At 53.9% G+C, this 115,343-nt stretch carries 99 protein-coding genes, 3 tRNA genes and 1 pseudogene (2 of these 103 running past the window's edge); 67 read left to right on the top strand and 36 right to left on the bottom strand.

Annotated elements, in window-relative coordinates:
- From cysK to ACN0V1_RS08265, 3 genes are all read right to left on the bottom strand, one after another.
- Window positions 1-672, bottom strand: partial view of a cysteine synthase A gene (gene cysK / locus ACN0V1_RS08275; protein WP_417544540.1) — the 5' portion only. Its footprint begins 300 nt before the window's first position; only the first 672 of its 972 coding nucleotides appear in the window; its start codon is at window positions 670-672; its stop codon lies off the left edge, out of view.
- 116 nt (window positions 673-788) lie between these two features.
- Entirely contained in the window at window positions 789-1,685 is an 897-nt protein-coding gene (locus ACN0V1_RS08270; protein WP_417544539.1) for a DMT family transporter, read from the bottom strand.
- A gap of 90 nt (window positions 1,686-1,775) precedes the next feature.
- Window positions 1,776-2,507, bottom strand: coding sequence for a helix-turn-helix domain-containing protein (locus tag ACN0V1_RS08265; protein ID WP_417544538.1), 732 nt, complete (start codon window positions 2,505-2,507; stop codon window positions 1,776-1,778).
- 139 nt (window positions 2,508-2,646) lie between these two features.
- Between ACN0V1_RS08265 and ACN0V1_RS08260 the strand changes: the two genes are divergently transcribed.
- Complete coding sequence (locus tag ACN0V1_RS08260) at window positions 2,647-4,389, top strand: diguanylate cyclase (protein WP_417544537.1); 1,743 nt, start codon at window positions 2,647-2,649, stop codon at window positions 4,387-4,389.
- Between the two features lie 55 nt (window positions 4,390-4,444).
- On the opposite strand, the gene ACN0V1_RS08255 is transcribed toward ACN0V1_RS08260, so the two are convergent.
- From ACN0V1_RS08255 to ACN0V1_RS08245, 3 genes are all read right to left on the bottom strand, one after another.
- A complete protein-coding gene (locus tag ACN0V1_RS08255; RefSeq protein WP_417544536.1) occupies window positions 4,445-5,404 on the bottom strand; it encodes a LysR family transcriptional regulator in 960 nt (319 codons plus the stop codon).
- A gap of 404 nt (window positions 5,405-5,808) precedes the next feature.
- A complete protein-coding gene (locus ACN0V1_RS08250) occupies window positions 5,809-6,456 on the bottom strand; it encodes a glutathione S-transferase (protein ID WP_417544535.1) in 648 nt (215 codons plus the stop codon).
- 60 nt (window positions 6,457-6,516) lie between these two features.
- The gene (locus tag ACN0V1_RS08245) at window positions 6,517-7,341 is read right to left on the bottom strand and encodes an alpha/beta fold hydrolase (protein WP_417544534.1); all 825 of its coding nucleotides are present in this window, start codon (window positions 7,339-7,341) and stop codon (window positions 6,517-6,519) included.
- A gap of 304 nt (window positions 7,342-7,645) precedes the next feature.
- On the opposite strand from ACN0V1_RS08245, the gene ACN0V1_RS08240 reads away from it, so the two are divergent.
- Window positions 7,646-9,025, top strand: coding sequence for an NAD-dependent succinate-semialdehyde dehydrogenase (locus tag ACN0V1_RS08240; protein ID WP_417544533.1), 1,380 nt, complete (start codon window positions 7,646-7,648; stop codon window positions 9,023-9,025).
- Between the two features lie 111 nt (window positions 9,026-9,136).
- Here ACN0V1_RS08240 and ACN0V1_RS08235 read toward each other — a convergent pair whose 3' ends face one another.
- The 3 genes from ACN0V1_RS08235 to ACN0V1_RS08225 all read right to left on the bottom strand — a co-directional run bounded on the left by ACN0V1_RS08235 (window position 9,137) and on the right by ACN0V1_RS08225 (window position 10,114).
- On the bottom strand, window positions 9,137-9,385 hold the full coding sequence (locus tag ACN0V1_RS08235; protein WP_417544532.1) for a DUF3297 family protein: 249 nt from the start codon (window positions 9,383-9,385) through the stop codon (window positions 9,137-9,139).
- A gap of 73 nt (window positions 9,386-9,458) precedes the next feature.
- Window positions 9,459-9,638 carry a hypothetical protein gene (locus ACN0V1_RS08230; RefSeq protein WP_417544531.1) on the bottom strand — a complete coding sequence of 60 codons (180 nt, stop codon included), beginning with the start codon at window positions 9,636-9,638 and terminating at the stop codon, window positions 9,459-9,461.
- A gap of 59 nt (window positions 9,639-9,697) precedes the next feature.
- A complete protein-coding gene (locus ACN0V1_RS08225) occupies window positions 9,698-10,114 on the bottom strand; it encodes a hypothetical protein (RefSeq protein WP_417544530.1) in 417 nt (138 codons plus the stop codon).
- Window positions 10,115-10,411: 297 nt separating this feature from the next.
- Between ACN0V1_RS08225 and ACN0V1_RS08220 the strand changes: the two genes are divergently transcribed.
- Complete coding sequence (locus tag ACN0V1_RS08220) at window positions 10,412-11,539, top strand: zinc-binding dehydrogenase (protein WP_417544529.1); 1,128 nt, start codon at window positions 10,412-10,414, stop codon at window positions 11,537-11,539.
- Between the two features lie 431 nt (window positions 11,540-11,970).
- Here the strand turns inward: ACN0V1_RS08220 and ACN0V1_RS08215 are convergent, their stop codons facing one another.
- From ACN0V1_RS08215 to ACN0V1_RS08165, 11 genes and pseudogenes are all read right to left on the bottom strand, one after another.
- On the bottom strand, window positions 11,971-12,669 hold the full coding sequence (locus ACN0V1_RS08215; protein WP_417544528.1) for an SDR family NAD(P)-dependent oxidoreductase: 699 nt from the start codon (window positions 12,667-12,669) through the stop codon (window positions 11,971-11,973).
- Window positions 12,670-12,994: 325 nt separating this feature from the next.
- Window positions 12,995-13,291: a type II toxin-antitoxin system RelE/ParE family toxin gene (locus ACN0V1_RS08210; RefSeq protein ID WP_417544527.1), complete on the bottom strand. Its 297-nt coding sequence runs from the start codon at window positions 13,289-13,291 to the stop codon at window positions 12,995-12,997.
- On the bottom strand, window positions 13,291-13,545 hold the full coding sequence (locus ACN0V1_RS08205) for a type II toxin-antitoxin system ParD family antitoxin (protein WP_417544526.1): 255 nt from the start codon (window positions 13,543-13,545) through the stop codon (window positions 13,291-13,293). The genes ACN0V1_RS08210 and ACN0V1_RS08205 overlap by 1 nt, the downstream gene beginning before the upstream one ends.
- A gap of 224 nt (window positions 13,546-13,769) precedes the next feature.
- Window positions 13,770-14,318, bottom strand: a pseudogene (locus ACN0V1_RS08200) (transposase); the annotation flags it as partial.
- A gap of 853 nt (window positions 14,319-15,171) precedes the next feature.
- Window positions 15,172-16,302 (bottom strand): hypothetical protein, encoded by a 1,131-nt coding sequence (locus ACN0V1_RS08195; RefSeq protein WP_417544525.1) that lies wholly within the window; start codon window positions 16,300-16,302, stop codon window positions 15,172-15,174.
- 171 nt (window positions 16,303-16,473) lie between these two features.
- Entirely contained in the window at window positions 16,474-19,014 is a 2,541-nt protein-coding gene (locus tag ACN0V1_RS08190) for an ATP-binding protein (protein ID WP_417544524.1), read from the bottom strand.
- 306 nt (window positions 19,015-19,320) lie between these two features.
- A complete protein-coding gene (locus tag ACN0V1_RS08185) occupies window positions 19,321-20,019 on the bottom strand; it encodes an NrdJb (protein WP_417544523.1) in 699 nt (232 codons plus the stop codon).
- A 28-nt stretch (window positions 20,020-20,047) separates the two neighbouring features.
- Window positions 20,048-22,186 carry an adenosylcobalamin-dependent ribonucleoside-diphosphate reductase gene (locus ACN0V1_RS08180; RefSeq protein WP_417544522.1) on the bottom strand — a complete coding sequence of 713 codons (2,139 nt, stop codon included), beginning with the start codon at window positions 22,184-22,186 and terminating at the stop codon, window positions 20,048-20,050.
- A 421-nt stretch (window positions 22,187-22,607) separates the two neighbouring features.
- On the bottom strand, window positions 22,608-23,402 hold the full coding sequence (locus ACN0V1_RS08175) for an ABC transporter ATP-binding protein (RefSeq protein ID WP_417544521.1): 795 nt from the start codon (window positions 23,400-23,402) through the stop codon (window positions 22,608-22,610).
- A gap of 9 nt (window positions 23,403-23,411) precedes the next feature.
- Complete coding sequence (locus tag ACN0V1_RS08170; protein WP_417544520.1) at window positions 23,412-24,314, bottom strand: ABC transporter permease; 903 nt, start codon at window positions 24,312-24,314, stop codon at window positions 23,412-23,414.
- A 75-nt stretch (window positions 24,315-24,389) separates the two neighbouring features.
- Window positions 24,390-25,364: an ABC transporter substrate-binding protein gene (locus ACN0V1_RS08165; RefSeq protein WP_417544519.1), complete on the bottom strand. Its 975-nt coding sequence runs from the start codon at window positions 25,362-25,364 to the stop codon at window positions 24,390-24,392.
- Between the two features lie 238 nt (window positions 25,365-25,602).
- Here ACN0V1_RS08165 and ACN0V1_RS08160 point away from each other — a divergent pair, with 238 nt between their 5' ends.
- On the top strand, window positions 25,603-27,270 hold the full coding sequence (locus ACN0V1_RS08160) for an AMP-binding protein (RefSeq protein ID WP_417544518.1): 1,668 nt from the start codon (window positions 25,603-25,605) through the stop codon (window positions 27,268-27,270).
- Between the two features lie 129 nt (window positions 27,271-27,399).
- On the top strand, window positions 27,400-27,891 hold the full coding sequence (locus ACN0V1_RS08155) for a thioesterase domain-containing protein (RefSeq protein WP_417544517.1): 492 nt from the start codon (window positions 27,400-27,402) through the stop codon (window positions 27,889-27,891).
- 8 nt (window positions 27,892-27,899) lie between these two features.
- Here the strand turns inward: ACN0V1_RS08155 and ACN0V1_RS08150 are convergent, their stop codons facing one another.
- Entirely contained in the window at window positions 27,900-29,588 is a 1,689-nt protein-coding gene (locus ACN0V1_RS08150) for an ABC transporter permease (protein ID WP_417544516.1), read from the bottom strand.
- Window positions 29,589-29,742: 154 nt separating this feature from the next.
- A complete protein-coding gene (locus tag ACN0V1_RS08145; RefSeq protein ID WP_417544515.1) occupies window positions 29,743-30,759 on the bottom strand; it encodes a Fe(3+) ABC transporter substrate-binding protein in 1,017 nt (338 codons plus the stop codon).
- Between the two features lie 234 nt (window positions 30,760-30,993).
- Between ACN0V1_RS08145 and ACN0V1_RS08140 the strand changes: the two genes are divergently transcribed.
- From ACN0V1_RS08140 to secF, 23 genes are all read left to right on the top strand, one after another.
- Window positions 30,994-31,266 carry a PilZ domain-containing protein gene (locus ACN0V1_RS08140; protein WP_417544514.1) on the top strand — a complete coding sequence of 91 codons (273 nt, stop codon included), beginning with the start codon at window positions 30,994-30,996 and terminating at the stop codon, window positions 31,264-31,266.
- A 245-nt stretch (window positions 31,267-31,511) separates the two neighbouring features.
- Entirely contained in the window at window positions 31,512-32,822 is a 1,311-nt protein-coding gene (locus ACN0V1_RS08135) for an HD-GYP domain-containing protein (RefSeq protein ID WP_417544513.1), read from the top strand.
- A 239-nt stretch (window positions 32,823-33,061) separates the two neighbouring features.
- The gene (locus ACN0V1_RS08130) at window positions 33,062-34,012 is read left to right on the top strand and encodes an ABC transporter ATP-binding protein (protein WP_417544512.1); all 951 of its coding nucleotides are present in this window, start codon (window positions 33,062-33,064) and stop codon (window positions 34,010-34,012) included.
- Window positions 34,009-34,782: an ABC transporter permease gene (locus ACN0V1_RS08125; RefSeq protein ID WP_417544511.1), complete on the top strand. Its 774-nt coding sequence runs from the start codon at window positions 34,009-34,011 to the stop codon at window positions 34,780-34,782. Before ACN0V1_RS08130 ends, ACN0V1_RS08125 begins: the two co-directional genes overlap by 4 nt.
- Before the next feature lie 14 nt (window positions 34,783-34,796).
- A complete protein-coding gene (gene queF, locus ACN0V1_RS08120) occupies window positions 34,797-35,615 on the top strand; it encodes an NADPH-dependent 7-cyano-7-deazaguanine reductase QueF (protein WP_417544510.1) in 819 nt (272 codons plus the stop codon).
- 321 nt (window positions 35,616-35,936) lie between these two features.
- Complete coding sequence (locus ACN0V1_RS08115; RefSeq protein ID WP_417544509.1) at window positions 35,937-36,500, top strand: nitroreductase; 564 nt, start codon at window positions 35,937-35,939, stop codon at window positions 36,498-36,500.
- Between the two features lie 225 nt (window positions 36,501-36,725).
- On the top strand, window positions 36,726-37,124 hold the full coding sequence (gene flgB / locus ACN0V1_RS08110) for a flagellar basal body rod protein FlgB (RefSeq protein ID WP_417544508.1): 399 nt from the start codon (window positions 36,726-36,728) through the stop codon (window positions 37,122-37,124).
- Window positions 37,125-37,158: 34 nt separating this feature from the next.
- A complete protein-coding gene (gene flgC, locus ACN0V1_RS08105) occupies window positions 37,159-37,608 on the top strand; it encodes a flagellar basal body rod protein FlgC (protein WP_144777136.1) in 450 nt (149 codons plus the stop codon).
- 18 nt (window positions 37,609-37,626) lie between these two features.
- A complete protein-coding gene (locus tag ACN0V1_RS08100) occupies window positions 37,627-38,304 on the top strand; it encodes a flagellar hook assembly protein FlgD (protein ID WP_417544507.1) in 678 nt (225 codons plus the stop codon).
- A 26-nt stretch (window positions 38,305-38,330) separates the two neighbouring features.
- Window positions 38,331-40,265 carry a flagellar hook protein FlgE gene (locus ACN0V1_RS08095; RefSeq protein ID WP_417544506.1) on the top strand — a complete coding sequence of 645 codons (1,935 nt, stop codon included), beginning with the start codon at window positions 38,331-38,333 and terminating at the stop codon, window positions 40,263-40,265.
- Window positions 40,266-40,353: 88 nt separating this feature from the next.
- Window positions 40,354-41,106, top strand: a complete 753-nt coding sequence (locus tag ACN0V1_RS08090; protein WP_417544505.1) for a flagellar basal body rod protein FlgF — start codon at window positions 40,354-40,356, stop codon at window positions 41,104-41,106.
- 91 nt (window positions 41,107-41,197) lie between these two features.
- Entirely contained in the window at window positions 41,198-41,986 is a 789-nt protein-coding gene (gene flgG / locus ACN0V1_RS08085) for a flagellar basal-body rod protein FlgG (protein WP_417544504.1), read from the top strand.
- Between the two features lie 76 nt (window positions 41,987-42,062).
- Complete coding sequence (flgH, locus tag ACN0V1_RS08080) at window positions 42,063-42,764, top strand: flagellar basal body L-ring protein FlgH (RefSeq protein WP_291950984.1); 702 nt, start codon at window positions 42,063-42,065, stop codon at window positions 42,762-42,764.
- A complete protein-coding gene (locus ACN0V1_RS08075; RefSeq protein WP_417544503.1) occupies window positions 42,761-43,858 on the top strand; it encodes a flagellar basal body P-ring protein FlgI in 1,098 nt (365 codons plus the stop codon). The genes flgH and ACN0V1_RS08075 overlap by 4 nt, the downstream gene beginning before the upstream one ends.
- Window positions 43,859-43,866: 8 nt before the next feature.
- On the top strand, window positions 43,867-44,850 hold the full coding sequence (flgJ, locus tag ACN0V1_RS08070; RefSeq protein WP_417544502.1) for a flagellar assembly peptidoglycan hydrolase FlgJ: 984 nt from the start codon (window positions 43,867-43,869) through the stop codon (window positions 44,848-44,850).
- Window positions 44,851-44,855: 5 nt separating this feature from the next.
- Complete coding sequence (flgK, locus tag ACN0V1_RS08065) at window positions 44,856-46,895, top strand: flagellar hook-associated protein FlgK (RefSeq protein ID WP_417544501.1); 2,040 nt, start codon at window positions 44,856-44,858, stop codon at window positions 46,893-46,895.
- 18 nt (window positions 46,896-46,913) lie between these two features.
- Window positions 46,914-48,134: a flagellar hook-associated protein FlgL gene (gene flgL, locus ACN0V1_RS08060; RefSeq protein WP_417544500.1), complete on the top strand. Its 1,221-nt coding sequence runs from the start codon at window positions 46,914-46,916 to the stop codon at window positions 48,132-48,134.
- Between the two features lie 81 nt (window positions 48,135-48,215).
- A tRNA-Leu gene (locus tag ACN0V1_RS08055) sits at window positions 48,216-48,302 on the top strand.
- 41 nt (window positions 48,303-48,343) lie between these two features.
- Window positions 48,344-49,456 carry a tRNA preQ1(34) S-adenosylmethionine ribosyltransferase-isomerase QueA gene (queA, locus tag ACN0V1_RS08050; protein WP_417544499.1) on the top strand — a complete coding sequence of 371 codons (1,113 nt, stop codon included), beginning with the start codon at window positions 48,344-48,346 and terminating at the stop codon, window positions 49,454-49,456.
- A gap of 14 nt (window positions 49,457-49,470) precedes the next feature.
- Entirely contained in the window at window positions 49,471-50,592 is a 1,122-nt protein-coding gene (gene tgt, locus ACN0V1_RS08045) for a tRNA guanosine(34) transglycosylase Tgt (RefSeq protein ID WP_417544681.1), read from the top strand.
- Window positions 50,593-50,622: 30 nt separating this feature from the next.
- On the top strand, window positions 50,623-50,988 hold the full coding sequence (gene yajC, locus ACN0V1_RS08040) for a preprotein translocase subunit YajC (protein WP_417544498.1): 366 nt from the start codon (window positions 50,623-50,625) through the stop codon (window positions 50,986-50,988).
- 94 nt (window positions 50,989-51,082) lie between these two features.
- Window positions 51,083-52,957, top strand: coding sequence for a protein translocase subunit SecD (secD, locus tag ACN0V1_RS08035; RefSeq protein WP_417544497.1), 1,875 nt, complete (start codon window positions 51,083-51,085; stop codon window positions 52,955-52,957).
- Window positions 52,950-53,903 (top strand): protein translocase subunit SecF, encoded by a 954-nt coding sequence (gene secF / locus ACN0V1_RS08030; RefSeq protein ID WP_144777124.1) that lies wholly within the window; start codon window positions 52,950-52,952, stop codon window positions 53,901-53,903. Before secD ends, secF begins: the two co-directional genes overlap by 8 nt.
- A 104-nt stretch (window positions 53,904-54,007) precedes the next feature.
- On the opposite strand, the gene ACN0V1_RS08025 is transcribed toward secF, so the two are convergent.
- On the bottom strand, window positions 54,008-54,808 hold the full coding sequence (locus ACN0V1_RS08025; RefSeq protein WP_291948067.1) for an inositol monophosphatase family protein: 801 nt from the start codon (window positions 54,806-54,808) through the stop codon (window positions 54,008-54,010).
- 184 nt (window positions 54,809-54,992) lie between these two features.
- Here ACN0V1_RS08025 and trmJ point away from each other — a divergent pair, with 184 nt between their 5' ends.
- The 13 genes from trmJ to der all read left to right on the top strand — a co-directional run bounded on the left by trmJ (window position 54,993) and on the right by der (window position 67,726).
- Entirely contained in the window at window positions 54,993-55,856 is an 864-nt protein-coding gene (trmJ, locus tag ACN0V1_RS08020; RefSeq protein WP_417544496.1) for a tRNA (cytosine(32)/uridine(32)-2'-O)-methyltransferase TrmJ, read from the top strand.
- Window positions 55,849-56,622: a serine O-acetyltransferase gene (gene cysE / locus ACN0V1_RS08015; protein WP_417544495.1), complete on the top strand. Its 774-nt coding sequence runs from the start codon at window positions 55,849-55,851 to the stop codon at window positions 56,620-56,622. Before trmJ ends, cysE begins: the two co-directional genes overlap by 8 nt.
- A 77-nt stretch (window positions 56,623-56,699) precedes the next feature.
- Window positions 56,700-57,197 (top strand): Fe-S cluster assembly transcriptional regulator IscR, encoded by a 498-nt coding sequence (gene iscR, locus ACN0V1_RS08010; RefSeq protein WP_291948073.1) that lies wholly within the window; start codon window positions 56,700-56,702, stop codon window positions 57,195-57,197.
- A gap of 18 nt (window positions 57,198-57,215) precedes the next feature.
- The gene (locus ACN0V1_RS08005; protein ID WP_417544494.1) at window positions 57,216-58,364 is read left to right on the top strand and encodes an IscS subfamily cysteine desulfurase; all 1,149 of its coding nucleotides are present in this window, start codon (window positions 57,216-57,218) and stop codon (window positions 58,362-58,364) included.
- An 82-nt stretch (window positions 58,365-58,446) separates the two neighbouring features.
- A complete protein-coding gene (gene ndk / locus ACN0V1_RS08000) occupies window positions 58,447-58,875 on the top strand; it encodes a nucleoside-diphosphate kinase (protein ID WP_417544493.1) in 429 nt (142 codons plus the stop codon).
- Between the two features lie 62 nt (window positions 58,876-58,937).
- Window positions 58,938-60,050: a 23S rRNA (adenine(2503)-C(2))-methyltransferase RlmN gene (gene rlmN, locus ACN0V1_RS07995; RefSeq protein ID WP_291948078.1), complete on the top strand. Its 1,113-nt coding sequence runs from the start codon at window positions 58,938-58,940 to the stop codon at window positions 60,048-60,050.
- Window positions 60,051-60,090: 40 nt separating this feature from the next.
- On the top strand, window positions 60,091-60,900 hold the full coding sequence (gene pilW, locus ACN0V1_RS07990; protein WP_417544492.1) for a type IV pilus biogenesis/stability protein PilW: 810 nt from the start codon (window positions 60,091-60,093) through the stop codon (window positions 60,898-60,900).
- Window positions 60,887-61,888 carry a RodZ domain-containing protein gene (locus ACN0V1_RS07985; RefSeq protein WP_417544491.1) on the top strand — a complete coding sequence of 334 codons (1,002 nt, stop codon included), beginning with the start codon at window positions 60,887-60,889 and terminating at the stop codon, window positions 61,886-61,888. The genes pilW and ACN0V1_RS07985 overlap by 14 nt, the downstream gene beginning before the upstream one ends.
- Before the next feature lie 35 nt (window positions 61,889-61,923).
- Window positions 61,924-63,042: a flavodoxin-dependent (E)-4-hydroxy-3-methylbut-2-enyl-diphosphate synthase gene (ispG, locus tag ACN0V1_RS07980; RefSeq protein ID WP_417544490.1), complete on the top strand. Its 1,119-nt coding sequence runs from the start codon at window positions 61,924-61,926 to the stop codon at window positions 63,040-63,042.
- A gap of 40 nt (window positions 63,043-63,082) precedes the next feature.
- Entirely contained in the window at window positions 63,083-64,363 is a 1,281-nt protein-coding gene (gene hisS, locus ACN0V1_RS07975; RefSeq protein WP_417544489.1) for a histidine--tRNA ligase, read from the top strand.
- A gap of 42 nt (window positions 64,364-64,405) precedes the next feature.
- Window positions 64,406-65,071: a YfgM family protein gene (locus ACN0V1_RS07970; RefSeq protein WP_417544488.1), complete on the top strand. Its 666-nt coding sequence runs from the start codon at window positions 64,406-64,408 to the stop codon at window positions 65,069-65,071.
- Entirely contained in the window at window positions 65,071-66,243 is a 1,173-nt protein-coding gene (bamB, locus tag ACN0V1_RS07965) for an outer membrane protein assembly factor BamB (RefSeq protein WP_417544487.1), read from the top strand. The genes ACN0V1_RS07970 and bamB overlap by 1 nt, the downstream gene beginning before the upstream one ends.
- A 61-nt stretch (window positions 66,244-66,304) precedes the next feature.
- Entirely contained in the window at window positions 66,305-67,726 is a 1,422-nt protein-coding gene (gene der / locus ACN0V1_RS07960; RefSeq protein WP_417544486.1) for a ribosome biogenesis GTPase Der, read from the top strand.
- Between the two features lie 27 nt (window positions 67,727-67,753).
- On the opposite strand, the gene pta is transcribed toward der, so the two are convergent.
- Genes pta through ACN0V1_RS07945 form a run of 3 tightly spaced genes read right to left on the bottom strand, consistent with a single transcriptional unit; the run spans window position 67,754 to window position 73,557 of the window.
- Entirely contained in the window at window positions 67,754-69,910 is a 2,157-nt protein-coding gene (pta, locus tag ACN0V1_RS07955; protein WP_417544485.1) for a phosphate acetyltransferase, read from the bottom strand.
- A gap of 21 nt (window positions 69,911-69,931) precedes the next feature.
- Window positions 69,932-71,119, bottom strand: a complete 1,188-nt coding sequence (locus ACN0V1_RS07950; protein WP_417544484.1) for an acetate kinase — start codon at window positions 71,117-71,119, stop codon at window positions 69,932-69,934.
- Between the two features lie 20 nt (window positions 71,120-71,139).
- Window positions 71,140-73,557, bottom strand: coding sequence for an EAL domain-containing protein (locus ACN0V1_RS07945; RefSeq protein WP_417544483.1), 2,418 nt, complete (start codon window positions 73,555-73,557; stop codon window positions 71,140-71,142).
- Between the two features lie 246 nt (window positions 73,558-73,803).
- Here ACN0V1_RS07945 and ccoM point away from each other — a divergent pair, with 246 nt between their 5' ends.
- Window positions 73,804-73,959 carry a cytochrome c oxidase subunit CcoM gene (gene ccoM, locus ACN0V1_RS07940; RefSeq protein ID WP_417544482.1) on the top strand — a complete coding sequence of 52 codons (156 nt, stop codon included), beginning with the start codon at window positions 73,804-73,806 and terminating at the stop codon, window positions 73,957-73,959.
- Window positions 73,960-74,029: 70 nt separating this feature from the next.
- On the opposite strand, the gene ACN0V1_RS07935 is transcribed toward ccoM, so the two are convergent.
- The 3 genes from ACN0V1_RS07935 to ACN0V1_RS07925 all read right to left on the bottom strand — a co-directional run bounded on the left by ACN0V1_RS07935 (window position 74,030) and on the right by ACN0V1_RS07925 (window position 75,490).
- A tRNA-Glu gene (locus ACN0V1_RS07935) sits at window positions 74,030-74,105 on the bottom strand.
- Window positions 74,106-74,198: 93 nt separating this feature from the next.
- Window positions 74,199-75,101, bottom strand: a complete 903-nt coding sequence (locus ACN0V1_RS07930) for a TIGR01777 family oxidoreductase (protein ID WP_417544481.1) — start codon at window positions 75,099-75,101, stop codon at window positions 74,199-74,201.
- 11 nt (window positions 75,102-75,112) lie between these two features.
- Window positions 75,113-75,490, bottom strand: a complete 378-nt coding sequence (locus ACN0V1_RS07925; RefSeq protein WP_417544480.1) for a sirohydrochlorin chelatase — start codon at window positions 75,488-75,490, stop codon at window positions 75,113-75,115.
- A 102-nt stretch (window positions 75,491-75,592) separates the two neighbouring features.
- Between ACN0V1_RS07925 and ACN0V1_RS07920 the strand changes: the two genes are divergently transcribed.
- From ACN0V1_RS07920 to ACN0V1_RS07905, 4 genes are all read left to right on the top strand, one after another.
- Entirely contained in the window at window positions 75,593-76,195 is a 603-nt protein-coding gene (locus ACN0V1_RS07920) for a DUF924 family protein (RefSeq protein ID WP_417544479.1), read from the top strand.
- A gap of 78 nt (window positions 76,196-76,273) precedes the next feature.
- A tRNA-Gly gene (locus ACN0V1_RS07915) sits at window positions 76,274-76,349 on the top strand.
- Window positions 76,350-76,438: 89 nt separating this feature from the next.
- Window positions 76,439-77,242, top strand: coding sequence for an MOSC domain-containing protein (locus tag ACN0V1_RS07910; protein ID WP_417544478.1), 804 nt, complete (start codon window positions 76,439-76,441; stop codon window positions 77,240-77,242).
- Between the two features lie 8 nt (window positions 77,243-77,250).
- The gene (locus ACN0V1_RS07905) at window positions 77,251-79,203 is read left to right on the top strand and encodes an ATP-binding cassette domain-containing protein (RefSeq protein WP_417544477.1); all 1,953 of its coding nucleotides are present in this window, start codon (window positions 77,251-77,253) and stop codon (window positions 79,201-79,203) included.
- An 80-nt stretch (window positions 79,204-79,283) separates the two neighbouring features.
- Here the strand turns inward: ACN0V1_RS07905 and ACN0V1_RS07900 are convergent, their stop codons facing one another.
- Window positions 79,284-79,715: a universal stress protein gene (locus ACN0V1_RS07900; RefSeq protein ID WP_417544476.1), complete on the bottom strand. Its 432-nt coding sequence runs from the start codon at window positions 79,713-79,715 to the stop codon at window positions 79,284-79,286.
- A 75-nt stretch (window positions 79,716-79,790) separates the two neighbouring features.
- Entirely contained in the window at window positions 79,791-80,606 is an 816-nt protein-coding gene (locus ACN0V1_RS07895) for a hypothetical protein (RefSeq protein ID WP_417544475.1), read from the bottom strand.
- Window positions 80,607-81,032: 426 nt separating this feature from the next.
- On the opposite strand from ACN0V1_RS07895, the gene fadB reads away from it, so the two are divergent.
- The 3 genes from fadB (at window position 81,033) to topA (ending at window position 87,298) form a co-directional block, all read left to right on the top strand.
- Complete coding sequence (fadB, locus tag ACN0V1_RS07890; protein ID WP_417544474.1) at window positions 81,033-83,180, top strand: fatty acid oxidation complex subunit alpha FadB; 2,148 nt, start codon at window positions 81,033-81,035, stop codon at window positions 83,178-83,180.
- 33 nt (window positions 83,181-83,213) lie between these two features.
- Window positions 83,214-84,389 carry an acetyl-CoA C-acyltransferase FadA gene (fadA, locus tag ACN0V1_RS07885; RefSeq protein WP_417544473.1) on the top strand — a complete coding sequence of 392 codons (1,176 nt, stop codon included), beginning with the start codon at window positions 83,214-83,216 and terminating at the stop codon, window positions 84,387-84,389.
- A gap of 269 nt (window positions 84,390-84,658) precedes the next feature.
- The gene (topA, locus tag ACN0V1_RS07880; protein WP_417544472.1) at window positions 84,659-87,298 is read left to right on the top strand and encodes a type I DNA topoisomerase; all 2,640 of its coding nucleotides are present in this window, start codon (window positions 84,659-84,661) and stop codon (window positions 87,296-87,298) included.
- A gap of 79 nt (window positions 87,299-87,377) precedes the next feature.
- On the opposite strand, the gene ACN0V1_RS07875 is transcribed toward topA, so the two are convergent.
- Both ACN0V1_RS07875 and gltA read right to left on the bottom strand, forming a co-directional pair.
- The gene (locus ACN0V1_RS07875; protein WP_417544471.1) at window positions 87,378-88,250 is read right to left on the bottom strand and encodes an NAD(P)-dependent oxidoreductase; all 873 of its coding nucleotides are present in this window, start codon (window positions 88,248-88,250) and stop codon (window positions 87,378-87,380) included.
- Window positions 88,251-88,384: 134 nt separating this feature from the next.
- Window positions 88,385-89,659 (bottom strand): citrate synthase, encoded by a 1,275-nt coding sequence (gene gltA, locus ACN0V1_RS07870; RefSeq protein WP_417544470.1) that lies wholly within the window; start codon window positions 89,657-89,659, stop codon window positions 88,385-88,387.
- 477 nt (window positions 89,660-90,136) lie between these two features.
- Here gltA and sdhC point away from each other — a divergent pair, with 477 nt between their 5' ends.
- The 13 genes from sdhC (at window position 90,137) to rluB (ending at window position 105,387) form a co-directional block, all read left to right on the top strand.
- Window positions 90,137-90,514 (top strand): succinate dehydrogenase, cytochrome b556 subunit, encoded by a 378-nt coding sequence (gene sdhC / locus ACN0V1_RS07865; RefSeq protein WP_417544469.1) that lies wholly within the window; start codon window positions 90,137-90,139, stop codon window positions 90,512-90,514.
- On the top strand, window positions 90,505-90,852 hold the full coding sequence (sdhD, locus tag ACN0V1_RS07860; RefSeq protein WP_417544468.1) for a succinate dehydrogenase, hydrophobic membrane anchor protein: 348 nt from the start codon (window positions 90,505-90,507) through the stop codon (window positions 90,850-90,852). The genes sdhC and sdhD overlap by 10 nt, the downstream gene beginning before the upstream one ends.
- A 3-nt stretch (window positions 90,853-90,855) precedes the next feature.
- The gene (sdhA, locus tag ACN0V1_RS07855; protein WP_417544467.1) at window positions 90,856-92,628 is read left to right on the top strand and encodes a succinate dehydrogenase flavoprotein subunit; all 1,773 of its coding nucleotides are present in this window, start codon (window positions 90,856-90,858) and stop codon (window positions 92,626-92,628) included.
- Window positions 92,629-92,642: 14 nt separating this feature from the next.
- Window positions 92,643-93,347: a succinate dehydrogenase iron-sulfur subunit gene (locus ACN0V1_RS07850; protein ID WP_417544466.1), complete on the top strand. Its 705-nt coding sequence runs from the start codon at window positions 92,643-92,645 to the stop codon at window positions 93,345-93,347.
- 314 nt (window positions 93,348-93,661) lie between these two features.
- Window positions 93,662-96,499: a 2-oxoglutarate dehydrogenase E1 component gene (locus ACN0V1_RS07845; RefSeq protein ID WP_417544465.1), complete on the top strand. Its 2,838-nt coding sequence runs from the start codon at window positions 93,662-93,664 to the stop codon at window positions 96,497-96,499.
- Between the two features lie 25 nt (window positions 96,500-96,524).
- Window positions 96,525-97,787: a 2-oxoglutarate dehydrogenase complex dihydrolipoyllysine-residue succinyltransferase gene (gene odhB / locus ACN0V1_RS07840; RefSeq protein WP_417544464.1), complete on the top strand. Its 1,263-nt coding sequence runs from the start codon at window positions 96,525-96,527 to the stop codon at window positions 97,785-97,787.
- A gap of 35 nt (window positions 97,788-97,822) precedes the next feature.
- Window positions 97,823-99,265: a dihydrolipoyl dehydrogenase gene (gene lpdA, locus ACN0V1_RS07835; RefSeq protein WP_417544463.1), complete on the top strand. Its 1,443-nt coding sequence runs from the start codon at window positions 97,823-97,825 to the stop codon at window positions 99,263-99,265.
- Window positions 99,266-99,461: 196 nt separating this feature from the next.
- Complete coding sequence (gene sucC / locus ACN0V1_RS07830; protein ID WP_417544462.1) at window positions 99,462-100,628, top strand: ADP-forming succinate--CoA ligase subunit beta; 1,167 nt, start codon at window positions 99,462-99,464, stop codon at window positions 100,626-100,628.
- On the top strand, window positions 100,628-101,500 hold the full coding sequence (gene sucD / locus ACN0V1_RS07825; RefSeq protein WP_291949598.1) for a succinate--CoA ligase subunit alpha: 873 nt from the start codon (window positions 100,628-100,630) through the stop codon (window positions 101,498-101,500). Before sucC ends, sucD begins: the two co-directional genes overlap by 1 nt.
- Before the next feature lie 120 nt (window positions 101,501-101,620).
- A complete protein-coding gene (locus ACN0V1_RS07820; RefSeq protein WP_291949601.1) occupies window positions 101,621-102,835 on the top strand; it encodes a tryptophan--tRNA ligase in 1,215 nt (404 codons plus the stop codon).
- Window positions 102,836-102,851: 16 nt separating this feature from the next.
- The gene (locus tag ACN0V1_RS07815; RefSeq protein WP_417544680.1) at window positions 102,852-103,628 is read left to right on the top strand and encodes a segregation and condensation protein A; all 777 of its coding nucleotides are present in this window, start codon (window positions 102,852-102,854) and stop codon (window positions 103,626-103,628) included.
- Between the two features lie 46 nt (window positions 103,629-103,674).
- Window positions 103,675-104,316 (top strand): SMC-Scp complex subunit ScpB, encoded by a 642-nt coding sequence (scpB, locus tag ACN0V1_RS07810; RefSeq protein ID WP_417544461.1) that lies wholly within the window; start codon window positions 103,675-103,677, stop codon window positions 104,314-104,316.
- A 39-nt stretch (window positions 104,317-104,355) separates the two neighbouring features.
- The gene (gene rluB, locus ACN0V1_RS07805) at window positions 104,356-105,387 is read left to right on the top strand and encodes a 23S rRNA pseudouridine(2605) synthase RluB (RefSeq protein WP_417544460.1); all 1,032 of its coding nucleotides are present in this window, start codon (window positions 104,356-104,358) and stop codon (window positions 105,385-105,387) included.
- Between the two features lie 29 nt (window positions 105,388-105,416).
- Here the strand turns inward: rluB and ACN0V1_RS07800 are convergent, their stop codons facing one another.
- Complete coding sequence (locus ACN0V1_RS07800) at window positions 105,417-106,343, bottom strand: GGDEF domain-containing protein (RefSeq protein ID WP_417544459.1); 927 nt, start codon at window positions 106,341-106,343, stop codon at window positions 105,417-105,419.
- Between the two features lie 300 nt (window positions 106,344-106,643).
- Between ACN0V1_RS07800 and ACN0V1_RS07795 the strand changes: the two genes are divergently transcribed.
- The 5 genes from ACN0V1_RS07795 to ACN0V1_RS07775 all read left to right on the top strand — a co-directional run bounded on the left by ACN0V1_RS07795 (window position 106,644) and on the right by ACN0V1_RS07775 (window position 114,374).
- Window positions 106,644-107,327 carry a GntR family transcriptional regulator gene (locus ACN0V1_RS07795; RefSeq protein ID WP_417544458.1) on the top strand — a complete coding sequence of 228 codons (684 nt, stop codon included), beginning with the start codon at window positions 106,644-106,646 and terminating at the stop codon, window positions 107,325-107,327.
- 1 nt (window position 107,328) lies between these two features.
- Complete coding sequence (gene smc / locus ACN0V1_RS07790) at window positions 107,329-110,829, top strand: chromosome segregation protein SMC (protein WP_417544457.1); 3,501 nt, start codon at window positions 107,329-107,331, stop codon at window positions 110,827-110,829.
- A gap of 142 nt (window positions 110,830-110,971) precedes the next feature.
- The gene (gene zipA / locus ACN0V1_RS07785) at window positions 110,972-112,003 is read left to right on the top strand and encodes a cell division protein ZipA (RefSeq protein WP_417544456.1); all 1,032 of its coding nucleotides are present in this window, start codon (window positions 110,972-110,974) and stop codon (window positions 112,001-112,003) included.
- A gap of 77 nt (window positions 112,004-112,080) precedes the next feature.
- Window positions 112,081-114,111 (top strand): NAD-dependent DNA ligase LigA, encoded by a 2,031-nt coding sequence (gene ligA, locus ACN0V1_RS07780; protein WP_417544455.1) that lies wholly within the window; start codon window positions 112,081-112,083, stop codon window positions 114,109-114,111.
- Between the two features lie 35 nt (window positions 114,112-114,146).
- The gene (locus ACN0V1_RS07775; protein WP_417544454.1) at window positions 114,147-114,374 is read left to right on the top strand and encodes a hypothetical protein; all 228 of its coding nucleotides are present in this window, start codon (window positions 114,147-114,149) and stop codon (window positions 114,372-114,374) included.
- Window positions 114,375-114,384: 10 nt separating this feature from the next.
- Here ACN0V1_RS07775 and ACN0V1_RS07770 read toward each other — a convergent pair whose 3' ends face one another.
- Both ACN0V1_RS07770 and mnmC read right to left on the bottom strand, forming a co-directional pair.
- Window positions 114,385-115,017 (bottom strand): CBS domain-containing protein, encoded by a 633-nt coding sequence (locus ACN0V1_RS07770; protein WP_417544453.1) that lies wholly within the window; start codon window positions 115,015-115,017, stop codon window positions 114,385-114,387.
- A 75-nt stretch (window positions 115,018-115,092) separates the two neighbouring features.
- On the bottom strand, window positions 115,093-115,343 hold the 3' end of the coding sequence (gene mnmC / locus ACN0V1_RS07765) for a bifunctional tRNA (5-methylaminomethyl-2-thiouridine)(34)-methyltransferase MnmD/FAD-dependent 5-carboxymethylaminomethyl-2-thiouridine(34) oxidoreductase MnmC (protein WP_417544452.1). 1,681 nt of this gene lie beyond the right edge of the window; only the last 251 of its 1,932 coding nucleotides appear in the window; its start codon lies beyond the right edge, outside the window — the gene reads right to left on this strand; its stop codon occupies window positions 115,093-115,095.

The raw sequence follows: 115,343 nt of genomic DNA, 5'->3' as shown, positions 1-115,343 counted from the left end.
CGGTGCTGGCTTGGGGGCTTCGCCATTACGCACCTGGGTGATGATGGGTGAGTCAGTCGGCTCAACAGCGACGGTGGTGATGGCTTTACCTTGGGTGTTCTTAATGTAGCGTGACACGCCTGTCAGGGTGCCCCCAGTACCCACGCCAGCGACAAAAATATCCACAGCGCCATCGGTATCGTTCCAGATTTCAGGGCCGGTGGTGTCTTCGTGGATCTGCGGGTTGGCGGGATTGTTGAACTGCTGTGGCAGAAAGTACTTGTCGGGCTCGGCGGCGGCCAGCTCTTCCGCTTTGGCGATCGCGCCCGGCATGCCTTTGGCGGGTTCTGTCAGCACTAAGTCTGCACCCAGTGCTTTCAATACCTTGCGGCGCTCCAGGCTCATGGAAGCCGGCATGGTCAGAGTGATCTTGTAACCTCTGGCCGCCGCGACAAAGGCCAGCGCGATGCCGGTATTGCCACTGGTGGGTTCAATAATGGTCATCCCCGGCTTAAGCACGCCCCGCTTCTCGGCGTCCCAGATCATGGCGGCACCAATTCGGCACTTCACAGAGTAGGCCGGGTTGCGGCCTTCAATCTTGGCCCAGATAGTAGCGCCGTCATTAACCCGGTTCAGCTTGACCAGCGGCGTGTTGCCAATGGACTGAGAATTGTCTTCAAATATGCGGGGCATCGGTAATCTCCTCGGTTTTTAAGGATCGTACCATACTGGCGGAGCGCCGTTTATACGGGGGCTCATCCTTTTAGCCCAACACTCTCCATATTCAGTTCCTCCAGAACAAAGGTTGATCAATGAACGGTTTCAGGCTCTGGCACCGGCTGTCGCTTTGCCGTACCGGCGACCAGGGAACCCAGCACAATCAGAACACTGGCGGCGATGACAGCGCTGGTGGCCTCCCCATAACCAGCCGCGATCAGCAATACCACCGAAATGAGCGGTGCGCTGTAAGCCAGAGTACCAAGCAACTGGATGTTGCCGTGCTTCACGCCATAATCCCAAGTAAAAAAGGCAATACCCACCGGCCCCAGACCAAGGCCCAACACGCCTGCCCATTGACCCCATCCCGTTGGCCACACCGTTGATTCCCAAATCAGGTGACACAGCAGGGCCAGAATAGCGGTCACACCACAAAACCAGCCTACGGCGTCTGTCGGTACGCTTTTTACCAACCGGGACAGGACAGAGTACGACGACCAGATCAACGCCCCAATAAAGGCAATCAGATACCCGTAGAAATTAGCCATAGTAAAACCATCGCTATTACTTCCGATCAATAACCAGCATCCCATGAGGGCGAGAATGGCACCCATAATGTGCTGTTTCCGCAAGGACTCGCCGGGTAAGAATGAAGACATAAGAACGATAAGCAACGGCCAGAGATAGGCAAGCAGGCTCACTTCTACCGCCGGGGCCAGCGACATGGCCTTGAAATAAGCAAAGTGGTAACCGAACAGACCACCAACGCCGATACACCAGGCCAACAGTGGCTGGCGCAAATGCCGCATTCCACTATGGCCAGCACGGAACCAGCGAACACACATCAGCAAAAATGCAATGCCAAAGGTCATCGCCATCAGCTGGAATTCCGGAATCTCCCCACCGGAAAGCTTGGTCAACATCGCAAGCGTTCCCCACAGAAATACAGAGATGGAACCTATCCACGTCGCTGCAATAATGGTCGTCATAACGTCCCCCTGAAAACAACCAGTTCATAACCTACAGGAGACGAAGTTTATGGTCAGTCGAGGGTCCACTGCTTTCTGATTACAGCAGAATCATTTCGATTTTCGGCGGAAATGACTGGGTGATTTTCCGAAGTGGCGGGAAAAGCGATCACTGAAAGACGACAGTGAACTGTACCCCACCGAATCGGCAATTCGCTGGATATTGAGATCCGACTGTTCCAGTAACCGCCAGGACTCCTGCATGCGTAATTCGGTCAGGTAATGGTGTGGTGACATGCCAATCTGTGTGCGAAACAACTCGCTGAGCTGTCGGGTGCTGAGGTGGGCAACCGTCGCGAGTTCGGCTGCGATAATTTTCCTGTGGAAGTTATCGTCAATAAACTGCTTCGCCGCAGACACTCTTCGGTCCAGGTTCAGTTTGTCGCCGTGGCGTTCCTGTAGAAGCTGAATCAATAACAGCAACATCTGATGCTCTGTGTGAGATGACACCGCACCGTTTACCAGTTGGGAGTGCAGAAACTGGACGTAGTGGAGCAATGCCGAATCCAGCTCAACGAAGAAGGGGAGGCGCTCCAATGCAGGGGCAAGGGCCTCTGGTAAATCGGCCACCAGAAATCGGTTTGCTTCAGATGCGGAATACCCGTGGTCACTTCCGGACGGGATGACAGCGGCCCGGTTTCGCTCCACGGCACCCTCGGTTTTTTCTACAAATAACGAAAGCTTACCCAGCAGGGGCAACACCAGTTGGTGGTGGCCATGAGAATGTTGTTTTCCCTCATTATCATAGCTTCGCAGGTGAAGATTAACGTCGGATATAGGCATATAACGAGTATATTCGAATGGCGAGCAACTTGGCATTCACGATCAATTACCGATGAGTTCGACTGCATAAACAGCAGGAAATGACATGTCGCAGGTTTGCCTATAATCTATGTAGAAATACTTACGGAAATATAATCAAGTGCAACGGCATTGGTCCCTCGTTTTCCTTCTGACCATTCTGAACCTGACAACATGCGCTCTGGCTGAACCCGCACACGATTACGGAGCATTGCCCCTGATTGACGCTCGAGCCGACTACCAGGGCGCAATGGCCGATCAGGTGGCCTATCTCGTTGAACAAGGAGAAACGCTCTCTGTTGATGAAGTTCAGTCACTGATTAGTGCTAATCCGGTTGTCCTGACGCACCCTGAGACCAGCGTGTTAACCAATGGCATCAATTCCGGTGCGATATGGCTGGTGGCGAACATTTTCAATCCGACCGACGACCCCATATTGCGGCGCGTGTCCGTCGGAACAGGTTGGCTGGAAAGGGTCGACTTCGTTCTCACAACCGAAGGCCAACTGCCACAGCACTTTGTCAGCGGTGATCGTATCGCGCTGGGGCATCGTTCCATTGCCAAACGCATACCCAGTGCCGATTATCCGTTTCCGCCCGGCGAGACACGTCTATTGCTGCGCGTTGAGACTGCAGATCCAATGGTGGTGCCACTCTACTTTTCCAGCATTGCCGTCAGCCATAGTCGAGAGCAGTCAGAGGCGATCTTCTACAGCTTCGTCTACGGTGTCATGTTTGCGCTGTCCGCCTACAACCTGATGTTGTTCGCCGGCCTTCGCAAGCGGCGTTATCTGTTCTACTCGCTCTACACGAGCAGTTTCGTGGCCGTGGCGGCGTCCTACAATGGTATCGGCATGGCCTTGCTATGGCCCGATGCAGTGGGCTGGCAACAGTGGGCGCCACCCCTGTTCATGCTGTGTTTCGTCAGCTCTGGCCTGGCCTTTGCGACGAGTTTTCTCAAGACCCGACGCTACCGACCATGGCTCCACAAAACCATCCAGACAATCGGTGTGGCTTATTTCGCGCTCTTTGGCGTCTTTTTCGCTTTAGACGAACAGGGCCTGGCGCTGCAACTGGCATTCCTGGTTGTGCAGGTGTTTACGGTACTGATGCTCTACATGGGCGTGTCGAGCTGGATGGGAGGCAACCAATCCGCACGCTATTTCATGCTAGGCACACTGGCTTCCGTTATTGGTGCCTCTGTTACGGCCTTGACGGTAAACGGCATGATTACTTATTCCCAGCTTGGCTACTATGCCGTGGACATCGGCATGGTAGTGGATGCCATGCTGTTGATGTTGGCGCTGGCCGACCTGGCCCGCAAAAACAAAGTAGCCCGGGTGACAGCCGAGCGGACGGCCCAGATCGATCTGCTGACCGGCCTCAATAATCGACGTGGTTTTCTGCCTGTTGCCGAATCCCTGTGGAGCCTGGCCACGCGCAAGGACAGCAAAATGTGTGTGGCTATGATCGATATTGACCATTTCAAGAACATCAATGACCAATATGGCCATGCAGTCGGCGACAGGATATTGAAGAAAATTGCCGACGAGCTTGATAAATCCCGGCGCAAAAGCGACCTTCTGGCCCGCTGGGGTGGCGAAGAATTTACGCTTTTGTTGCCGGAAACGGACGAGGCCGAAGCCCTCAAAGTGGCCGAGCGTTTCCGCCACAATATTGAGCAACTGGTGGTCAATGATTGCGGCAGGATGATTCGATGCACCATCAGTGTGGGTGTCGCCAGCCGCCACGCTCAACATGTCACTTTGGAGCACGCCATTTCCAAGGCCGACGAGGAGCTCTACCAGGCCAAGATTCAGGGGCGCAATCAGATTTCCACCGGTCGCACGTCGGACGCCGCCTGAGCCGGGAATGGTATTCCCCCAAAAAAATAAATCTGCCCCGATTTTTCTGAGCAAGCTAGCGTAATAATGGCCCGGCTAGGCGTTGTTTCTGTGCCCGGACAGCTTCCGTCAGAAAGTCCATCAAGACATGAGTCCTTGCGACCCCTCGCAGATCCGGGTGCATTAGAAACCACAGACCGTATTCAAGCTCGGGGATGGGATCGGTGAGCTGAATAATATCCGGATCATCGCCCGCCAAATAACAGGGCAGAACAGCCAGCCCCATGCCCGCGCGAATAGCACTGAGTATGCTGACAAGGGTATCAACACGGTAGACACAGGCAGCCTTCAGCCCGTTACTGTCCATCCACTGATCCAGTGTTAAATCCTGAAGTCGCGGCCCCGCACCAATCCAGGGTTGGTTGACGAGAGTCTCGATGGGCGCACCAGGGTTCAAGCCAAAGCTTCGGTGTGCGTAGACGGCCTGACCAATAGTGGCCAGTGGTCGGCCGATCAGGTTTTCAGGGGGGCGGTGGGACGGACGAATGGCGACGTCGGCTTCTCTGCGTGTCAGGTTGAACAACTGGTTAGAGATGGCAACATCCAGCACGATGCTTGGATATTTGCGCCGGAATTGCGTGAAGATAGGCGTCAACAGCCCCATCAGCAGGGAGTCCGTTGTGGTGGTCCAGATTTCTCCACTGGGTGCCAGATCGCGACCGGCGACTTTGCGTTCGGCAGCCAAAGCTGCCTCATCCATAATCTTGGCCGTGTCGGCCAGTTCTTCCCCCGCAAGAGTTGGCCGATACCCGGTGCGACTCCTCTCAAAGAGCGTAACGCCCAGACGCTGCTCAATATCACCCAGACGCCGGAAAACCGTGGCGTGACTTACACCCAAGGCACGTGAGGCGCCAGACAGAGAGCCTGCGTTTGCGATCGCAAGAATAATCTTAAAGTCATTCCACGCCAGATGACCCCGTGTTTTCTGCTTAATGGCAGAGGGTTGCTTGTTCAGCTTGCCTGTTCGTTTTTGCAAAGTTCGTACTCAATTTTATGGAATAGATTGCAGTATAGAACAGCATTAGCATGTAGATGAACCCATGAGATAACCAATGCTCCTGTGACCAGGGGTGACGTGATGGAGGTCAAAGACATGATCTTTTCAGAAAAAATACAATACTCACACGGCGGCGGCTCTTTCACCCACCGGGACAACGATTGTGTGGAAAAAGAGAGTCACGACGACTCGCGCGAGGGAACTATCCCGCTCAGATACCGGAATGGGCTGGGAGGCATTGATCTTGAACAGGTGAGGCGAGATCAGTTACAGGCTCGACGACAAGTTGTCCGAGCGATGATACAACGCCTGAAAAACCTGCGACGTCGGCTCTGAGAAGTTGTTGGCTACCGGATGAGTTGACCACTACAAAGCGCTTAGCGTTAAGAAGGAAAAACCACCAAGTCATCTCCCTCTTGCCATGGCTGAAACCTGGTCATGGTTTGCAGAAAAAATGGGTGCTCCAGCCAGTGTTTTAGCCATAGCTGCAGGTTCGGGTAGGGTAGGTTGTAAAATGCATCGCGATCAACGTGGGCGAATTGGCGAACGAACGGCATGATGCCAATATCTGCGATGGTCGCGTTAGGCCCCAACAGAAAAGGGTTTTTAGTCAGCAGTGCCTCTAAAACCTGTAAAAAGGCTTCACCCCGTTGCCGATACTCAGTCTGGGACATTTGGAGATGACGGTCTGCGTATTTATAGCGATCCAGCCAATACTTGAATTCGCTGTCGTTTTGCTCGACCAGAGCGTTGGCCTGATGCAAAACCTGTCCATCCAAAAGCCCTTGCGGGTCTTGCTGCTCTAGCGCCCACGCCATTATCTCCCGGCTCTCTTCAATCACTGCACCATCAAGACACTGCAAAACAGGCACGGTGCCTTTCGGGCTAATCGCGAGCATCTCAGCCGGTTTGTTTTTCAGGATTACCTCTCTCAACTCCACCTGCAACCCAGCAAACAAGACACTGAGCCGGGCACGCATGGCATAGGGGCAGCGGCGAAAAGAGTAGAGACGGTGGAGTGAGGAAGTCATGGTATTTTTCGCCGTTGAATCGAGATCAATGGGCCCAGAGCAGGGGATTCCAGTGGTTCCCTAACTGTTGAGAAACTCGATGAGCTTTTTTGCGACATCGGCAGGGCGCTCTTCGGTTATCCAGTGCGCCGCGTCGACCCATTCCAGGCGCGCATTCGGTATCGCGTCCCTCAGCATCTCAGCGTATTCCGGCTTTTGGAACTCATCATGTTGCCCCCATAGCACAAGGGTTTCATGGGGAATATTCTTCAGCTCATCGGCAATCGCGAGTGTGTATTCCGGATTGAGCCTGCGCAGGTTTCTGAAGAAAGCTTTCTTGCCTGTTTCACCCTGCCAGGGGTGAACAACGATATCAGCAAGCTCAGAGGTGGCATTTGATTCGTCATGCATTCCCTTAGGCAGGAAGTCGCGAAGCATCTGCTCCAGTTCCTGAGCGCTCATGTCATCTTCCGCCCCCGGTTCCTGTAATGGCTCGAACTCGGGAATCGGCCAGGAGTCGAAGCAGACAGCATCGGCAAGAACCAGCCGGTTTATGCGTTCCGGGTGGTTTACCGCCAGTATCTGGGCAACACCGCCGCCAATATCATGGGCCACAAGGTCTGCACAGCGGATGCCTAGTGCATCCATAAGGCCGATCAGTATTTTGCTTTGTGCAGCAATCGACACATCGGCATCAAGCGGTTTATCGGATTTACCGTAATTAAGCATGTCTGGCACGATCACCCGGTGTGTTTGCGCCAGCTGTGGGATGATCTTGCGCCAGAGAAGGCCGGACATTGGGATGCCGTGGAGTAACATCAGCGGCGCCCCTTCACCTTGCTCCAAGTAGGCAATACGGTGCCCATCTACTTGCAGGTATTGGTGCTCAAGATTTGATTCACTCATTGTAGCGCTCCTTTCAGTTCACGTTTTCCAAAGTGATCGATTACATCTTTACGCTACTGGCTGAAAACCTGTGATTCAAATTATATTTGAATAATCACTCAAAAGTTGCCTGCTTTCACCTATACCTTACAAGACAGCCTGATCCGCCAAGGTAACTTCCAGGCCGGTCGCTACCGAGTTATACGGTTAGGTAATCTTCGCCCTTAAGGTCAGCCGGCCATGTTACGTTGAGCTGGCAATATCATTTTACGGCGGTCGAACAAATACAGGTTCAGCTGTCATTAATTATTCAGGAGGCAAACTGATGTCGAACACTCATAAGACAATCAATCCTGCCACAGAAGAAGTTCTTGAAACCTATACCATGATGTCCAGGCAAGAAGCGGAGGGCATCATTGAGCAGGCTCATCATGCGTTTCTCGACTGGCGCAAAACCGGGTTTAAAGAGCGCGCGGACATTCTGCGCAAAACCGCTGCCCTGATTCGGGAGCGCCAGGATGACTACGCCGCACTGATGACCCGGGAAATGGGCAAAACCCTGGCAGAGGGCAAACAGGAATGCGAATTGTGCGCGGCGATTTGTGAGTACACCGCAGAACAGGGCCCCACGAAACTGGCGGATGAAACAAGAGAGCTGACGGGCGGCCGTGCTGTGGTTTCCTATCAGCCTCAAGGTGTGATTTACGGCATACAGCCGTGGAATTTTCCGCTTTACCAGGTTATTCGCTACAGCGCCGCCAACCTCATGGCGGGTAACACCGTGCTATTGAAACACGCAAACAATGTATGGGGCATGGCTCTGGAAGTTGAAAAACTTTACCGCGATGCCGGCATGCCGGAACACGCCTTCCGCACGCTGTTAATTGACCATGAGGTATCGGACGCAGTCATCGAACACAAGCTGGTGCGTGGCGTTACGCTGACGGGTAGCCCCAACGCTGGCCGGACAGTGGCCCAGCGAGCAGCTAAGGTGCTGAAGAAAACCGTGCTGGAACTGGGCAGCAACGATGCCTATCTGGTACTGGCAGGTGCCGATATCAAGAAGGCCGCGAAGATTTGCGTTCAGGGCCGAACTTACAATGCGGGCCAGACCTGCGTGGCTGCGAAGCGCTTTATTATCGAAGAGCCCGTGTATGAAGAGTTCAGGGATGCCTGCCTGGCTGAAATGAAGAAGCTCTCTTTTGGTGATCCCACACACAGTGATACCAAAATGGGCCCCATGGCTCGCGAAGACCTCAGAGATGGCCTTCATGAGCAGGTTCGCAAGTCGATCGAGGCCGGCGCAACCTGTTCTTTGGGTGGTGAAATTCCCGAAGGCAAAGGTTACTTCTATCCACCCACGGTACTGGAAAACGTGGCGCCCGGGCAGCCAGCGTATGACGATGAGCTGTTTGGACCGGTCGCGGCACTGATCAAAGTAAAGGATGCAGCCGAGGCTATGCGAGTTGCAAATGACTCTATTTATGGCCTGGGTGGTGGTATCTTTAGCGCCGACGAAGACGAGGCGCTGCGCCTGGCTCGGGATGAATTTGACACAGGTATGGTCAATATCAATGGCTATAATCTGGCCCAGCCTAACCTGCCTTTTGGTGGGGTAAAGCAGAGCGGTTATGGCCGCGAACATGGCGGCTTTGGCATGCACGAATTTGTGAATGTGAAGGCTGTTATGGTGAGCGAGTCCTGATGCAAGTATAGCCAACACTGGGCCTGGGTAACGCCACGTTACCCAGGCCCACTCTCAACATAGCCTTCAAGCTTTCTGATGATCACGGCATGGCTTTGCTGGACTTGTTGCTTAACGGTAGAAGGCTTCAATCTTTCCTTTCAAAGTCATCAGAAGCGGCTGCCCGCGACGGTCCAGCGCTTTGGGCGAGGCGATTTTTATCCAACCTTCACTGATGCAATATTCCTCAACATTGGTACGCTCTTTGCCATTGAGCCGAATACCAATATCCTGCTCGAAAACTTCTGCTACATGATGCGCGCTCTGGGGATTTCTTGAAAGTCGATCCGGTAACGTTGGCAGCGTTTTAGTATCGTTCATGGTAGTGACCTGCATTAAATAAAAAGAGCGCCATTCTAGGCAATACAGATTTAGCGCTCAAGAACTACAGCACTTAGTTGCCTTCACGCGGAGAACCCGGCTTAAAAAGTTTAAACCAAGCGATTAAGCCCGCTATAGACCCTAAGCCCAGAAAAATAAAGAATTCTCCGACGTTAAAATCGCCAACTTTATACATTAGCCCCAGGAAAACTAAAAGAAATGTTCCAATGGTGCCGATAACTCTTAAATTCATATTTTTATCCTGGAAATTTGTGGACTCAACTGACGCAAGTTTGCTCGTTCGACGGCCATTTATTGTCTTTGGATCAGAACCCGTTGGATAACATGCCCCCAGATGCGATCTTTTGCATCGCTGGCATGCTGGTCAGCCTGGCTTCGGGCTTCTGCTTGACCGGCACTTGATACAAAGGCCGTAAACTGTTTGGTCACGGCCTGATGATAACTCCTGAAAGCAGCTTCACAGCCCGCTTGGGCACCCTTGGCGATATCTGAAGGTGGTGCCGATGTGATATGGCTGAAGCGATCGGATTCACTGGCCATGCAATCCTGATACGCCGTGTATTTCTCGTTCAGGTTGGTACTGAGGGCTTTCTTTTCATCGGAGGTCAAATTCGGCGCAGGCGAAAGAGCCGCGCAGCTGGCCAGCGACCCGCACAATGCCACCACAATGGTAGCGCCCCGCCAACGGGCAGCATCAAAGAAAATCATATCTATCATCCTTTTATAATGTGCATTGAGATTACTATATCCTCAGGTAAAACCTACGCTCACGCTGAAGTGGAAGGGGGGGGCTTGCTGATGCAGCATAATGCAAGCCAGCATGGCTATACACCGGACTTGGCATTTCGAGTTAAAGCTTCCAAATCTGGCGCGATTGGCATCTGTCCCACCCATCTGCTCATTGTCGGTGTCATTGGGGTCAGATGAACATAAATGCTTGGTGAAATGCTAATCTGACCCCAGTTAGCGAAGTGACAGACGACCTAACTTTTTCAGGAGAAAAAAATGTCGGACACCAACATCGAACTTATTTCCACCATTAGCGAAGACAACAAACTGGAACTTGCCCTGCGCGAGATCGAGATCCCCGAGCCCGGCGAAAACGAAGTGGTCATCCGCATCGAAGCCGCCCCTATTAACCCGTCTGACCTGGGAGTGATGTTCAGCGCGGCCGATATGACGACTGCCAGCCAATCCGGTAGCGCCGATCGCCCGATCATCAGTGCCGATGTCCCGGCCAAGTTCATGGGTGCCGTTAAAAAGCGGGTTGGCAAGCCTATACCCGTAGGCAACGAAGGGGCCGGTACAGTGGTAGCTGCGGGCTCATCAGCCGCTGCGCAAAGCTTGATGGGCAAAACCGTTGCGGTAATTGGCGGTGGTAGCTACCGCCAATATCTCTGTGCCAAGGTGCAAAGCTGTCTGGAACTAGAGCCGGGTACGACTGCAGCCGAAGGCGCTTCAAGCTTTGTTAACCCGCTGACGGCATTAACCATGGTCGAAACCATGCGTGCTGAAGGTCACAAGGCCATCGTTCACGCTGCCGCCGCCTCTAACCTCGGACAAATGCTCAACCGCATCTGCATCGCCGACGGCATTGACCTGGTCAATATCGTCCGCAAGCCAGAACAGGAAACATTGCTGCGCGAATTGGGTGCCAAATACGTGGTGAACTCCAGTAGCGACAGCTTTATGGCAGACCTGACCCAAGCACTGATTGAAACCGGCGCGACCATCGCGTTCGACCCTATTGGTGGCGGTAAATTGGCTAGTGACATTCTCACCTGCATGGAAGCCGCCGTGTCTCGCAACATCACCGAATACAGAGTGTATGGATCTGACATCTATAAACAGGTTTATATTTATGGCGGGCTTGATCGCGGCCCCATCACGATAAACCGCAGTTTTGGTTTTGCCTGGGGTGTGAACGGCTTTTTATTGTTTAATGCATTAGGAAAACTGAGCAAGGACACCGCCACCGCCATGCGCAAACGCATAGCCGCCGAGATCAAAACCACGTTCGCCAGCCACTACACGCACGAAGTATCCCTGGCTGGTGCTTTACAACTGGATGCGATGGCGGTTTACGGCAAACAGGCTACCGGAGAGAAGTTCCTGATCAAACCACAGAGCTAACGTTTGATTTCTTTTCGTGCTGTTTGACGCCAGCAGCAGGGGCGCGACTTCAGGAGCCCTATGTGTCAGCGTAGTTGGCGTCCCGCTGACCACTTTGTTGAATGCTCTTGGTGCACCGCTGGAAGTATAGCCATACGCCTCGTGCCTACCGAGGGATGACATAATGCATGGGGAGCAAGTATGTGCACATTAGTTGCCTTCACGCGGAGAACCTGGCTTAAAAAGTTTAAACCAGGCGATTAAGCCGGCTATAGACCCTAAGCCCAGAAAAATAAAAAATTCTCCGACGTTAAAATCGCCAACTGGACAACTAGGCTGACAGAGGGGGGGTGCCGACAACCCTAAACTTCATATTTTTATCCGAGAAATTTGTGGACTCAACTGACTCAAGTTTGCTCGTTTGACGGTCATAACCGCGATCGCTGCACACACTAGAATTGCCTAACCCACGGTCGCAGCTCGATTTCCCAACTCCAGGAAGACCGATGCTGCTCGATCAGGTGTATATAGTTCCGGGCGATCTCATCAGGGTCCATTGGGCTGTACGTTGGGTCAGAAGATGTTGAGTCTTCTTCCTGCCCGGTTTTGCCAATACGGCCATCGATGACCACATGCCCGATGTGAATATTCTGAGGATGAAGCTCCCGTGCCAATGATTGGCACAGGCCACGCAAGGCGAACTTGCCCATCGCGTAGGGAGCCGAGTTGGCGTAGCCCTTCACTCCAGAGGAGGCACCGGTAAACAGCATCGTGCCGCAGCCAGTATTCAGCATCCGTGTGGCAGCCTGCTGGGCCATCAGGAACGCCCCGAACGCTGTTACTTCAAGTACTTTGTGCACTTCAAGCGGATCGAGTTCAGTGATCGAACCCCGAATCCAAGGGCTCGGATTGTAGACGGCAACATCAAGAGTGCCATCCATACCGTCGATCGTCTTGAATAGCTCAGCAACGGCATCCGGCTTACTGGCATCACACTGGAGTGCAGTACCGTTAACCTCGGCGCAGAGAGCATCCAGTTTGGTTGTATCGCGAGCTACCAGGATTGGGTGATAGGAACGCTGAGCAAGCGCACGAGCAATCGCAGCAGACAAGCCCGAACCGGCACCTACAACAAGAGCGAGAGAAGTCATTGTGAATACCTCCTACGGTGCACAGCATCATTATTGCTGCAGTCAAGTATAAGAAAAACAAAGGGCATATTAGTGGAAAAAAATTCTTTCCAAAATATAGCGCCTGATTTTAAAACATAAAGCAACTTGCCATCGAAAACGCACCAGATGTTACCTAGGAGTGTCGTCAAATTAAGCCCGAGGGTTTTTCTACAGTCTCAACGCCTAGCTCACCGGAAAATTGGGAGCGCCAGCGAGTAATTTTTCCGAGTGCCGCTACTTGTTGGGCGACAATGGCAGGGAACCGGATGGAAATCTTGAAGCTGGGACCAAAACCTAGCTACCCTTATTCCAGAAGCCTTTCAGGTGCATCCATATCCTCGTGCAGCACACGAACAACGACCACCTCCGGTTCAAGCACCTGATAAAAAACCGCGTGGTGCTCGACCTGTAATCTGCGATACCCAGAAAAAACATGGGTATAATCTGCGCCAAGTGATGGATGGTTGATCAACTGTTTCATTCCTTCGCCCAACTGATCCAAGTATTTATCCGCCTGATCAACACCCCATTCTTCGTAGGTATATATCCAAATTCCGATGAGGTCTGATTCCGCCTTTGGCGTAACACTCAGCTTAAGCACTAATTGGCCGCTTTCATTCGCTTGCGGCCCGCCGCTTTAATAGCTGCCATATCGAGCGGCTTAGGTTTCCCACTTGACTCACCCTCAGCGAGTGCTTGCCTCAGCGTGGCAAGACGTTCTTTGGCCTGCTGGTCCCTCCGGATGAGATCGCGGATATACTCACTGTCATTACCAAAGTGACCACTTTCAATCTGACCTTTTACCCAGTCGTCTTGCTGTTCAGTCAGCGTGATGGTTTTCCGATGCATGCTCATAGCTAACGCCCCTAACGCAGAAGAAGTATGACAATATCATACCACCCCCTTGAGCCAAATCAACGATCCACTTCTTGTTGCCCAACGAGCCTGTATAAAAACACTTCACAGAGCCTGATCTACAGCCGCTTTGTTGTTTTTTCATCACCTGCGATTAACTGGCGCAAGTTTGCTCATTCGCCGGCAATCCTATGTGTCCGGGAGGTTCTGATGCCGCTTACCATATCCCGTTCGTGGTGTTCACGAAGGTGATGACGAATCAGCCGCTTCAGCTTATCCCGCTTTTCACCCAGCTCTTTGAAGGTGCCCGACCATTCTTTAGCGGCATTCGAGGACATTTTGCAGCCATCGATGGCGAACAGTTCGTTGCCCAGCAAGCCTTGTTCGTGACACACCAACAACACCTGCTCGAACAGTTCTTCAATCTCATTGGCATGAAGACTGACGAACTTGGCCAGGGTGGTGAAGTGCGGGACAGTGTCGCAGGACAGGGCTTTGAAGATGATGTTGGTCTCGCAGCACCACTGGATCTCACGGCTGGAGGCGATGCCTTTGGAGTAGGCAAACAGAATGATTTTCAGAAGAATGGCCGGATCGTAGGCCAACCGGCCGGTGTCGTCGTTGCGGTATTTCGGGTGAAGCACCGACAGATCCAGCTTGTGTTCAATCAGGTAATGAACGGCGTGTTCAAAGGTGCCGGGCTGGAGCTGTTCTTGATAGTTGATGACGACCATGGCGTCCTGGTCGTAGTTGTAGTGCTTGAAGCGGGGCATGCCGACGGCTCCTTGTCTGTTTGTTCAATGCTACCAAAAACCATCCGTTTTGGGGTTTTTCTACAGCCTCAACGCCTTGGGTAAGCTGCCGGGACGGAGCGCAGCGGAGTATCGGTCAGCTTCACCCACTGGTGTACGCCCAGCATGGGCATGAACTAATGGGGTGAAAGTCCCCTGTGGGAAGATCACCGCTCAGTCGGTTTTACCCGATTGGACGCTAACCACTAGCGAATGGCAAGGGCCAATCCGCGAGGAAAGGTCTGGAGGAAGCCGCTAGCAAAACTGCGAGCTGATGAACAAGAACATCATATGAGGCGTAGGCTGAAGGCGAGTTGGCACCAGACGACGAAGCCACGTGATCTAACGGCCACCGTAAATGATGCAGCAGTGCAGGGAAAGTTTGTGCTCTTATCTGGGGAGATCTGCTCAACGGAGCGATCAGTCAATTACCAGTCAGGCCACTGGTCGATCAAGCCTGGGCGCAGCCGTTACCATCGGCGGTTGCGAGCGAACGAGATGGACACCGATAGCGCCGATGGGGGTAACTCCGCCGGTGATTGAGCAGAAGTCAGCAGACGGCATAGTAGCCAAATGCCCATCGTAATGGGTGGGACAGGGTGAAGGCCTGAACCCGAAAATCAATGAGGAGCCTGTGCAGCTCAGCGATTCCATATCCGACCGGATTAAGGACTGCTGGCGCAAAATCAGAAACCATCATTGAGGTAAGCGGAGCTAATCGGCCGACTTGCTTTGAGCGTTTTTGGGAAACGCCCTGTGCGGAGCCGCATGCAGGGTGTTGTGGGGGCTGGGGGTTAGATACCCCCGGCTACCCGATTAAGCGAGTTGCTACAAATCAAACTGGGGTTCCTTTTTCACCTAGAACCCTTAAATAGTAATAGACGAAAAGGCATTTAGTGAAGTGATTCATCCTATGTAGCTCCCTGAAAGCCATGAGTATTCTCCGGCTAAAATCCAAGAAGTACATTGATTCAGATTTTTGCTGCTTAATGCCCTCACGCTTTGGATAGTAAGTTATTTCTTGAGACACCTCATCATATTCCGCCTTGTAATGCGCCACGGAATTTCGGAGTTGATTGTCCATTACGTTTGCATCCAATGCGTACCATGGATCATCAATAAAATCTAATTTTTTTCCCAACGGGTAGTCAGCAAACTTATCCAAATCCTTTGGGGCACCGGGTATATTCTCAAATTCGTCGTGGCTATCGCGCTTAAGGAGATTATTGAATCCCGCAACCAGAACTAGTGCTCTGGAAATTATCTCGGCAATATCTTTATACAGATCTTTTGCATCTACAAACTCGTGCGCGGACACACGATATGGCACTTGGTTGCCTTGGTATTCTTTGTCAAAATCCAAAAATAATGCTGGTCTAAGCATTAGTTCAATATCAATTATTCTTGGATAAATCTCTAAGCAGTCCTCTTGAACATTCCTCAGGAACCCAGTGTTTACTATTTCCTTGATAAACCTCTCGAGCTTATCCTTCTTTGCCTTCTCCAACTCCATGAGCTTTTCGGTGTAAAGAGATGTCGCATCTACGTTCTTTTCTGGTTCAGAAAACGGGAAAAACGATTTTTCAATCACATAATACAAGGCCCGGTTTTGGTCAAGCTGAGACTTGCAGGCCATGGAAGAGCCCAAAAATGAAAGTGCCTTTTTCCTGAAAAGGTTAGCCTTTCCCTTTTTGTATAGGTTGAAAATAGACTTTATTTCTTTTTCTCTTTCATATACTTCGTTTAGATAATTTACACGCAAAGAGTGCATCTGCATTTCTTTATGACCGATGCGCATAGTAGCCGCCATGTATGGAGTCATTCCCATCACGTAATCACCAAACTTGACCGGAAAATCCAAATGCAGATCGACGAAATTAACACCTTTCTCGAAGCGATCAGTCTTGACCTGTTCAGCTCCGGAAACCTGTATATCTACGCCCACATTCTCAAAATCCGGAATCATTGTTATATCAATGGGAGAACCGCAAGACGCGCAACGGAAACGGAGTGGTTGGTATGCTCGATTGGACATGCCTAAACGGCAGTTTGTCTTCTCGTCACAAGTCTCGCAACAAACGCTTATGTTGAAATTCACGAATTACCTCTTTGCGCTTAACGCCAAAATCAGGTGCAGCTATGCTGTCACCTGGATTTTCTTGTTACGTGTCGATGCTTTCATGTTTCGATATGCTTGATCCAGCTTTAGAGCAAGTGCCTCTCTGTTACCACCACCTTCACGGATAAGATTAGGCGCCCGCTCAAGGTAGTCCCTAAGCTCTCGAAATGCTTCGTCAGAAACTGATTTCTCGTCTATAAAAAACTGAGAAACTTCCATCATTCTATTGAAATTTATGCTCCGAATATCTCCACCGTTAATGGCATTTATGATTGCACGTCCGGCAACCTCATACATGGCGTTATTCACCGACTCATCCCAAATAGCGTCAACAACTTTAATATTCAAATCTTTAAACTTCTCCCATTTTTCTTTTTTAGATAATTTTATTAACTTCGATGACTGCCTATAACAAGCAACAAGATAACGAATTTTACTATCATAATTTACAGTGCTAATCGCTAAGTTATAACTAGCATATGCATATCTTTCACCCCACTGTGTATCAAATTTCACGATACTACGCAGAGCATTATCGCAAACCTCAAATATCGCCTTAATACTTCCGTAATTGACTTCTGTTTGATACCACATCTCGAAAAAAGCTGGTTTCCTCTGGCCTTTAATGAACGCTTCTGAGAAAGATTTTCTGGCAATGTCATCGCTAACGGTAGGGTCTTCATAGTTAGTCTTTGCAAGAATAAAAAATAGATCAGAGTTTTCCTTATATCTTGGTTTTTTTATAAGGGAACGAACAGTATTTCTTGAGTCATCGAATCTTTCTTCTTTTAAAAGAGAATTGCATTGTCTAACTGCTGCTCCAACCTCTGGAATATGTACTTGTGAATTTGCCTCCAGTCCCTCACAAATTTCTCTTATTCTATTTATGTATTGATCAGAGTTTGGAACGATATCGTTAGCTATAGAAAGAACTAGCTTGCTTATTGATGAGGTGCTTTCGAACCTAGGTTCTTCTTCAATAAATTCAATACTACTAATGAGAAATAGATTTCCTAGCTGCTCAATTGACGTGTTAATTTCAGAATTTTCTAAATCTGTATATTGGTGTAACTCACTACGCGACAAAGACCCCACATAACTAATTGTTAATAGTATTTTTATTGCTTCAGGAGATAATTCCGAAACTTCCTTTCTTAATGCCGCTTCCCGAACAGCATCCCCACTTTTTCCGGACCAATCTACAATAGCTTTTTCTACAGAAACTCCTAATTTGCATAATCTTAGTATTGACTCAGTGAACAATGGAGAGCCTTCAGATGTTAAATTCAGCTTCTCTATATTTTTTTCATTATATTTTTGAAGACCAATAGATTCGCATATCGCGTTAACTAGATCTTTATATTCTTCACCTTTTAGACCTGGAACCAAGATAGAAGAATCATTTGAATAAATATTATTGGCTCGCGTTGTCATCAAAACTCTAGATGAGGTATTTGATATGGAGCGAGCGATTTCCATTATGCGCTTTTGCTCTTCGGGTGAGTTTGAATCAATATCATCAATGACAACAAATGATGGAATCAATTTTAAGCCATCTCTGGCAGCTCTCTGCAACTGCTGCAAAGTAAACTCTTTTACCTCTTCTGGTAAAGTTCCTGTTCTCAAACATATCTCTCTGAGAAGTGAATCCAGATCCTTATAGTGAGTTTCTGGAGCCCCGACGTATTGATTGTAGGCCGCTTTGAACTGTTGCTTTTTTGCTGTTAACCACATTACTTGTTCGAATAATTCTGTTCCGGACTTGATTATTAACTGACAAAACTCATAGGCAATTGATGTTTTTCCCTTGCCTCCATCAGCGGCTAAAACCTTTGTGTACTGAAAGTCGTCTGAAAGCCAAGACCATAATTCTTGGAGTATCTCAAATCTTCCGATAAATTCCGGGCATATAAAGTTTTTATCAGGCAAATTATGCTCAATGATATTTTTTCTTATTTGCTTAGACTCTCCTTCCTCGGAAAACAAGCTCCTCTCAGACACAAGGAATTCAAAATCGGATTGGGCAACAACTTGTTTACACTCATCAATTTTCCTTATATAAACAGCATCTTTTCCTAAAATCAATTTTCCTTTTGAGTTGGCGCCATCATTTATCGCTGCTATTGAATGAGTTCTTTTATCTCTTTTGGGAATATGAAGCAAGCCAACAAGAAAATCAATTTCTCTATAAGAGATTAGAATCTCTTCATATGTGAGATCGAGCCTTTTATTAAAGTGTCGATCAAATTGCCCTCTTAGCTTCTGCTGATCAATAAGATTTTTTTTAACACCACAAATAATAAAAGAAGTATCTTTTTCAACTTCGTCCACGCCAAAAATAATGTATCCGCCAAAAGTGTTATGGAAACTAATTATTGACTTTAGTAGTTTTAAGAATGCATCCGCGCTGTCTTCAAATGTCTTTTTATAGTCCCAAAGTTCGCATTCTTTCGAAAGTAATGTTCCATCTTCTCTTACAAGATTTTCGACAACTGATTTAGAAACATCACCATTAAGAATTGATTGGTATATTTTTTGCTTAACCTTAGTAATATCCATACAAATCTCTAGATTAGTTTTGAAACTTTCTTTGACACGTAACAGCGTATTGGGTGGCGCGCTCAATTATTCAATAATTAAACGTCTTCACTTTCACTCACCATGATTACGCAATTCCCGAGCAACATGTATACAAAGCTAACGTAAAAACCGCTATTTACCACCGTCGCCTCGTTAAAATTTGTAATCTCACCGCGCAATAACGACGCGGTCACACGCATGCCAGGCCGCAGTGGGTGAGGGCACAAACAAAAAAGGCCCGAAGCGCAAACTCCGGGCCTTCCTGTTTACCTGCCAATCACTACCTCAACCGCACTTACTATCCCCACAAGACAAACAAGTCGCACAACCGTCCATCACAATCACCGCCTTGGTGCTGCACTTACCACACATAGTGGAGTTGGGCGGGAAGTCGCCGGCTGTGTCGTCGTTGGTTGCCTTGGTGCTGGTGGATTCAAACTCGGCACGCTTTTCGGCAAGGATCCGCTTGGTGGTTTCGCTCATTTCCTCGCTTTCCATCAGGCCTACGGCCTTCAGGTGCTTCTCGATAACGGCACCGATTTCAGCCACCAGGGAAGGCATGAATACGCCGCCTTTCTTGAAGTAGCCGCCGTTGGGGTCGTATACCGAGCGCAGCTCTTCCACCAGGAAGGTCAAATCGCCGCCTTTGCGGAATACCGCAGAGATTACGCGGGTGAGGGCGATTACCCACTGGAAGTGTTCCATGGATTTGGAGTTGATGAACACTTCGTACGGCTGCCGGCTTTCGTGGTCTGTGTCTTCGTTCAGCAGGATGTCGTTGATGGTGATGTACATCGCGTGCTCGGCCACCGGTGGCTTGATTTTATAGGTGGTGCCCACCAGAAAATCCGGCCGTTCGATGTATTCGTTCATTTTCACGAGCGTGCTTTCCGGCTTTGCGGCTGGCTGCTGTTCGCTCGGTGCGTCGGTGTTGGCTTTTTTCACCCGGTAGCCGACGATTTTGTTGCTGATTTTCACTGTCATGTCTTTTGTCCTGTGTCGGTGTTCCGGATCAATACTTTCCGTAGGTGCCTTCTTTCAGCGCGTCAAACAGGTTGGCGGCGGTATGCATCTCGCCATCGTACTCTACCTGTTCGTTGCCTTTCAGCTCCACTTTGCTGCCGTCGTCGAGGGTGAACTCGTAGAGGGTGTTTTCAAGGTCTGTTTCTTTAACCAGTACGCCCTGGAAGGCTTCCGGGTTAAAGCGGAAGGTGGTGCAGCCTTTCAGGCCCATGTCGTAGGCGTAGAGGTAAATGCTCTTGAAATCCTTGTAGGCGAAGTCGGTGGGTACGTTCGCGGTTTTGGAAATCGAGGAATCTACCCACTTCTGTGCGGCGGCTTGGATATCTACGTGCTGCGCCGGGCTTACGTCATCTGAGGTGGTGAAGTAGCTGGGCAGTTTTTTGTCTTCATCTTCGGAGAAGGGCATGGCGCCTGGGTTAACCAGGTGGCGGTAGGCCAGCAGCTCGAAGGAGAACACGTCGACTTTTTCTTTGGTCTTGCGGCCTTCGCGGATTACGTTGCGGGCGTAATGGTGCGAGAAGCTTGGCTCTATGCCGTTACTGGCGTTGTTGGCCAGCGACAGACTGATGGTGCCAGTGGGGGCAATGGAGGTGTGGTGGGTAAAGCGGCCACCTTTCTCTGCCAGGGCTTCTACCAGCTTGGGCTCAACCTTGGCAATTTCCTGCATGTAGCGGCTGTACTTGGCGTGCAGTACGCGGCCTGGCAGTTTGTCGCCGAGCTTGTAACCGTCTTTCGACAGTTGCGGGCATTTGCCCATCATTTTCGGGGTAATTTCGAAGTCTTCATTCATGATCGGGGCCACGCCTTTCTCTTCTGCGAGAGAAAGCGACTGGCGCCAGCCTTCTACGGCCATTTCTTTAACAACGTCTTCTGTGAACTGTACAGATTCTGCCGAGCCATAAGGCATGCGCAGCATGGCGAGGGTTGAACCCAGGCCCAGAATACCCATGCCGTGGCGGCGCTTGTTGGTAATTTCGTGCCGCTGTTCGGCCAGGGGCAGGCCGTTGATTTCTACTACGTTGTCCAGCATGCGGGTGAAGATGCCCACAACCTTGCGGTACTTTTCATAGTTGAAGCTGGCTTTGTCGGTAAACGGGTAGTCTACAAACATGGTCAGGTTTACCGAGCCCAGCAGGCAGCTGCCGTATGGGGGCAGGGGCTGCTCGCCACAGGGGTTGGTGGCGCGGATGTCTTCACAGAACCAGTTGTTGTTCATCTGGTTAACTTTGTCGATCAGGATGAAGCCGGGCTCTGCGTAATCGTAGGTGGAGGTCATGATGGTGTCCCAGATGAACTGGGCTTTCAGGGTGCGATAGATACGGCACGCCACCTTGCCTTCTTCGTTAACCACATAGCCGGTCAGTACCGGGAAGTCGCGATACACGAACTGGCTGGTGTCTGTAAGGTCCAGGCCTTCTTCTTCTACTTCCTTCTGGGTAACGGGGAAGGAGAGGTTCCAGTTGCTGTCGTTACGAACGGCTTCGATGAAGTCTTCGGTGATCAGCAGCGAGAGGTTGAACTGGCGCAGGCGGCCGTCTTCGCGCTTGGCCTGGATAAAATCGATCACATCCGGGTGGTGTACATCAAATGTGGCCATTTGGGCACCGCGACGGCCACCGGCTGAAGACACGGTAAAGCACATGCGGTCGAAGATATCCATGAACGACAGCGGGCCGGATGTGGTGGCGCCAGCGCCGGCTACGTAGGCACCTTTAGGGCGCAGGGTAGAGAACTCGTAACCGATACCACAGCCTGCCTTGAGGGTGAGGCCTGCTTCGTGGTTTTTCTCCAGGATGTCGTTCATGGAATCCTGAACGGAGCCGGATACGGTGCAGTTGATGGTAGAGGTTGCCGGCTTGTGCGCTTCGGCACCGGCGTTGGAGGTGATCCGGCCGGCGGGAATGGCGCCGTTCTTGAGGGCCCAGGCAAAGTTTTTCATGTGCTCGGCGCGCACATCTTTGTTTTCTACCTGCGACAGGGCAACCGCAACGCGGTGGTAAGTGGCGTTGATGTCCTTGTCTACGGCTTCGCCTGTTTTGGTTTTGAGCTGATATTTGCTGGTCCAGATATCAAGCGAAGTGTCCTGCATCGGAATCGATGTAACCACTGCCTCTGCCTTAGCGTTCATTGCTACCCTCAATCTTCAAGTATGTCTGTTGTCTGTCGATGGCACTCTTTCGGCGGTGCCATATCCCTGTAAAACGTTGCAAAATCTGCTTGGGTGCTATTGATTCTACTTCTGGATCGTTGTCTGTAAAACACTATATATGGGTTTATTTGTAGTGAGTATAACAGGATATAGTGGTTTGTGAATTTAAGTGGAACTATTGATAAGCTGCTTCCGGCAAAGAAAATCAATGAGGAAATGGCTTGCAAGAATGAAAACGGCCATAAATCCGGGGCTTGGGCGATAAAGCCCTGAATCACTACATGTTGTGATCAAAAAACAACCGAAAGAGGGTGTTTTGAGCGCGGAGGCAGGCCAGGAGCGGTTCTGGTGAAATGTCAGAAAGAAAATTAAAAGGCGGGAACCATCCCGCCTTTTAATTTCAGCTCAGCAATAAGCTGTCGTCATCGACTGAAAGCCCGCGCTGGGTTTCAAACAGCTCCAGCAGGTCCTTCACTTCCAGGCCTTCGCGATCCTTGCCGGCAATATCAAACACCACCTGGCCCTGGTGCAGCATGACCGTGCGGGTGCCAACTTCCAGCGCCTGCTTCATGCTGTGGGTCACCATCAAAGCGGTCAGTTTCTGTTCTTCGATGATTTTGGTGGTGAGTGCCAACACGAAGGCACCGGTTTTCGGGTCCAGGGCTGCGGTGTGTTCATCCAGCAGCAGAATGGCCGATGGGGTAAGGCTTGCCATCAGCAGGCTGACGGCCTGGCGCTGGCCGCCGGAGAGCAGCCCCATCTTGTCACCGAGGCGGTTTTCAAGCCCGAGATTCAGGGAGGAAAGGCTTTCCCGGAACTGGTCCATGTACTGCCTTTTTACCGCCGTGCTCAAACCGCGACGCTGGCCGCGCTTTATGGCAAGCGAAAGGTTCTCTTCAATGCTCAGGCCTTCACAGGTGCCGGCCAGCGGATCCTGGAACACCCGTGCCACACGCCCCGCCCGTTTGTGGGTAGGCAGTTTGGTCACGTTCAGATTGTCGACAACAATGGTGCCGCTATCAACGATAACTTCGCCCGCCAGAGCGTTCAGAAAGGTGGACTTGCCGGCGCCGTTACTGCCAATCACGGTAACAAACTCACCCTGATTAACCGTAAGGCTCATGCCCCGGAGAGCGGGGTTTTCCAGCGGCGTGCCTTTACCAAAGGTAAGCCGCAGATCGGTTGCGCTGATCATATTGCCTCCTCAGGCTTTCTTGCGGGTAAGTTTGCCAACCACCGAGCTGCGGATGCCGGGCAATACAATGGCCAGGGTAACCAGAACGGCGGTTATCAGGTTCAGATCCTGTGCCTGCAGGCCGAGAAAATCGGCGTTCAGGGCAAAGGCAATGGCCAGGCGATAAATAATGGCGCCAACCACACAGCCGATCAGGGCACGCATAACCGTTGAGGGTGTAATCACGGCCTCACCGCCAATCAGCGAGGCCAGGCCAATAACGATAACGCCCACACCCATGGTGACATCGGCAGCACCCTGGCTTTGTGCAAAGAGCGCACCTGCCAGGCCAACCAGGCCATTGGATACCGCGACACCAAGAATGATCATGGCGCCGGTGGCAATGCCTTGGGCACGCGCCATTCGGGGGTTGGCACCGGTGGCGCGCATGGCGAGACCGGTTTCAGATTTCATGAAGCGCCAGAGCAGTATCAGCGAAATGAAGATCACGATCACAAACAGCAGAACCGGAACCTGATGATAGGGCAGGTCCAGCGAATACCAGGGCGTAAGTACCGTATCTTCGCCAAGCAGCGCTATGTTCGGCCGGCCCATAACCCGGAGATTGACTGAGTACAGGGCGATCATCGTGAGGATGGACGCCAGCAGGTTCAGAATCTTCAGCTTTACGTTAAGGATGGCGGTTACGGCACCGGCGGCCATGCCGGCGAGCACGGCGCAGCCCGTTGCCAGCCAGGGGTCCCAGCCGTCAATAATGAGAACGGCTGCAACGGCAGCACCAAGTGGGAAGCTGCCGTCAACGGTCAGATCGGGAAAATCGAGTACGCGAAAAGAAAGATAGATAGCGAAAGCAACCAGGCCGTAAATAAGGCCGGTCTCAATTGCGCCGTAAAGTGCAATGTCACTGAGCATGGGTAAAGTTCACCGTGAAATAAAAACGGGCGGGCTCTTTATGGGTATTCAGAGTCCGCCCGTGTAGGTCTGGCGTTACTTGTCGCTTTTTACGACTTCTGCGGCTTCGGCGATTACGTCATCCGACAGCGTGATCCCCATGCGCTCACCCGCTTCGGGGTTTACGAACAGGTTGAGCTTTTCCATTGTCTCTACTGCCATGTCGCCTGGCTTTTCGCCTTCGAGGATGCGTGCAACCATCACGCCGGCCTGGCGGCCGTGATCGTAGTAATCAAAACCCATTGCGGCCACGGCGCCACGGGCAACCGTAGCGGTGTCGGCTGCAAAAACCGGGATCTTGGCGCGTTCGCCTACCGAAATCACCGCTTCAGCTGCGCTGATAACCGTGTTGTCGGTTGTCAGGTAAATGGCATCTACCTTGCCCACCAGGGAGCGGGCTGCGCCCAGCACTTCGGAGGTCTTGGTGGCAGCACCTTTAACCAGTGTCAGTCCGCGTGCCTGCAGGCGTTCATCAAGCAACTCGACCAGCGACACTGCGTTGGCTTCACCGGGGTTATAAACGGTACCAATGCGCTTGGCGCCCGGAACCACGCGCAGCAGCATGTCCAGGTGCTTATCGATGGGCAGCATATCGCTTACGCCGGTAATGTTTGCGCCCGGTGCCTCGGCATTCTTCACCAGTTTTGCGCCAACCGGGTCGGTTACGGCAGCAAACACTACGGGGATGTTGCGGGCTGCAGCAGCAACTGTTTGTGCAGAAGGTGTTGCGATGGCCACAATCACGTCGGGGCTGTCACCGATAAATTTGCGGGCAATCTGGGAGGCGATGGCGGAGTTTCCCTGAGCGCTCTCATGCATGATCTTCAGGTTTTCGCCTTCTGTATAGCCCCGCTCTGCCAGTTCATCCTTTACGCCCTGATAGACGGCATCCAGCGCCGGGTGCTCAACAATCTGTGTGATAGCAACAACACGTGGCTCTGCCGCCTGTGCAAGACTTGCCACTGCCATTAATGACGCGCCCAACAGGGTGCGCAGTGTGTGCCTGGCCATATGCCCATCTCCGAGGTTTGTTGCGGTAGTTGCAGTGTAAGGTGCGAGAGTTTATCACAGCCCCGCGGTTCAGGTGGTAGAGCATGTTACCTTGGACTTGGCCTGATTGGTTATTCCAGTGGAGAGTTTTTGCTCAGGTGGCTCGGGTCACGCTTTGATGGCCCATAATGTGTTGAAATACCCTACTAAAGTCTAAATAATGCCCTTATAAATCAAATAACGAAAGCAAGGAAGGTCCATGGACACAACAAATAAACTTCCTCTGGATATGGTGTATCACTGGGAGAGCGCCAAGGCGAACTCGCTGTACATGACCCAGCCGATCGGTGATGGCAAGGTAGAGGAATACACATGGGCCAGGGCCGTTGGTGAGGCTCGCCGCATGGCATCGTACCTGAAGTCCCTGAACCTGCCGGAAAAGAGCCGCGTTGGCCTGATTTCCAAGAACTGCGCAAACTGGATCATGGCGGACTGGGCGATCTGGATGGCAGGCTATGTGTCTGTACCTTTGTACCCAACCCTGAATGCCGACACAGTCAATTATGTGTTGAACCACGCCGAGTGCGATGTTCTGTTTGTGGGCAAGCTGGATGACTGGGACATGATGAAGCCCGGCGTGCCGGAATCTGTTCGCTGCATTTCCTTCCCGCTGAGCCCGCCCACCGATTTTGAAACCTGGGACGATATCATTGCCAGGTTTTCGCCTCTTGAAGAAAAGGTTGAGCGCGATGCCGATGAGCTCGCGACGATTGTTTATACCTCGGGCAGTACCGGCAAGCCGAAAGGCGTCATGCTCAGCTTCCGCAACATGGCATTTGCGGCCGATGGTGGCATGAAAGTCCTGCAGGTAGGCCCCGATGAGCGCATGCTGTCTTACCTTCCGTTGGCGCACGTATTTGAGCGAACGTTTGTTGAGCTGGCGTCCTTGTACGCAGGTTTTCACCTCTTCTTTGCAGATTCCCTCGACACCTTTGTAGAGGATATGAGGCGCGCCCAGCCAACGCTGTTCCTCTCGGTGCCCAGGCTATGGGTTAAATTCCAGCAGGGTGTTCTGCAAAAGCTGCCGCAGAAAAAGCTGGATACGCTGCTCAGGATTCCTGTGCTGAGTGGGCTGATCAAGAAAAAGATCCTCAAGGGGCTTGGGCTGGATAAGGTCAAGCTGGCTGGCAGTGGTTCTGCGCCGCTCGCCAGCGATGTGCTGGACTGGTATCGCAACCTTGGCCTGGAGTTGCTTGAAGGCTATGGCATGTCGGAAAATTTTGCTTACTCCCATATCAACAAGCCAGGGCGCTCCCGTACCGGGTATGTGGGTGAGTCCATGCCGGGAGTGGAAACGAAAATCAGCCCTGACGGTGAGATTCTGGTCAAGAGCCCAGCCACCATGATGGGTTACTACAAAGATGAAGAAAAAACCCGTGAAACCTTTACCGATGATGGCTTTCTGAAAACCGGCGATAAAGGCGAACTTGACGAACTGGGCCGCCTGAAGATTACGGGCCGGATGAAGGAAATGTTCAAGACGAGCAAGGGCAAATATATTGCACCGGCGCCCATTGAGAATCGCCTGATGGCGCATCAGTCAGTCGAGATGGTGTGTGTTTCCGGGGCCAATCAGGCCCAGCCTTTCGCCATCATTCAACTGGCAGAGGGGATACGGTCGAAAGTCGGAGATGGAGGCTTCCGAAAGGAGCTTGAGACGAGCTTCACCGAGCTTGTAAACAATGTGAATAAAACGGTAGATCCCCACGAACAATTGGCTTTTGTAATAATTGTGAGTGATGAGTGGTCGATTGCGAACAGCTTTCTGACCCCAACGCTGAAGCTCAAGCGAAACGTGGTAGAAGACGCATACGAAGGCGAGGTGAACGAGTGGTATGCACGGCGCCAGAAGGTTATCTGGCAGTAACGCATAAACGGCTTTTTATCCTCAGATCAGGCCCGGCTTAGCCGGGCCTGTTTGGTTTCGGAATCGACATTGGTCGCATAGGGAAAAGCGAATAACACGCCTAAAATCAAGTCCTGTAAGGAGGAGTTTATGACTCAGCTTTCCGCATTCCAGAAGCGCATTCACGAGGAAATACCCCTTTCCCGCGCTCTGGGAATTGAACTGCATTCGTGGGACGGCAATGCATTGCTTGTGAGTGCGCCGCTTGAACCCAATCGCAACCACCAGGGCACCGGCTTTGGTGGCAGTGTATATTCGGTTGCTGTAACCGCAGCCTGGGGGCTCACGGAGTTGGCGCTTGCCGATCTCGGCCTGAAAGGCAGCGTGGTGGTGCAGACCGGCAGTATTGATTATCTTGAGCCGGTGAATTCAGATTTTTACGCCATCTGCCGGCTGCCGGGGGGTGAAATCCCTGAGCGCTTCCGAAAAAGCCTGGCAAGGCATGGCAAGGGGCGGCTGGATCTGACGACTGAAGTGTTCTGCGGCACGCCTAACAATCTGCCGCAGGGCGATCCGGTTGCTGTTTTTCAGGGCCGGTTTGTGGTTCAGGATGCCCGCTCACGCCTCACGCCCCAGCTTTAAAACGTGTATCAAGCCATAGAGCGGCTGCTGGATATTGACCGGCTCATCAAGATGATGGGAACAATACCTGCCAGTACAATAATGAGAGCCGGCAGTGCGCTGTGATACAGGCGCTCATCCGAGGCGAACTGGTACACATAGGTAGCCAGAGTCTCAAAGTTGAAGGGCCGCAATATCAGTGTGGCCGGTAGCTCCTTCATGCAGTCCACGAAAACCACCAGTGCAGCGGTAATCAGTGTTCCGCGAAGCATGGGCAGGTGCACCTTCACCAATGTTTTACCGGGGCTGTTGCCCAATGACCGGGATGCCATATCCATGCTTGGAGTGATCTTCTGCAGCGCGCTTTCTACACTGCCGGCAGACACCGCGAGGAATCTGACTGTGTACGCAAACACGATGGCGAAGGCCGAGCCACTCAGTAGCAGGCCGGTGCTGACGCCAAAGTAATCCCGCATCAGGCTGTCCAGCCAGTTATCAAAACCTGCCAGAGGCACAATAACACCCACTGCGAGCACGGCGCCCGGCATGGCGTAGCCAAGGCTTGAGAGGCGCATGAGCACCTGCATGCCGCGGGTATTGTGAAGCCTGCGGCTGTAGGCGAGGGTGACGCCGATCAACAGTGTTGTAAGAGCTGCTGTTCCTGAAAGGAACAGACTGTTAAAGGTGTTGCGCACAAAATCCGGGTTCCAGCTCTCATCAAAGTACTCCCAGGCATAAACACCAAGCGTTACTCCGGGAATCACAAAGCCCAGTATGACCGGCACCGCGCATACGGCAACGCAGATCAATTGCCGGGGGAACGACATGGTAAAGCGGTGGATTGGATCGCGGTTGTCCCTGGCGGCGAACTGCTGTTGCCGTCGCCGGGAATAGCGTTCGAGGGTGACAAGAATAACCACGAATACCAGCATGGTTGTGGCTATCTGTGCTGCACCACCCAGGTTGCCGAGGTTCATCCAGGTATCAAACAGGCCAGCGGTGAGTGTCTGCACGGCAAAGAAATCGACCGTTCCGAAATCGTTCAGTGTTTCCATCAACACCAGTGAAAGGCCCACGGCGACGGCTGGGCGGGCGATGGGCAGAACCACTTTGAAAAACGTGCTCAGTGCCGAATGGCCAAGGCTGCGGCTGACTGCAAACAGGGAGGGTGACTGCTCAAGGAAGGCGGCGCGCGCAAGAAGGTAAACATAGGGATAGAGCACCAGGCCGATCATCAGCGTGGCCCCTTCCAGGCTGCGGATCTCGGGGAACCAGTAGTCCGCAGCATTGGCCCAGCCAAACAGGTCTCTCAGGGCGACCTGAACCGGGCCGGCATAATCCAGAAGGCTGGTGTAGACATACGCAATCACATAAGCCGGAACGGCGAACGGCAATAGCATGGCCCATTCAAAAAACTTGCGACCCGGAAACTCACACATGGTGACTGCCCAGGCGGTCGAGAGGCCGATGACCAGCGTAATGGCGCCAACACCTGTCATGAGTTTCAAGGTGGTAACCAGGTAACGAGGCAGTGTGGTTTCCAGCAGGTGTGGCCAGATGTTTTCGTCAGGGAAAAAGGCCAGAAAAATGACTGACAGAACGGGCAGGGCAACGATGGCTGTGGTGAGAATGGCGCTGAACAGCCAGCGGCGGGAGGTGCGCTTTGCCAGCAGGGGCTGGGTAAGCCCGGGGTTAACGCTGGTCGCAGCCTCGCTCATAGGGGTCCTGTTCTTGAGTTGAAGGGTGTCGATTGTAGTCAGCTCAAATAGCCGCTGCAATGACTCGAATCATTTGCGGGGTTGATTGGTGAGTTGATAACAGGGTTGATTAAAGGTGAGAGCGAGGGTGGTGGTGCCACCCTCGCTGAGGCACTTACTCGCCGTCGTAGTCTACACGGTCAACCAGTTTGACTGCCGCGTTACGGTTTTCCGCGATAACTTGCAGTGAAAGGCTGTCCGGGTGGATCTTGCCCCACTCTGCAACCAGCCCGGTGGGCGTTACGTTCGGGTTTGCAGGGTATTCGGTATTAGCCGTGGCATAGATACCCTGGGCTTCCGGAGACGACAGGAACTCCATCAGTTTGATGGCGTTATCCTTGTTCGGGGCGCTTTTGGTCAGCGAAATGCCGCTGATGTTGATGTGGGTGCCGCGGCCATCGGCATTCGGGAACACCAGGCGAACCGCTTCGGCCGCCGGGCGCTGGCTTTCGTCCTGCAGCATGTTGCCGTAGTAGTAGCTGTTGCCGATGGATACGTCGCATACGCCTTCTGAAATCGCCTTGATCTGGTCACGATCGCCACCCTGGGGTTTGCGGGCCAGGTTGTCTTTGACGCCTGCCAGCCAGGTTTCAGTTTCGGCTTCGCCGTGGTGCGCGATCATCGATGAGATCAGTGCAATGTTATACGGGTGCTTGCCACTGCGGGTGCAGATGCGGTTTTCCCACTTGTCATCGGCCAACTGCTCGTACGTGGTGATTTCACCCTCTTCAACACGTTCTTTGGAGGTGTATATAAGGCGGGCGCGGGTTGTTAGGCCAAACCACTTGCCATCCGGGTGGCGCAGATTTTCCGGAATGTTTTTTTCCAACACGTCGTTGTCGACACCCTGAACCAGATCCCGCTCAACCAGATCGTTGAGCCGAGAGATGTCCACGGTCATTACAACGTCTGCCGGGCTGTTGCGGCCTTCGCGTTCCAGGCGCTCAGCCAGACCCTGTTTGGCAAATACTACGTTGCTCTTTATGCCGGTTTCTTTTTCAAACGCATTCAGAAGTGGCTCCAGAAGATACGCCTGGCGGTATGAGTAGATGTTAACTTCGCCGTCTGCAGAGGCAGCAAGGGGAAGAGCGGTGAGAGCAATTGCCGCTGTTGCGGCGAGTTTCATACGCATAGTGCCATCCTTCGATGATTGGGTCGGGTTTGCGCCTGTCTTCGGAGATGAGAGTCACAGGCGACTAAAAACGCCAACCATTCTCATTTGTGTTTCGCCTGAAGTCAATATTACCTTTGGGATAGATGCTGCAAAGTGGTGCTATTCGTTGAAATGCTCTATAAAATAATATAATTCGTGAAAACATTAAGTTTCTGAAAAATGTACCTTTAGCAAAGCAGTGGAACCTTGCCAATGGCAGTAGATGATCGCAGGGAGCACGGTCGCACAGCGATGAGTGCCAAGGTAAAAGTCACACATGAACAACTTGGCGAGTTTGTTTTCTCGACCCGGGATATATCAGACGGTGGTGTTTTCGTTGTTGTGGACAATGAGCCATTCACGCCCGCGCTGGGAGACAAGGTAAAGGTTCAGGTGCAGGGGTTGCCCGTGGAGGCACCGGTGCTGGATATGGTTGTTGTGCGAGATACCATTGATGGCTTTGGTTTCCAGTTTGGCGATTTATGACTGCCTCCGGAATGGTCAGATCCTGTAAGGGCATTTCCTGCCTGGTGGTGTTAGCCGGGCTGCTTGTGATGCGGTCAGGCCTTGCCTTGTGACACGTGTCACATTGCTACAATCTGTTTCGGTTTGAAGGTTATCGTTACTGTTTGTCTTGGTACCGTTACCCTTGGCAACGAAATTGTAATGGACTATTCCGGCTAGCCACTTAAAAATGATAGCCATCACAAATGCGTATTCAGGAGTGAAGCGTGGGCGTCTGCCAGAGAAAAATTGCGGTACATGATCTGGAGGTTGGCATGTTCGTGTCCGATCTTGATCGGCCGTGGCATCAGACACCTTTCCCTATTCAGGGGTTTCACATCCGTTCCCAGGACGACATTCGTGCGTTGGTGTCCCACTGCAAATGGGTTTCTATCGATATTGCAGAAACCCGGGGCTCTGTTGAGCTCACGAAAGCCGCTGGCCCGGCCTTTGGTTCAAAAGGCCGGCGCAGAGGGGAAGGCAGGGTAGAGCTGCACCTTCCGCCGCTTAGTATCCGGGAGCCTGTCACCTATCAGGCTGTCACCACGCTGAAGCGCGAAATGAAGGCGTCGCAACGTTTGTTGGAAGATGCCGGTGTTGCGCTTGAGAGCCTTTACGAATCCTTTGCCACTCAGGAAATACAGGATCTCCGGCCGGTCGCTGCAGTCATCAATAAAATGGTACGCAGTGTAATCCGCCAACCGGATGCGTTGCTCTGGCTGAGCCGTACAAGGCAACACGATGATCATGTTTACCGGCATGCTCTCAATACCTCGGTTTGGGCGCTCGTTTGCGGGCGCCAACTGGGATTGAATGAAGGCTTGCTGAATCACCTCGGCCTGGGTTGTCTGTTATCCCAGGTTGGTAAAACCAGGTTGTCGGCTGACCTGCTTAGCCGGGAAGGGCAGCTTGGCCCGGAAGAATATGCGCTTTACCGTACCTACGTTGAAAAGGGTATGGCATTGCTCGAAGACAGCGGTCTTTCCCGCGCGGTTCTGAGTATTGTGCAGGGCCACCGTGAACGACACAACGGCTCGGGCTTTCCGGAAGGTATTCGTGGGGACAGAATTCCACTGCTGGCCAAAATTGCCGGGCTTGCGGAGTTTTTTGAAACACTCATCGAGCCCAGGGAGCGTCTTGCGGAGCCAATGACACCGGCGAAAGCTGTGACCCTGCTTTACGATATGCGGAACATTGAGTTTCAGGATGATCTGGTAGAAAGCTTTATCCGCGCGATAGGCATTTACCCAACGGGCAGTCTGGTCGAATTAACAGATGGCCAGCGCGGCATTGTGGTTTCTCATTCCGCCGAACGCCGTTTGTGGCCGCGCGTAATGGTTATGACGGACCGCTCCCACGCTCCGTTGAAAGCGGCCAAGGTTGTTGATCTGGCAAAGTACAACGAAAGCCGCGCAGCGGCAGAAATTCTTACCATCAAGGAATGTCTTGCCCACGGAACCGAGGGCCTGGACCCTGCCGGTTACGACGTGACCGGTGCGGAGTCGCGCTGGAGCTTTTCCCGTTTGATCAGTCGGTAATAACAACCCGAAGGGTTTTTCGTACCCAGCGGTAAGTGTTTTCTGGCGTGAAACTAATGCCGATCTCGGACTCGCCGCCGGCCAACCTGGCCGCGTAATACTCCACTTTTGTAGGCTACCTGCCGCAGTTTACTGATTTCACAGTGTCTGCACGGACACGCTTGCGCCTTGAAAAAGTCGAAGGCGCCTCAATAGAAGACTGTCTCCTGAACATCGCTTTTTTCGAATCGGAACCTGTTATGACCAATGCGCTGGAAATTGAGGGGCTCACCAAAACCTATGGCAGCGGGTTTGAAGCTCTCAAGGGAATCGACCTACAGGTGAGACAGGGAGATTTCTTTGCATTACTGGGCCCGAACGGTGCCGGTAAATCAACCACGCTGGGCATCGTGTGTTCCCTGGTGACCAAGTCCGCCGGCAAGGTAAGCGTGTTCGGCTACGACATTGATACCCACCTATCTGATGCCAAGCTCCACCTGGGCGTCGTGCCCCAGGAGTTCAACTTCAACCAGTTTGAGAAGGTGTTTGATATTGTCACCATTCAGGCCGGGTATTACGGAATTCCACTGAAAAAGGCCGCCGTATCTGCTGAAAAGTACCTGAAAAAGCTCGGTCTCTGGGATAAGCGCAATACGCCAGCGCGGATGCTGTCCGGCGGCATGAAGCGGCGCCTGATGATTGCCCGCGCTCTGGTGCATGAACCGAAGCTGTTGATTCTGGATGAGCCGACTGCCGGCGTAGATATTGAGCTGAGGCGGTCGATGTGGTCGTTTCTTGAGGAAATGAACCGGCAGGGCACCACCATTATCCTGACTACGCACTATCTCGAAGAAGCGGAAGCTCTGTGCCGGAATATCGCCATTATTGATCATGGCCGTATTATCCGGAATACCAGCAAGCGGGAACTGTTGCAGCAGCTGAGCCTGGAGACGTTTCTGCTGGATTCGGAAGCGACACTGGAGCGAGCTCCGGAACTGGACGGTTTCTCATGTCGCCTGGATGACGAAGGCGTGCTTGAAGTGGATGTCCACAAAGGCCAGGTGCTCAACGATGTGTTCATTCAGTTGCAACAGCAAGGAATAAAAGTGGTCAGTATGCGCACCAAAGCAAACCGGCTGGAAGAGTTGTTCATCCGTATGGTGGAACAGAATGAACCGGCTGCAGAAGCGGTAACGGAGGGCAGAAAATGAATGCTCATGCTCTGTTCACTGCTTACATCACGATTGTGTCGAGGGAAATTCGCCGGTTTACCCGCATCTGGCCGCAGACTCTGTTGCCGCCAGCCGTCACCATGACGCTGTACTTTATTATTTTCGGAAATCTGATCGGCTCCAGAATCGGTGAGATGGGCGGTTTCGATTATATGTCGTTCATCGTGCCCGGGCTGATCATGATGGCCGTGATTACCAGCTCCTACGCTAACGTGGTGTCGTCGTTTTTCTCCATGAAGTTCCAGCGCAGTGTGGAAGAGCTGCTGGTATCGCCGGTGCCTAACTGGATCATCCTTGCGGGCTACGTGACTGGGGGTATGGCGCGTGGTTTGGGAATAGGGGTTATTGTCACTCTGTTGTCGCTGGCGTTTACGCGCTTGCAGATTCATAACCTGCCTATGGTTGTGGTTACCGTATTTCTCACCTCAGCACTGTTTTCGGTGGGTGGTTTTATTAACGCGCTGCTGGCGACCAAATTTGATGATGTGTCCATTGTGCCGACGTTCGTTCTCACACCGCTTACGTACCTTGGCGGCGTGTTTTACAGCATCGATCTGTTGCCGGAGTTCTGGCAGGGTGTCTCCATGATCAACCCGATTCTGTATATGGTTAATGGCTTCCGGTTTGGCATACTCGGTGTTTCTGATGTTAACCCGTTTGTATCCCTTGGTATGATTCTCTCCTTTATAGCTGTGCTTTCTTTCATTGCGCTCAGATTGCTGGCGCGCGGGAAGGGCATACGCCACTGACGTCAGGAAGTACTATGGCACTCGATAATGCACCGCTTGGCAAAGCCAGCGACTACCCGGATCGCTATGATGCAGCTTTGCTGTTCCCGGTGGCGCGGGAAGAAAACCGCCGCCGCATCGGGCTTGAAGACGGCCGCTGGCCCTGGTTCGGGGGCGATCTCTGGCAAGCCTGGGAAATCTCCTGGCTGCGCCCCGGCGGAATTCCGGACCTGGCTTGGGCGGAAATCCGGTTTCCGGCCGCCTCGCCGTCAATTATCGAGTCCAAGTCACTCAAGCTGTACCTGAACTCCCTGAACCAGACCGTGTTCTCATCTGCGGATCAGGTTGTCGAAACCATCACCGGGGATCTGTCCAGTGCCAGCGGTGCAGCGGTGCATGTTCGCTTTCTCAGCGTTGATGAGTCCGGCACGGCCACAGGACGCCCGGCGGGTTACGAGCTGATTGATAATGAGCCGGTTGAAGATGTGGTGTACGACTATGCTCCGGAGTCGCTTTCAGCGACCGGGCCTGTCGTAACAGAGCAGCTTTGTTCGCACCTGCTGAAGAGTAACTGCCCGGTGACTGGCCAGCCGGATTGGGGAACGGTGCTGATCCGCTATACCGGATCTGCGATTGATCGTGCGGGGTTATTGCGATACATCGTGAGTTTCCGGCAGAAGCAGGATTTTCATGAGCACTGCGTAGAGACGCTGTTTACCGATCTGCTAAACCGTTGCAAACCGCAGAGCCTGACAGTCTGCGCCCGGTACACTCGCCGCGGTGGCCTGGATATCAACCCCTGGCGCAGCACAGAGCCTGAGGAGCAGGTTGGCCCACGATTGATTCGCCAGTAAAGATCAGTCCCGGGCGGAATCCTCTTCACGCCGCCAATCAGCCAGAGATTCCAGTCCTGGAATGCGCCCTGCAAAGCACCCACAACGATAATGACGGCAACCGACGTGTAAGCAAGCAGGTGCCCGTTGTAGTCGGGCATTGGAGGAATGGCCGCTGGACTGTTAAGGGCATCGGAAGCGAGAGACTTTCCTACGCTGGTGCTGGCATTGCGTAGATCTGCCGGAGCACTCATCATGTACGCTGATCACTCATGGCGCTGTAACCGTATAGTTTTGTTTGTGTAGTACTTGACCAGATTTTAGCAGGTGGAAATTATCGATATGAATTCAGTCACTGACTTTTTGCTCAACAGGGCATCTGAGCCACGGCTGGAAGCCCCGGCTCCCGATGCGTCAACACTTGATCGGGCCTTTGCCTGTGCCTCTCGCGCACCGGACCATGCCTTGCTGCGCCCATGGCGCTATCTGGTGATCGAAGGGGATGGCCTGGCCGCCCTGGGTGAGCTGCTTGCCGCCGGTTACTCTGATATGAAGGGTAAGACCGACGAGAAGAAGCTGGAGATAATACGCAATAAAGCACAGCGTGCTCCGATGATTATTGTTGGAATTGCGTCACCCAAAAAACATCAAAAGGTACCCGAAATTGAACAGATACTCTCAGCCGGTGCGGGTATGAGCTTTCTCGGGTTGGCATTGCAGGATGCGGGCTTTGGGGTTATGTGGCGCACAGGCGAGCTGGTCTACAATCCAGTGGTTTTGAAAGGGCTTGGCCTTGAAGAGGGGGAGTCTGTAATCGGTTTTCTCTACACCGGCACCGTATCCTGCACCAAACCTGCAGTTCCCAGGCCGGAACTGGCCGAGTTTGTCGCCCGCTGGCCGTCGTAATGAGCAAGCTGTCTCCCTGTTGCTTCAATGGGGAAACAGCTTGCCGCTTTCATCCGGATTTGCCGCTCCTTTCCCTGCATTCTTATCCTGCATCCCTGCAGTAACCCGCTTAAAACGCCCGATTTCACAGGGCTCCCAAAATCTGGCATCAGCATTGCTTTAGTTCTGCCATAGAATCAAACCGGCAAAGCCTTAAGCCGCCGGTGACAGGATTTCGGAGGTTGTATGGCGATCACTTTTGATAAAGCTCTTGGCATTCATCAGCACGCCCTGGAAGCCAGGGTAAAGCGAGCTGAAGTTCTGGCGAATAATCTGGCCAATGCCGATACACCGGGCTTCAAGGCCCGGGATATGGACTTTCAGGCGATGATGCAGAAAGCCCAGGACAGCATGAGTGGCTTTGGCATGGAGAAAACCCACGCAGGCCACATGGATACCTCGTCAGGTGCCAGCGATTCGGATTTGCTGTATCGGGTGCCGAACCAGCCTTCAGTCGATGGCAACACGGTTGATTCACAAGCCGAACAGACCCGGTTCATGCGCAATGCGATGGATTATCAGGCGAGCTTCCAGTTTCTTAACAGCAAATTTACCGGCCTGACCAAAGCCCTGAAAGGCGAGTAATCCTCGGCTCCACGAATAGTGTAGGAGAATCACCATGTCACTGGGCAACATTTTTGATATCGCCGGTTCCGGCATGACCGCGCAGTCGTTGAGGCTGAATACGACCGCTTCAAACATTGCTAACGCAGAGACGGCGAGTTCCAGTACTGACACGACCTATCGTGCACGGAAGCCGGTTTTTTCAGCGATTCAGCAATCGATGCTGAACCCCGGTCAGCAAGCGTTTGGTGTTCAGGGCTCAGAGGGTGCAGGCGCCGGTGTGCGTGTTGAGGGCATTGTTGAAAGCGAAGCAGAGCTGCAGATGCGCTACGAACCCAATCATCCTGCGGCCAATGAAGACGGCTACGTGTTCTACCCAAATGTGAATGTGGTGGAAGAGATGGCAGACATGATGTCTTCCTCAAGAAGCTTTCAGATGAACGTGGACATTATGAACACGGCCAAATCCATGATGCAGCGCATCCTGACTCTTGGTCAGCAGTAACGGGGCGAGGACCGAATCATGAGTGTAATTAACGCAACAGAAGCCTCTGACGTACTGGGCAGTTACAGAACCCAGCAACAGGATGGCGCCAACGGTAAAAGCGAACTCGGCAAGAACGAGTTCATGGAGCTGATGCTGGCGCAGCTGAAAAATCAGAACCCGCTGGAGCCCCAGGACAACGGCGAATTTATCTCGCAGCTTGCCCAGTTCAGTTCGCTGGAGGAAATGCAAAAGCTGTCGGGCACCGTTGATGATGTGGTCGGGCAGTTCCGCTCTACGCAGGCACTGCAGGCCTCGGCAATGGTTGGCAAGACGGTTCTTGCGCCTTCTGAGGTCGGCGTTCTCGGCGCTGAAGGTGAAATTTCCGGCAATATTCAGGTACCGGCATCCACCGGTGGCGTGCGGTTATCGGTCCACAGCGCGAGCGGTGAATTGGTGCGCCAGATTGATCTTGGCAGCAGTGCTGCGGGTGTTAAGGCGTTCAGCTGGGATGGCAGGGATGGCAATGGCAACAGCTTGCCGCCGGGGCCTTACCAAATTGTGGCGGAAGCGTCTTATCCGCAGGGTAGCGAGCAGCTTCCGACCCTTGTCAGCGCCAATGTAGACAGCGTGTCACTGGGGCAGAACGGCTCCGTTACTTTGAACCTGGCAGGCATGGGCTCCATTGCGCTGTCAGATGTTAAACAAATCAATTGATACCGGTGTCAGACCAGGGGTGAATTATGGCTTTTAATACAGGGCTCAGCGGCCTGCGGGCTGCAGCGGTAGATCTGGACGTAACCGGCAATAACATTGCCAACGCCAGTACCGTTGGTTTTAAAGGCAGCCGCGTGCAGTTCGGCGATCTATACGCCAGCGGCTTTCTGGGCGGAGGTTCCAACCCGATTGGTGACGGGGTAAGTGTTCAGGACGTGAAACAGTCATTCAGTCAGGGCAACATCAGCTTCACGGATAGCGGCCTCGATATGGCCATCAGTGGCGATGGATTCTTTATCCTGAACAACGGCGGCGAAACCCGTTACTCGAGAGCCGGGCAGTTCACTATCGATAAAGATGGTTTTGTGGTGAACAGCCAATCCATGAAGGTTCAGGGTTACACAGCCGATGGTGACGGTAACCTCTCCGGCATCCGCAGTGATCTGGAAGTTGCGACCGGTAACCTGGCGCCGCGCCGTACAACCAATCTGCGTTCTGATCTGAACCTGGATTCCCGTGAGTCAGTGCTTGAATCCCGGGTGAGGGATGCAGGGCCACTGGCTTTTAATGATATCAGCGGCGAGCAATTCGACATCGGGTATTCTGACGGCACGCCCGACTACTCTGTCGACCTGGGTTCAGCCACGACAGCCCGTGAAGCTGCAGATATCATCACCACGGCGCCTGGCCTGAGTGCTTCCGCAACCACAACCGCGCCGATTGTCGATACCAATGTGCCAGCGGCGCCGCCGCTGACAGATGCTTATGTTTCGGCGGCACAGGCCGCGGGTACCTTTTCATTCTCTCTTAGCGTCAATAATGCACCGCTCCAGCTGGACACCAGCAACGCGACCTCGCTACTGGGGCTGAGAGACGCTATCAACAGCTCCAGTGATACCGCCATTTCGGCGTCGATTGTGGACGACGGCAGTGGTAATGATGTGTTGCGGGTGATTCACAATCAGGGTGATGATATCCAGTTCAGTTATGGTAACGGTGTGCCAGCTGAATCGGTAAGCCCTCCCGTGTCGGTATCAGGCGACATTAACGTGACCGGTGACCGGACGATTGTCGGGCTCACCGCTGTGGGTGGCTCAGGTACCGATTTTGTGGACGCATACGCGCAATCTCCCATCCGCATAACCAACGAGTTCAACCCACAGGATCAGCGTACTTATAATCACGCCACATCCACGTCGATTTTCGATAGCCTGGGTAACTCCCATGAGATGACACAGTTCTTCGTAAAAGAGCCATCACCCGGAAACGGTGTGGGGGTGAGCGAGTGGTCTGTGTATCTGCAGATCGACGGCGAGATGGTAGCGGGTACCGACACCAGGCCTTTTACCGCAAGGTTTGATCAGGATGGAACCCTGCAATCCATCGACGGCAACCCCAACGGCGAAATTCTGGTGACCGACTGGGTCCCGAAGGATGATAACGGCCAGCCTAACGGCGCTGACGGCCCTCCGGCACCGGGCGCCACGGTGGCTACTCCCGTTCCGGAGCCACCGACCACATCAGCCTTTGTGCTGAGCCTCGGAGAGACTACTCAGTATGGCGCAGCGTTTGGTGTTGATGATCAACGCCAGAATGGCTACACCACCGGTCGCCTGTCCGGCCTTGATGTTTCAGGCCAGGGGGTATTGTTTGCCCGCTATACGAACGGTCAGTCCAAAGCCTTGGGGCAAGTTGCGCTGGCTGCGTTTAACAATACAAACGGATTGTCGCCGGTAGGGGATACCAGCTGGGTTGAAACCTTTGAATCCGGGCAGCCCATTATTGGCCAGCCGGATACCGGGACACTGGGTGGTATCAAGGCAGGCTCAGTGGAGGAGTCCAACGTGGATCTTTCTGCTGAACTGGTTAACCTGATCATTGCCCAGCGCAACTATCAGGCGAACGCGAAAACCATCGAGACCTCCGATGCGGTCACACAGACCATCATCAACCTCCGCTAAACCGGCTTTGATCTGAATATGGCATGACTCCTGCAAGAATGTCTGAAAGAGCACTGGAAACAGTCAAAATTCCGGCAGGAGTTTTCCCATGGACAAAGCACTTTACATTGGTATGTCTGGCGCCACGCAGAATATGCTGTCCCAGCGCGCCCATGCCAATAACCTGGCTAACGTAAGCACCACAGGCTTCAAGAAGGACTTTGCCCAGGCCCGAAGCATGCCTGTATTCGGGGAACACCATCCTACCCGTGCTTATGCCATGGCTGAGCGCCCTGGTACCGACCTCTCGGCGGGATCGCTGATGCAAACCGGTCGCAAAATGGACGTCGCCATAGAAGGTGAGGGTTGGCTGGCTATTCAGAACAACCTCGGTGAGGAAGTTTTTACCCGCTCCGGTAGCCTCCAGATTGATGTTAATGGTCTGGTGCGTCTTGGCACAGGTGAGATGGTGCTGGGCAACGGCGGCCCGGTTGCGCTTCCCCCCTTTGATAATGTTCAGGTCGGTGCAGACGGCACTGTCTCTATCGTTCCCGTAGGCGGCCCCCCGGATCAGCTGGTGGAGGTCGACCGGCTGAAGCTGGTCAATCCGCCGCAGGAGGCGCTTGAGAAAGGTCTGGACGGGTTTATTCACCGCAAAGCTGGTCAAGAGGTTGGTGGTGAAGAGCCCGCTGATGCTGCCTTGCGGGTGGCCTCTGGTTTTCTTGAAAGCTCCAACGTAAACGCCGTGGAAGAAATGATTTCCAACCTTCAGTTGTCGCGCCAGTACGAGATGCAGGTGAAGGTAATGCGCACCGCAAACGAGAATTCTGAAGCAGCGGCACGACTGTTGCAAAACCTCTGATAGCTGTTGAAAACAACGTGAAAACAACGCCAGCCTGGCCAGAAGCGGCAAACATTAGCCGCTTGCCAGGCACCGGCAAGGAGTAATGATTATGCATCCGGCTCTTTGGGTTAGTAAGACGGGGCTCAGCGCCCAGGACACCAACATGTCCACCATCTCCAACAACCTGGCCAACGTGAATACCACGGGCTTCAAGCGAGACCGGGCGGTATTCCAGGATCTGCTGTATCAGATCAACCGGCAACCTGGTGGTTTGAACACGCAGAACTCTGAGCTGCCTTCGGGGTTGCAGCTGGGAACCGGTGTACGAGTGGTTGGCACTGCGAAGCAATTCAGCCAGGGCAATCTTCAGGTTACCGAGCAGCCTCTCGATCTGGCTGTTAATGGCCGTGGCTTTCTGCAAATCGAGCTTCCGGACGGCCAGACAGCCTACACGCGGGATGGTCAGTTCCAGCTCAATGCCGACGGCGATGTGGTTACACCGGATGGCTACGCACTTCAGCCCAACATCAACGTGCCAGAGAACGCCACAAACGTAACGATCGGCAAAGACGGAACGGTATCGGCGATCACCGATGACCAGTCGGCGCCGGTTAACCTGGGCCAGATTACGCTGGTTGATTTCATCAACCCGCAGGGGCTGCAGGCCATTGGCAACAACCTCTTCAAGGAAACCAACGCCAGTGGCGATCCGGCTGAGGGCGAACCCGGCCTGGCCGGCCTGGGCTCTCTGGAGCAGGGCATGGTTGAGTCATCCAACGTGCAAGTTGTTGAAGAACTGGTGAACATGATTACGACCCAGCGTGCTTACGAGATGAACTCCAAAGTGGTCTCCACAACGGATCAGATGCTCCAGTTTATTACCAACAACATTGGCTAATGATTGGAACGATACAGGTTTTCGGTGCCTGGATTATGAAATGAAGGGCGCGAGACAAGCAGTGAGGAGTGAGCTCATGAAACCGACTACATCTACCTGGTTAATCAGGCCGGCAGGGACTTTTCTGTTGGTCTGGCTGCTGATCGTGTTGCAGGGATGTACGGCCATGAGCCGGCCAAGAGCCGAGCCGAACGACCCCGCGTACGCCCCTGTGCGTGCTCAGGCAATGATGCAGCGTGATCCGGAATCCGGGGCTATCTATCAGAGCTCACGAAACTACAATTTTTACGGTGACACCGTGGCTTTGAACGTGGGTGACGTACTCACTGTCACGCTTAAGGAATCCACACGCGCCAGCAAGAATGCAGAAACCAAGATCAGCAAGGACAGTGATATCTCACTGCCGGAGCCCAACATTCTGGGCAAGAATGATTTCGGTATAGCAACGTCTATCAAGAATGAAAGAGACTTTGAAGGCAAGGCGGAGGCAGATCAGAGCAATAGCCTGGCGGGCAGCATTACCGTCACGGTTACAGAAGTGCTGCCAAACGGTGTGCTGAGAGTTCGTGGCGAGAAGTGGATCTCGTTGACCAACGGCGATGAGTATGTGCGGCTGACCGGCTTGGTGCGGCCACAGGATATTGACCCAGGCAACATGGTGGCTTCCAGCCGCATTGCGGACGCCCGCATTGCCTACGGTGGCACAGGTGATTTCGACCAGGCAAACCAGATGGGCTGGCTGGCCCGCTTCTTCAGCAGCGAGTGGTGGCCCTTATGATGATACGCCGGTGCGTTGTTCTCTCGTTGATGCTTGCTGTGTTGGCGGCGCCTGTGATGGCAGACCGCCTGAAGGATCTGGCGCGGATCAAAGGTGTGCGTAATAACCAGCTTGTGGGCTACGGCCTGGTGGTGGGCCTGGATGGTACGGGCGACAAGGCACCGTTCACTAATCAGACGTTCCGAAACATGATGACCCAGTTCGGCATCACACTCCCAGACGGCGTGAACCCGAATCTGGCAAACGTGGCGGCGGTAACCGTAAGTGCCACCCTGCCGCCGTTTGCCAAGGCGGGCCAGGAAATAGACATTACGGTCTCATCTATAGGTAACTCGGATAGCCTGCGAGGCGGCACGCTGCTGATGGCACCTCTCAAAGGTGCTGACGGTAACGTATATGCCATGGCGCAGGGCAGCCTCGTAGTCGGCGGGTTCGGTGCCGAGGGGCTGGATGGTTCACGTATCACCGTGAACGTTCCCAGTGTTGGCCGTATCCCGAATGGCGCCACCATTGAGCGCGAGATTGTTTCTCCCTTTACCCGTGGTGACACGATCACCTTCCACCTGATGCGTCCGGACTTTACAACCGCGCGGCGTGTGGTGGAGGTAGTCAACGCGCACCTGGGACCGGAAATGGCCTATGCCCACGATGCAACGTCGGTTTCTGTGCGGGCGCCGCGTGATCCCTCCCAGCGGGTAAGCTTTCTTTCCATCCTGGAAAACCTGGAGGTGGACCCGGCTCAAGATGCTGCGAAAGTAGTGATCAACAGCCGCACCGGTACCATCGTTATAGGGCAGAACGTTAAGGTCAGCCCAGCGGCTATTACTCATGGCAACCTTACGGTGACCATTCAGGAAAACCCGGACGTTCAGCAGCCAAATCCGTTTGCCCGCGGTAACACTGAGGTTGTGCAGGATAGCCAGATTGCTATTACCGAAGAGCCAGCCCGCATGTTCAAGTTCGGACCGGCGGTTACATTGAATGAGATTGTTCAGGCCGTGAATCAGGTGGGCGCTGCTCCCGGGGATGTCATGGCAGTTCTGGAAGCCCTCAAACAGGCTGGTGCCTTGCGCGCCGAGCTCATTGTTATCTAGGTGACATGATGCAGGACTATCAGCTTCAACAAGCCAGGGTATACACAGATTTCAGCGGGCTGAATGCACTGAAAAACAGTGCCCGGGAAGATAAGCAGGCAGCGCTTGAAGAAGTTGCACGCCAGTTTGAAAGCATCTTTCTGTCTGAAATGCTGAAGTCCATGCGCAAAGCCGGAGATGTGTTTGCTGAGGGCAATTACCTGAAAAGCAGCCAGTCAGAATTCTACCGCGACATGTTCGACAGCCAGATGAGTCTTACCATGGCCGGTGGGCAGGGGACCGGGCTTGCTGAAGCTCTGGTACGGCAGTTGGGCAAGGATATTCCCGGCGCCAGCAAAGAGGGTACTCCGCTGGCATCCCACAAGACTGCGCTGGCAGATTATGATCGCAGTTTACCGCCGATCTCGCCCCGGTTGCCGGAGGGGGTTGAAGCAGTTAGCGAGGTTGCCGCTGCAGAAATCTCAACGCCTGCCGTTGGAGCCAGTGCGCTGCCGGAGCAGTTCGAATCTCCTGAGCATTTTGTACGCACGCTGCTGCCGGTTGCCGAGAGTATCTCCGCAGACACCGGGATTAGCCCCCAACTGATGGTTGCGCAGGCTGCCCTGGAAACAGGTTGGGGTCGACACATGATCCAGGGCGATGGCGGCCAGCCTAGCTATAACCTTTTCGGCATCAAGGCCGACAGCCGCTGGCAGGGCGACGCGGTGACTATCACCACGACCGAATTCCGTGAGGGTATTCCGATGAAGGAGCGTGCGGATTTCCGGGCCTACCCGGATTACGAATCGAGTTTTCGGGACTATGTGGCGTTTCTGGAATCGAACCCCCGGTATCGGGACGTGCTCGCCAGTGCTGATCAACCAGACGTTTTCGCCAGAAAGCTGCAGGAAGCGGGTTATGCCACAGATCCCCAGTATGGCGACAAGATCAACCGGATTATGAACCGTGATTCGCTGATGACACTTTCAATGGATAACGGAGCCGGGGAGTAAACATTATGGCGGGACTGATAGGAATTGGCCTGACCGGTATCCTTGGCCACCAGAGTGCTCTGAATACTACCGGTAATAACATTACCAACGCGAATACGCGTGGTTACAGCCGGCAGGAAGTGCTTTTCGAAACTCAGGAAGGCCAGCGCACAGGTGCCGGAACGATCGGCAAAGGCGTCAGTGTGGTGGACATCCGCAGGCTGGCGAACGAGTACCTTGTGCAGCAGGTGCGCGAAGACAGCACCCTGACTGGCGAGCAGCAGACCCTGAATTCCGAACTGAACCGGTTGGATAACCTGCTGGGTGGCGAATCCACGGGTTTGAACAATGCGTTAAACGATTTTTTTGCGAGCCTGCAAAATGCCGCAGAGGATCCGGCCTCTTTGCCGCAGCGCCAGTTGGTGCTGAGCGAAGCACAACAGGTGGTCAACCGGTTCCAGGCGCTGAGCCAGGAGTTTGTTCAGCAGCGTGAATCGGTAAAGACGCAAATGCAGCAGGGTGTTAAAGACGCCAACACGCTGTTGAAAAGCATCGCGGATCTGAACCTGGCTATCTCAGAATCCCCGGGTCTGGCTCAGGGCAGAATGCCGAACGAACTGCTGGACCAGCGGGATGAAAAACTGCGCCAGCTCTCTGAACTGGTCAACATACGGGTAACGGAAACCGAGGGCAGCCAGGTAAACGTTTCGCTTTCTAACGGCCTGTCTCTGGTTGTGGGAAATAATGCTGCGCAGCTCGGCACCCGGGGCAACGCGGAAGACCCCACCCGGCTGGAATTTACGCTCACAAATGGTGGGCGCACGCTCAATATTGACGAGCAGGTCAGCGGTGGACAGCTGGGCGGGCTCAGGCGCTTTGACAATGAGGCGCTGAAGCCGGCGTTTGATGAGTTGGGGCGGATCGCCATAGGCGTTGCGGCCAGCATGAACCAGCAGCACGAAATCGGTATGGACCTTGAAGGCGATCTGGGTGGGCTGTTTTTTAACGATGTTAACGACTTGGCGGTTCAGAGAAGCCGTGTTGTGGCGAATGCCAACAATCAGTTACCACGAGACGGCCAGTTGGCGGTCGAAATTACCGACAGCACCAAATTACCGGCCGGAAGCTGGACGCTGCAGTTCAGCGGAGATGGGCGCAATTTTGAGCTTATCGACAAGGCCTCCGGAAAGATTGTAAATCAGGGCCGCTTGCCGGACCCGGTTCAGTCTGAAATCACCATGCCCGGGTTCAATATCCGGGTAGAAGGTGGAACCTTCAATGCTGGTGACAAGTACCTGATTCAGCCCAGCCGTAATGCTGCAGAATCAATTGGCTTGCAAGTCAATCGTGAAGAAGACCTGGCGTTTGCCAGCCCGATTCGGGCCACCACCGGTGATCAGAATGTGGGCACTGGCAAAATCGATCAGGGCACCATGCTGAACGTGCGCAGCCCGTTTACCGGTTCTTTGTTGCCGGGCTTTCAAACGGCTGGTGAACTGGCTAACGGGCCTTTGACAATCTCTTTTGCGGCGGGCGGCCCAACGGGCATGACCTTTACCGTGACCGGGCCACCGCCGGCGAGTGCGACGGTGGGCACGGCTAACCAACCCTACGAAGCCGGCAAGATCAATACGGTGTTCAGCGACGACCCCGCTGCGGGCGGTGATTATCAGGGCTTTCAGTTCAAGCTGACGGGTCAGCCGGCAACCGGCGATACCTTTGAGATTGCCTACAACAGCAACGGTGTTTCAGATAACCGCAACGCCGAACTGCTGGCCGCATTGGGTACCGCCAATACGCTGAATGGCAAAAGCCAGAACTTCACCGAAGGCTATGCCGGGCTGGTGGAAGACATCGGCGTAAAAACCCGTCAAAGCCAGTTCGACCTGGAGGCTGGTAAAACTCTGCTGGAGCAATCTACTGGCCAGCGGGAATCGGTTTCCGGTGTAAACCTTGATGAGGAAGCCGGCAGGCTGATTCAGTACCAGGCTGCCTATAACGCCTCGGCACAAGTCATTTCGGTGGCCCAGGATTTGTTTAATACGCTGTTGCAGACTTTCCGGTAACAGACGAGGTGATGTGACATGATCAGAATTTCATCACAGCAGGTATTCTCGAGTGGTATTAACCGTTTGCAGGAGCTGAACAGTAATCTGAACAGCACCCAGCAACAGATATCAACGGGTAAGCGAGTGAACAAGCCTTCCGATGATCCGGTGGCTGCGGCCCGTATTCTGAAGCTTGATCAGGAACTGTCGCGGGTTAAAACCTATGAGCGCAACGTCAACCTTGCCGACAGCCGGCTCAAACAAGAGGAGAGCGCTCTGGCAAGCTCGATTGACGTGATTCAGCGGATCCGTGAACTGACTGTTCAGGCAGGTAATGGGTCTTTATCGCCCAATGATCGGCGTTCGATTTCTTCAGAAATGAAAGAGAGGCTGGGGCAGCTCGCCAATATCGCAAACACCCGGGATGCTTCCGGTGAGTATATTTTCAGTGGTTTTCAGGGCTCGATTCAGGCTTTCCAGCAGAACGATGAAGGAAAGTACGTCTACCAGGGCGACGAGGGCCAGCGGGTTCTGGAAATTGACGATGGTGTTACCGTACCCATCAGCGATAACGGCAAAGGGATTTTTGTTAATGTGCCCGCGGCTGCGACCGGTGAATATACCAACGACGTTTCAGGTGGTTTTATCTCGGGCGTTTCAGTTGTTAATGAAGCCCATCTCAACGCAGCCTACAGCGGCAGCTTTCCGGATGATATTACGGTCACGGTAGACGGTGCTGGCTACATTCAGGCGCAGGACAGCCAAGGCAACGCGCTTACGGTTAGCCCAGCTATTTATGAAAGCGGCGCATCTTTTGTGGTTGCCGGGGTGGAAGCAACCATCGCAGATATAACGCCGGGAGCAGGGGATACGTTCACACTGAAAATCAACGAACGGCAATCCGTTTTCGGCACCATCGAAAACCTGATTGCCGGGCTTGAATCTCTCGATAAGAGCTCGCCCGAAGGCAATGCCGGTTACGATGATTTGATCGCGCAGTCGTTGGCTAATCTCGACAACGCCCAGGAGAGCGTTGTTCTCAAACAGACCGCGCTTGGCGGGCGTATGAATGCGGTGGAATCCACCAAGAGCTTTCTTGCAGATTCTTCCGTTTATACCAACGAAATCCGCTCTCAGTTACAGGATGTAGACTACGCGGAAGCGATCAGCAATCTCAGCTTCCAGAGCTTTGTGCTGCAGGCTGCACAGCAATCGTTTGCCCAGGTTTCCCAGTTGTCGCTCTTCGACAGGTTATAAATTCCAGGGCTTGCGTGAAAACTCGCGGGTCCTGTGTATTGCTTTCACGATCAGGCTAAGTATAATTCCCCTCTCTTCGTTGGCGGCGTGGTGGAATTGGTAGACACGACGGATTCAAAATCCGTTGCTAGAAATAGTGTGGCGGTTCGAGTCCGCCCGCCGCTACCACATAAAAGTCGCATAGTGCGGCGTCTTGAACAGCCCGGTCCATGAACGTCTCCGATTTTCACTTTGATCTCCCGGACGAACTCATCGCCCGGTACCCTCTCAGGGAGCGCAGCGCTTCCCGTCTGCTATGCCTTGAAGGCACTACCGGTGATACCGCACATCGTCTTTTCACCGACCTTCCCGATTTGCTACAGCCTGGCGACCTGCTCGTGTTCAATAACACCCGTGTTATTCCTGCGCGCCTGTTCGGGAAAAAAGAAACCGGTGGTCAGGTTGAGGTGTTGGTAGAGCGGGTAACCGGTGACCATGATCTTGTTGCCCACGTTCGTGCGTCCAAAGCGCTGAAAGTAGGCCAGAAGGTTATTCTTGAAGACGGTACTGCGCTGCGCATGACTGGCCGGAATGATGCGCTGTTTCATCTGGAGAGCGAGGCCGATGAGCCGGTACTCGATACGCTTGAGCGCATTGGCCACATGCCTTTGCCGCCCTATGTTGATCGGCCTGACGAATCAACAGATCGTGAGCGCTACCAAACCGTCTATGCGAGGGAGGCGGGCGCCGTTGCCGCACCAACAGCCGGCCTGCATTTTGATGAAAGGGTATTGGAAGCTCTCAAAAAGCGGGGAGTGGAGAGTACGTTCGTGACCTTACACGTAGGTGCCGGCACGTTTCAGCCTGTGCGCGTAGACCGCATAGATGACCATGTTATGCACAGTGAAATAGCGCATGTGCCCGAGGAGGCAGTAGAAGCGGTTAACCTTGCCCGAGCACGGGGTGGTCGAGTAGTTGCCGTTGGCACTACCTCGGTACGATCCCTTGAATCTGCAAGTCGGGGCGGCTACCTGAAACCTTTTCGGGGCGAAACGGATATCTTTATCTATCCGGGTTACAGATTTCAGACCGTCGATGCGCTAGTCACCAATTTTCATTTGCCGGAATCCACACTCATCATGCTGGTCAGCGCGTTCGCGGGCTTTGAGCATGTGAAACATGCCTACCGTGATGCGATTGCCGAACAGTACCGGTTTTTCAGTTATGGCGATGCCATGTTCATAACCGGACAGGAGCCTAGCCGGGGTATGCTGCTTGGTGCACCCGATGAGACTGTTCCGGAAGCCAGCCCATCATCACTCAATACCGGAGACACACCGTGAGCCAGTCCTGTTTCATGTCCTTTGAAAAACTGGGGGAAGACGGCCTTGCCCGGCGCGGCAGACTGACCTTTCCGCGCGGTACGGTTGAAACCCCGGCGTTTATGCCCGTTGGCACCTATGGGACGGTAAAGGGGATGTTGCCACGCGATATCCATGAAATCGGCGCTGAGATCATTCTCGGCAATACGTTCCACCTGATGCTGCGCCCCGGAACCGAAGTGGTTAAAGCCCACGGAGATCTTCACGACTTTACTCAGTGGAAGGGGCCGATTCTGACGGATTCGGGCGGTTTTCAGGTATTCAGTCTGGGCGAAATGCGCAAGATTACCGAAGAAAAGGTGACGTTTCGTTCCCCGGTAGACGGTTCGCCGGTCGAATTGTCGCCCGAAATTGCGATTCGGGTTCAGCGCGAACTGGGCTCTGATATCGTTATGATTTTTGATGAGTGCACGCCGTACCCTGCAACCGAGAAACAGGCGAAGGAATCCATGGAGCTCTCCTTGCGCTGGGCGAAGCGCAGCAAGGATGCTCACGAAGGCAATCCGGCAGCGCTGTTTGGTATTGTTCAGGGCGGAATGTACGAATCCCTGAGAGACCGTTCTCTGGAGGGGCTGACAGATATCGGGTTCGACGGTTACGCCATTGGAGGCCTGTCGGTTGGTGAACCGAAAGAGGATATGATTCGCATACTCGACCACTTACCGTCGAAGATGCCCAGCGATAAACCGCGCTATCTGATGGGCGTAGGGCGGCCCGAAGACCTTGTTGAAGCCGTGCGTCGGGGCGTTGATATGTTCGACTGCGTCATGCCCACGAGAAACGCCCGCAATGGTTACCTGTTCACATCGACCGGTATCGTGAAGATCCGCAATGCCAGGCATCGCCATGACACCGCGCCGCTGGATGACCGTTGCGATTGTTATACTTGTAAGAATTTTTCGAGAAGTTATCTGCATCATCTGGATAAATGTGGAGAAATGCTCGGCTCCCAGCTGAATACGATCCATAACCTGCGCTACTACCAGAACCTTATGGCTGGATTGCGCGGGGCCATTGAAGCAGGTACATTGTCGGACTTTATAAACCACTTCTATGCTCTGCGCGGCGAAACAGTGCCAGCCATGGGTAATGGGTAACCAATTTTATTTAATCAACGGAGAGTTTTGATGAAATCAGTCAAGTTGTTTCTCGTCGGCCTTATGGCAATGATGCCCACACTGGCAATGGCCCAGGCAGCTCCTGCTGGAGGTGGCATGGGCGTTATGGGCCAGGTTATCTTCTTTGCCGGCTTTATTCTGATTTTCTACTTCCTGATCTGGCGTCCGCAATCCAAGCGTGCCAAAGAGCACAAATCACTGATGTCTGGCCTGAATAAAGGTGATGAAGTGGTAACGTCCGGTGGCATCGCCGGAAAAATCACCAAGGTCACTGATGATTTCATCGTTGTTGAAATTGCTGACAACGTTGAAGTGAAAGTACAGAAAGTAGCTGTTGCTGCCGCACTGCCTAAAGGTACGCTCAAAGATATCTGAGCAAGGACTCTCCGGCCGGCCCTGATACCCGCTGACCTGAACCTTCCTGGCTGAAACACCAAGGCCGGCCTCCGAGCCGGCTACAAGGGATCCCATGCTGAACAAGTATCCGCTTTGGAAAAACCTGGTTATCCTGGTCGCGATCGCGATCGGGTTTATCTACGCTTTACCCAATCTGTTCCCCGATGATTACGCCGTGCAAATCACCGGTGCCCGTAGCAGCACCGAGGTCGATTCTGCGGTGCTCGAGAGAGCCGTTAAAGCGCTGGAATCGGATGGTATCGAGGTTAAAAGCAGTACGCTTGAGGATCGGGATGCCCTTATACGGTTAACCAGTTCCGATGATCAGCTGCGCGCCCGCCCTGCGGTTCAGGCTGCTCTTGGTAAAGACTACCTTGTTGCGCTTAATATGGCAGCGTCGACGCCGTCCTGGTTGAAGAGTCTGGGTGCCGGGCCAATGAAGCTCGGCCTGGACTTGCGTGGTGGTGTTCACTTTCTGCTGGAAGTGGATATGGATACTGCCGTTGGCCAAAGACTGGAAGCGGTCTCGGGCCAGATCAAGCAGGAACTCCGTGACGAACGTATTCGCTATCGCGGCGGTGATGTAGAGGGAACGCGGGACATTGTCCTGAGTTTCCGCGATGAAGCATCGCGTGCCGAAGCATTTTCTCTGATCAAGCGTCAGTACAACGAGTTTTTGCTGGACGAGAGAACCACTGCAGGTGAGTTTCAGATCGTTCTTACCTTATCTGAAGGTGAGGTAAGTGCCATTCGGAAGTATGCCCTTGAGCAGAACCTTACGACCATCCGTAATCGTGTAAATGAGCTTGGTGTTGCTGAGCCGTTGGTTCAGCAGCAGGGTTCTGATCGGATTATTGTTGAGCTTCCGGGTGTTCAGGATACCGCCCAGGCCAAACGGGTTCTTGGCGCCACGGCGAACCTGGAATTCCGTATGGAAGCGCGTCAGGATGCGGCTGCAAGTGAAACCGAACAGTTCAGCTTCCGCGATGAGCGCCAGCGCACTGCCCGCCTGGAGCGTGAGCTTATTGCCACCGGTAATAATGTTGCCAATGCACAACAGGCGTTTGACGAGAATGGCCAGCCACAGGTCAGCATTACCATGGACTCTGTGGGCGGCGACCTGATGAATCGTGCCACGCGCAACGCCATCGGCCGCCGTATGGCAGTTCTGTTTATCGAATTCCGCACGGAAACCGAGACCAGAATGGTCAACGGCGAGCCGGTGGAAACAGAAAAACGGATTGTTGATAAGGGTATTATCAGCCTTGCGACGGTTCAGTCGGCGCTGGGAAGCAGCTTCCGTATAACCGGGCTCGACTCCATTCCGGAGGCATCAGAACTTGCGCTGCTTCTGCGGGCCGGTGCGCTGGCGGCGCCCATGTACTTTGTACAGGAACGCACCATCGGGCCGAGCCTGGGACAGAAAAACATCGACGCCGGCATGATGTCAGTGGCGCTCGGTTTTATTCTTGTTCTTTTGTACATGCTGGTTTACTACCGAGGGTTCGGGGTTGTAGCGAATATCGCTCTGACCATCAACCTGATGCTTCTTATAGCCTGTATGTCCATTCTCTCAGCTACGCTGACGTTGCCGGGTATTGCCGGTATCGTGTTAACCGTCGGTATGGCAGTAGATGCCAACGTCTTGATATTTGAACGAATCAAAGAAGAGCTCAAATCGGGCGTGTCACCGCAGCTTGCCATCAATGCCGGTTATTCCCGTGCGTTTGTGTCCATCTTCGATGCCAATATAACCACATTGCTCGTGGCTATTATTCTCTTCGCAATGGGTACCGGCCCTGTAAAAGGTTTTGCTGTGACGCTGTGTATCGGGATTCTGACGTCGATGTTCTCCGGGCTGATGGTTAGCCGGAGCATCGTCAATATGGTTTATGGCGGCCGCAGGGTCGAGAAACTGTCGATCGGAGGAAAGCTCGCCAATGTCTGATGATCAAAAGAAAGCGTTTGATTTTATGGGTTTCCGGAAGATTGCTTCCGCAATCTCTATTTTTCTGGTGGTCGCATCTATCGCGCTCCTGGGAATCCGGGGCCTCAACTTTGGTATGGACTTTACCGGCGGCACGTCCGTTGAGCTGGAATATGCGCAGGCGCCGCAACTGGATCAGGTGCGCTCACTGTTGACGGAGGCGGGGTACGATCAGTTTGTGGTGCAGAACTTTGGCGCCGATACGATCGTTCTGGTGCGTTTGTCGGAAGCGGGCAATGATCAACTGGCCCAGGAGATCACCGGTGTTCTTGAGGCAAGTGGTGACGAGCTGAAGCTGATAAGTTCCGAGTTTGTGGGATCGCAGGTCGGGGACGAGCTTAAAGAGGAAAGTGGTCTTGGGCTGCTACTCGCGCTTGTGGTTGTGCTTATCTATGTAGGTATGCGCTTCCAGTTCAAGTTTGGTATTGCGTCCGTGGTGCCTTTGGCTCACGACGTGATTATCGTTCTCGGGCTTTTTGCCTTGTTCCAGTGGACATTCGATCTGACGGTTCTGGCTGCCTTGTTGGCCGTTATCGGCTACTCGCTGAACGACACCATCGTTGTGGCTGACCGTATCCGTGAGAATTTCCGTAAAATGCGGGTGGGCGAGTCCTGGGATATTATCAATGAGTCTATCCATCAGACCATTGCACGGACCATAAATACCTCGGGTACGACACTGGTGGTTTTGCTGGCTCTGTACTTTTTGGGTGGTGAGGCGATCAACAACTTTGCTCTCGCATTGATTATCGGCGTTGTGGTGGGTACCTACTCGTCCATCTATGTATCCGCCAATCTGTTGATGGTGATGGGTGTTTCCCGTGAGGATCTGATGGTTCCCGCGAAAGAAGGTGCAGCAGACGCCGAAGAGGATGAGCAGCCACCGGAATGGCTTAACCGTATGTGATGCTGCACCGGGGTTTAATCTCCGGGCACAAAAAAACCGCCACTTTTCAGTTGGCGGTTTTTTTGTGCCCGGAATCAAACTTCGGCTAGAACCGGGTGCTCCAATTAGCCGGGTAGTCGGCCACGGAACGGATGCAGTACTTTAAGAACTTCCCGGAACAGCTTCGGGTTGGCAACGACCAGTTGACGGGCTTTGCCTGTCGACGGATTGCCAGAGAAGTCGCCGGTAAGTGCGCCCGACTCCATGGCCAGGGTTACGCCAAGATCCAGGTCTGCTGTTTCAGGGCGGAAGATAACGGCGGCATCCAGAAGGCCCGCAGAAACACGGGCAATGTCGAGAACCACGCAGCCCGAGGTGCGGAACATTGAGGAGTTCTGCGCCAATACCGCAGCCATCTCGCCCCAGAGCAATGGGTTATCGCTCTTGCGCGCCTGGTCCAGAAGGTTGGTTGAAAAGGCCGCCTTTTCTGTGTGCTTGACTTCTGATGCGCGCACTCTGCGGCTGTTCAGCGCGGCTCCGCGCCCACGGCTGGCAGAATATTCTTCGCCTGTAACCGGGTTCACCAAAAGCAGGTTTTCGATGCGGTTATTTTTCTTTTGCGCCAGGGCCAAAGCAAACTCGGGGATGCCCCTGAGAAAGTTTTCACGACCCATCACCGGGAAAATGTGCCAGCTTCTTTCGCTGGTTCCGGCGTCTGCTTCATTCAGCGGCGCAATTGTGTGATCTTTGTAGGCTTTTTCAAGCTGCTCGGCAAAATTGTCATAAATAGACTGCTCTACCCGGTCCAACTGGTGGCGACGTTCGTTGTCGTCCTTTCCGGTAGGCTCCTGGCGCTCGAAGTGGGCTTTCAGGTAATCCGACCCTTGACGCGCGACGCGCAGGGCCATTTTAATAGCTGGTTGCATCTGAGTGTTCATTATCCGGGTGTGTGAAGGCCGGGTATGATAGCAAAAGATCATCCCCCTTGTATGTTTTTTGACTCAGGAATAGCACGGATAACGCGATATCAGTGGTTTTCCGGGGGCGCGGGAAGTACGTGCTTTCTGCTATCATTACAGCCCTTAAATTTTAACTTTGGGCCTGCAGCCAATGCACAAACCATCTCCGCCACTGGAAGGGCCGGACGCGTTTCAGGATCAGATCCGGATAGTTCTCGTTGAGACCTCTCATTCCGGCAATATTGGTGCGGTTGCCCGGGCCATGAAGAACATGGGGCTGGCCAATTTATGGCTGGTCAACCCGAACTCGTTCCCGGATGAAGCCTCATACGCACGCGCTGCCGGTGCCTCCGACATACTCGATCGTGCGCACGTAGTCCCCACCCTGGATAAAGCGTTGGAAGACTGTGTGATGGTAATGGGTACCAGCGCCCGGGGGCGCAAGCTGCCTTGGCCAGTCGTGCCGCCACCGCAAGCAGCGGCGATTGCGGCAGAACAAAGCCATGCCGGGCCGGTAGCACTGGTTTTTGGCCGGGAGAATCACGGGCTGAGCAATGATGAGCTCCACCGTTGCCACTACCATATTCATATTCCGTCAAATCCGGATTACAGCTCCCTGAATCTGGCGATGGCGGTCCAGATCATGTGCTATGAATTGCGCATGCTTTTTCTTCGCAGTCTTGAAGGTGGCGAGGGTAGCCCCTATCTAAGACCGATGCTGGCGCCTGGTGATGCGGGTTGGGATGTGCCGCCGGCCAAGGTTGGGGATGTCGAGGGCTTTTTCGGCCATCTTGAGCAAACATTGCATGACGTGGATTTTCATCGTCGAGATAATCCAAGGCAGTTGATGTCCCGTTTGCGTCGGCTTTTTCAGCGGGCAAAGCTTGATCAGATGGAAATCAATATTCTTCGGGGAGTTCTCAGTGCGGTGCAGAAGGCCGCCGGAGCCCAAGGCAATACAAAACTAACTCAGGGCGGTAGCGAGCCGACCGGACAGGAAGATGGCCATGTTTAGGCATTTGCGTGAAGATATAAAAAGCGTTTTTCACCGGGATCCTGCTGCCAGGAATACCTTTGAGGTGCTGACAAACTACCCAGGGCTCCATGCTCTGATTATCCACCGGTTTTCGCACTGGCTCTGGAATGCCGGGCTCAAATGGCTTGCGCGCACGATTTCGACGCTGGCGCGGTGGTTTACCGGTATCGAGATACATCCGGGAGCCACGATTGGCCGGCGCTTTTTCATTGACCACGGTATGGGTGTGGTTATTGGTGAGACAACGGTTATTGGTGACGACGTTACGCTGTATCAAGGTGTGACCCTCGGTGGAACGAGCTGGAGCAAGGGTAAGCGCCACCCCACGATCGGCGACGGCGTCGTGGTAGGTGCAGGCGCAAAGATATTGGGTCCTTTCGAAGTAGGTGAAGGTGCCAAGATCGGTTCGAATTCCGTGGTAACCAAGACGGTCCCTGCCGGGGCAACAGTTGTCGGTATTCCGGGCCGCATTATCGTGAAGCAGCATTCTGAGGACGATGCCCGCCGCAAGATAATGGAAGAACGCATGGGTTTTGATGCGTATGGCGTGACCGAGGAAATGCCCGACCCTGTCGCCCGCTCTATGCGAGCGCTGCTGGACCACATGCATGCAGTGGATGATCGTATCGAGCTCATGTGCAAAGCGCTGCGCAAAGTGAACAGCGAATACCAGAACGGAGAATTGCCCGTTCTGGATGAAGACGATTTCGATTGCGTGCGTGACGACAACGAGGGTCGGGGCTGAATACTTGACTGGATTACTTGGTCAATTCATACTCGGTCTCCGATATCGAGATTCAATCCCATCACGGGGCTGATGCCATGAAGTTGACTACCAAAGGCCGCTACGCAGTTACGGCGATGCTGGATCTTGCTCTTCACGGAGGGCAGGGGCCGGTAACTCTAGCGGATATTTCAGCCCGTCAGGAAATTTCGCTTTCCTATCTGGAGCAGCTTTTCTCTCGCCTTCGCCGCAGGCAGCTGGTGGCCAGTATTCGGGGTCCCGGAGGGGGATATCGCCTGAGCCGGGGCGCTGCCGATATTTACATTGCGGATGTCGTCGATGCGGTGAGTGAATCCCTCGATACAACAAGGTGTGGTAATAAAGGTGATTGCCAAAACGGCGAAAAATGCCTTACCCACCATCTTTGGTCTGATCTGAGCGATCAGATTCATCAGTTTCTCAGTGGCATCAGCCTCGGTGACCTGATGCAAAGACACGAAATCCGCCAGGTTGCGGACAGACAGAACCGCCGTCAGGCTGATGGCGACTCTGACACGATTAATACCGAGCGTCTGATTGATCAGGCGCCCGCCTGAATCAAGTCTCTGTATTTTATGAAAAAGCCTGTGTACCTCGATTATGCGGCGACGACGCCCGTTGACCCCGCAGTTGCTGAAGAAATGATCAAATGCCTGACGCAGGATGGCCTTTTTGGCAATCCTGCGTCTCGTTCTCATGGCTTTGGCTGGCAAGCGGAAGCGGCTGTGGAGTCGGCTCGTGGCCAGGTCGCGAGCCTGATTCACGCCGATCCCCGCGAAATTGTCTGGACCTCCGGTGCCACAGAATCGGATAACCTTGCCATTAAAGGGGCGGTTTCTGGCCGGCACAATGCGCACGTCATAACCTCAACCATTGAGCACAAAGCGGTTGTGGATACCTGCAAGTGGCTGGAGACGCGGGGCGTTGAGGTTACCTGGCTGAAACCCGAGAGTGACGGCAGAATACTGCCTGATCAGGTGCTTGCGGCACTCAAGCCGGAAACGGTGTTGGTGAGCTTGATGTTGGTGAACAATGAGTTGGGTTGCGTGACCGACATAACGGCCATTGGCGAGGCGCTCCGCAATCGCGGCGTGATGTTTCACGTAGATGCGGCTCAGGCTGCTGGCAAGCTGCCCATTGATGTCACGACCATGGCAGTGGATCTCATGTCGCTCTCTGGTCACAAGGTATACGGCCCCAAAGGCGTGGGCGCTCTGTATGTCAGGCGCTCCCCCAATGTACGCATAGAGGCGCAGATTCATGGTGGTGGCCATGAGCGCGGTATGCGTTCCGGCACTCTGCCAACGCATCAGATCGTCGGTATGGGTAAGGCATTTTCGATTGCTGAGGCCTGCCTGGAAGATGAGATGCGGCAGTTGGAGCGTTTGCGCTCATCTTTTATCGAAGGGCTGCATGAGTTGCCGGGTGTAACTCTGAACGGCTCGGATGCCAACCACGTACCGGGCATTATCAATTTGTCGTTTGAAGGTGTCGATGCGGAATCCTTGATGCTCGGACTGCGCGATCTCGCGCTTTCTTCCGGTTCCGCGTGCGCCTCCGCAACCGTAGAGCCTTCTTTCGTGCTCCGGGGTATTGGATTGAGTGATGACCTTGCTAATCGGGCACTCCGGTTTTCGATCGGGCGTTATACAACGGAGGAAGAAATTGCCTTTGCGAGTGCGCAAATTGTTGATGTTGTTACTCGCCTTCGCGCAGTGCGGTAGGCAGTGGGCCTTCGACTGCGTATAATCTCAGGCCTGAAATTTGCCCGTATCTTATAAACCTAAACCCTGCAGGAGAAATATCATGGCGAACGAGCGCACGCTTTCCATTATCAAGCCCGATGCCGTTGCAAAGAACGTAATTGGTGAAATTTACAGCCGTTTTGAGAAAGCCGGCCTGAGCATTGTTGCTTCACGCATGATGCACCTGACCCAGGAACAGGCTGAGGGCTTTTACGCTGAGCACAAAGAGCGCCCGTTCTTCAATGACCTGGTTGCTTTCATGACGTCCGGCCCTGTTGTTGTTCAGGCTCTTGAAGGCGAAGGCGCCATCCTGAAAAACCGTGACCTGATGGGCGCTACCAACCCGAAAGACGCGGAAGCTGGCACAATTCGTGCCGATTTTGCTTCATCCATTGATGCGAACGCGGTTCACGGCTCTGATTCTGCAGCTTCTGCAGAGCGTGAAATCGCCTATTTTTTCAATGACAACGAAATCTGCCCGCGCGGCTGATTCTGTTGATCGGGGGCTGCCGTTGGTAGCCCTCGCATTGGTTATCTGATCGAGGTTATAAAATGACAGCGGCCGCTGAAAAAACCAACCTGCTGGGAATGCCGAAGGCCAAGCTTGAGGCTTACTTTGACACCCTGGGGGAAAAACGTTTTCGCGCCACTCAGTTGCTGCAATGGATGCACCAGCGCGGCGTGGATGACTTCGATCAAATGACTAATGTGAGCAAATCCCTTAGGGACAAGCTCAAACAGGTGGCTGTGATTCGTGGCCCGGAAGTTGTTTATGACGAAACGTCGAAAGACGGCACCCGCAAGTGGGTCATGCGCATGGACAACGGCAACAGTGTAGAAACTGTGCTGATCCCGGACGGCGAGCGCGGTACCTTGTGCGTATCGTCACAAATCGGCTGCACCCTTGACTGCACCTTCTGTTCAACGGGCAAGCGCGGCTTCAACCGGAACCTGACTGCTGCTGAAATTATCGGCCAGGTGTGGGTTGCCCGGAAGGCATTCATGCCGTTCGAGCCGGGCCCCGACCGGCCAATTACCAACGTTGTCATGATGGGGATGGGCGAGCCTCTGATGAACTTCGACAATGTTGTGGATGCCATGAATCTGATGATGGAAGATCTCGCTTATGGCATCTCCAAACGCCGGGTTACGCTGAGCACTTCCGGCGTTGTGCCGGGTATTGACAAGCTTGCGGAAGTTACCGATGTTTCACTGGCCATTTCTCTGCATGCGCCCAATGATGAGTTGAGGAACAAGCTGGTTCCGCTCAACAAGAAGTACCCGATCGCGGAACTTCTTGCGGCTACGCGTCGCTATTTCAGTCGTTTGCCCGAAAAACGCAAGGCAACCATTGAATATACGGTCATTGAAGGCATGAATGACAAGCCAGAGCACGCCAGAGAACTTGCTGAATTGCTCCGCGATCTCCCATGCAAGATCAATCTTATTCCCTTCAATCCGTTTCCTGAAAGCGACTTCCGCCGGCCCAGCATGAACGCTACCCGGCGATTTCAGGCTATCTTGAACGAGGCCGGTTACATCGCAACCATCAGAACGACCCGGGGCGATGATATTGACGCCGCCTGCGGCCAGTTGGTTGGCCAGGTAGAAGATCGAACCCGAAGAAGCCAAAGATACATCAGTGTTCAGCAGGTGAATCCCTGAACGGACTCTTGCAACGCCCGAACCGCGAGGAATGCGCCCTGTGGCCATAAAATCAGTAGGTATACGTTTTTCTGCTGTAGCAACCTTGCTGGTCGCTCTTTTTGTTACGGGCTGTGTCACCACAACAGACAGCCGTTTCTCACGTGAAGCGGATCGCCAGAAAGCCGTTGAAAACTACGTTGAGCTGGCTACGGCCTATATCGGACAAGGTAACGTCGACCGGGCAAGGGTTCATCTGGATCGGGCGCTGGAACTTGAGCCAGAGAATGCTCCTGCTCTTGCCGCGTTAGGGTTGATCTACAACTCAGATGGCGAGCCCGAGCTCGCCGAAAGGACGTTCAAAAAGGCAATTTCGGAAAATCCTGACTATACCCGTGCCAGGGTGTATTACGGGGCATTTCTCTATTCCCAGGGCCGAATGGAGGAGTCTCGTAACCAGTTTCGTGCAGCTTCCCGGGATACGGATTACAACGGTCGTGGGTCGGTATTCTATAATATGGGTATGACTCAGGAACGACTCGGCGAACTGGACGAAGCGCTTGTTTCGTATCGTCGCGCCTCTGAGCTGACCCGCGGCGACGCTCGTTCGCTGCTCTCACTTGCCCGCGTGATGGTGGAAACCGGTGATGTTGCAGGCGCTGCGCGTTATTACGATCGCCTGCTGTTGATGATGCAAAGAAGCGATGGTGTGGTGCACTCCCCTGAGAGCCTGCTGACCGGCATCCGCATCGCGCGTTTTCTCGGTGATGGAAACCAGGAATCCAGCATGGTGTTGCAACTGAGGAACAAATACCCGGAGTCAGTCGAATATCAACAATACAAGGCGCTGATTTCTAATGACAAGAGATGAAACTCAACAGACCGTGTCGACTGAAACCGTTGGCCAACAGCTGAAGAAAGCCCGAGAAAAGAACGGATTGAGCGTTTCCCAGATCGCTGACGCCCAGCATTTGCGAACCGGCATAATCCAGGCCATCGAGAACGGTGACTACGGGCAGATCGACAGTGAACTATTTCTTAAAGGCTACGTTCGGGCCTATGCCAGGCAGGTCGGCCTCAGCGGTGACGCAATTATTGCAGATCTGAATCGCGAGCTTGAACCCGTACGACAGCAGAAAGCCGCAGAGCTGGAAGCCAACCCCTTGATTGATATTGAACGGCGGAGGCGCAGAAAACGCCGGATCGGCAGGCTGCTTTTACTGGTTGCGGCGAGCGTGCTCATTGGGGCGCTGGTTGTCATGTTCATTTTGCCGAAGTTCAGCTCCGGTGACGCCGGTGTCTCACTTACCACAATGTCTGCACCGGGCAGCCCGGCTCCTGAAGCAAATTCAGCAGCGGCTGAGGATGATTTGCCTGGCGTGAGCGGTGATGGACCTGAAACTGAAACGGTGGTTGACGGCTCTTCGGGAGATTTGTCCGACGACTATACCGACACAAGTACAGCGGACCAGGCGACAGAGGAAAAGTTGGTAGCCTCGGACCTGGAGCCTGCTTTGAGGGATGACATTGCAGAAGACCGGATACCGGTTGTTACCCAATCTACCGAGCCCGCGCTGGCTCAGCCATCGATTCGTGAAGATGCTGGTTCTGTTCCGGGCCGGCTGGAAATAGATTTCACCGGCGATTGCTGGGTACAGGTACGGGACGCAACGGGAAGTCAGCTGGCAAGCTCATTGAAAAGGGCGGGAGAGAGGCTCGAAGTATCCGGAGAGGCGCCTTTGAACGTTGTTATTGGTGCTGTAGACACCGTTGCAACGATTCTCTTTCAGGGTGAACCTGTAGATATGGGTGACTTTCCGGTTGTGAACAATCGCTCTGAGTTTACCCTGAAAATCTGAACAATTTTGTATTTCTCTATTTCGGTCACAAGCAAATGAAACACGAATCCCCGATCATCAGACGTAAATCCCGCCAGATTATGGTCGGGAATGTACCCGTTGGCGGTGATGCGCCAATCGCAGTGCAGAGCATGACCAACACCAACACCTGCGATGTTGATGCGACGGTAGGCCAGATTGAGGCGTTGCAGGACGCCGGTGCCGATATCGTCAGGGTATCTGTACCTTCCATGGACGCCGCCGACGCTTTCGGAAAGATTCGCGATCGGGTTTCCGTGCCTCTGGTTGCAGACATTCACTTTGACCATAAGATTGCGTTAAGGGTTGCCGAGCTGGGCGTAGACTGCCTGCGAATCAATCCGGGCAACATTGGTCGCGAAGACCGTGTAAGCGCGGTGATCAGCGCGGCGCGTGATCGCAACATACCGATACGTATTGGTGTAAACGCAGGCTCCTTGGAAAAGGAACTTCAGCGCAAGTATGGAGAGCCGACTCCCGATGCACTGGTTGAGTCGGCTATGCGTCATATCGACATTCTCGACCGTCATGATTTTCAGGACTTCAAAGTCAGTCTGAAAGCCTCGGAAGTTTTTATGACGGTAGCCGCGTATCGCAAAATTGCCTCCCAGATCGAGCAGCCGCTTCACCTTGGTATCACTGAAGCCGGTGGGCTCCGTTCAGGAACGGTCAAGTCCTCCATTGGCCTTGGTATGCTGTTGATGGACGGTATCGGCGATACCATCCGGGTTTCTCTGGCGGCGGATCCGGTTCAGGAAATCAAGGTTGGTTTCGATATCCTCAAAAGCCTGCGTTTGCGCAGCCGGGGTATCAACTTCATTGCCTGCCCAAGCTGCTCCCGTCAGAACTTCGATGTGATTCAGACCATGAACGATCTGGAAGTCCGGCTGGAAGATGTAAATGAAGCTCTCGACGTTGCCATTATTGGCTGCATCGTAAATGGCCCTGGTGAAGCCAAAGTGGCTGATATCGGCCTCACCGGTGGAAGCCCGAAAAACCTGTTCTACAGGGCAGGCAAGCCGAATCAGAAGCTCGATAATGCAAACCTTACTGATGACCTTGAGCGGTTGATTCGTGCAGAGATTGCTCATCGCAAAGAGCAGGAAGATGCCATCATTGCGCGTTCAGGCAAGTGATCGGTCAGGCACGATTTCCATAAAGAATTAAGGGTTTACATTGGCTAAGATTCAGGCAATACGCGGGATGAACGATATCCTGCCAGAACAGACACCGCTGTGGCAGTTTGTTGAAGCCACCGCGCGCAAGGTGTTGCGACAATATGGTTATCAGGAAATCCGTATGCCCGTGGTGGAGCAGACCGATCTGTTCAAGCGCTCCATCGGTGAAGTTACGGACATCGTTGAAAAGGAGATGTACACGTTTGAGGATCGCAACGGTGACAGCCTGACCCTCCGGCCAGAAGGCACGGCCGGTTGTGTTCGTGCTGCTGAAGAACACGGGTTGTTGTTCAACCAGACTCGCAGATTGTGGTACACCGGGCCGATGTTCCGGCATGAGCGGCCGCAAAAGGGCCGTTACCGTCAGTTTCATCAAATCGGTGTGGAATGCTTTGGCATGCAGGGCCCGGATATCGATGCGGAACTGCTGATTCTTACAGCCAGGCTCTGGAACGAGCTGGGTCTTGGTTCGCATGCACGCCTTGAAATCAATTCCATTGGCTCATCGGCGGCGCGTAAAGAGTTTCGTGGGGCTCTGGTCGGTTACCTGGGGGAATACAAAGCGCAGCTTGACGAAGACAGCCAGCGACGCCTTGAAACCAATCCGCTGCGCATTCTGGACAGTAAAGACCCGGGCACGCGCAATTTGCTTACAGACGCACCGCGCCTGGAAGACTATCTTGATGCAGATTCCAGAGAGCACTTTGACCGTCTCAAGGAATTGCTGGACGCGGCAGGAATTGACTACACGATTAACCCGGCCCTTGTTCGCGGCCTCGATTACTACGGCAAAACTGTTTTTGAATGGGTGACCGATAGCCTTGGTGCCCAGGGAACCATCTGTGCAGGTGGGCGCTACGATGGCTTGGTAGAGCAACTCGGCGGCAAGCCGACGACGGCGGTCGGTTTTGCTATGGGGCTCGAACGCCTCATTCTGCTGCTTGATACTCTTGGGCTGGTGCCGGAAGAAGCCAACGGCAATGCAGATGTTTATGTAACGGCTATGGGTGAGGCTGCGGTCGCACCAGCGTTGGCGCTTGCCGAGAATTTACGCAGCGAATTAAAAGGCCGTGTGATTATCAGCCATTGCGGCGGCGGGAGCTTCAAAAGCCAGATGAAAAAGGCAGACAGAAGTGGCGCCCGCTACGCGGTCATTCTGGGTGAGAACGAGCTGGAGAGTACCACGGTGGGCCTCAAGCCGCTGCGCTCGCAAGAGGACCAGCGCAGTGTGGCGCAGAGTGATCTTGCAACAGTGCTTGCGAAAGCCCTGGCGAACTGATTCGAACGAACATAAAAGTAAAAAACCATTACAGGAGTCAACATGGCGGAACTGCGCACCGAAGAAGAACAGGTACAGGCGATCAAGGACTGGTGGAAGCGGAATGGCAGTTCTCTGCTCATTGGTATCGGTGCGGCCCTGGCGATTGTTTTTGGCTGGCAGGCTTGGCAGAACCATCAGGACCAGCAGCGAGCTGAGGCCGCTAATCAATTTGCAACCCTGTTGAATGCGTTTGCCGACGAAGTGGATGACACCTCTGGTAAGACAGTGGCCTTTATTGCAGAGACCCTGCGCGAGGATTACACCGACAGCGCCTACGCGGTCTACGGCAACCTGATTCTGGCTCGCCAGCAACTGGTTGAGGAAAGTGATACGGAAGCAGCGATTGATTCGCTCCAGTGGGCACTCGAAAAAGCGGGTGAGCATAAAGCTCTGGCATTGGTAGTTCGTAATCGCCTGGCTCGTGCCCAGTTCGCTGCTGGGCGGCATGAGGATGCGCTAGCGACGATTGACGGCGCGGGAAGCCTGGAGAGAGCGGACGCGTTTGCAGCCATTTTCTCTGAGTTACGCGGCGATATTCTGCTCGCCCAAGGCGACGAGAAGGGCGCACGCGATGCTTACCTGGCGGCCCGCGAGCAAAGCCAGCAAGGCCGTAGCGGCATTCTGGAGCTCAAGCTGTCTGACCTCGGTGTTGGAGAGGAGGCCTGATGCGCCTGTCTGGTAACTGGCTGGTCCGTGCTGGAGTTTTTTTCCTTCTGGCAACTGCACTGGGCATCTCCGGATGCAGCACCCCGGATACCTTTGAGCAGCCGGTGTCGGTTCCGGAAGTGGACAACACGGTTGAGTTCAAAAAAGTCTGGAGCCGATCCGTCGGTGACGGGCATGATGGTGACCTTCTGTACCTCTCGCCATTGGATGTCGGTGGCACAGTGTATGCGGCGTCCGCTGATGGTGAGTTGTTAGCGGTAGATGCCGAGACCGGTAAGCTGCAATGGGAACGGGACCTGAGCGACCGGATCTTCGCAGGCGTTGGCGGCGACCAGGCCCAGCTTTATCTGGTTACCCGTGAAGCCGATCTGGTTGCGCTTTCACGTGAAGACGGTCGTGAGCTCTGGCGCAAAGAGCTGCCAACGGAAGCTCTGGCAGCTCCCCAGTCAAACGGTGTGTTGGTGGTAACTCAGACCACTGATGGCCGGGTTCTTGCTTTCGATACGGCCACCGGCGAAAAACGCTGGCAGTATGATGGCGCGGTGCCAGCTCTGTCTCTGCGAACGGCGGCCGCCCCATTAGTCGGTGGTGACGTTGTGCTTGCTTCATTCTCGAATGGCAAGCTCATTGCGTTATCAGCCGATGTGGGTCAGCCTCTTTGGCAATACGAAGTAGGGCAGCCTCAGGGCCGCACAGAGCTTGAAAGGCTGGTAGATATCTCTGGCCAGCCGTTGGTTCTTGATTCTGCGGTTATGGTTTCAGGTTATCAGGGCAAGCTTGCACTCGTTGATATCCGTACCGGCCAGGAAATCTGGAGCCGTAAGGCATCCAGCCTGCATGCTCCAATGGTTGGAGGAGGCAATATCTACCTGTCTTCGGCAAACGGCAACGTCATCGCATATCGGGGCTCTGACCGCAGAGAACTATGGGTTCAGGACGCTTTGTCCTGGCGCCAGTTGACTCAGCCTGCCGTCTACGAAAACTATCTGATTATTGGCGATTACGAAGGTTATCTGCATGTGCTTTCCCGTGATGATGGAAGCCTCGTAGGCCAGAAACACTACGACAGTGATGGGCTCCGTGTTCCTTTACAACGCTTGGCAAACGGAAACCTGATGGTTTACGGAAACAGCGGTAAACTGTCTGTATTCAAACTGAGGGAGCGGAACTGATCCGCACGCCCTCAACGCCCTGCCTGAAGCCGGGCCTAAAACGACTGTATAGCGAACCATTATGACCCCAGTAATTGCCCTTGTCGGTCGGCCAAATGTTGGCAAGTCGACACTATTTAACCAGATGACGCGATCCCGGGATGCGCTGGTGGCGGATTTTCCTGGCCTGACCCGGGATCGTAAATACGGTGAGGGCGCCTACGAAGACCAACGTTTTATCGTCATTGATACCGGGGGTCTTACCGGAACAGAAGAAGGGCTGGATGCCGAAATGGCGCGGCAAGCTCTGCAGGCGGTTGAAGAGGCAGACACTGTGCTGTTTCTGGTTGATGGGCGCGCCGGGCTCATGGCGGGGGACAAGGAGATAGCCGACCATCTGCGTCGGTCGGGCAAACAGGCCCATCTGGTCGTCAACAAAACGGATGGCCAGGACCCCGACGTCGCGGCAGCTGATTTCTATAGCCTCGGATTTGAATCGGTCTTTATGGTGGCGGCATCACACAACCGTGGCATCCGTTCGATGCTGGAGTTGTTGTTGCCTTCTGAAGAAGACCGGGTTGAATCTGATCATGCGGACCGGTATCCGGGTATTCGTATCGGCATTGTGGGTCGCCCCAATGTTGGCAAATCGACGCTGGTTAACCGGATGTTGGGCGAAGATCGGGTTATTGTTTACGACATGCCCGGCACCACGCGAGACAGTGTTTACATCCCTTATGAGCGCCACGAAAAACAATACACCCTGATTGACACAGCCGGTATACGCCGCCGCAAGAACGTCAACGAGGCTGTCGAAAAGTTTTCCATTATCAAAACGCTGAAGGCTATCGATGATGCCCATGTGGTGATACTGGTGCTGGATGCGCAACAAGGGCTGGTTGATCAGGATCTGCACCTGATCGGTTTTGTTCTGGATGCAGGCCGGTCGCTGGTCATTGCGGTTAATAAATGGGACGGGATGGATCCGGAGGCCCGCGCCAAGGTTAAAGAGCAGGTAAAGCGTCGCCTGGACTTCCTGGATTACGCCGACAAACACTATATATCCGCACTCCACGGGTCCGGTGTGGGCGTTATGTATGAGTCGGTCGAGGCCTGTTACGAATCCGCCATGGCGAAGTGGCCGACCAATCGCCTGACAGCCATACTTGAGGATGCGATTGCGCAGCACCAGCCGCCGCTGGTTCGCGGGCGCAGGATCAAGCTGCGCTATGCCCATCAGGGTGGATCGAACCCTCCGGTTATTGTTGTTCATGGCAATCAGACAGACGCCTTGCCAGGCTCTTATAAACGCTATCTTGAAAACACGTTTCGCAAGGTGCTGAATGTGACCGGCTCGCCGATCCGGTTTGAGTTTCGGTCCGGTGAAAATCCCTTCGCCGGTAACGTTGACCGGAAAACGCCACGCCAGAAGGTCAAACAGGATAATGATCTGAAAGCCGGGCGCAAAGTGAAAAGGACCCGCCAGAAAAGTCTCAAACGCTGACACCGCCTGCTTGTTGAGCGGGGCGGTTCAGGCCAGCCCCGCATCCTCTACCTGCTTTGCCTGTACCGCTGTGAGCGCAATGGTAAACACAATATCTTCTACCAGGGCGCCCCGGGACAGATCGTTTACCGGCTTTCTCAGGCCCTGAAGCATAGGGCCGATACTCACCACGTTAGCGCTGCGCTGAACTGCCTTGTAGGTGGTATTGCCGGTGTTGAGATCCGGGAATATGAACACCGTCGCCTTACCTGCCACCTTGCTGTTCGGAGCCTTGCTCCGTGCCACGCTCTCGATGGCGGCAGCGTCGTATTGCAGCGGGCCGTCAATGAGCAGGTCTGGCCTGCGTTCACGGGCAATCCGGGTCGCTTCCCGCACTTTCTCCACATCGTGCCCGCTTCCGGACTCGCCGGTGCTGTAGCTGATCATGGCTACCACAGGCTCAATACCAAAGGCTTCCGCTGATTGGGCACTCTGTATGGCAATATCGGCGAGCTCTTCCGCATTGGGGTCGGGGTTGATCGCGCAATCACCATAGACCAGAACCTGTTGTGGCAGAAGCATGAAGAAAACCGAGGAGACAACTCGCGCGTGTTCGTGGGTCTTGATCAACTGCAGGGCAGGGCGCACGGTATTGGCGGTGGTGTGGATGGCCCCGGAAACCAGTCCGTCGGCTTCATCCAGAGCAACCATCATGGTGCCCATAACCACGTTGTCCTCGAGCATGGCTTCTGCCATATCCGGAGCAAGACCTTTGTGCTTACGTAGCTCTACCATCGGTGCGATATAGTTTTTACGCACACGGGCAGGATCAATGATTTCAATATCATCGGGTAGTTCCAGGCCTTGTGAGGCCGCGACGCTTCGGATTTCGTCTTCGGCGCCGATCAGGACACAGCGTGCGAGCTGGCGCTGGTGGCAGATGATCGCAGCCTGAACGGTTCGTGGTTCGCTGCCCTCTGGGAGCACGATGCGCTTGTTAGCTGCACGTGCGCGTTCAGAGAGTTGGTAACGGAATGCCGGGGGCGACAAGCGGCTCTGAACCTCAACGCGAAGGTGTTCCTGAAGCCAGCCGGTATCGATTTTTGTTGCTACCGTCTCCATGGCTTTCTCGATTCTGTCCGGGTCATCGGTCGGGATCGCGGTGGAAAGGTTCGCCAGCATACGGGCGGTTTCGTAGGTATTGGTGTGCGAACTCAGCACCGGCAAACCGGTATGCAGTGCACGGGAGCACAGGTCGATCACGCGCTGATCAGGCATGAGGCCGCCCGTCAGCATGAGACCAGCCAGGGGCACACCGTTCAGGGCTGCAACCGCGGTCGTCACAATGATATCTTCGCGATCCCCGGGGGTCACCATCAGTGTGCCTGGGCTCAGGGTTTCCGTCATATTACGGATTGACCGGGCGCAGACAGAAACCTTTTGAACCCGACGAGTGTACATCTGGCCTTCGTGCAGCACGGGAATATCAAGCTCCCGGGCGATATCGGATACCCTGGGCGCCAGCAAATCGGACTGCCAGGGGATTTCGGCCAGCAGCCGGAAGCGACCTTCCCGGAAGACTTTACAGGCGCTCCGGTAGTCTATGGTTTCACATTCCGTCTGGCTGATATTGCTGCAGGGCTCCAGTCCCGACCTTTTGGGCTCGCCGACTTTGTTGAGAATAACCGCAATGACATCCTGCGCGGATACATCGGAAAAAAGACGTGCGGAGAAATCCAGCTCCTCGTCGAGTTCGGTTGCGCAGATTTTGCCCGGCGTGCTTACCAGTACCACATCAGAGCCGAGGTTGCGCGCCACTTCCACGTTCAGCCGGGCTATGTAAGCTTCACTGCGATCGGGAACAAGACCCTCAATGATCACGACATCGACATCCTTGGCGACTTTCTGATACTCACCAACCACCGTTTCCATCAGCAGGTCGGATTTTCCGCGGTTCAGCGACTGCTGTGCTTTTTTCAGAGGAATCGGATCGGGTGGCTGCAAGTGACTGCGGGAGCGTACAAAGGTAACGGATGAGTCTTTGCCGTTGTTATGCTGCGCCTCCCCCCGGTTATGAGACTGGCAAAAGGGTTTGTAGAATCCGACACTGATGCCCACACGCTCCATGGCGCGCAACAGGCCCAGACAAACAGAGGTAAGCCCGGAATCCATGGATGTCGGGGCAATAAACAGGCTTTTGGCCATAAAGGAGTTCCAGAGGGTTCTTTAAAAAATGGTGGTCAGGCGCGCGGCCTCGCGGGCGATCACGAGTTCTTCGTTGGTTGGAATGACCAGAACCGGGAAATGTGAATCGGTGTGTTCTATTCTGCCGTCGCTGTCACGGCCGTGATGCTCATTCATATCCGCATCAATATAAAATCCGAGAAGCCTCAAGTGACTCAGCGTTTTCTCTCGTACCCGGCTGCTGTTCTCCCCGATGCCGCCAGTGAACACCAGCGCATCCAGTTGGCTTAGCGAAGCCATCATGGCGCCTACGTACTTTGCAAGGCGGAAGCAGAATATCTCGATGGCAAGAGCCGAAGGCTTATGACCATTATCGGCCAGATTGCATAGAGAGCGCATATCGTTGGTCTGCCCCGATATCCCGAGAAGGCCACTCTTGTGGTTAAGTACCTCGTGCACCTCGTTCAGCGGCATGCCTCGTGAGGCAAGATAACCGAAAAGACCAGGGTCGACATCACCACTGCGAGTTCCCATAACCAGCCCTTCTAACGGCGTCAGTCCCATGCTGGTATCAACACTCAGGCCATCCTTGATCGCCGTTATACTGCAACCGTTGCCCAGATGAGCTGAAATGATAGATGTGGTCGCAGGTGTTTTCCCGAGCCGCCGAGCGGCTTCATTGGCCATGAAAAAATGGCTGATTCCGTGGAATCCATAGCGCCGCACACTCCAGTCCCGATAGTAGGCTTCTGGTAGCGCATAAAGGTACGCTCGCGGTGCAAGAGTCTGATGATAGGCGGTATCAAATACGGCAATCTGGGGAGTGTCGGGAAACTGCTCCCGGGAAGCTTCGATTCCGGCAATGGCTTCCGGGTTATGGAGTGGTGCCAAGCCAGCACAGTCATTGATGGCCCCCATCACCTTACTGTCAATCAGAACCGCTTCGCGAAAGGTTTCTCCGCCATGAACTACGCGGTGGCCAATAGACGCCGGAATAGCAGGCATCAGCTGTCGTTCTCGCAGAGTTGAGACCAGTGTCTGCAGTGCTTGTTTATGATTGGCGCCGGTCAGGAGCGCAACAGTGCGGTTGTCACCATCGATTTCGGCAAACGCATCCTTCTCGTTAAGGCGCTCCGCTGTTGCCGATGCGAGCTTATTTTCATTTTCGTCGAACAGGGCGAGCTTTAAAGACGAGCTGCCGCAGTTCACAACAAGAATGGTTTGTTTCATGATTCCACGGCCCCTGAATATCAGATTGGTAACCGGTGATTGAGTCTTAGCCACTCGGTAAACTCTCCGGCAGGAAGAGGGTGGCTATAAAAATAGCCTTGGGCAAAATCGCAGCCCTCCTGTTTCAGGAAGTGGGTTTGCGCCTCATCCTCAACGCCTTCGGCTATGATGGTAAGTCCCAGGCTGTGAGCCATATTGATGATTGCGCGCACAAGGGCCGCGTCCTCAGGCTCTTTCATGACATCCTGAACAAACGTTTTATCAATCTTGAGCGTATCGAAGGGGTAACTCTTGAGGTAGCTTAGTGCTGAGTAGCCGGTGCCAAAGTCATCGACGGACAGGCGTATGCCCGCACGGTCGAGTTCCCTGAGAATCTCTGCTGTTTCTATCGAGTTATCAAGAAGGAGTCGCTCTGTGATTTCGAGTTCCAGCCGTTCGGGGGCCAGATCATTGCTGGACAGGGCGCGCATGACCGCTTTGGTAAAACCCGGGTCGCGAAACTGACGCGGCGACACGTTAACTGATATGCCAATGTTCTGACCGGTTATCGCTGTCCACTCGGTTGCCGCACGGCAAGCTTGCTCAAGCACCCATTCACCAATGGGGATAATAAGGCCAGTCTCCTCTGCCAACGGGATAAAGCGATCGGGCATGATCATGCCCATAACCGGATTGTTCCAGCGAAGCAGCGCCTCCACAGCGTGCAGAGAGCCGGTTTTCGTATCCACAATTGGCTGGAAGTAGAGCTCCATCTCCTGTAATTCGAGTGCCCGCCGCATACGGGACTCCATTTGCAGGCGCTCATGAGACACTTCGGACATTTCCGGAGTGAAATGTGCATAGGAGCTTTTGCCCTGGTGTTTTGCCTGATACATGGCGGCATCAGCGTGTTGAAGCAGGGTGCCGCTGTTGTCGGAATCCGTCGGGAAAATGGCAATGCCAATACTGGTGCTGACGAACACTTCCTGGCCGTTCAGCGAATAGGCAGGGACAAAGTTCTCCAAAATGCGTTCCGCAACCTGCGAGGACGATTCCGGGCCAGTGAGGCCCGGCAGGATAACAAGAAATTCGTCGCCCCCGAGTCGTGCCACCGTGCTGGTTCCGCGCAGACAGCTGGAGATTCTCCGGGCTGCTTCAATCAACAGATTGTCACCGGCGTCGTGGCCCAGTGTGTCGTTGATGTGCTTGAAGTTATCAAGGTCCAGAAACATGACGCCAACCATGGAGTTCTCGCGCTTGGCTTGCGCCAAAGCCAGTTTGAGCCGGTCCAGAGCGAGCATGCGGTTGGGCAGGCCGGTCAGGATATCGTAATTGGCCTGGCGCAGAAGCTGCTGCTCATAGCGCTTGCGAATACTGATATCCTCGCCAAGTATGAGATGGCCTGTGGTTTCACCTGCCGCATCCTTTATAGGTGTTACGATTAGTTGCTCCCAGAACCGCTCGCCATTGCGCCGTATGCTGTTAACTTCACCCTGCCAGACGCCGACACGCTGAACCTGCAACCGGATGGATTGCCACAAATGGCGGTTCTCGCGGTTTTCCCTGTTGTCGTTGCTTAAAGCGCCGGGATGCCGGCCGACAATCGATTTCGAGTCATAGCCTGTGAGCTGTGTGAATTTGTGGTTGGCGAACTCGACCCGCCACTGACGATCGCAGATAACAACGGAAGAGGGGCTTTGCTCGATGGCTTTGGTGAATTTGTGGATTTCCGCTGCATCCCGTTCCTGGCGCACCATGTCGTCGTTTAATCGTTCGCGCATCTGGTTAAACGCTTCGGTTACGCGCCCGATTTCATCGTTGCGGTGTGAGGGGGTATCCGGGCGATCGAGTGTGAGTGGAGTGCTGAGGTTTGCCAGGGAGAAGTCTTTTGCGTAGTTCGCCATCGTCGTCAGGTGGCGAGTAACAAAGTGTTGGAAGACCCATATGATCAGAATGGACACGAAAAAGGTTTTGAGGAATTCGGTGGCCATGATGATGCCAACTTTTTCCTTCATGTTTTGATAAACGCGATCCAGATCCGCTGTTACCGTTAGCTCGCCGAGCTTTAACGCTTCATCACCCTGGTGGATCAGGTCGAACTTGTGTGTCTGGGTATTGGCTCCACGGGGGATTTCGCCCATGACCAATTCGGAGTCGGGCTCAATGCCCAGCCGCAGATGAGCGATGTCGGGAAGGCTGAGAATACCCTCCATTTGGGTCTGGAGAAGTTTCTGATCAAGAGCCCAGAGACTTCTGGCGAGACTGGAGGCATACCCGGACTCCACGACCTGCATGCGGCTATCAATCTGGGAAAGATCTTTGCGATAGTCGGAATAGATTTGAATAGCAGAAGCAGTCAGGGTGAAAACCGAGCTGAACAAAAGTATCCAGGCGAGCAACCTGAAGGAAAGGGGAGAGCCCTTGCGAAAACGTTGAAAACGCGTCGGTAATTTCGGCATGTTGTAACTTCAGCCACCCGGACAGGTTGATAAATGCGGACAGTCTATCACCAGCGGACTATAGCAGCCCCGCGCTCCAAATTCCTTGAAAATACGTGAAAAGACCTGCGGAATGTGTACACCTCGGTGTTTACTGGATGTTTCGGTTTAAAGAGTGATGTCGTCCATTGACACAGATCAATATCGGTATTCAGGGGTGCCGTAACCTGAGCTTAATCAAGTTTGGTATTAGGCAGGAGAAGAATTATGTATATGGACGCAGTGGTATTCGCTGGAATTGCAACAGTTCTGCTGGTGGTCGTGTTTTTTGTTGGCATAGGAATATTTGTTATGCGCGATCAAAAGGCGCATGGCGGAGAGCAACAAAAGAAAGAGCTGAATACTGATAGAGAGGCAGCCTGAAAAGCTGTTTGAAGCTTTTAACAGCTTAAAAGATTTTTGCTTCCAGGATTGCAATCCTGTGAAGCAGAAATGGCGTCCCCTAGGGGGTTCGAACCCCTGTTGCCGCCGTGAAAGGGCGGAGTCCTAGGCCACTAGACGAAGGGGACGCAACGCTTCAAAAACTGTGCCTCGTCGAGGTGGCGCGTATATTAAGAAAGCCTCCCTCACCTGTCAACGCTTTTATTGAAAATAAGAGCGTTTTAACCTGTAGCGTCTTCGAGTGCCATATCGAGCGCAGGGTAGCTGAATCTGAATCCGGAATCGGTCAGCCTTGCGGGTACTGCCCGCTGGCCAGTCAGTAAAAGGCGTGACATTTCTCCGAGCGCTACTTTAAGAATCGGTGCAGGCGCCGGAAATATTGCTGGCCGTTTGAGCACACTTGCCAGGCAGCGTGTGAATTCCCGGTTTGTCACCGGATTTGGGCTCACCACGTTGTATGCGCCCGAGGCTTCAGGGGTCTCGACCATCCAGATAAGCGCAGCCACAACGTCATCGCGATGGATCCAGGGCATGTATTGATGGCCATCACCGAGGCGCCCACCCAGCCCGAGCTTGAAAGGCAGCATCATGCGCTGCAGAAAGCCGCCTCCGGGGCCAGCCACGACGCCTGTTCTGGATAGGCATACGCGCACAGAATGCGACCGTAGCTTGATAGCAGCGTTTTCCCAGTCCCTGCACAGCCGATGGCTGAATTCATCATGGGGTGTCGTTTCTTCGGTAACCAGAGTGCTACCTTGATCGCCGTAGAAACCAACCGCAGACCCTGAAACCAACACCTCTGGCCGCTTGGCCCAGCTGGCAATGATCTCTGTAAGGTTGTTGGTAAGGCTTATGCGGCTATCCCGCAGAGCCTGCTTTCGCTGATCGGTCCAACGTTTGTCTGCGATGCCTTCGCCGGCGAGGTTGATCACGGCATCGTAACCCGAGTGAGATCTCAGGCTTTCAAGATCAGAGATAGCATCAACCTGACCGCACAGTGAGCGCACCGTATCCGCGGATTGCCGGCTTAGCACTGCAAGTTCATAACCCCGTGTCAGCATTTCGCTGCACAGCACATGGCCAATAAATCCCGTGCCACCTGTAATCAGTACGCGCTTGTTCATGGTTGTATTCCTTATTGTCCGGCGCTTTGGCCAAGCTGGAGAGCAACAACATCCTTGATTGCTTGCCCGAGCAAAGGATTTTCTCCGATAGGGGGTGAAAGCTGAATACTGGCTCCGGTAGATTGTTCCAGCGCCTCTATCATCGCCGGCACATCTTTTCGCAGGTGGCGCCCGGCTGCCAGAAACAGAGGCACGACGGTAAATTCACGCGCACCTGCGGCGACCCCTTCATGAACCACTGTGTCCAACGATGGATCGGCCAGTTCCATATAAGCGATTCTGGAATTGCTGACAGCGTTCAAAGTTGGCCCTGCAAGGGCCTCGAAGGTGTCGCACCAGCGTTTGTCACTGCTGCCATGTGCTAAAAGGATAATGCGGCGGCTGTTCATTAATGCTCCCGGATAATCGTAAGTGAGGTGCCTGTCGAAAATCTTGTTACGGGTCGGTATTCTCTGCCAGTCCCTTCAATCAAGATAACAGGGTGTTATGTAATGTTCGATTGGAAAGAGATTCTGGATTTCTGGTTTGGAGATCTCGATGAACATGGATTGCCTGACAGCTTCCATCGCAACCGGTGGTTTCGTTCAAGCAAGAGGTTTGATCAGGAAGTTCGACGTCGGTTTCTTTCCATGGTTCTGTTTGCTTCAGAGCAGGGGCTTGATCACTGGCGCAAAGCGGCCGGCGGCAGGCTTGCTGAAATCATACTGCTTGACCAGTTCTCCAGAAATATATTCCGGGGTGGCGCGCTCGCCTTTGAGCAGGACAAGTTGGCTAACAAACTTTGCAAAGAGGCCATGCGCAAGGGTCATGATATGGCGCTTCCACCGGTCCAGAGAGCGTTTATATATATGCCTCTGGAGCACTCCGAGCGCGTTGGAGATCAGGCACTCTCGGTTGAGTGTTATGAGCAGTTGGCCGCGTCTACCTCAGGGATGCTCCATGACTTTATGAAAAGTTTTTTGCGATCCGCACAGGACCACCAGAAGATCATTGAGCGTTTTGGTCGGTTTCCCCATAGAAACCAGGCTCTCGGGCGTTCATCGACCGAGGAAGAAAAGGCATATCTGGGTGCGGCCAGCCGCTTTGGCCAATAAAAATTTGGAAAGGAGGTTGACGAAAAGGGCGGGATGCGTAGAATACTGTTCCGTTGTCGGCGCAAGCTGATCAACATTGCGGGAATAGCTCAGTTGGTAGAGCACGACCTTGCCAAGGTCGGGGTCGCGAGTTCGAATCTCGTTTCCCGCTCCAGATTCCGGAAGCCCGGCCTCGTAAGAGGTCGGGCTTTTTGTTTTTGGTATACTGGGCCGTCTCGCCAACATTAACACTCTGCTCCGGAGATGCGCCTTGTGAAAGTCCATTCCCTCCATATTTACCCGGTCAAGTCTCTTTCTGGTATTCAGGTTCCATCGTTTGAAATGGACGACTTCGGCCCCAAGGGTGACCGGCGCTGGATGATAGTTGATTCAGATCGAAACTTTGTTACCCAGAGAACCTTTCCCGAACTGGCGAAGGTTGCGGCATCTTTTGTGGAGAATGGCGTCCGCATCCATATTCCTGGCGAGGGCGCTTTCACGCTAAAGGCAACGGATAAGGAAGCGCGAGTTCTGGTCTGGCGCGACTGGGTGAAGGCTCAGGAAGGGGAGTTGCTTGCCAGCCAGGCGCTGAGTCGCTTCTGTGATGCAGAGTTGTATTTTTTCTACATGCCGGATTCGTCGTTCAGGCGTGTAGATGCGGGGCGCGTAACCGAATACCGCCGTGTAGGTTTTGCCGATGGATTCCCTTTCCTGATCACCAATCTGGCGTCACTGGAAGAGCTGAATGGGCGCCTTGAAGTGCAGGTGGATATGCGCAGATTTCGGCCCAATATCGTTGTCGAGGGTTCTGCGCCTTGGGAGGAAGACCGCTGGCGCAAGCTTGAGGTGGGAGGGCAGCAGTTTGATATTGTAAAGCCCAGTTCCCGTTGTGTTCTGACGACCGTTGACCCCGATATCGGGGTAAAAGACCCGGGCCTGCAACCCCTGAGAACGCTCTCAGGCTATCGCAGAACGGCCGATGGTGTGATTTTCGGCCAGAACGCAATTCACGAATCACCGGGAGTTATCCACGTGGATGATTCCGTCACTGTTATTGAATTGGAGTAGAACGCAACGTGCCACTGTTAACGCTGGACTCGATTTCCCTGGCCTTTGGGATGCACCCGCTGCTGGACCAGGCATCTCTTATAATTGATGCCGGTGAGCGGGTATGTTTGCTGGGACGCAACGGAGAGGGCAAATCAACCCTGCTAAAGATTGTCAGTGGGGAGGTTGTGCCGGATGGAGGCAAGGTACGCCTTGAGGATGGGGCGGTGTTGGCCGTACTGCCACAGAATCTTCCATCGGACGATTCAAGAACGGCGTATGAGGTCGTAGCCGGCGCGTTTCCAGAAACCGGCATGCTGTTGACAGAATTTCATGCTCTGACGCAGCAGGTCGATGAAGCCAGTCTTGACCGCATGATGAAAGTTCAGGAGCGCATCGAAGCGCTCGATGGGTGGCGACTTGATCAGAAGGTTACAGCGATTCTCGCGCAGTACGGTATAGATCCGGATCAGCGACTCAACACACTCTCTGGAGGTTGGCAGCGCCGGGTGTTGCTGGCCAGAGCTCTCGTAGGAGAACCTGATATTCTGTTGCTGGATGAGCCGACCAACCATCTTGACGTACCCGCGATTGCATGGCTTGAGGAGGCGCTTGCAGCCTTCCGTGGGGCGATGCTTTTCGTGAGCCACGACCGTGCATTTATAAGGCGTATGGCTACCCGGGTGGTGGAGCTGGATCGCGGTAAACTGGTCAGTTTTGCCGCCTCTTACGACCGATATCTGGAGCTCAAGGAAAAGGCGCTTGAGGAAGAGGAGCGGGAGAACGCGCTTTTTGACAAGCGCCTGAAACAGGAAGAAACCTGGATTCGCCAGGGCATAAAGGCGCGTCGCACTCGCAATATGGGCCGGGTGAGGGCGCTTAAAGCAATGCGGGAAGAGCACCGGCAACGCCGTGTTCGTGGTGGAACGGCAACCTTTGCGGTGGAGGATGCGGCGCGCTCAGGCAAGCTCGTGGTTGAGACCGTTGATGCCGGTTTTGCTTATCCCGAGGGGACACCGATTATCCGGGATATGAACCTGACCGTGTTCAGGGGCGACAAGATCGGCCTTGTGGGAGAAAACGGGACGGGCAAAACAACTTTGGTGCGACTGCTCCTGGGAGATCTTCAGCCCACAGAGGGGGTGATTCGCCTGGGGACCAACCTCAAAGTGGCCTATTTCGATCAGCTTCGTGGTGAGCTGGACCTGAGCCGGAATGCCCTTGATAACCTGTCTGAAGGGCGTGAGTTTATTGATATTAACGGCCAGAGTAAGCATGTGCTTGGGTACTTGCAGGAGTTTTTGTTTACGCCAGAGCGGGCGCGGTCTCCAGTGAGGGTTTTTTCGGGCGGTGAGCGGGCGCGGCTTTTGCTGGCCAAGCTGTTCAGCAAACCCGCGAATATTCTGGTGCTCGATGAGCCAACCAACGATCTGGATGTTGAAACACTCGAACTGCTTGAAGAGCAGCTTGCTGAGTTTGCCGGCACTGTAATTGTTATCAGTCACGACCGTGAGTTTCTGGATAATGTTGTAACGGAAACCGTTTTTCTGGATGGTTCAGGAAGCGTGCTTGAATACGTGGGTGGCTATAGCGATTGGCGTCGACAGGGTGGTTGCTTTCCGTCCGAGGCAAGCGGCGCACGTCCCGACAGGCATGATAAGGCGGCGAAGTCTGGTAAACAGAGCGGTGGTGGGAAAAAGAATGGCTCGCCTGCAAAGGATGCGCCGAGCGGATCAGCGAGCCAGCCTAAACCGGTCAAACTGAGCTACAAACTAAAGCTTGAGCTTGAGCAGTTGCCGGGGCAGATAGAAACGCTGGAGCAGGAAGTCGCCAGCATCCAGGATCGTATCTCGGCAGCGGATTTTTATTCCGGAACGTCCGAAGAGGTCGCATCGACATTGGACGAGCTCGAGCAAACGGAAGCGCGCCTAGAGAAAGTAATAGCGCGTTGGATGGAGCTTGAGGAGCAGGCGCTGAGCTGAACTTCCTGCAGATAAAAACAAACCCGGTGCAGACTATGCCCCGGGCTGTTTTTATCCGGAATCTGTATTTACAGAAGGTATCAGCGAATCCTGATGGCCAGAACGTCGCATTCGGTCCCATGTAGAACACCGTTGGCTGTTGAGCCCAGAAGCAGCTGGAACCCTTTTCTGCCGTGGCTCCCCACAATCACCAGATCTGCCTCCTGTTCTTTGACCAGGCGGTGAATTTCAGACTCTGGCCGGCCTACGGTAACAATCTGGTTGGCCTTATCGACACCATACTGATCACCGTAGGCGGTAAGCTGCTCACGGGCAGCTTTATCGAGCTGATCCTGCAGTTCTGTCAGGTCCATGGGGATATCGCCACCGTAGGCGTAGCCCACAGGCTCTACAACGTGTATCAGAACCAGATTTGCACCATGCGCATCACTCATTGCTCTGGCCTTATCCAGAACCTGTGGTGCTTCTTCAGTAAGATCTATGGCAACAAGCATTTTTTTGTATGCAGACATCCCTAACTCCTTTGTGTTCAGGCTTTATTACAGCATAGTACGCGAGCCAGCCCGGGGAAAGGGGTACTTGGGTTCTCAGGCCTTTTGCTGAAGCAACCCGATAACCGTGGTCAGGCTCTCAAGGATCCGTTTGGAGTACCTGTCGATTACAAAACCAACATTGTTTTCGTTGTAATTGATGTAAGAGCCGCGGATGAACTGCCATTTGGCAGCGACGTCGTTCAAAATGACATCCAGCGCATCGTCACTTTTGCCTTTAACAACAATTGCCATTAGCTGCTCAAACTCCCTTGCCTGCTCGTCAAGAGGCGCCTCAGTAGATGAGCCCTGAAACGTCTGGGCAACGGATGAATTGGTGCGGACCGAGTATTTCGCCATCATCTGGGCAATCTTCACGGCGCCCATTCGTGCTGCTTCCAGTCGCGGGCTGGTTTTCGTCTGGGAATTTTCCTGGGCAATCTGGTAAAGCTCCGTTGCCGAATCGTTCATGGTCAGCGCCTGGTTGGCCATATCGGAAACCTGCCGCAAATCCGGGTAGCCGGTATTGCGCACATCATTGATGTTGTCACGCATCAAGGCTTTGAACTTGTCGAACTCCTTGTTGAGCGCTTCAATCTGTTCGGTTGTCAACACGCCACTTGTGCTCTTTGTGAGCAGATTCATGGCGTCGTTGGCTGAATTGATACCTGCTATGATCTGGTTCAGGGTATTGGTGGTGCCGCTTCCAATGAATCGATAGTAGGCATCCAGGGAAATATAATTGCTGACGCGAAAGCTGTGAAGCTGAGACAGGAAATCGTCAGCGTCCTGCGCCCGGGCACTCATCGACGTGAGCATGAGTAGTAGCAGTGCAGAGACCAGGGAGGGCGTCCGCAGGCGGGTGGTTTTCATCGGATGAGTCTCCGTAAAGCGTTTATTATTGTGTACCAAAGTCGTAGATCGAAGGTAAAGTAACTTCTCCGGCCAATCAAGCGGTTTTGCGAGTGTTGGCTTGGAGAAATGTAAACATTTTTGAAATTTGCGTGATTAAGTTAAAGTTTTTTCTCTGTACTACGCATAGCTGTATGAAAAATAAGAGCTATGCACTAAAAAGACATCGAAATGTTGGTCATGTGGTGTGTGGCAAGAAAGAAACAAATTGACAAACGTGTTGTTTTTTCTCATCGTGTGCCCTAACGATTCAAACGACTGTATGAATTTTTGAGTCGATTAATCGGGCAGTGACCGAAATCTCGCTGCATGAACAGCTCTGGCAGCTCGCGACTGGGCTCAGGCCAGAGCTGGAAGCAGTTCCAAACACAGACTGGAGATCAGTTGATGATTTACGAAGGTAAAGCCATCACGGTTAAAGAGATCGAAGGCGGGATCGCTCAGTTGGACTTCGACTTGCAAGGCGAGTCGGTAAACAAGTTCAACCGTCTTACTATTGAAGAGCTCCACGCCGCGACTGATGCACTTAAAGCACAGAAGAAACTCAAGGGCCTGGTGATAACCAGCTCCAAAGACAGTTTCATTGTTGGTGCTGATATTAATGAGTTCACCGACCTGTTCGCCGGTTCGGAAGAAGATCTGGTAGCCAACAACCTCAGAGCCAACGCCATTTTCAGTGCCGTAGAGGACCTACCGTTCCCGACAGTTACGGCCATTAACGGCATCGCGCTGGGTGGCGGTTTTGAAATGTGCCTGGCTACGGACTACCGGGTTATGGCTCCCAAGGCGAAGGTCGGCCTGCCGGAAGTGAAGCTGGGTATTTTTCCGGGCTTCGGCGGAACCGTTCGCTTGTCCCGTCTGGTGGGTGTGGACAACGCTGTTGAGTGGATCTGTGGTGGCGCAGAAAATCGTGCTGACGCAGCGCTGAAAACTGGCGCAGTCGACGCGATCGTTGAGCCTGCAAAACTGGTCGAGGCCGCAGTGGCCATCATCAACCAGTGCAATGAAGGCAAGCTTGATTACGAAGCGCGTCGTGAAGAGAAAAAGGGCAAGATCAAATTGAATGCCATGGAAAGCATGATGGCGTTCGAGATTTCCAAAGCATTTGTCGGTGGCAAAGCGGGTAAGAACTACCCTGCGCCGGTGGAAGCGATCAAGGTAATGCAGAAGCACGCTGGCTTGACCCGCGACAAGGCGATTGAAGTGGAAGCCAAAGGCTTTGCCAAAATGGCGAAGACGAATGTGGCTGCTTGCCTTGTGGGTTTGTTCCTGAACGATCAGGAGCTGAAGAAAAAAGCCAAGGCGTGGGAAAAAGAAGCGTCTGACGTGAAACTGGCCGCTGTACTGGGCGCCGGAATCATGGGTGGTGGTATTGCTTATCAGTCAGCACTGAAAGGCACGCCAATCATCATGAAGGACATCAACCAGGACGGCATTGCGCTGGGCCTCAAAGAAGCCAAGAAGCAGCTGACCAAGCGTGTTGATAAAGGGCGCATGAATGCCGGGCAGATGGCTGATGTTCTTAACAGCATTACGCCAACCCTGAACTACGGTGATTTCAAGAACGTAGATCTGGTTGTTGAAGCTGTTGTTGAGAATCCCAAGGTAAAAGACGCTGTTCTGTGTGAAGTTGAAGAGATGACCCGTGATGACGCCATTCTGACGTCTAACACATCAACTATTTCAATCGACCTTCTGGCCAAGAACCTTAAGCGGCCTGAAAACTTCTGTGGCATGCACTTCTTCAACCCGGTGCCCATGATGCCGTTGGTTGAAGTTATCCGTGGCAAGAAGACAAGCGATCGCGCCATTGCAACAACCGTTGCTTACGCAAAGGCGATAGGCAAGACCCCGATTGTTGTAAACGATTGCCCGGGCTTCCTGGTCAACCGCGTCCTGTTCCCTTATTTCGGCGGCTTTTCCGGTTTGATTCGTGACGGTGCCGACTTCCAGAAAGTCGACAAGGTGATGGAAAAGTTTGGCTGGCCAATGGGGCCTGCATACTTGCTTGACGTTGTCGGCATGGACACTGCCAAACACGCCAACGATGTAATGGCTGAAGGCTTCCCTGAGCGCATGAAGGCAGACTACAAGTCCGCCGTTGAAGTAATGTTCGAGAACGATCGTTACGGTCAGAAGAACGAAAAAGGCTTCTACAAATATGAGCTGGACCGCAAGGGCAAGCAGAAGAAGGTTGTCGATGAAGAAACCTACAAGCTGATTGAACCGGTTGTTCAGGGTAAGAACGATTTCAGTGATGAGGATATCATTGCTCGCATGATGCTCCCTCTGTGCCTCGAAACCGTTCGCTGCCTGGAAGATGGCATTGTTGCAGGCCCGGCTGATGCTGATATGGGTCTGATCTTCGGTATCGGCTTCCCGCCGTTCCGCGGCGGTGCCCTGCGTTATATCGATGATATGGGCGCAGATATGTTCGTAGAACTGGCAGACAAGTTCGCAGATCTCGGTCCTCTGTACCACCCGACCGAGAAACTGCGTGAAATGGCCAGAACTGGCGAAAAGTTCTTTGGCTAACCCTGAACGAGATTTCCGAACGGAGAAAGATCTATGAGCCTTAATCCGAGAGACGTTGTCGTCATCGATTGCGTGCGGACTCCGATGGGTCGTGCCAAAAATGGCTGTTTCCGCAACGTGCGTGCGGAGACCCTGTCGGCAACGCTGATTGATGCATTGTTTGAGCGCAATCCGAAGCTCGACCCGAAAGAAGTTGAAGATGTGATCTGGGGTTGTGTAAACCAGACCAAAGAGCAGGGGTTTAACGTGGCCCGGCAGATTTCCCTGCTGACCCGTATTCCCCATGAGTCTGCAGCCCAGACAGTAAACCGTTTGTGTGGTTCCGCGATGAGCGCAATCCATACAGCGGCGCAGGCCATCATGACCGGTAACGGTGATGTGTTCATGGTTGGTGGTGTAGAGCACATGGGGCACGTCCCCATGACTGAAGGCTTTGACCATAACCCTGCGGCTTCCAAGTATTCTGCCAAGGCCTCCAATATGATGGGCCTGACCGCAGAAATGCTGGCCAAGATGCACGGTATTACCCGTCAGCAGCAGGATGAGTTCGGTGCGCGTTCACATCGCCTGGCTCACGAAGCGACGCTGGAAGGCCGCTTCAAGAACGAAATCGTACCTATTGAAGGTCACGATGAGAATGGCTTCAAAGTGCTGATCGAGCACGATGAGACGATTCGCCCACAGACCACTGCGGAATCACTGGGCCAGCTCAAGCCGGCTTTCGATCCGAAGAACGGAACTGTAACGGCGGGTACCTCCTCTCAGTTGACTGATGGTGCCGCAGCGATGGTGCTGATGTCTGCAGAGCGCGCAGAAGCGCTGGGTCTGAAGCCGATTGCGAAGATTCGCAGCATGGCAGTAGCCGGCTGTGATCCCGCAATCATGGGTTACGGCCCTGTGCCGGCAACCAAAAAGGCGCTCAAGCGTGCAGGTCTGAAAGTTGAAGATATCGACTTCTGGGAACTGAACGAAGCCTTTGCCGGGCAGTCTTTGCCAGTATTGAAAGACCTGAAACTGCTGGGTGTAATGGAAGAGAAGGTTAACCTGAACGGCGGCGCGATCGCTCTTGGCCATCCGCTGGGCTGTTCCGGTGCCCGTATCTCTACAACACTGCTGAACGTAATGCAGGACAAAGGCGGTAAGCTTGGTGTTTCCACCATGTGTATCGGCCTGGGTCAGGGTATTGCAACGGTCTGGGAGCGCCTGTAAGCCGTTAGACGGATACAGTAACGCTTTCATGGAAGGCCCGGCATGCGCCGGGCCTTCCTGCTTTCAGTGCAGTCTCAAGGTGCGTCCTGAGAACTGGAAAAGCATGGTTGAAACAAAGAATGGGTTGTCTTGCTATTCCTGACCCTGTAAAACAGTGAGCCTATACATAATGGCGGCTCCTATAGTTTTTCCAGCCGATTGATTTTACAGCGAGTTTCCGGTCCGCATTTTTACTGACCGATTTATCGCCAAGGATACAGATCTCCGATATGGGTAAAAGTCTCGTTATTGTCGAGTCACCAGCGAAAGCGAAGACCATCAACAAGTACCTGGGCTCTGACTTCATAGTAAAGTCCAGCGTCGGGCACATTCGTGATCTTCCCGTCAGTGGCAGCGGATCCCAGTCTGATCCGAAAGAACGCGCCAGGCAGGCTGCGGTCACTCGCAAACTCAGCCCCGAAGACAAGATTGCGCATAAAAAACGCAAGGCTCGTGAGCAGTTGGTTGCCCGGATGGGAGTCGATCCCGACAATGACTGGAGCGCCCGTTACGAAATTTTGCCTGGCAAGGAAAAGGTTGTCAGTGAGCTCAAACGACTTGCCAAGAATGCTGACTATATCTATCTCGCAACGGATCTTGACCGCGAGGGGGAAGCCATTGCGTGGCACCTTAAGCAGACCATTGGTGGCGAGCCTGAAAAGTACCGCCGTGTGGTGTTCAACGAGATCACCAAGCGCGCGATCCAGGAGGCGTTTGAAAACCCGGGAAGTCTCGACAGTAACCAGGTAAGCGCTCAACAGGCGCGACGTTTTCTTGACCGGGTTGTGGGTTACATGGTGTCGCCTCTGCTTTGGGCCAAGCTTGCCCGCGGGCTGTCCGCCGGCCGGGTGCAGTCGGTTGCGGTGCGATTGATTGCAGAGCGAGAGCGCGACATACGGGTGTTTGTCCCGGAAGAATACTGGCAGCTTTTTGCCGGGCTGGGTGCCAAAGCCAGCGCTCAACCCGTTCGGTTTGAGGTTACCCGCTACAACGACAAGCCATACCGCCCGGTTAACGAGCAACAAAGTGTTGAGCACGTAGAGCGCCTTAAAGCAGGCAGCTTTGAAGTATCCAAGCGGGAAGACAAGCCGACCAGATCTCGCCCGGGCGCACCATTTATTACGTCGACCTTGCAGCAGGCAGCAAGTAACCGGATGGGGTTCAGCGTCAAGAAAACCATGATGCTGGCCCAGCGCCTCTATGAGGCCGGGTACATTACTTACATGCGTACCGATTCGACGAACCTGAGCCAGGACGCCATCAATGGCTGTCGTGATTACATTCAGGATCAGTTCGGTGACCGCTATCTGCCAGAGAAGCCCAAGGTTTATGGCAGTAAGGAAGGTGCTCAGGAAGCCCACGAAGCCATTCGTCCCACCGAGGTGACTCGTCAGGCCTCCGCGATTAGCGGTCTCGAAAAAGATGCAGAGAAACTTTATGAGTTGATCTGGCGCCAGTTCGTTGCCTGCCAGATGGCTGAGGCTGAATTCCTCAGTACATCCATCGTAGTGGCCAATGGTGACTATGAGTTGCGCACCCGTGGGCGCATTATCAAGTTCGAAGGTTTTCTCAAGGTTGCGCCTCAGTCGGCCAAGAAGGAAGAAGATGTTGCGCTGCCGGATATCAAGGTTGGGGAGTCCCTGAGTCTCGAAAAGCTTGAGCCAAGCCAGCACTTTACCAAGCCAGCGCCTCGTTACACGGAAGCAAGCCTGGTCAAAGAGCTTGAAAAGCAGGGTATTGGCCGCCCATCGACCTATGCATCGATTATCTCGACGATCCAGGATCGGGGCTATGTGCGTCTGCAGAACCGACGTTTCTATGCTGAAAAAATGGGTGAAATTGTTACCGATCGGCTGTGTGAGTCGTTTTCCAACCTGATGGATTTTGATTTTACGGCAAAGATGGAAGGCGACCTTGACCATATTGCCGAGGGTGACGTGGAGTGGAAGAAGGTTCTTAATGATTTCTACGCCCGTTTCCGTCAGCAGTTGGAGTCAGCAGAGGCTGCCGATGGCGAAGGCGGTATGCGCCCGAACGATCCAACCGAAACCAGTATCCCGTGCCCGACTTGCGGTCGGAATATGCAGATTCGGGTAGCCAGTACTGGTGTGTTCCTTGGCTGCTCTGGTTATTCGCTGCCGCCGAAAGAGCGCTGTAAAACCACCATCAACCTGGTATCAGGTGACGAAGTTGTCAGCGCCGATGACGACGTTGAAGGTGAGGGCGAAACCCTGTTGTTGCGCAAGAAGCGGCGTTGTCCTATATGCTCTACCGCAATGGACAGCTACCTGGTGGATGAAACCCACAAGCTGCACGTTTGCGGTAACAACCCTGACTGCCCAGGTTATGAGGTAGAAGAGGGTACGTTCCGCATAAAAGGCTACGATGGACCAACGCTGGAATGTGATAAGTGCGGCTCTGAAATGCAGCTGAAAACAGGCCGCTTTGGCAAGTATTTTGGCTGTATGAGCGATACCTGCAAGAACACCCGTAAGCTCTTGAAGAGCGGTGAACCTGCGCCCCCCAAAATGGATCCGGTTCCAATGCCAGAACTGCAATGCCAGAAAGTGGATGACACTTATGTATTGCGTGACGGCGCATCCGGAATGTTTTTGGCGGCCAGCAAGTTCCCGAAAAATCGTGAGACTCGTCCACCTCTGGTTATGGAAATCAAACCGCACCGGAAGGAAATCGATCCCAAGCACGATTACTTGATGGAGGCCCCGGAGCGGGATCCAGCGGGTAACCCTACGGTCATTCGGTACAGCCGCAAGACCAAAGAGCAGTATGTGATGTCGGAAAAAGACGGTAAAGCGACCGGCTGGTCCGCGTGGTATGTGAATGGGAAATGGCAGCCCCGCGAGAAATAGCAGCGGTTTCGCGCTTGATTGGAAAAAACGGTCAGAGTAAGCGCTCTGACCGTTTTTTATTCACCTAATCTCTTTTGGCTTATCTGAACTTACGCAATCTCTGAATCAGTGAAGACGTGTCCCAGCGCTTCCCGCCCATCTCCTGAACATCGCCATAGAACTGATCCACCAGAGCTGTGACCGGCAATGAGGCGTTCACTTTACGAGCCTCATCCAGGCAAATGCCCAGGTCCTTGCGCATCCAGTCCACGGCAAATCCATGATCAAATTCGCCATCAATCATGGTTCCTGAACGGTTTTCCATCTGCCACGACTGAGCGGCTCCCTTGGAGATGACGTCCACAACTTTTCTGACATCAAGGTTAGCCTGTTCGGCAAAGTGCAGGGCCTCGGAGAGCCCCTGGACCAGGCCGGCAATCGCAATCTGATTCACCATTTTTGTTTTCTGACCGCTGCCAGCGGGGCCCATCAGATTCAGCGCCTTGGCATAGTGTTGCAGCAATGGCTGGGCTTTGGCGAAGTCTGCGTCGGAGCCACCACACATGATGGTAAGCTGGCCATTCTGTGCCCCTTGCTGGCCACCGGAAACCGGTGCGTCAATAAAGCCCATGCCGGCTTTGCGGGAAGACTCGGCGAGCCTTTCTGCAACCCCTGCTGATGCGGTTGTGTGATCTACGAGAATGGCGCCTGATTGCCCGTGCGCCAGAATGCCATCCTCACCTTCATAAACCGCAATCAGGTCCTTGTCTGCGCCCACGCAGGTTAAAACGAAGTCTGCGCCGTCTACGGCTTCTGCGATGGTTTGGCACGCAGTTCCGGGATACTCCTTTGTCCATTGCAGGGATTTTTGTGTTGAGCGGTTCCATACGCGGACGGTAAGGCCGGCGTTGGCCAGGTGGCCGGCCATGGGGTAACCCATAACGCCAAGGCCGATAAAGGTTGCGGTCGTCATTGCTATCTCCTTTTAAGTTATGGAGCTTAAGTTAGCACAGAGTTAAACGGTTTCTGGATCAAAAGCTTTATTTGTCACCCGCATAAAAAAGCCGCTTAATCAGCGGCTTTTTGGTTTCCGGAACTGGCAGCGCGTTACTTTTTAGGGTAATCCCGTGCCGGAGAGCCGGTATACAGCTGGCGAGGACGGCCAATGCGGTAGTCGCCGCTGACCATTTCGTTCCAGTGAGAGAACCAGCCGATCGTCCGTGACATGGCAAAGATTACTGTAAACATGGACGTTGGAATTCCGATTGCCTTGAGGATCAGGCCGGAATAGAAATCCACGTTCGGGTAAAGTTTGCGCTTAACGAAGTACTCGTCTTCCAGTGCAATCTGCTCAAGGCGCTGGGCGATTTTCAGGAGCGGATCATCTTCCAGCCCCAGCTCCTTCAGAACTTCGTGTGCAGTTTCAGCCATTACCTTGGCGCGTGGGTCGAAGTTCTTGTAGACCCGGTGACCAAAGCCCATAAGCCGGAAAGGATCATCTTTGTCCTTGGCCCTGGCAATGAATGTTTCAATGTTCGACTCGTCGCCGATTTCCGCGAGCATGTTCAGGACGGCCTCGTTGGCGCCACCGTGAGCCGGGCCCCAAAGTGCTGCAATGCCGGACGCGATGCAGGCATAAGGGTTGGCGCCAGAAGATCCGGCCAGCCGAACAGTAGATGTTGATGCGTTCTGTTCGTGGTCAGCATGCAGAATGAAAATCTTGTCCATGGCTTTCGCCAGGATCGGGTTTGGCTTATAGGGCTCGCAGGGGACACCAAACATCATTTGCAGGAAGTTTTCGGAATACGAAAGGTCGTTCCTCGGGTAAACAAATGGCTGGCCAATGCTGTACTTGTAGCACCAGGCTGCAATCGTCGGCATCTTCGCGATCAGACGATGCGCGGTGATTTCACGCTGATGTTCGTCAGTAACATCCATCTGGTCGTGATAAAACGCAGAAAGCGCGCCGACAACACCGCACATGATGGCCATTGGATGCGCGTCCCGGCGGAAACCGTGGAAGAAATTGCGCATCTGATCATGCAGCATGGTGTGGTTTTTGATCGTGTCGTGGAACTGCTTGTTTTCTGCGGCTGTGGGCAATTCGCCTTTCAGCAGCAGGTGGCAGACTTCCAGGTAATCCGAGTACTCCGCGAGCTGTTCAATGGGGTAGCCCCGGTGCAGAAGAACGCCGTTGTCACCATCAATGTAAGTGATGGCCGACTCGCAGGCTGCTGTTGAAACAAACCCTGGGTCGTAAGTGAAAATGCCTTGCTGGACTAGGCCTCGTACGTCGATGACGTCAGGGCCAACGGTGCCGGAATAAACCGGTAGCTCAATGGACTTGTCCCCCACCGAGAGCGTGGCTTTCCTGTCGGTCATAGTGCTCTCCTGTTTATCAGCTTGAACAGCATAGGCTGCCTTTATAGTTGCATGAGAAGGCGCGTATTATCGCAAAACTGGCGGCAAAATATAGGGTGTTGGCTTTTTTTGTCAATGAAAGAGTGGGGGAGCCCGGTGGCGTTGTCCTTGTTGTAAATCAGGGATATCACGAATAACGCGGCTTTCAGACAAAAATTGTGTTTGTCAATACGTCTTATAGCTTGCTCAGCTGGTGCCTCCGGGATGCTTTTGCATGGGTTGCGCGTTTGTAATTATACGGGCGTCTCCTTATAATCCCTAGCCCGGAATCGGGGATTCATCTTCACGGGGGTTTGTTCGTAGCAAGCTACCTGTTTGGTGTCCGCCCTCCTGAACCAATCGGTTGTTGATCCCGTATCCTTCATCCGATCGTTACATACCAACTATCCGCTACCGGTCCGCCGGCTTTGCGGTATCAAAAGAGAGTGTGAGAGCGCTGTGAATAGCAAACGACCAGTAAATCTCGATCTCAGCAAGTTTCATTTTCCGCTGCCAGCCATTACGTCCATATTGCACCGCGTCAGCGGCATCATCATTTTTGTTGGTGTTGCGTTCATGCTTTACGGGCTTCAGCTTTCCCTATCCGGGGAAGACGGCTTCAGTCAGGTCAGTGAATTGCTGAACGGCTTCCTTGCCAAGCTGATTATCTGGGGCATCCTGTCTGCTCTGCTTTACCATCTGGTTGCTGGTATCAAGCACCTGTTCATGGATATGGGCATAGGTGAAGAACTGGAGAGCGGGCGTGCGGCCGCCAAGATCACAATTGCAGTTTCCGTCATCCTCATTGTTGTGGCAGGAGTCTGGATATGGGCATGAATAGCGTGACCAACATTGGCCGTAACGGCATTCAAGACTGGATCATCCAGCGTGTTTCCGCTTACATATTGGCCTTTTATACTTTGTTTTTGCTCGGCTTTTTTGTAACGACCGATGTCGATTACCAGTCTTGGTCAGCCCTGTTTGATCAGGCGTGGTTCAAGATCTTCACGCTACTCACTCTGCTTTCGATTGGTGCCCATGCCTGGGTTGGCCTTTGGACAGTTTCTACGGACTACATCAAATCTGCTATGCAACGTTTTCTTTTCCAGGCTGCGTGCATTCTCGTGATTTTCGTGTATGTGGTTTGGGGTATTCAGATTATTTGGGGGCTTTAATTGATGGCTAATATCAAGACCATGTCGTACGACGCTATTGTTATTGGTGGCGGTGGTGCCGGTATGCGAGCAGCCCTGCAGTTAACCGAGTCGGGCGTTAACACAGCGTGTATCACGAAAGTTTTTCCAACCCGCTCGCACACAGTGTCTGCCCAGGGTGGCATCACTTGTGCGATCGCAAGCGCTGATCCCAATGATGACTGGCGCTGGCATATGTACGACACCGTCAAAGGCTCTGACTACATTGCCGACCAGGACGCTGTTGAATATATGTGTTCAGTGGGGCCGCAGGCTGTTTTTGAGCTTGAGCACATGGGTCTGCCATTTTCGCGCACGGAACAGGGTCGCATCTACCAGCGCCCGTTCGGTGGTCAGTCCAAGGGGCCGGATAACCCGACCCAGGCTGCGCGTACTTGTGCTGCTGCCGACCGTACCGGTCACGCACTGCTGCATACTCTGTATCAGGCGAACCTCAAAGGTGGCACTACTTTTCTGAACGAGTGGTACGCCGTCGATCTGGTCAAGAACAGCAAGGATGAAGTGGTTGGCGTTGTCGCTATTGAAATTGAAACTGGTGAAGTGGCTTACATCAAGTCCAAAGCCACCGTGCTGGCAACAGGCGGAGCAGGCCGAATCTACGCTTCCACAACCAACGCGCTGATCAACACCGGCGATGGTATCGGCATGGCACTGCGTGCCGGTTTCCCGATGCAGGACATGGAAATGTGGCAGTTCCACCCAACCGGGATATACGGTGCCGGTACGCTGGTAACGGAAGGTTGTCGGGGTGAGGGCGGTTACCTGATCAACTCTGAAGGCGAGCGCTTTATGGAGCGTTATGCTCCGAATGCGAAAGACCTGGCTGGCCGTGACGTCGTCGCGCGCTCCATGGTTATCGAGATTCTCGAAGGTCGCGGTTGTGGACCGGAGAAGGATCACGTTCTGCTGAAGTTGGATCACCTGGGTGAAGAGACTCTGAATCTGCGCCTGCCGGGTATCTGTGAGTTATCCCGTACATTTGCTCACGTGGATCCTGTAAAAGAGCCGGTACCGGTTGTTCCAACCTGTCATTACATGATGGGCGGTGTTCCTACAAACGTAGGTGGTCAGGCGCTGACCCAGGATGAAAAGGGTAACGATCAGCCGATCCCGGGCCTGTTTGCCTGTGGCGAGGCGGCGTGCGTTTCCGTTCACGGTGCAAACCGCCTTGGTGGCAACTCGCTGCTGGATCTCGTTGTTTTCGGTCGTGCGGCGGGCCTGCACATTGAAGAACAGCTGCGCGGTGGCTTTGAGGCTGACGGTGCAACCGATGAGGATATCAAGCGCGCCATGGCTCGTCTGGATCGTCTGAACAGCGCATCGGAAGGCGAAAGCGTCGCCGAAGTTCGTAAGGATCTTCAGAACTGCATGCAGCTTTACTTCGGCGTATTCCGCGACGGTAAGAGCATGGAAGAAGGTCTGGAGAAGCTGGAGGCTATCGGCCAGCGTGTTCGTAACACCAAGCTGGCAGACACCAGTAGTGCGTTTAACACTGCGCGCATTGAAGCGCTGGAACTGGATAACCTTTTTGAGGTGGCTCAGGCTACCGCGATTGCTGCAAACGAGCGTAAAGAGAGCCGTGGTGCCCATGCCCGTAACGACTTCACCGAGCGTGATGACGAGAACTGGTTGAAGCACTCTCTCTACTTCCCGCTGGATAAGCGTATTGGCAAGCGTGACGTTAACTTTTCGCCGAAAACCGTCGAAACCTTCCAGCCAAAAGTCCGGACTTACTAAGGGGGACATATATTATGTTGGTAAGCCTTTACCGTTATAACCCGGAAACTGACAACGCCCCTTACATGCAGGACGTTGATGTTGAGCTTCCGGCAGGAAAGGATCTGATGGTTCTTGACGTGCTCAATCTCATCAAGGAGAGCGATCCGTCAATGGCCTATCGCCGCTCGTGCCGTGAAGGTGTTTGCGGTTCTGATGGCATGAATATGAACGGCAAAAATGGTCTTGCGTGCATTACGCCGATGTCTCAGGTCGTCAAGAATGACAAGCTGGTATTGCGCCCGCTGCCGGGTCTGCCGGTTGTTCGTGATCTGGTCGTTGATATGAGCCTGTTCTACAAGCAGTACGAAAAAGTGATGCCGTACCTGATTAACGGCAATCCAGCGCCCGCCATTGAGCGTTTGCAGTCCCCAGAAGATCGCGAAAAGCTGGATGGCCTGTATGAGTGTATTCTCTGTGCGTGCTGTTCCACGTCCTGCCCATCGTTCTGGTGGAATCCGGACAAGTTCATTGGTCCGGCTGGACTGTTGCAAGCATACCGCTTCCTTGCTGATAGCCGTGATACGGCTCAGGCGGAGCGCCTTGCCGATCTGGATGATCCGTTCAGTGTTTTCCGTTGCAGGGGTATCATGAACTGTGTCAGCGTTTGCCCGAAAGGCCTTAACCCCACAAGGGCAATAGGCCATATTCGAAATCTTTTGCTGCACCGGGCGACTTGAGCGGCAGAATCGAAGACAGGCGCTATACTGATCTGACCAGGTTGGAACCCGGAAGGCCTCGCTTTATGCGGGGCCTTCAACCAAAGGCTTATAGTCAATGGTCTTACCCGGGTGCACACTACGCAAGCCGTGGCGGGAACTTACCATGTTTTCTTGCGGTGTTGCTGAGTACAAAAAAATCATTGGGGAACGGAAAACATCCGTGTTGGGTGTGGTTGCCACAGTCGATCCCGTAAAAACCCGTATTGACTGATATTTACCCCTGGCCGACCATACTTGGCTCCCCCGCACCAGCCCAAGGTGAGCTATTCAAAATGCAAGAAAGCATGATGGAGCAGTTATGGCAGACGTCCCACTTACAGGGTGGAAATCTGGCCTATGTCGAACAGCTTTTTGAAACCTACCTGACAGACCCTAATGCCGTTTCCGAAGAGTGGCGCAGTTTTTTTGACAAGCTTCCGAGCGTTGACGGCTATCACGGCCGTGATGTCATTCACTCTTCGATCCGCCAGCAGTTTGAGCACATATCCCGCAATCAGCGTTTTCTCGCAAATAACGGCGTGCCGGCCAGTGCAACGTCGGATGCTGATAAAAAGCAGACACGTGTTCTCCAGCTAATCAACGCTTATCGCTTCCGTGGTCATCAGGAAGCAAAACTTGACCCGCTTGGAGTTTGGCAGCGACCGAGCGTCGAAGATCTTGACCCGTCGTTCCATGATTTATCGGAAGCTGACCGGGATCTGACCTTCCAGACCGGTTCTCTGAGCTTTGGCTCTGAAACCATGAAACTCGGAGACATCGTCGACGGATTGCAGCAGACGTACTGCGGCAGTATTGGCGCCGAGTACATGTACATAATTGATACCCGCATTAAGCGCTGGTTTCAGCAGCGTATGGAGCCGGTTCGCTCCCAGCCGGGTTATGAGGCCAAGACGCGCAAACATATTCTGGAGCGCCTCACGGCGGCTGAAGGCCTGGAAAAATATCTTGGCTCCCGTTACCCCGGCGTCAAGCGTTTCGGGCTTGAGGGCGGCGAAAGCCTTATTCCCTGCATGGACGAGCTTATCCAGCGGGCAGGCCATTACGGCGCCAAGGAAATTGTTCTGGGTATGGCCCACCGTGGCCGCCTGAACATTCTGGTCAATACACTTGGCAAGAACCCCAAGGAGCTGTTCGACGAGTTTGAGGGCAAAAGGCTGGCCGATTCAGGCTCCGGTGACGTTAAGTACCACCAGGGGTTCTCATCGAACGTGATGACCGAAGGCGGTGAGATACACCTTGCGATGGCGTTTAACCCATCTCACCTTGAAATCGTATCGCCGGTAGTTGAAGGCTCTGTGCGTGCCCGTCAATCCCGTCGTTCCGATACAGTAGGTAATCAGGTGGTTCCCGTTATCATGCACGGTGATGCGGCATTTGCCGGTCAGGGTGTGGTGATGGAGACCTTCCAGATGTCCCAGACCCGTGGTTTCGGAGTGGGCGGCACCATTCACATTGTTATCAACAACCAGGTTGGCTTTACCACCAGCAAACAGGAAGATGCGCGCTCTACAGAGTATTGCACTGACATCGCCAAGATGGTTCAGGCGCCGATACTGCATGTGAACGCGGACGACCCTGAAGCGGTTGTTTTTGTGACTCAAATGGCGATGGACTATCGCAACGAGTTCAGGGGCGACGTGGTTATCGATCTGGTTTGTTATCGTCGTCGCGGGCACAACGAAGCGGATGAACCCGCCGCAACTCAGCCGATGATGTACGAAAAGATTCGCAAGCTGAAGACGACCCGCATGATTTATGCGGAGAAGCTGGTTGCTGCGGGTGTCGTAAGTGAAGACGAAGCCAAGCAGATGGAAAATGATTATCGTGACGCGCTGGATAATGGCGAGCACGTGGTCAAATCCCTTGTCAAGGAGCCCAATAAAGACCTGTACGTTGACTGGTCGCCTTATCTGGGCCATCAATGGACTGCCAAGTGCAAGTCCAGTGTGCCATTGAAAACTGTGCAGAAGCTGGGTAAAAAGCTGACCCAGGTACCTGAAGGATTCAGTGTTCAGCGTCAGGTTTCGAAGATTGTCTCGGATCGCGAGAAAATGACAGCGGGTGCCTTGCCCATCAATTGGGGCTATGGCGAGATCATGGCTTACGCAACGCTGTTGAATGAAGGACATCCTATCCGGCTGACCGGTCAGGATGTGGGTCGTGGAACCTTCTCTCACCGCCATGCGGTTTTGCATAACCAGAAAGACGGATCCAGACATATCGCTCTTGCGCAACTCTCTGACAAGCAGCCGATGTTTGAAATTTATGACTCGCTGCTCTCTGAAGAGGCGGTGATGGCGTTCGAATACGGCTACTCCACCACCACGCCAGATACGCTGGTGGTATGGGAAGCACAGTTCGGTGACTTCGCAAACGGTGCCCAGGTTGTTATCGATCAGTTCCTCACCAGCGGTGAGCACAAGTGGGGGCGCCTGTGTGGGTTGACCCTGCTGTTGCCGCACGGCTATGAAGGGCAAGGGCCAGAGCATAGTTCTGCACGCCTTGAACGCTTCTTGCAACTGTCTGCCGAGCACAATATTCAGGTATGTGTGCCAACAACACCTTCCCAGGTGTTCCACATGTTGCGTCGCCAGGTAAAGCGCCCGCTGCGTAAGCCGCTGGTTGCTATTACACCCAAGAGCTTGCTGCGTCACAAGGAAGCGACCTCGGATCTGGATGACTTGACGTCAGGCACCTTCCAGACCGTTCTTCCCGAGAAAGAACTGCCGGAAGCGAAAAAAGTTACCCGGGTTATTCTTTGCAGCGGCAAGGTCTATTTCGATCTGCTGGAAAAGAAGAAAACCGATGAGCGCGACGATGTTGCCATTGTGCGCATTGAGCAACTTTATCCGTTCCCCAATGAAGATCTGGATGAAACTCTGGCCCAGTACTCAAAGTTGAAACACGTGGTTTGGTGTCAGGAAGAGCCTATGAACCAGGGCGCCTGGTACAGCAGTCAGCACCACATGCGCAACGCGCTGCAGCGGCTGAACCCCAAGCTTCATCTTCAGTACGCCGGTCGTGAGGCCTCCGCTGCTCCGGCAGCAGGTCATATGTCTGTTCATATTGAAGAGCAGAAAAATCTTGTTAACGACGCGTTTGAAATCTGACGAGCTACCGAACTAAGGAACTGTAATGTCTACTGAGATAAAAGCACCCGTTTTCCCGGAGTCGGTCGCAGAGGGTACCGTCGCGACCTGGCACAAACAGCCCGGCGAAGCCTGTTCACGTGATGATCTGATCGTCGATATTGAAACCGACAAGGTGGTCCTTGAGGTTGTAGCGCCAGCTGACGGCGTTATTGAAGAAATCGTCAAAGGAGAAGGTGACACCGTGGAAAGCGGTGAGGTTATCGGCAAATTCAAAGAAGGTGCCGTGGGCGACTCCGACTCTGCTGACAGCAAGGGCAGTAAGGATAGCAAAGCCGACGCCGGCGAAGATGGCGATGCTGACAAGGATGCTGACAAGAAAGAGGCCAAGCCTGATCAAAGCCAGAGCTCGGACGACGCCATTCTGAGCCCTGCAGCCCGCAAGCTGGCTGATGAGAATAACGTTGATCCGGGTTCCGTCAAGGGTACTGGAAAAGACGGTCGAGTAACCAAAGAAGATGTTCAAAATCATGTAAATAGTGCAAAGTCTTCAAGTGGTTCCGCGAAGGTTTCGGCTGCAACGCCTGAGGCCAATATTGCTGCGGGAGAGCGTATGGAAAAACGCGTTCCCATGACGCGCCTGCGTGCAAGCATCGCTAAACGCCTGGTGAATGCCCAGCAAACAGCAGCCATGCTGACGACTTTTAATGAAGTCGACATGGGCCCAATCATGGAGCTGCGTAAGCAGTACCAAGAGAGCTTTGTGAAGCGCCACGACATCAAGCTGGGCTTTATGTCGTTTTTCGCCAAAGCTGCAACCGAAGCCCTGAAGCGTTTCCCCGCAGTTAACGCGTCTATCGACGGAAACGATATGGTTTACCACGGCTATCAGGATATCGGTGTTGCGGTTTCCACTGAGCGTGGTCTGGTGGTTCCGGTACTTCGCGATGTAGATGCACTGGGACTGGCAGATATCGAGAAGAAAATTGTCGAGTACGGCACCAAGGCAAAAGGTGGCAAGCTTGGAATTGAAGATATGACTGGTGGTACCTTTACCATAACCAACGGTGGCATTTTTGGATCGCTTCTTTCTACGCCGATCCTGAATCCACCGCAAACGGCTATCCTGGGTATGCACAAAATTCAGGAGCGTCCGATGGCGGTCAATGGCAAGGTGGAAATCCGTCCAATGATGTACCTTGCGTTGTCCTATGATCACCGTATGGTCGACGGCAAGGAGGCGGTGCAGTTCCTTGTGGCCATCAAGGAAATGCTCGAAGACCCGGCGCGTATTTTGCTGGACGTCTGAGCCGACACTTAACGAATCGGAAAACAGGATTAACTATGTCTGATAAGTACGACGTAATCGTCATTGGCGCTGGCCCTGGTGGCTATGTTGCCGCCATAAAAGCGGCTCAGCTTGGCCTTAAAACCGCATGTGTCGAGTCGTGGAGCTCCGAAGATGGCAAAAGCCAGGTACTAGGTGGCACCTGCCTTAACGTGGGCTGTATTCCTTCCAAAGCGTTGCTGGAAATTTCTCACAAGTTTGAGGAAGCGAGCCACGATTACGAAATGCAGGGCATCATTGCCAAGGATGTCAAAATCGACATCGCCAAGATGATGGAACGCAAGAGTGGCATCGTTAAACAGCTGACGGGTGGTATTGCCGGGCTGTTCAAGGCCAACGGAGTGACTTCCTTTCACGGCCACGGCAAGCTTCTGGCTAATCGTCAGGTTGAAGTCACGGATAAAGACGGCAAGACAAAAACCTACGAAGCAGAGAACGTTATTATAGCTACCGGCTCCAAGCCTATTGATATACCGCCGGCCCCTATGACCGAAGGCTATATCGTGGACTCTGAAGGTGCGCTGGAATTTGATGAGGTTCCCAAGCGTCTTGGCATCATCGGTGCTGGTGTTATCGGGCTTGAGCTGGGCAGTGTCTGGGCTCGTCTGGGTTCGGAAGTGACGGTACTTGAAGCACAGGACACCTTCCTTCCCGCTGTAGATCAGCAGGTTGCCAAGGAGGCTCTGAAACAGCTCCGCAAGCAGGGCCTGAATATTGTAATGGGTGGCCGGGTAACCGGTGCCGAGGTCAAGCGCAAGCTGGTCAACGTGAGCTACGAGGACAGCAAGGGCAAGCAGGAACTGAAAGTCGACAAGCTGATTGTTGCCGTTGGCCGCCGGCCATACACCGACAATCTGTTGTCAGCAGATTCTGGCGTTAGCATGGATGAGCGTGGTTTTATCTTTGTTGACGAAAAGTGCAAAACCGAGGCGCCGGGTGTATGGGCCGTGGGCGACGTTGTTCGTGGCCCAATGCTGGCGCACAAAGCCTCGGAAGAGGGCGTCATGGTTGCCGAGCGTATCGCTGGCCACAAGCCGCAGGTTAATTATGACTGTATTCCTAACGTCATCTACACATCGCCGGAAGTGGCCTGGGTAGGTAAGACGGAGGAGCAGCTCAAGAGTGAAGGCGAAGCCTATAAGGTTGGTACTTTCCCGTTTGCGGCTAATGGTCGTGCGATGGCGGCAAACTCCACCTCAGGCATGGTGAAAATCATTGCCGACGAGAAGACTGATCGAATTCTTGGCTTCCACGTTGTGGGCCCACAGGCATCGGAAATCGTTGCTCAGGGCGTTATCGCCATGGAATTTGGCTCCAGTGCAGAAGATCTGGCGTTGACCTGCTTTGCACATCCGACTCTGTCCGAGTCTGTGCACGAGGCAGCGCTGGCGGTTAACGGTGGCGCGATTCATATTGCGAACCGTCGCAAAAAGAAGTAACGCAAGCCAGGAAGCAGGGGCGCCCGTGATGGCGCCCCTTTACCATAAAAACAGCTGATTTCCGGTTGCGATCATGGCGAGTTCAGGTGACCCCCTGTCCGCCGAACCGAATTCGCAGTAAGGACTCCCCGGCTGGGGAGTCGCGGGTTCACTTTCCGTACGTGGTTATCCTTCATCAAAAAGCGGGACACTAACTATGAATTTGCACGAATATCAGGGCAAACAGCTTTTCGCTGAGTATGGCTTGCCAGTATCACAGGGCATTGCCTGTGATACTCCGGATCAAGCAGTAGCAGCAGCAGAAAAGATCGGCGGCAACAGCTGGGTTGTGAAAGCTCAGGTTCACGCTGGCGGTCGCGGTAAAGCCGGCGGTGTAAAGCTGGTCAAGAACACTGACGACATCCGCGCGTTTGCAGAGCAGTGGTTGGGCAAGCAGCTCGTTACTTTTCAGACCGACGAGCACGGCCAGCCGGTCAGCAAGATTCTGGTTGAATCCCTGACGGATATCGATCAGGAGCTGTATCTTGGCGCGGTTGTCGACCGTGGCACTCGCCGTATCGTATTCATGGCATCCACCGAAGGCGGTGTCGAAATTGAAACGGTTGCGGAAGAAACTCCTGAGAAAATCCTGAGAGCCGAAATCGATCCGTTGGTAGGTGCGCAGCCATACCAGGGTCGTGAGCTGGCGTTCAAGCTTGGGCTGGAAGGCAAACAGATTGGTCAGTTCACCAAGATTTTCCTGGGCCTGGCAAAGCTGTTTGAAGACTACGACCTGGCACTGATGGAAATCAACCCGCTGGTAATCACTCCAGCCGGTGATCTGCACTGCCTGGACGCCAAGATTGGTGTCGATGGCAACGCGTTGTACCGTCAGAAGAAGTTGCAGGAAATGCGCGATCCTTCACAGGAAGATGCCCGTGAAGCCGAAGCTGCAGCCTGGGAACTGAACTACGTTGCACTTGAAGGCAATATCGGCTGCATGGTTAACGGCGCTGGTCTGGCCATGGGTACCATGGACATCATCAAGCTTTCTGGCGGCCGCCCGGCTAACTTTCTGGACGTTGGCGGCGGTGCGACCAAAGAGCGCGTATCCGAAGCGTTCAAGATCATCCTGTCTGACGATGCAGTGCAAGCCGTGCTGGTTAACATCTTCGGCGGTATTGTTCGCTGCGACATGATTGCCGAAGGCATCATTGGTGCGGTTAAAGAAGTTGGGGTTAAGGTGCCAGTTGTTGTTCGCCTTGAAGGTAACAATGCTGAACTGGGTTCCAAGGTACTGGCTGAAAGTGGCCTGAACATCATCGCCGCCAGCAGCCTGGCCGATGCTGCAGAGCAAGTCGTTAAAGCCGCAGGGGGTAAATAATGAGCATCCTGATTAATAAAGACACCAAGGTAATCTGCCAGGGCTTTACCGGCGCACAGGGTACATTCCACTCTGAGCAGGCGATTGAGTACGGCACCAAGATGGTTGGTGGTGTTAGCCCGGGTAAAGGCGGCACTGAGCATCTGGGGCTGCCGGTGTTCAACACCGTACGTGAAGCTGTAGAAAAGACCGGTGCTCAGGCTACCGTGATCTATGTTCCGGCTCCGTTCTGCAAAGACGCCATCATTGAAGCGGCGGACGCCGGCCTTGAACTGATTGTGTGCATCACTGAAGGCATTCCGACCATCGACATGCTGTACGCCAAAGAATACGTTGATCGTAAAGGCGTTCGCATGATCGGGCCTAACTGTCCGGGCGTAATCACACCGGGCGAGTGCAAGATCGGCATCATGCCAGGCCACATTCACAAGCCAGGCAAGGTCGGTATCGTATCCCGCTCCGGCACCCTGACTTACGAAGCAGTCAAACAGACCACAGACTTCGGCTACGGCCAGTCTACCTGCGTGGGCATTGGTGGTGACCCGATTCCGGGATCCAACTTCATCGATATCCTCAGGCTGCTGCAGGACGACCCGCAGACCGAAGCGATTGTTATGATTGGTGAGATCGGCGGCACCGCTGAAGAAGAAGCGGCTGCGTTCATCAAGGAAAACGTCACCAAGCCTGTGGTTTCCTACATTGCCGGTGTTACAGCACCTCCGGGCAAGCGTATGGGCCACGCCGGTGCCATCATCTCTGGTGGTAAAGGTACGGCAGACGAGAAATTTGCGGCTCTGAACGACGCTGGTGTTAAAACCGTGCGCAGTCTGGCCGAGATTGGCAAGGCTCTGAAGGAAGTGACTGGCTGGTAAAGCCGGTTTCTTTCGCTAAAACCCCCGTTTCTGTTCTGCAGAGCGGGGGTTTTTTATTTATAATGCCGGGTCGTCTGATCTACCATGGGCGGATCCCATTCAAATGAAGGAGTTTGTGCTTTGAGTTCTGTAGATTCCCAGCAACGGGTATTGTCCGGTATGCGTCCGACCGGCAAGCTTCATCTTGGTCATTACCACGGTGTGCTGAAAAACTGGGTGAAACTCCAGCACGAATTCGAGTGCTTCTTCTTTATCGCCGATTGGCATGCCCTGACGACACACTACGATGACCCCTCCGGCATCGAGCAAAGTGTCTGGGACATGGTGATCGACTGGCTGGCCGCCGGGGTGAATCCCGGCTCCTCCACCATGTTTATCCAGTCCCAGGTGCCTGAGCATGCGGAACTGCATTTGCTGTTGTCCATGATCACCCCTCTGGGCTGGCTGGAACGCATTCCCACCTACAAGGACCAGCAGGAAAAGCTGCGTGAAAAAGACCTGGCAACTTATGGTTTCCTGGGCTATCCGTTGCTGCAGACGGCCGACATACTGATGTACCGCGCGGGCAAGGTGCCGGTGGGTGCAGATCAGGTGTCTCACGTTGAAATCACCCGTGAGATAGCCCGCCGTTTCAATCATATCTACGGGCGCGAACCTGGGTTTGAAGATCAGGCGGAGTCTGCCATCGTCAAGATGGGCAAGAAAAACGCCAAGCTCTACCGCACGCTAAAAAAGAGATACCAGGAAGAGGGTGATCTGGAAGCTCTGGAGACCGCTCGCGCCTTGCTTATGGAGCAGCAGAACATTTCCATCGGTGATCGTGAACGCCTGTATGGATACATTGAAGGTGGTGGCAAGGTCATTCTCCCGGAGCCACAGCCCTTGTTGACGCCAGACTCAAAAATGCCGGGGCTTGACGGACAGAAAATGTCCAAGTCCTACAATAACTACATTGGCCTGCGGGAAGATCCCGACAGCGTGGCTCAGAAAGTCCGTACCATGCAAACGGACCCCCAGCGGGTGCGGCGGACAGATCCAGGCGAGCCGGAGAAGTGTCCGGTGTGGGGGCTGCACAAAGTCTACTCCGATGAAGCAACGAAAGAGTGGGTTCAGACCGGTTGCCGCAGCGCCGGTATCGGCTGTCTCGACTGCAAAAAACCGCTTATTGATTCGATTCTGGAAGAGCAGCGCCCCCTGCGTGAGCGGGCTCTTGAATATGAAGACAATCCCGATCTTGTGCACTCCATTTTGCAGGAAGGGCGTGAACATGCCCGGGACGCAGCCCGTGATACGCTAGAGGAAGTCCGGGCAGCAATGGGTCTGAGTTATCGTTAAGTCAGCCAAGCCAGAGCTGGCCCCTTTGGCGCGGGTTTCAGGGAAAGATCTGATTGACCTTCCCAGTGATCTGTATATCCCGCCAGACGCGCTTGCGGTGTTTCTGGAAGCCTTTGAGGGGCCGCTCGACCTTCTGCTCTACCTCATCCGTCGCCAGAATATGGATATTCTGGATATAGACGTGAGTGAAATAACCCGGCAATACATGGACTATATCGGAGCCGTGGAAGTTATGCGCTTCGAGCTGGCTGCAGAGTACCTGGTGATGGCAGCCACGCTGGCGGAAATAAAATCCCGCATGCTGCTGCCGAGGCATGAGAGCGCCGAAGAAGATGAGTTGGACCCAAGAGCTGAACTGATTCGGCGGCTGCAGCAGTACGAGCGATTCAAGCAGGCCGCTGAGGACATCGACACATTGCCACGTATGGAGCGTGACAGTTTTTCTGTATCGGCATCGCTACCGCAGTTACCGTCGACCCAACCGCATCCCGATGTCGATTTTATGGATATGCTTCTTGCACTTCGTGGCGTACTGGAACGAGCGGACCTTTTTACCAGCCATCATGTGGAAAAGGAGAAACTCTCCACCCGGGAGCGCATGTCGGCCATTTTGTCAGTGTTAAAGGAAGATCAGTTTGTTGCTTTCCAGAGTCTCTTCACCGTTGAAGAAGGAAGGCTCGGCGTGGTGGTCACGTTTCTGGCAACGCTCGAGTTGGTGAAAGAGCAACTGATTGAAGTAGTACAGGCAGAAGTGCTGGGTTCGATTCACGTGCGCGCCCGGGCTGCCCGCTAGATTATTCCGCATCGGAAAACAGCGCACCGAAGAACGGATCGCCATCATGAACGAAGAACATCTTTCCAGAATTCAGGCAATTGTCGAAGCGGCGTTGCTGGCTGCGGGTAAGCCCCTGTCACTTGACCAGTTACGGGAACTGTTTACCGAAGATGAACGCCCGGCACGGCAGGTCATGGAACATGTGATGATGCTTCTTGGCGGTGCGTGCGAGGGGCGGGGGTTTGAGCTTCGTAAAGTAGCCAGCGGCTACCGGCTTCAGGTTCGTGAGGAGTTTGCGCCCTGGGTCAGCCGGTTGTTTGAGGAAAAACCTCAGCGCTATTCCCGTGCCCTGCTTGAAACGCTTGCATTGATCGCCTACCGCCAGCCCATTACCCGTGGCGAGATTGAAGACATTCGGGGTGTTACGGTAAGCAGCAATATCATTCGCACATTACTTGAGCGAGAGTGGGTTCGCATTGTAGGGCATAAGGACGTTCCCGGCCGGCCTGCGATGTATGCGACGACCCGACAGTTTCTGGACTATTTCAATCTTTCCAGCCTGGACCAGATGCCACCTTTGTCCGAGATCCGGGACCTGGAAGAAATAGGCAGGGAAATTGAAAACAGTATTCAAGCCGAGATTGAGTTTGATTCAACATCGGCAAAGCCCGCCGGGGATAATCCTCCGGGCGAGACAATTCACTGATACCATTCGGGTATCAGTCAGCGATTAAGGATTATGTTCATGGCGTCAGAACGCCCCGGAAGAAAAGCAAAACCGGCCGCAGATACAGTGACTAATGAGGAGCCGGAGCGGATCCAGAAGCTTCTCGCCCGTGCCGGTATCGGCTCGCGCCGGGAAATCGAAGGTTGGATGGAAACCGGGCGCCTTACGGTCAATGGTGAGGCCGCTGTGCCGGGCCAGAAAGCAACGGTGAATGATCGGTTCGAGCTGGACGAAAAGCGGCTGGAAGTGGCGGCGGCTGCGGTGACTGTGCGCCGGGTGCTTATCTATAACAAGCCTGAAGGTGAGGTGACTACGCGGAAGGATCCTGAGGGGCGGCCAACGGTATTTGACCGCCTGCCCAGGCTCAAGGATAACCGCTGGATATCGATAGGCCGGCTGGACATCAATACCACCGGGCTTGTGCTGTTTACTACCGACGGAGAGCTCGCCAATCGTCTGATGCACCCCTCAAGCCAGATTGACCGGGAATACGCAGTCAGGGTATTTGGCGAAGTTGATGACGCCATGATTGAGCGCCTGATGGCCGGCGTTCTTCTTGAAGACGGCATGGCAAAATTCAGTGATCTCAGTCCCGCCGGCGGCAGCGGGATCAACCGTTGGTTTCACGTTACGCTTCTGGAAGGCCGCAACCGTGAGGTCAGGCGTTTGTGGGAGTCCCAGGGTGTACGCGTAAGTCGTCTGAAGCGTGTGCGTTATGGGCCGGTTTTTCTGCCAAGCAGGCTGACGCTTGGGAAATGGGAAGAGCTGGATCAGAAAGCCGTCGACTCACTGAGTAAAACGGTCGGGCTTGAATCGGTAGATATACCGCAAAAAACGCCGGACGAGCAGGCTGCCCACGACCGGCAGCGAAGAAAGAGCCCGGGGAGTGGTAACAAAAAAGCCGGAAGCCGGCGCTGGGATGTCAGTGATACCAAACCGACTCGAAACGGAGGCTCTGATAGGCCTCGCACCGGGGCGGGCAGGCCGAAGACAGGGTCTGGCCGGCCGCGTAAAGCCCATTCCGGAAGTGCCGGTAAGTCGGGCAGATAATTCCATGTGTTGATCCTGAACCGGGCTGTTCAGCGAATGGTCGCGAACACCCGGGTGCAGTTTCGGCCCTGATCTTTGGCCCGGTAAAGTGCTTCGCCAGTGCGGGCTATCCACTGGTCCGCGGCTTCCTCCGGCATATAGCGGGCTACACCGCAGCTTATTGTTACCGAAAGCTCAGTGCCTCCGCAGTCCACCCGAAGGTTTGCCACGGCACTGCGTACCCGGTCTGCTACATCCCAGGCTTCCTCCTCGCACGTATGGGGCAGCAAAATAGCGAACTCTTCTCCACCAAACCGGTAAACGCTGTCTGAATTTCGGATTGCAGCCTCCAATGCCTCAGCAGTCAATCTCAGCAAGTGATCACCCACAACATGCCCGTGCTGATCGTTTACCGTTTTGAAACGATCCAGGTCGCACAGAATCAGGGTGTACTCCTCAGCATGACGTTGTGCAAGCATGCTTGCGCGCTGAAGATGCTCGTCCAGAGCCCGTTTGTTGGGAATTGACGTAAGCGAATCAGTCAGCGCCGCCTGTTCAATGGCAATAAACTGGCAGGCATTGCGTAGCGGACAGATGGCCGCGCTGATGATCATTTCAATGCCCTGCAGTTCGTCGTCTGAAAATTTGCGACGACGGTTCAGTGTCAGAGTGCCGTAACACACGCCTTCGAGATTAAGCCGATACTCACAGCGGTGCGGCCCACCGATACCGGTTGCATACACAAAATCACGATGAGCTATCTGATGGCGGTAATTCAGCGCGTCGAAGGGAATGATTTCGCCCAGTTCTTCCGCCAGAATGCCAAGCTGGGTTTCCAGCGAGAGAGTCGTGGAAAGCCGCCGTGTAAGCCTGCTGAAAGGATCGGGAGTGTTCGACCAGCCCTGATAAGCTTGTCGTAGTGCCGCCAGATCTTTCGGCTGAGAGGTGGATCTCTGTTTCGACGGTATGTTTTTCACTGAGGTTCACTCTGCTGACAGAATTGATCGATTGCTTGCGCGGGTATTAGCATGGTTTGTGCCTGTCAATAAATTACGTATATAAAACAAATATATGTGTTGAACTTCTAAGGTGCTTTGATGTGCCGGTGAGCAAGCTCGGCCCCAAGCGTCAAGAAAGCGGCAAGCTCCTTCCGGAGGATGCGGTCGCGGGCGCAAAATGCTGGTCAGGGGGTGGGGATGACGAATCCCTGTGTTAAACTCTGGCTGTTCAATCATCAACTGAATCCCCGCTGTTTCCAGAAATGAGCAACATTCCGTATGACGTTTCAGGCCCCAGAAAGTCTCTCCGAACAGATCGCCCAGCATCTGGAGCACAGGATTGTTACGCGGGATCTGACGCCCGGGAGTCGCATCCAGGAGCTCAAGGTTTCAGGTGACCTCAACGTCAGCCGCGGTTCGGTGCGCGAAGCCTTGCTGATTCTGGAGCGCAGGCATCTTATTGAGATTTTTCCACGCAGAGGCGCGGTGGTTTCCAGCCTGACCGTGGCCAGCGTTGACAGTCTTTACGATATCTACATCGACTTGCTGTGCATGCTCGGACGCAAAGTAATCGAGCGTTGGTCGGGCGATGAACTGGGCGGTGTTATGGGCCGGGTTCGTGAAGTTGAGGCGGTTATCCAGGCTGTAAACTCAACGGGGCCAGATGCGGCAGAAAAAGTGATCGATGCTGGCTTTGGAGTCATGCGTTACGCTTACGGACTTGTGGACAACCCGTTCCTGGAGGAGACTCTGGAGAACTTCCGGCCCGCGATCAGTCGCACTTATTTTGTTGCACTGGAGAATTTCCGTGAAGGCATCGGGCAGACAGCTGTCTTTTTCAACCGTCTCGGAGAAGCTGCGGTGAGTGGCGACGCTGACCGTATGCAGTCCGCAATAACGGACTTTGGCGAACATCAGCGTCAACAGGTACTGAGTACGCTCAGGGAGGAGGAGAGCGCGTGACATGCGCCTGAAGTCCATCAAGCTTGCCGGCTTCAAGTCATTTGTCGACCCCACTACGGTTCCGTTCCCTACGAATCTGACGGCGGTGGTTGGCCCAAATGGCTGCGGCAAATCCAACATTATCGACGCTGTTCGTTGGGTAATGGGAGAGAGCTCTGCCAAGTATTTGCGCGGCGAATCCATGACCGACGTTATTTTTAACGGCTCCAGCGCCCGCAAGCCCGTGGGTCAGGCGTCCATCGAGCTTGTCTTTGATAACAGTGACGGCTCCGCCCCCGGAGAATTTTTCCGCTTCAACGAAATTTCAGTGCGCCGCCGGGTTTCCCGAGAGGGCCAGTCAGAGTACTTTCTCAACGGTGCAAAGTGCCGCCGCCGGGATATTACCGATCTTTTTCTGGGCACGGGCCTCGGGCCCCGAAGTTACGCCATTATCGAACAGGGCATGATTTCAAGGCTGATTGAGGCCAAGCCGGAGGAGCTGCGAACCTATATTGAAGAAGCGGCCGGAATATCGAAATACAAAGAGCGGCGTCGGGAAACCGAAAACCGGATGCGCCGCACCCAGGAAAATCTCGAGCGCCTGACCGATCTCCGCGAAGAACTTGGGCGCCAGTTACAGCACCTTGAGCGGCAGGCTGCGGCTGCTGAGAAATACAAAGCCTATAAACATGACGAGCGCCAGAAAAAAGCTGAGCTGACCGTTTTGCGGTGGCAGGCACTGGACAACGACTTGCAAAGTTGGCGCGAAAAAATCCGTGACACCGAGCTGGAGCTTGAAAAACAGCTTACACAGCGCATTAGCCTGGAAACATCCCTCGAGTCTCTCCGGGATGGCCACCACGAACGCACAGAACACTTTAACCGTGCCCAGGCTCGCTATTATGAGGCGGGTGCCGATATTGCCCGCATCGAACAAAGCCTTGAGCATCAGCGTGAACGTAGCCGGCAAACTGCTGCAGAGCTGGATCAGGCCATGGCTAACCAGCGCGAGCTTGCCCGCGAGCTGAGCCAGGATGAAGAAAAGCTGGCCGGAATCCATGAAGAGCTCAAGATGATTGAGCCTGAGCAGGAGGCGCTGGCCATCCGTTCGGAAGAATCCGGGGAGAAGCTTCAGCAGGCGGAAGACGCCATGAGCGAGTGGCAGCAGCGCTGGGAGGAGTTCAGTTCACGCTCCGCAGATGCCCGCCGCGAAGCGGAGCTTGCTCAATCCCGCATTCGCTCCCTGGAAGAGGCTATAGATCAATTGCTGGTCCGCCAGCGCAAGCTTCACGACGAACAAACGCAGCTGGACGGCCAGATTGACCGAGCCGAGCTTGAGGCCTTTCAGGAGCAGCAAGAGGCACTGGAGCTGCAGCGTGAGGGCGCCGCTGAGCGCATCGAGGCCGTGCACGATGAACTTCAGGAAGCTCGCCGTAACCAGCGTGATACTGAACTAAGCCTGACCGACGCTCGCCAGCGGGTTCAAAGCCTGCAGGCCGCTCTGGAGTCCCAGCAGTCTTTGCTCGACGAACAGATGGGTGGGCAGGATGACGGGTTGCAGGCGTGGCTGGCGGAGCATGGCCTGGGTGATTTACCTCGAGTTGCCGGCAAGCTTCGCATAGACGATGGCTGGGAGTTCGCGCTGGAACAGGTTATCGGGCGCTTCAGCCAGGGGCTGGTATTGCCTGAAATTGATCCGATGTCTCAGGCTTTGCATGGCGCGCCAAAGGGTTTGGCCGTTATCCGGTCTGGCTCTGTTGGCAGCGCTTCGGCGCCGGCTCAGGGGTTGGCCGCCAAGGTTGCCGGGATGGCTTCGGTTAACGCCATCCTGGCGGGAATCGGAACGGCGGAAACCCTCTCCGATGCCTTGTCACAGAGGACTGAGCTTGCAGAAGGCCACAGCATTATCACCCGAGAGGGAGTCTGGGCTGCCCGCGACTGGGTTCTGATGCCAGATTCCGACGCCGGTCAGATCGGCGTTATCGAACGACAGAAAAAAGTGGATGAGCTGACGCAGCAACTGGCCCAGGCGGAACAGTCTCTCGAAGAGGTAAGAACTCGTTATGAGGCCTTACAGGAACGGACCGAAAGGGCAGAGGCCGCAAGGGATGACGCCCAGGCCCGGCTGAGCGAAACCGATCGTGAGCTTGGCCAGGTCGTCTCCAGAATAAGCGGGCTTCGCGCCCGCGCCGAGCAGATTGATGCACGACTTGCACGCATTCAGGAGGAGGTTGCAGACGTAGCTCTGAACCTGGACGAACAGCAGGAAAACCTTGGCATCGCTCGTGAAGAATGGCACCAGGCACTGGCGCTGACCGAAGACGGCGACGATGAAAAGGAACGTCTGCTCGAGCAGCGCGACATGCTCAGAGAGACGCTCGATGGCCTGCGCCAGGAAGCGCGCCACGACCGCGATCACGCTCATCAATTGCAACTGCAGCTGCAGTCACTCAGCAGCCAGCGCGACGGGCTGAGGCAGACTATAGACCGCATGCAGTTGCAGAAGGAACGGCTGGAAGAGCGCCTGGAAATGCTCAGGGAATCCCGGGAGAGCGCGGAAGAGCCCATGGAAGATCTGCAGATGCAGCTTGAAGGGTTGTTGGATCGCCGGCTAGCGGAAGAAGAAAAGCTGCATGCAGCCCGTGATGCGCTGGAAGAAATTGATCGCGAGGTGCGGGAAAAAGAGCAGGGCAGAAGTGGCACGGATCACCGGATTCAGGACGTCCGCTCAAAGCTGGAAAAGCTGAAAATGGAATCCCAGGCGCTTGAGATCCGCTCGGGTAACCATATCGAGCAGCTTGAAGAGCTGGATGTGAGGTTGCAGGACGTACTCTCGCAGTTGCCAGAAAATGCGAACCCGGACGAATGGGCAGCGGAGCTTGAAAGAATCGGGAGCCGTGTCCAGCGTCTTGGTGCCATTAACCTCGCGGCGATTGATGAGTATCAGGTCCAGAGCGAACGTAAAACCTATCTCGATAGCCAGCACGAGGATCTGATGGAAGCGCTGGAGATTCTTGATACGGCAATCCGCAAAATTGATCGCGAAACCCGGCAGCGCTTCAAGGAAACCTTTGATCAGATAAACGGAGGCCTGCAGGCACTGTTCCCGAAAGTATTTGGTGGCGGCAACGCCTATCTGGAACTGACGGGCGAGGATCTTCTCGAAACGGGCGTGACGATCATGGCGCGGCCACCGGGCAAAAAGAACAGCACTATCCATCTGCTCTCCGGCGGTGAAAAGGCGCTAACGGCCATTGCGCTGGTGTTCTCCATTTTTCAGCTTAACCCGGCGCCTTTCTGTATGCTGGACGAAGTTGATGCACCTCTTGATGACGCCAACGTTGGTCGCTACGCGAATCTGGTCAAGGAAATGTCAAAACAGCTACAATTTATCTACATAACCCATAATAAGATCGCTATGGAAATGGCAGATCAGCTTATGGGCGTAACCATGCACGAGCCTGGGTGTTCACGCCTGGTTTCTGTGGATGTGGAAGAGGCGGCCGCTCTGGCGGAGGCCTGAAACCGGATAGAAAACCGCCAAGCATGACAATAAGGCCATGTGATGCGGCTTTGCGTTGTATTCACTACGGGCTTTTTTTAGAGTAGCAGCCGGAGCCCTTTATTCGCCTCCGGATCTGATCTGCAAACAGGACAGCAGCACTATGTCACTTAGGGAATGGTTAATTGCCATCGGCACCCTGGTCATCATCGGCATTGTTATTGACGGTTTAAGGCGCATGCGCCGCGCCCGTAAGGAGTCTATTGCGATTTCTTCCAGTATGGGCGCCGATGACCTGAAAGACTCTCCGCTGGATGAGCATCATAATCCTGAGCTCCCGAACGGTGGGGCGAGGACGATTTCGAAAGATACGCTGGAAGAGCGTGGCTACGTAAGGCGTGAAAAACCGTCACGCTCTCGTGCTCCGAAACAAAAGCCGACACGGCCCGTTCGTGAAGCTCGGCGGGAAGATGCCGGTTTGCCCGACGATTCACCTGAGGGTGATGTTGTGGGTTGGGAGCAGGGAACGGCCGGCGGCAGCGTGGGAGAGTCTGGTTTTTCCTCTGTGGAGCCCGAAAATCTGACCGGTGATACGGGGTGGGGGGTCGACGATGAAGAGTTGTCGTCGCCAGAGCAACCTTCACCAGGGGGTGTCAGAAATGAGCCTTCTGCAAGCACGACTGACGTAGAGCAGGATACGGCGCGCCGTGACCCTGCAGGCACTCGCCCGGAGCAACCTCTGGCTGGAGCCAACCGCCCGGAAGCCCGTGAGGTTATTGTGATCAACGTGCTCGCCCGCCAGGGAGAGGACTTCAGTGGAAGCGCACTGCAAAAGCTGTTTGAAGCTTGCGGTCTGCTTCATGGCGATATGAAAATTTACCATCGCCATGAAGCAGAGGACACCATCAGCCCCGTGCAATTCAGCGTCGCGAACGCCGTTGAGCCTGGCACCTTCACGCCCAATGACGCAGCTGCCATGACGACACCGGGCATCAGCTTTTTCATGAGCATGCCAGGACCAACGAACGCATTGCAGGCTTTTGATTTCATGCTTGAAACCGCTCAGTGTGTTGTTCGTAACCTGGGCGGCGAATTAAAGGATGAGCGCCGTAGCGTGATGACGGCCCAGACGATCGAGCACTGTCGGCAACGTATTCGCGAATTCGAACGCAAGCAGCGCTCGCCTCGCCACTGAGCCGGCTGGGATCAGAACTGAAACAACAATGCCCGGAGTAGTCCGGGCATTTTTTTGACAGCCAAGAGCACGAATGTATGAGTAAGCCGTCACCGGACACGATCAAGCGGGTAGAGGAGCTGCGATCTACCCTTGAAGAGCACAATTACCGGTATTACGTGCTCGACGATCCGGGCATTCCGGATGCGGAGTATGATCGCCTGTTCCGGGAGCTGCAGAAGCTTGAGGCTGAGTATCCCGAGCTGGCATCGGACGATTCACCGACCCGGCGTGTAGGCAGCAGTGCAGAAACCAGTTTTGAGGAAGTGATCCACCGGTTGCCCATGCTATCGCTGGACAACGCATTCAGCGAAGACGAACTCCGTGATTTCGATCGCCGGGTGAGGGAGCGGCTCAGCAGTGATGAAGACGTTGAGTACGTTTGCGAGCCGAAGCTGGATGGACTTGCTGTCAGCCTGCATTACGAGCAAGGCTCGCTTACGCGGGCGGCAACCCGGGGCGACGGCTATGCCGGGGAGGACATCACGGCAAACATTCGTACTATTCCGTCTGTTCCGCTGCGGTTGAGAGGCGACGACGTTCCGGATCTGGTGGAAGTCCGGGGCGAGGTTTATATGCCTCGGGCCGGCTTCGAAGCGCTGAACCGCCGGCTGACAGATCAGGGTGAGAAAACCTTCGTAAACCCACGGAACGCAGCTGCTGGAAGCCTGCGTCAGAAAAAATCCACCGTCACGGCACGGCGCCCTCTGGAAATGTGCGCCTACAGCGTTGCGGTCACTGATGAAAGCTTGTTGCCGGATACGCAGTGGGAGAGTCTTCAGCAAGTTCAGCGCTGGGGCTTTCGTATTAATCCGGAAATGCGTAAAGCCCTGGGTGCGGGCGAGTGTCTCGCGGCCTATGCAGAGCTGATGCAGAAGCGCGATACGCTGCCCTATGAGATCGATGGCATCGTATTCAAGGTCAACCGGCTGGACTATCAGGAAGCCCTGGGATTCGTTTCCCGGGCGCCACGCTGGGCCATTGCCCACAAATTTCCCGCACAGGAAGAACTGACGGTTATTGAGGATGTGGAGTTTCAGGTGGGTCGCACCGGAGCGGTTACACCGGTTGCACGGCTGAAGCCGGTTTTTGTGGGCGGTGTGACGGTAAGCAACGCCACGCTTCATAACATGGATGAAATCCGCCGCCTGGACGTTCACATTGGCGATACGGTATTTATCCGCAGGGCCGGTGACGTTATTCCAAAAGTTGTGAAGGTGGTTCTGGAAAAGCGTCCTGAAAACGCTGAATCCGTAGAGCTCCCCAAACAATGCCCGGTCTGCGATTCGGATGTTATCCAGATTGAAGGCGAAGCCATCGCGCGTTGCTCCGGCGGGCTGTTTTGCCCTGCCCAGAGAAAAGAGGCGATTCGGCATTACGCGTCCAGAAAGGCGCTGGATATTGAAGGACTGGGGGACAAGTGGATTGATATCCTGGTTGATCAGGACATGGTGAAAACCGTTGCTGATCTCTACCTCCTGACCGCTGCGGATCTTACCCGACTGGAGCGCATGGGTGAAAAATCCGCCAGTAATCTGGTAGCAGCCATTGATCGCTCCCGCGAACCAGTGCTCTGGCGCTTTCTTTACGCGCTGGGTATCCGGGAAGTGGGTGAAGCCACGGCGAAATCATTGGCGTCGCATTTCGGCACCCTTGAGGCGGTGGCAGAGGCGGATGAGGAAGCGCTGATGGCGGTACCGGATGTCGGGCCGATTGTCGCCGGTCATATTCGCAGCTTCTTTGAACAAGTCCATAACCGGGAAACACTCGACGCCCTGCGTGAAGCTGGCGTCAGATGGCAGGAAGAGGAGATTACGGCGGGCGCAAAGCCGCTTGAGGGTCAGACCTGGGTGTTGACAGGCACCTTGACGGAACTGACCCGTGATGAAGCCCGGGAAAAGCTGGAAGCGCTGGGAGCGAAAGTTGCAGGCAGTGTTTCGAAGAAAACAACCTGTGTAGTGGCAGGTGAAGCCGCCGGATCCAAGCTTGCAAAGGCTGAACAGCTCGGCGTGCAGGTGATGGACGAGCAGGCTTTGCTGGATATGTTGAAGGAGCATGACCTGTTGTAAGCGCTGGCGTCACAGTTTGCGGGGAACGTTGCGAATTGCCCGAGCTGGAAACGCCCGGTGAACACAGCTTTGTCGCAACGGATGTCACTGTGGGACATGCCGGCAGAATGTTTGTCGTCGGATACGACAGCATGGATAACGACAGGGTACAGGTGCTGATATTCAATCAGAAGGGTGGCTTGCTTCAATTGCTCGAGGTGTCAGCGCCGGGAGATCAGTTAATACTACTGATCAGCCCGGAGGGTTTGTTGCTTAACCCTTAGTTGCCGATCTCTAAACACTGCCTTGTTGCCCGCTGGCACTGGCGTACAGGCGCAGATAGTCGGTGCTGGTCACGACACCTACAGGTTCGCCCTGAGTGTCTACAACCAGAGCGGCATTGAGCTGGTGTGCCAGCATCAGCCTGGCAAGCTGGTGGGCATCGGTTTCAGGAGAGGCTGTCAGAAAGGCTGGTAGCTCGATATGAGTCAGGCTCTGACTCATGGCATTGGTTTGATGATCATGAAGCCATGCCAGTAGCCATTGTTGCGCTACGAGCCCGGCAACGTTTGCGTCGGCTGTAACCACAAGGTGATTGGCGCCCTGTTCGTCCATCATGGTGATTGCCTCGGCCACAGTTGCGGAGGCGGGTATCGAGTAAAGTGTCGGGGAGCAGATATAGGAAACCGGCAGATAAGACCGTTGGTCTTTGCGTTCGCCTGCGGCGGTCGCGCCGTACTCTTCCAGAGCACGATGCCGGCCCGATTGAGCCGCTAGCTGAAACTCGGCATCCGTTGCTTCACCTCGCTTGGGGTTGATCGGTTGGCCTGCTGTCAGCTCAGCGACCTCACCCACGCGTCGCCCCCGAAAGATCTCCGGCAACCTTGTCCCGATGGGACGGCCTGGCTCACTGACAAAAATGGACACTTCTCTTACCCTCTGAAGTACACACCTCTCAACCAGTATATCGGCGCCGGAGTACGGATCATTAGCGGTAATTCGTTACGAAGATGCCACCTTCGGCTGGTGCATGCGCCCGGTCGCCAGCCTTCTGGCCAAAGTCACTGGCAGAGCGGACGGTTGCCCCGTTATCTGGTCTGCAACAAACTCCGCGAGCAAAGGAGCATAGGTGAGGCCTTTACTGCCCAAGCCAGTCAAAAGATAGAGGCCTTCCTCCACCCGTCCCTCTGCATCAAATAATGGCCCTGCTGCAGGCTGATAGTCGTGGGTTGTGCAGCGAAATCCAACGCGGC

This window comes from Marinobacter sp. (assembly GCF_048266785.1).
In the GTDB taxonomy this organism is placed as follows: domain Bacteria; phylum Pseudomonadota; class Gammaproteobacteria; order Pseudomonadales; family Oleiphilaceae; genus Marinobacter.
This window is presented reverse-complemented; position numbering and strand designations above follow the sequence as displayed.

What these genes read in the sequence shown, in the direction of transcription:
- ACN0V1_RS08270 (WP_417544539.1), bottom strand. Translation starts at nt 1,685, where the DNA reads ATGACGACCATTATTGCAGCGACGTGGATAGGTTCCATCTCTGTATTT.
- ACN0V1_RS08265 (WP_417544538.1), bottom strand. Translation starts at nt 2,507, where the DNA reads ATGCCTATATCCGACGTTAATCTTCACCTGCGAAGCTATGATAATGAG.
- ACN0V1_RS08250 (WP_417544535.1), bottom strand. Translation starts at nt 6,456, where the DNA reads ATGACTTCCTCACTCCACCGTCTCTACTCTTTTCGCCGCTGCCCCTAT.
- ACN0V1_RS08245 (WP_417544534.1), bottom strand. Translation starts at nt 7,341, where the DNA reads ATGAGTGAATCAAATCTTGAGCACCAATACCTGCAAGTAGATGGGCAC.
- ACN0V1_RS08240 (WP_417544533.1), top strand. Translation starts at nt 7,646, where the DNA reads ATGTCGAACACTCATAAGACAATCAATCCTGCCACAGAAGAAGTTCTT.
- ACN0V1_RS08235 (WP_417544532.1), bottom strand. Translation starts at nt 9,385, where the DNA reads ATGAACGATACTAAAACGCTGCCAACGTTACCGGATCGACTTTCAAGA.
- ACN0V1_RS08230 (WP_417544531.1), bottom strand. Translation starts at nt 9,638, where the DNA reads ATGAATTTAAGAGTTATCGGCACCATTGGAACATTTCTTTTAGTTTTC.
- ACN0V1_RS08225 (WP_417544530.1), bottom strand. Translation starts at nt 10,114, where the DNA reads ATGATTTTCTTTGATGCTGCCCGTTGGCGGGGCGCTACCATTGTGGTG.
- ACN0V1_RS08220 (WP_417544529.1), top strand. Translation starts at nt 10,412, where the DNA reads ATGTCGGACACCAACATCGAACTTATTTCCACCATTAGCGAAGACAAC.
- ACN0V1_RS08215 (WP_417544528.1), bottom strand. Translation starts at nt 12,669, where the DNA reads ATGACTTCTCTCGCTCTTGTTGTAGGTGCCGGTTCGGGCTTGTCTGCT.
- ACN0V1_RS08205 (WP_417544526.1), bottom strand. Translation starts at nt 13,545, where the DNA reads ATGAGCATGCATCGGAAAACCATCACGCTGACTGAACAGCAAGACGAC.
- ACN0V1_RS08195 (WP_417544525.1), bottom strand. Translation starts at nt 16,302, where the DNA reads ATGATTCCGGATTTTGAGAATGTGGGCGTAGATATACAGGTTTCCGGA.
- ACN0V1_RS08190 (WP_417544524.1), bottom strand. Translation starts at nt 19,014, where the DNA reads ATGGATATTACTAAGGTTAAGCAAAAAATATACCAATCAATTCTTAAT.
- ACN0V1_RS08185 (WP_417544523.1), bottom strand. Translation starts at nt 20,019, where the DNA reads ATGACAGTGAAAATCAGCAACAAAATCGTCGGCTACCGGGTGAAAAAA.
- ACN0V1_RS08180 (WP_417544522.1), bottom strand. Translation starts at nt 22,186, where the DNA reads ATGAACGCTAAGGCAGAGGCAGTGGTTACATCGATTCCGATGCAGGAC.
- ACN0V1_RS08175 (WP_417544521.1), bottom strand. Translation starts at nt 23,402, where the DNA reads ATGATCAGCGCAACCGATCTGCGGCTTACCTTTGGTAAAGGCACGCCG.
- ACN0V1_RS08170 (WP_417544520.1), bottom strand. Translation starts at nt 24,314, where the DNA reads ATGCTCAGTGACATTGCACTTTACGGCGCAATTGAGACCGGCCTTATT.
- ACN0V1_RS08165 (WP_417544519.1), bottom strand. Translation starts at nt 25,364, where the DNA reads ATGGCCAGGCACACACTGCGCACCCTGTTGGGCGCGTCATTAATGGCA.
- ACN0V1_RS08160 (WP_417544518.1), top strand. Translation starts at nt 25,603, where the DNA reads ATGGACACAACAAATAAACTTCCTCTGGATATGGTGTATCACTGGGAG.
- ACN0V1_RS08155 (WP_417544517.1), top strand. Translation starts at nt 27,400, where the DNA reads ATGACTCAGCTTTCCGCATTCCAGAAGCGCATTCACGAGGAAATACCC.
- ACN0V1_RS08150 (WP_417544516.1), bottom strand. Translation starts at nt 29,588, where the DNA reads ATGAGCGAGGCTGCGACCAGCGTTAACCCCGGGCTTACCCAGCCCCTG.
- ACN0V1_RS08145 (WP_417544515.1), bottom strand. Translation starts at nt 30,759, where the DNA reads ATGCGTATGAAACTCGCCGCAACAGCGGCAATTGCTCTCACCGCTCTT.
- ACN0V1_RS08140 (WP_417544514.1), top strand. Translation starts at nt 30,994, where the DNA reads ATGGCAGTAGATGATCGCAGGGAGCACGGTCGCACAGCGATGAGTGCC.
- ACN0V1_RS08130 (WP_417544512.1), top strand. Translation starts at nt 33,062, where the DNA reads ATGACCAATGCGCTGGAAATTGAGGGGCTCACCAAAACCTATGGCAGC.
- ACN0V1_RS08125 (WP_417544511.1), top strand. Translation starts at nt 34,009, where the DNA reads ATGAATGCTCATGCTCTGTTCACTGCTTACATCACGATTGTGTCGAGG.
- queF (WP_417544510.1), top strand. Translation starts at nt 34,797, where the DNA reads ATGGCACTCGATAATGCACCGCTTGGCAAAGCCAGCGACTACCCGGAT.
- ACN0V1_RS08115 (WP_417544509.1), top strand. Translation starts at nt 35,937, where the DNA reads ATGAATTCAGTCACTGACTTTTTGCTCAACAGGGCATCTGAGCCACGG.
- flgB (WP_417544508.1), top strand. Translation starts at nt 36,726, where the DNA reads ATGGCGATCACTTTTGATAAAGCTCTTGGCATTCATCAGCACGCCCTG.
- flgC (WP_144777136.1), top strand. Translation starts at nt 37,159, where the DNA reads ATGTCACTGGGCAACATTTTTGATATCGCCGGTTCCGGCATGACCGCG.
- ACN0V1_RS08100 (WP_417544507.1), top strand. Translation starts at nt 37,627, where the DNA reads ATGAGTGTAATTAACGCAACAGAAGCCTCTGACGTACTGGGCAGTTAC.
- ACN0V1_RS08095 (WP_417544506.1), top strand. Translation starts at nt 38,331, where the DNA reads ATGGCTTTTAATACAGGGCTCAGCGGCCTGCGGGCTGCAGCGGTAGAT.
- ACN0V1_RS08090 (WP_417544505.1), top strand. Translation starts at nt 40,354, where the DNA reads ATGGACAAAGCACTTTACATTGGTATGTCTGGCGCCACGCAGAATATG.
- flgG (WP_417544504.1), top strand. Translation starts at nt 41,198, where the DNA reads ATGCATCCGGCTCTTTGGGTTAGTAAGACGGGGCTCAGCGCCCAGGAC.
- flgH (WP_291950984.1), top strand. Translation starts at nt 42,063, where the DNA reads ATGAAACCGACTACATCTACCTGGTTAATCAGGCCGGCAGGGACTTTT.
- ACN0V1_RS08075 (WP_417544503.1), top strand. Translation starts at nt 42,761, where the DNA reads ATGATGATACGCCGGTGCGTTGTTCTCTCGTTGATGCTTGCTGTGTTG.
- flgJ (WP_417544502.1), top strand. Translation starts at nt 43,867, where the DNA reads ATGCAGGACTATCAGCTTCAACAAGCCAGGGTATACACAGATTTCAGC.
- flgK (WP_417544501.1), top strand. Translation starts at nt 44,856, where the DNA reads ATGGCGGGACTGATAGGAATTGGCCTGACCGGTATCCTTGGCCACCAG.
- flgL (WP_417544500.1), top strand. Translation starts at nt 46,914, where the DNA reads ATGATCAGAATTTCATCACAGCAGGTATTCTCGAGTGGTATTAACCGT.
- queA (WP_417544499.1), top strand. Translation starts at nt 48,344, where the DNA reads ATGAACGTCTCCGATTTTCACTTTGATCTCCCGGACGAACTCATCGCC.
- tgt (WP_417544681.1), top strand. Translation starts at nt 49,471, where the DNA reads ATGTCCTTTGAAAAACTGGGGGAAGACGGCCTTGCCCGGCGCGGCAGA.
- yajC (WP_417544498.1), top strand. Translation starts at nt 50,623, where the DNA reads ATGAAATCAGTCAAGTTGTTTCTCGTCGGCCTTATGGCAATGATGCCC.
- secD (WP_417544497.1), top strand. Translation starts at nt 51,083, where the DNA reads ATGCTGAACAAGTATCCGCTTTGGAAAAACCTGGTTATCCTGGTCGCG.
- secF (WP_144777124.1), top strand. Translation starts at nt 52,950, where the DNA reads ATGTCTGATGATCAAAAGAAAGCGTTTGATTTTATGGGTTTCCGGAAG.
- ACN0V1_RS08025 (WP_291948067.1), bottom strand. Translation starts at nt 54,808, where the DNA reads ATGCAACCAGCTATTAAAATGGCCCTGCGCGTCGCGCGTCAAGGGTCG.
- trmJ (WP_417544496.1), top strand. Translation starts at nt 54,993, where the DNA reads ATGCACAAACCATCTCCGCCACTGGAAGGGCCGGACGCGTTTCAGGAT.
- cysE (WP_417544495.1), top strand. Translation starts at nt 55,849, where the DNA reads ATGTTTAGGCATTTGCGTGAAGATATAAAAAGCGTTTTTCACCGGGAT.
- iscR (WP_291948073.1), top strand. Translation starts at nt 56,700, where the DNA reads ATGAAGTTGACTACCAAAGGCCGCTACGCAGTTACGGCGATGCTGGAT.
- ACN0V1_RS08005 (WP_417544494.1), top strand. Translation starts at nt 57,216, where the DNA reads ATGAAAAAGCCTGTGTACCTCGATTATGCGGCGACGACGCCCGTTGAC.
- ndk (WP_417544493.1), top strand. Translation starts at nt 58,447, where the DNA reads ATGGCGAACGAGCGCACGCTTTCCATTATCAAGCCCGATGCCGTTGCA.
- rlmN (WP_291948078.1), top strand. Translation starts at nt 58,938, where the DNA reads ATGACAGCGGCCGCTGAAAAAACCAACCTGCTGGGAATGCCGAAGGCC.
- ACN0V1_RS07985 (WP_417544491.1), top strand. Translation starts at nt 60,887, where the DNA reads ATGACAAGAGATGAAACTCAACAGACCGTGTCGACTGAAACCGTTGGC.
- ispG (WP_417544490.1), top strand. Translation starts at nt 61,924, where the DNA reads ATGAAACACGAATCCCCGATCATCAGACGTAAATCCCGCCAGATTATG.
- ACN0V1_RS07970 (WP_417544488.1), top strand. Translation starts at nt 64,406, where the DNA reads ATGGCGGAACTGCGCACCGAAGAAGAACAGGTACAGGCGATCAAGGAC.
- bamB (WP_417544487.1), top strand. Translation starts at nt 65,071, where the DNA reads ATGCGCCTGTCTGGTAACTGGCTGGTCCGTGCTGGAGTTTTTTTCCTT.
- der (WP_417544486.1), top strand. Translation starts at nt 66,305, where the DNA reads ATGACCCCAGTAATTGCCCTTGTCGGTCGGCCAAATGTTGGCAAGTCG.
- pta (WP_417544485.1), bottom strand. Translation starts at nt 69,910, where the DNA reads ATGGCCAAAAGCCTGTTTATTGCCCCGACATCCATGGATTCCGGGCTT.
- ACN0V1_RS07950 (WP_417544484.1), bottom strand. Translation starts at nt 71,119, where the DNA reads ATGAAACAAACCATTCTTGTTGTGAACTGCGGCAGCTCGTCTTTAAAG.
- ACN0V1_RS07945 (WP_417544483.1), bottom strand. Translation starts at nt 73,557, where the DNA reads ATGCCGAAATTACCGACGCGTTTTCAACGTTTTCGCAAGGGCTCTCCC.
- ccoM (WP_417544482.1), top strand. Translation starts at nt 73,804, where the DNA reads ATGTATATGGACGCAGTGGTATTCGCTGGAATTGCAACAGTTCTGCTG.
- ACN0V1_RS07930 (WP_417544481.1), bottom strand. Translation starts at nt 75,101, where the DNA reads ATGAACAAGCGCGTACTGATTACAGGTGGCACGGGATTTATTGGCCAT.
- ACN0V1_RS07925 (WP_417544480.1), bottom strand. Translation starts at nt 75,490, where the DNA reads ATGAACAGCCGCCGCATTATCCTTTTAGCACATGGCAGCAGTGACAAA.
- ACN0V1_RS07920 (WP_417544479.1), top strand. Translation starts at nt 75,593, where the DNA reads ATGTTCGATTGGAAAGAGATTCTGGATTTCTGGTTTGGAGATCTCGAT.
- ACN0V1_RS07910 (WP_417544478.1), top strand. Translation starts at nt 76,439, where the DNA reads ATGCGCCTTGTGAAAGTCCATTCCCTCCATATTTACCCGGTCAAGTCT.
- ACN0V1_RS07900 (WP_417544476.1), bottom strand. Translation starts at nt 79,715, where the DNA reads ATGTCTGCATACAAAAAAATGCTTGTTGCCATAGATCTTACTGAAGAA.
- ACN0V1_RS07895 (WP_417544475.1), bottom strand. Translation starts at nt 80,606, where the DNA reads ATGAAAACCACCCGCCTGCGGACGCCCTCCCTGGTCTCTGCACTGCTA.
- fadB (WP_417544474.1), top strand. Translation starts at nt 81,033, where the DNA reads ATGATTTACGAAGGTAAAGCCATCACGGTTAAAGAGATCGAAGGCGGG.
- fadA (WP_417544473.1), top strand. Translation starts at nt 83,214, where the DNA reads ATGAGCCTTAATCCGAGAGACGTTGTCGTCATCGATTGCGTGCGGACT.
- topA (WP_417544472.1), top strand. Translation starts at nt 84,659, where the DNA reads ATGGGTAAAAGTCTCGTTATTGTCGAGTCACCAGCGAAAGCGAAGACC.
- ACN0V1_RS07875 (WP_417544471.1), bottom strand. Translation starts at nt 88,250, where the DNA reads ATGACGACCGCAACCTTTATCGGCCTTGGCGTTATGGGTTACCCCATG.
- gltA (WP_417544470.1), bottom strand. Translation starts at nt 89,659, where the DNA reads ATGACCGACAGGAAAGCCACGCTCTCGGTGGGGGACAAGTCCATTGAG.
- sdhD (WP_417544468.1), top strand. Translation starts at nt 90,505, where the DNA reads ATGGGCATGAATAGCGTGACCAACATTGGCCGTAACGGCATTCAAGAC.
- sdhA (WP_417544467.1), top strand. Translation starts at nt 90,856, where the DNA reads ATGGCTAATATCAAGACCATGTCGTACGACGCTATTGTTATTGGTGGC.
- ACN0V1_RS07850 (WP_417544466.1), top strand. Translation starts at nt 92,643, where the DNA reads ATGTTGGTAAGCCTTTACCGTTATAACCCGGAAACTGACAACGCCCCT.
- ACN0V1_RS07845 (WP_417544465.1), top strand. Translation starts at nt 93,662, where the DNA reads ATGCAAGAAAGCATGATGGAGCAGTTATGGCAGACGTCCCACTTACAG.
- odhB (WP_417544464.1), top strand. Translation starts at nt 96,525, where the DNA reads ATGTCTACTGAGATAAAAGCACCCGTTTTCCCGGAGTCGGTCGCAGAG.
- lpdA (WP_417544463.1), top strand. Translation starts at nt 97,823, where the DNA reads ATGTCTGATAAGTACGACGTAATCGTCATTGGCGCTGGCCCTGGTGGC.
- sucC (WP_417544462.1), top strand. Translation starts at nt 99,462, where the DNA reads ATGAATTTGCACGAATATCAGGGCAAACAGCTTTTCGCTGAGTATGGC.
- sucD (WP_291949598.1), top strand. Translation starts at nt 100,628, where the DNA reads ATGAGCATCCTGATTAATAAAGACACCAAGGTAATCTGCCAGGGCTTT.
- scpB (WP_417544461.1), top strand. Translation starts at nt 103,675, where the DNA reads ATGAACGAAGAACATCTTTCCAGAATTCAGGCAATTGTCGAAGCGGCG.
- rluB (WP_417544460.1), top strand. Translation starts at nt 104,356, where the DNA reads ATGGCGTCAGAACGCCCCGGAAGAAAAGCAAAACCGGCCGCAGATACA.
- ACN0V1_RS07795 (WP_417544458.1), top strand. Translation starts at nt 106,644, where the DNA reads ATGACGTTTCAGGCCCCAGAAAGTCTCTCCGAACAGATCGCCCAGCAT.
- smc (WP_417544457.1), top strand. Translation starts at nt 107,329, where the DNA reads ATGCGCCTGAAGTCCATCAAGCTTGCCGGCTTCAAGTCATTTGTCGAC.
- zipA (WP_417544456.1), top strand. Translation starts at nt 110,972, where the DNA reads ATGTCACTTAGGGAATGGTTAATTGCCATCGGCACCCTGGTCATCATC.
- ligA (WP_417544455.1), top strand. Translation starts at nt 112,081, where the DNA reads ATGAGTAAGCCGTCACCGGACACGATCAAGCGGGTAGAGGAGCTGCGA.